At 45.7% G+C, this 115,343-nt stretch carries 116 protein-coding genes and 1 riboswitch (1 of these 117 running past the window's edge); of the genes, 89 read left to right on the top strand and 27 right to left on the bottom strand.

What is annotated here, in order from left to right; translation table 11 throughout:
- Nucleotides 1-90, top strand: the end of a protein-coding gene (locus EEX84_RS03225; RefSeq protein WP_123164152.1) for a hypothetical protein. The gene continues 1,875 nt to the left of window position 1, outside the view; only the last 90 of its 1,965 coding nucleotides appear in the window; its start codon lies beyond the left edge, outside the window; its stop codon occupies nt 88-90.
- 685 nt (nt 91-775) lie between these two features.
- Here the strand turns inward: EEX84_RS03225 and EEX84_RS03220 are convergent.
- Nucleotides 776-976 (bottom strand): cold-shock protein, encoded by a 201-nt coding sequence (locus tag EEX84_RS03220; RefSeq protein ID WP_123164151.1) that lies wholly within the window; start codon nt 974-976, stop codon nt 776-778.
- 155 nt (nt 977-1,131) lie between these two features.
- Here EEX84_RS03220 and EEX84_RS03215 point away from each other — a divergent pair, with 155 nt between their 5' ends.
- The 27 genes from EEX84_RS03215 to EEX84_RS03085 all read left to right on the top strand — a co-directional run bounded on the left by EEX84_RS03215 (nt 1,132) and on the right by EEX84_RS03085 (nt 26,854).
- Nucleotides 1,132-1,767: an HD domain-containing protein gene (locus EEX84_RS03215; protein ID WP_123164150.1), complete on the top strand. Its 636-nt coding sequence runs from the start codon at nt 1,132-1,134 to the stop codon at nt 1,765-1,767.
- Nucleotides 1,764-3,644 carry an ABC-F family ATP-binding cassette domain-containing protein gene (locus tag EEX84_RS03210; protein WP_123164149.1) on the top strand — a complete coding sequence of 627 codons (1,881 nt, stop codon included), beginning with the start codon at nt 1,764-1,766 and terminating at the stop codon, nt 3,642-3,644. The genes EEX84_RS03215 and EEX84_RS03210 overlap by 4 nt, the downstream gene beginning before the upstream one ends.
- A 25-nt stretch (nt 3,645-3,669) precedes the next feature.
- Nucleotides 3,670-4,800: a conserved virulence factor C family protein gene (locus EEX84_RS03205; RefSeq protein WP_123164148.1), complete on the top strand. Its 1,131-nt coding sequence runs from the start codon at nt 3,670-3,672 to the stop codon at nt 4,798-4,800.
- A 242-nt stretch (nt 4,801-5,042) separates the two neighbouring features.
- A complete protein-coding gene (locus EEX84_RS03200) occupies nt 5,043-5,342 on the top strand; it encodes a hypothetical protein (RefSeq protein ID WP_123164147.1) in 300 nt (99 codons plus the stop codon).
- Nucleotides 5,343-5,473: 131 nt separating this feature from the next.
- Entirely contained in the window at nt 5,474-5,911 is a 438-nt protein-coding gene (locus EEX84_RS03195; RefSeq protein WP_123164146.1) for a BrxA/BrxB family bacilliredoxin, read from the top strand.
- Nucleotides 5,908-6,687: a class I SAM-dependent methyltransferase gene (locus tag EEX84_RS03190; RefSeq protein ID WP_123164145.1), complete on the top strand. Its 780-nt coding sequence runs from the start codon at nt 5,908-5,910 to the stop codon at nt 6,685-6,687. The genes EEX84_RS03195 and EEX84_RS03190 overlap by 4 nt, the downstream gene beginning before the upstream one ends.
- 318 nt (nt 6,688-7,005) lie before the next feature.
- Complete coding sequence (locus EEX84_RS03185; protein WP_123164459.1) at nt 7,006-7,599, top strand: YpjP family protein; 594 nt, start codon at nt 7,006-7,008, stop codon at nt 7,597-7,599.
- Nucleotides 7,600-7,671: 72 nt separating this feature from the next.
- A complete protein-coding gene (locus EEX84_RS03180) occupies nt 7,672-8,616 on the top strand; it encodes a thymidylate synthase (protein ID WP_123164144.1) in 945 nt (314 codons plus the stop codon).
- 11 nt (nt 8,617-8,627) lie between these two features.
- The gene (locus tag EEX84_RS03175) at nt 8,628-9,110 is read left to right on the top strand and encodes a dihydrofolate reductase (protein WP_123164143.1); all 483 of its coding nucleotides are present in this window, start codon (nt 8,628-8,630) and stop codon (nt 9,108-9,110) included.
- Nucleotides 9,111-9,198: 88 nt separating this feature from the next.
- Entirely contained in the window at nt 9,199-10,038 is an 840-nt protein-coding gene (locus tag EEX84_RS03170; RefSeq protein WP_123164142.1) for a DegV family protein, read from the top strand.
- 38 nt (nt 10,039-10,076) lie between these two features.
- Nucleotides 10,077-10,871: a GDSL-type esterase/lipase family protein gene (locus EEX84_RS03165; RefSeq protein WP_123164141.1), complete on the top strand. Its 795-nt coding sequence runs from the start codon at nt 10,077-10,079 to the stop codon at nt 10,869-10,871.
- 4 nt (nt 10,872-10,875) lie between these two features.
- On the top strand, nt 10,876-11,451 hold the full coding sequence (locus EEX84_RS03160) for a YpmS family protein (protein WP_123164140.1): 576 nt from the start codon (nt 10,876-10,878) through the stop codon (nt 11,449-11,451).
- A gap of 16 nt (nt 11,452-11,467) precedes the next feature.
- Complete coding sequence (msrA, locus tag EEX84_RS03155) at nt 11,468-11,998, top strand: peptide-methionine (S)-S-oxide reductase MsrA (protein ID WP_123164139.1); 531 nt, start codon at nt 11,468-11,470, stop codon at nt 11,996-11,998.
- Nucleotides 11,995-12,420, top strand: coding sequence for a peptide-methionine (R)-S-oxide reductase MsrB (gene msrB, locus EEX84_RS03150; protein ID WP_123164138.1), 426 nt, complete (start codon nt 11,995-11,997; stop codon nt 12,418-12,420). The genes msrA (EEX84_RS03155) and msrB overlap by 4 nt, the downstream gene beginning before the upstream one ends.
- A gap of 205 nt (nt 12,421-12,625) precedes the next feature.
- Nucleotides 12,626-12,841: a YozE family protein gene (locus EEX84_RS03145; protein ID WP_123164137.1), complete on the top strand. Its 216-nt coding sequence runs from the start codon at nt 12,626-12,628 to the stop codon at nt 12,839-12,841.
- A 69-nt stretch (nt 12,842-12,910) separates the two neighbouring features.
- On the top strand, nt 12,911-13,615 hold the full coding sequence (deoD, locus tag EEX84_RS03140) for a purine-nucleoside phosphorylase (RefSeq protein ID WP_123164136.1): 705 nt from the start codon (nt 12,911-12,913) through the stop codon (nt 13,613-13,615).
- A 102-nt stretch (nt 13,616-13,717) separates the two neighbouring features.
- A complete protein-coding gene (locus tag EEX84_RS03135; protein ID WP_123164135.1) occupies nt 13,718-15,259 on the top strand; it encodes a lmo1851 family serine protease in 1,542 nt (513 codons plus the stop codon).
- A 59-nt stretch (nt 15,260-15,318) separates the two neighbouring features.
- Entirely contained in the window at nt 15,319-16,200 is an 882-nt protein-coding gene (locus tag EEX84_RS03130; RefSeq protein ID WP_123164134.1) for a CobW family GTP-binding protein, read from the top strand.
- Nucleotides 16,197-16,436 carry a hypothetical protein gene (locus tag EEX84_RS03125; RefSeq protein ID WP_123164133.1) on the top strand — a complete coding sequence of 80 codons (240 nt, stop codon included), beginning with the start codon at nt 16,197-16,199 and terminating at the stop codon, nt 16,434-16,436. Before EEX84_RS03130 ends, EEX84_RS03125 begins: the two co-directional genes overlap by 4 nt.
- A 188-nt stretch (nt 16,437-16,624) precedes the next feature.
- The gene (locus EEX84_RS03120) at nt 16,625-17,707 is read left to right on the top strand and encodes an undecaprenyldiphospho-muramoylpentapeptide beta-N-acetylglucosaminyltransferase (protein ID WP_123164132.1); all 1,083 of its coding nucleotides are present in this window, start codon (nt 16,625-16,627) and stop codon (nt 17,705-17,707) included.
- Nucleotides 17,708-17,791: 84 nt separating this feature from the next.
- Nucleotides 17,792-18,748 carry a diaminopimelate epimerase gene (dapF, locus tag EEX84_RS03115; protein ID WP_123164131.1) on the top strand — a complete coding sequence of 319 codons (957 nt, stop codon included), beginning with the start codon at nt 17,792-17,794 and terminating at the stop codon, nt 18,746-18,748.
- A 263-nt stretch (nt 18,749-19,011) separates the two neighbouring features.
- On the top strand, nt 19,012-21,840 hold the full coding sequence (locus EEX84_RS03110) for a 2-oxoglutarate dehydrogenase E1 component (protein WP_123164130.1): 2,829 nt from the start codon (nt 19,012-19,014) through the stop codon (nt 21,838-21,840).
- A 24-nt stretch (nt 21,841-21,864) separates the two neighbouring features.
- Entirely contained in the window at nt 21,865-23,139 is a 1,275-nt protein-coding gene (odhB, locus tag EEX84_RS03105) for a 2-oxoglutarate dehydrogenase complex dihydrolipoyllysine-residue succinyltransferase (protein WP_123164129.1), read from the top strand.
- Nucleotides 23,140-23,224: 85 nt separating this feature from the next.
- On the top strand, nt 23,225-23,815 hold the full coding sequence (locus EEX84_RS03100) for a DedA family protein (protein WP_123164458.1): 591 nt from the start codon (nt 23,225-23,227) through the stop codon (nt 23,813-23,815).
- Between the two features lie 58 nt (nt 23,816-23,873).
- Nucleotides 23,874-24,080, top strand: a complete 207-nt coding sequence (locus EEX84_RS03095; RefSeq protein WP_420812546.1) for a DUF6501 family protein — start codon at nt 23,874-23,876, stop codon at nt 24,078-24,080.
- A gap of 53 nt (nt 24,081-24,133) precedes the next feature.
- Nucleotides 24,134-24,991: an ATP-binding protein gene (locus tag EEX84_RS03090; protein ID WP_123164127.1), complete on the top strand. Its 858-nt coding sequence runs from the start codon at nt 24,134-24,136 to the stop codon at nt 24,989-24,991.
- Between the two features lie 9 nt (nt 24,992-25,000).
- A complete protein-coding gene (locus EEX84_RS03085) occupies nt 25,001-26,854 on the top strand; it encodes a nitric oxide reductase activation protein NorD (RefSeq protein WP_123164126.1) in 1,854 nt (617 codons plus the stop codon).
- A gap of 214 nt (nt 26,855-27,068) precedes the next feature.
- Here EEX84_RS03085 and EEX84_RS03080 read toward each other — a convergent pair whose 3' ends face one another.
- Together EEX84_RS03080 and EEX84_RS03075 are read right to left on the bottom strand one after the other, a co-directional pair.
- Nucleotides 27,069-28,250, bottom strand: a complete 1,182-nt coding sequence (locus EEX84_RS03080) for a toxic anion resistance protein (protein ID WP_123164125.1) — start codon at nt 28,248-28,250, stop codon at nt 27,069-27,071.
- A complete protein-coding gene (locus EEX84_RS03075) occupies nt 28,222-28,929 on the bottom strand; it encodes a 5-bromo-4-chloroindolyl phosphate hydrolysis family protein (RefSeq protein ID WP_123164124.1) in 708 nt (235 codons plus the stop codon). The genes EEX84_RS03080 and EEX84_RS03075 overlap by 29 nt, the downstream gene beginning before the upstream one ends.
- A gap of 724 nt (nt 28,930-29,653) precedes the next feature.
- On the opposite strand from EEX84_RS03075, the gene EEX84_RS03070 reads away from it, so the two are divergent.
- Together EEX84_RS03070 and EEX84_RS03065 are read left to right on the top strand one after the other, a co-directional pair.
- Nucleotides 29,654-29,854 carry a cold-shock protein gene (locus EEX84_RS03070; protein WP_033541967.1) on the top strand — a complete coding sequence of 67 codons (201 nt, stop codon included), beginning with the start codon at nt 29,654-29,656 and terminating at the stop codon, nt 29,852-29,854.
- 427 nt (nt 29,855-30,281) lie between these two features.
- The gene (locus EEX84_RS03065; protein WP_240033907.1) at nt 30,282-30,758 is read left to right on the top strand and encodes a YkvA family protein; all 477 of its coding nucleotides are present in this window, start codon (nt 30,282-30,284) and stop codon (nt 30,756-30,758) included.
- 96 nt (nt 30,759-30,854) lie between these two features.
- On the opposite strand, the gene EEX84_RS03060 is transcribed toward EEX84_RS03065, so the two are convergent.
- Both EEX84_RS03060 and EEX84_RS03055 read right to left on the bottom strand, forming a co-directional pair.
- Nucleotides 30,855-32,462, bottom strand: coding sequence for an ABC-F family ATP-binding cassette domain-containing protein (locus EEX84_RS03060; RefSeq protein ID WP_123164123.1), 1,608 nt, complete (start codon nt 32,460-32,462; stop codon nt 30,855-30,857).
- A gap of 301 nt (nt 32,463-32,763) precedes the next feature.
- On the bottom strand, nt 32,764-32,997 hold the full coding sequence (locus tag EEX84_RS03055; protein ID WP_123164122.1) for a hypothetical protein: 234 nt from the start codon (nt 32,995-32,997) through the stop codon (nt 32,764-32,766).
- A 90-nt stretch (nt 32,998-33,087) separates the two neighbouring features.
- On the opposite strand from EEX84_RS03055, the gene EEX84_RS03050 reads away from it, so the two are divergent.
- Nucleotides 33,088-34,269, top strand: a complete 1,182-nt coding sequence (locus EEX84_RS03050; RefSeq protein ID WP_123164121.1) for an MFS transporter — start codon at nt 33,088-33,090, stop codon at nt 34,267-34,269.
- A 22-nt stretch (nt 34,270-34,291) separates the two neighbouring features.
- Nucleotides 34,292-35,008 (top strand): YjjG family noncanonical pyrimidine nucleotidase, encoded by a 717-nt coding sequence (locus EEX84_RS03045; RefSeq protein WP_123164120.1) that lies wholly within the window; start codon nt 34,292-34,294, stop codon nt 35,006-35,008.
- A gap of 76 nt (nt 35,009-35,084) precedes the next feature.
- Here the strand turns inward: EEX84_RS03045 and msrA (EEX84_RS03040) are convergent, their stop codons facing one another.
- A complete protein-coding gene (gene msrA, locus EEX84_RS03040) occupies nt 35,085-35,615 on the bottom strand; it encodes a peptide-methionine (S)-S-oxide reductase MsrA (RefSeq protein WP_123164119.1) in 531 nt (176 codons plus the stop codon).
- Between the two features lie 149 nt (nt 35,616-35,764).
- Here msrA (EEX84_RS03040) and EEX84_RS03035 point away from each other — a divergent pair, with 149 nt between their 5' ends.
- From EEX84_RS03035 to EEX84_RS16485, 6 genes are all read left to right on the top strand, one after another.
- Nucleotides 35,765-36,709 (top strand): LCP family protein, encoded by a 945-nt coding sequence (locus EEX84_RS03035; RefSeq protein ID WP_123164118.1) that lies wholly within the window; start codon nt 35,765-35,767, stop codon nt 36,707-36,709.
- A gap of 58 nt (nt 36,710-36,767) precedes the next feature.
- Complete coding sequence (locus tag EEX84_RS03030; protein ID WP_123164117.1) at nt 36,768-37,955, top strand: AI-2E family transporter; 1,188 nt, start codon at nt 36,768-36,770, stop codon at nt 37,953-37,955.
- A 63-nt stretch (nt 37,956-38,018) separates the two neighbouring features.
- A complete protein-coding gene (locus EEX84_RS03025) occupies nt 38,019-38,426 on the top strand; it encodes a sporulation protein (RefSeq protein WP_123164116.1) in 408 nt (135 codons plus the stop codon).
- Entirely contained in the window at nt 38,419-38,598 is a 180-nt protein-coding gene (locus EEX84_RS03020; protein ID WP_123164115.1) for a hypothetical protein, read from the top strand. The genes EEX84_RS03025 and EEX84_RS03020 overlap by 8 nt, the downstream gene beginning before the upstream one ends.
- Before the next feature lie 727 nt (nt 38,599-39,325).
- Entirely contained in the window at nt 39,326-39,733 is a 408-nt protein-coding gene (locus EEX84_RS03015) for a hypothetical protein (protein WP_123164114.1), read from the top strand.
- Nucleotides 39,734-39,976: 243 nt separating this feature from the next.
- Nucleotides 39,977-40,138 carry a hypothetical protein gene (locus tag EEX84_RS16485; RefSeq protein ID WP_158599066.1) on the top strand — a complete coding sequence of 54 codons (162 nt, stop codon included), beginning with the start codon at nt 39,977-39,979 and terminating at the stop codon, nt 40,136-40,138.
- A 146-nt stretch (nt 40,139-40,284) separates the two neighbouring features.
- Here the strand turns inward: EEX84_RS16485 and EEX84_RS03010 are convergent, their stop codons facing one another.
- Complete coding sequence (locus EEX84_RS03010) at nt 40,285-40,674, bottom strand: hypothetical protein (protein WP_123164113.1); 390 nt, start codon at nt 40,672-40,674, stop codon at nt 40,285-40,287.
- 296 nt (nt 40,675-40,970) lie between these two features.
- Between EEX84_RS03010 and EEX84_RS03005 the strand changes: the two genes are divergently transcribed.
- Both EEX84_RS03005 and EEX84_RS03000 read left to right on the top strand, forming a co-directional pair.
- Nucleotides 40,971-41,525: a PadR family transcriptional regulator gene (locus tag EEX84_RS03005; protein WP_123164112.1), complete on the top strand. Its 555-nt coding sequence runs from the start codon at nt 40,971-40,973 to the stop codon at nt 41,523-41,525.
- A 2-nt stretch (nt 41,526-41,527) separates the two neighbouring features.
- A complete protein-coding gene (locus tag EEX84_RS03000) occupies nt 41,528-42,040 on the top strand; it encodes a DUF4188 domain-containing protein (RefSeq protein WP_123164111.1) in 513 nt (170 codons plus the stop codon).
- A 271-nt stretch (nt 42,041-42,311) separates the two neighbouring features.
- On the opposite strand, the gene EEX84_RS02995 is transcribed toward EEX84_RS03000, so the two are convergent.
- The 4 genes from EEX84_RS02995 to EEX84_RS02980 are packed head-to-tail and all read right to left on the bottom strand — an operon-like array spanning nt 42,312 to nt 45,650.
- Complete coding sequence (locus EEX84_RS02995; RefSeq protein ID WP_123164110.1) at nt 42,312-43,073, bottom strand: energy-coupling factor transporter transmembrane component T family protein; 762 nt, start codon at nt 43,071-43,073, stop codon at nt 42,312-42,314.
- On the bottom strand, nt 43,054-44,490 hold the full coding sequence (locus tag EEX84_RS02990) for an ABC transporter ATP-binding protein (RefSeq protein ID WP_240033906.1): 1,437 nt from the start codon (nt 44,488-44,490) through the stop codon (nt 43,054-43,056). Before EEX84_RS02990 ends, EEX84_RS02995 begins: the two co-directional genes overlap by 20 nt.
- Nucleotides 44,477-45,058, bottom strand: a complete 582-nt coding sequence (locus tag EEX84_RS02985; protein ID WP_123164108.1) for an ECF transporter S component — start codon at nt 45,056-45,058, stop codon at nt 44,477-44,479. Before EEX84_RS02985 ends, EEX84_RS02990 begins: the two co-directional genes overlap by 14 nt.
- On the bottom strand, nt 45,051-45,650 hold the full coding sequence (locus tag EEX84_RS02980; protein ID WP_123164107.1) for a YkoF family thiamine/hydroxymethylpyrimidine-binding protein: 600 nt from the start codon (nt 45,648-45,650) through the stop codon (nt 45,051-45,053). The genes EEX84_RS02985 and EEX84_RS02980 overlap by 8 nt, the downstream gene beginning before the upstream one ends.
- Nucleotides 45,651-45,758: 108 nt before the next feature.
- Nucleotides 45,759-45,864, bottom strand: a riboswitch (TPP riboswitch).
- 298 nt (nt 45,865-46,162) lie between these two features.
- On the opposite strand from EEX84_RS02980, the gene EEX84_RS02975 reads away from it, so the two are divergent.
- The 3 genes from EEX84_RS02975 (at nt 46,163) to EEX84_RS02965 (ending at nt 49,131) form a co-directional block, all read left to right on the top strand.
- Nucleotides 46,163-48,196, top strand: coding sequence for a Na+/H+ antiporter (locus EEX84_RS02975; protein ID WP_123164106.1), 2,034 nt, complete (start codon nt 46,163-46,165; stop codon nt 48,194-48,196).
- 227 nt (nt 48,197-48,423) lie between these two features.
- Nucleotides 48,424-48,747 carry an IDEAL domain-containing protein gene (locus tag EEX84_RS02970; RefSeq protein ID WP_123164105.1) on the top strand — a complete coding sequence of 108 codons (324 nt, stop codon included), beginning with the start codon at nt 48,424-48,426 and terminating at the stop codon, nt 48,745-48,747.
- Between the two features lie 162 nt (nt 48,748-48,909).
- Nucleotides 48,910-49,131, top strand: a complete 222-nt coding sequence (locus tag EEX84_RS02965; RefSeq protein WP_123164104.1) for a hypothetical protein — start codon at nt 48,910-48,912, stop codon at nt 49,129-49,131.
- Between the two features lie 690 nt (nt 49,132-49,821).
- Here EEX84_RS02965 and EEX84_RS02960 read toward each other — a convergent pair.
- Nucleotides 49,822-50,427 carry a hypothetical protein gene (locus tag EEX84_RS02960; RefSeq protein WP_123164103.1) on the bottom strand — a complete coding sequence of 202 codons (606 nt, stop codon included), beginning with the start codon at nt 50,425-50,427 and terminating at the stop codon, nt 49,822-49,824.
- 776 nt (nt 50,428-51,203) lie between these two features.
- Between EEX84_RS02960 and EEX84_RS02955 the strand changes: the two genes are divergently transcribed.
- The 10 genes from EEX84_RS02955 to EEX84_RS02905 all read left to right on the top strand — a co-directional run bounded on the left by EEX84_RS02955 (nt 51,204) and on the right by EEX84_RS02905 (nt 63,507).
- A complete protein-coding gene (locus EEX84_RS02955; RefSeq protein ID WP_158599065.1) occupies nt 51,204-51,872 on the top strand; it encodes a DUF1643 domain-containing protein in 669 nt (222 codons plus the stop codon).
- Nucleotides 51,873-52,319: 447 nt separating this feature from the next.
- Entirely contained in the window at nt 52,320-53,321 is a 1,002-nt protein-coding gene (locus EEX84_RS02950) for an SMP-30/gluconolactonase/LRE family protein (protein ID WP_123164101.1), read from the top strand.
- Between the two features lie 709 nt (nt 53,322-54,030).
- Nucleotides 54,031-54,306, top strand: a complete 276-nt coding sequence (locus tag EEX84_RS02940; protein WP_123164099.1) for a DUF4212 domain-containing protein — start codon at nt 54,031-54,033, stop codon at nt 54,304-54,306.
- Nucleotides 54,307-54,392: 86 nt separating this feature from the next.
- Nucleotides 54,393-56,057: a sodium:solute symporter family protein gene (locus EEX84_RS02935; protein ID WP_123164098.1), complete on the top strand. Its 1,665-nt coding sequence runs from the start codon at nt 54,393-54,395 to the stop codon at nt 56,055-56,057.
- 156 nt (nt 56,058-56,213) lie between these two features.
- Complete coding sequence (locus EEX84_RS16480; protein WP_158599064.1) at nt 56,214-56,423, top strand: hypothetical protein; 210 nt, start codon at nt 56,214-56,216, stop codon at nt 56,421-56,423.
- A gap of 816 nt (nt 56,424-57,239) precedes the next feature.
- Complete coding sequence (locus tag EEX84_RS02925) at nt 57,240-58,736, top strand: phytoene desaturase family protein (RefSeq protein WP_123164097.1); 1,497 nt, start codon at nt 57,240-57,242, stop codon at nt 58,734-58,736.
- Nucleotides 58,729-60,126, top strand: a complete 1,398-nt coding sequence (locus EEX84_RS02920) for an aldehyde dehydrogenase family protein (protein WP_123164096.1) — start codon at nt 58,729-58,731, stop codon at nt 60,124-60,126. Before EEX84_RS02925 ends, EEX84_RS02920 begins: the two co-directional genes overlap by 8 nt.
- A 66-nt stretch (nt 60,127-60,192) precedes the next feature.
- Nucleotides 60,193-60,678, top strand: coding sequence for a glycosyl-4,4'-diaponeurosporenoate acyltransferase CrtO family protein (locus tag EEX84_RS02915; RefSeq protein ID WP_123164095.1), 486 nt, complete (start codon nt 60,193-60,195; stop codon nt 60,676-60,678).
- A 114-nt stretch (nt 60,679-60,792) separates the two neighbouring features.
- On the top strand, nt 60,793-62,316 hold the full coding sequence (locus EEX84_RS02910; RefSeq protein WP_123164094.1) for a phytoene desaturase family protein: 1,524 nt from the start codon (nt 60,793-60,795) through the stop codon (nt 62,314-62,316).
- Nucleotides 62,317-62,388: 72 nt separating this feature from the next.
- Complete coding sequence (locus EEX84_RS02905; protein ID WP_123164093.1) at nt 62,389-63,507, top strand: glycosyltransferase family 2 protein; 1,119 nt, start codon at nt 62,389-62,391, stop codon at nt 63,505-63,507.
- Nucleotides 63,508-63,672: 165 nt separating this feature from the next.
- Here EEX84_RS02905 and EEX84_RS02900 read toward each other — a convergent pair whose 3' ends face one another.
- Together EEX84_RS02900 and EEX84_RS02895 are read right to left on the bottom strand one after the other, a co-directional pair.
- Nucleotides 63,673-64,560: an alpha/beta hydrolase gene (locus tag EEX84_RS02900; RefSeq protein ID WP_123164092.1), complete on the bottom strand. Its 888-nt coding sequence runs from the start codon at nt 64,558-64,560 to the stop codon at nt 63,673-63,675.
- A gap of 50 nt (nt 64,561-64,610) precedes the next feature.
- Nucleotides 64,611-65,345, bottom strand: coding sequence for a Bax inhibitor-1/YccA family protein (locus EEX84_RS02895; RefSeq protein WP_420812545.1), 735 nt, complete (start codon nt 65,343-65,345; stop codon nt 64,611-64,613).
- 195 nt (nt 65,346-65,540) lie between these two features.
- Here EEX84_RS02895 and EEX84_RS02890 point away from each other — a divergent pair, with 195 nt between their 5' ends.
- From EEX84_RS02890 to EEX84_RS02855, 8 genes are all read left to right on the top strand, one after another.
- Entirely contained in the window at nt 65,541-66,479 is a 939-nt protein-coding gene (locus EEX84_RS02890; RefSeq protein ID WP_123164090.1) for an HNH endonuclease, read from the top strand.
- Between the two features lie 371 nt (nt 66,480-66,850).
- Nucleotides 66,851-67,834 carry a ketoacyl-ACP synthase III gene (locus EEX84_RS02885; protein WP_123164089.1) on the top strand — a complete coding sequence of 328 codons (984 nt, stop codon included), beginning with the start codon at nt 66,851-66,853 and terminating at the stop codon, nt 67,832-67,834.
- A gap of 449 nt (nt 67,835-68,283) precedes the next feature.
- A complete protein-coding gene (locus EEX84_RS02880; protein ID WP_123164088.1) occupies nt 68,284-68,895 on the top strand; it encodes a C40 family peptidase in 612 nt (203 codons plus the stop codon).
- A gap of 275 nt (nt 68,896-69,170) precedes the next feature.
- On the top strand, nt 69,171-69,884 hold the full coding sequence (locus EEX84_RS02875) for a hypothetical protein (RefSeq protein WP_123164087.1): 714 nt from the start codon (nt 69,171-69,173) through the stop codon (nt 69,882-69,884).
- A gap of 15 nt (nt 69,885-69,899) precedes the next feature.
- The gene (locus tag EEX84_RS02870) at nt 69,900-70,289 is read left to right on the top strand and encodes a GntR family transcriptional regulator (protein ID WP_123164086.1); all 390 of its coding nucleotides are present in this window, start codon (nt 69,900-69,902) and stop codon (nt 70,287-70,289) included.
- A 3-nt stretch (nt 70,290-70,292) separates the two neighbouring features.
- Nucleotides 70,293-71,138, top strand: coding sequence for an ABC transporter ATP-binding protein (locus tag EEX84_RS02865; RefSeq protein ID WP_123164085.1), 846 nt, complete (start codon nt 70,293-70,295; stop codon nt 71,136-71,138).
- Nucleotides 71,139-71,160: 22 nt separating this feature from the next.
- Nucleotides 71,161-72,093 carry an ABC transporter ATP-binding protein gene (locus tag EEX84_RS02860; RefSeq protein ID WP_123164084.1) on the top strand — a complete coding sequence of 311 codons (933 nt, stop codon included), beginning with the start codon at nt 71,161-71,163 and terminating at the stop codon, nt 72,091-72,093.
- Complete coding sequence (locus EEX84_RS02855; protein WP_123164083.1) at nt 72,086-73,294, top strand: ABC transporter permease; 1,209 nt, start codon at nt 72,086-72,088, stop codon at nt 73,292-73,294. Before EEX84_RS02860 ends, EEX84_RS02855 begins: the two co-directional genes overlap by 8 nt.
- A 200-nt stretch (nt 73,295-73,494) precedes the next feature.
- On the opposite strand, the gene EEX84_RS02850 is transcribed toward EEX84_RS02855, so the two are convergent.
- Complete coding sequence (locus tag EEX84_RS02850; protein ID WP_240033905.1) at nt 73,495-73,695, bottom strand: YgaP family membrane protein; 201 nt, start codon at nt 73,693-73,695, stop codon at nt 73,495-73,497.
- A gap of 255 nt (nt 73,696-73,950) precedes the next feature.
- Between EEX84_RS02850 and EEX84_RS02845 the strand changes: the two genes are divergently transcribed.
- The 3 genes from EEX84_RS02845 to EEX84_RS02835 all read left to right on the top strand — a co-directional run bounded on the left by EEX84_RS02845 (nt 73,951) and on the right by EEX84_RS02835 (nt 77,223).
- Nucleotides 73,951-74,940 carry an ATP-binding cassette domain-containing protein gene (locus tag EEX84_RS02845; protein WP_123164082.1) on the top strand — a complete coding sequence of 330 codons (990 nt, stop codon included), beginning with the start codon at nt 73,951-73,953 and terminating at the stop codon, nt 74,938-74,940.
- Nucleotides 74,937-75,779, top strand: coding sequence for an ABC transporter permease (locus tag EEX84_RS02840; protein ID WP_123164081.1), 843 nt, complete (start codon nt 74,937-74,939; stop codon nt 75,777-75,779). The genes EEX84_RS02845 and EEX84_RS02840 overlap by 4 nt, the downstream gene beginning before the upstream one ends.
- 145 nt (nt 75,780-75,924) lie before the next feature.
- Nucleotides 75,925-77,223: a M48 family metallopeptidase gene (locus tag EEX84_RS02835; RefSeq protein WP_123164080.1), complete on the top strand. Its 1,299-nt coding sequence runs from the start codon at nt 75,925-75,927 to the stop codon at nt 77,221-77,223.
- A gap of 86 nt (nt 77,224-77,309) precedes the next feature.
- Here EEX84_RS02835 and EEX84_RS02830 read toward each other — a convergent pair whose 3' ends face one another.
- A complete protein-coding gene (locus EEX84_RS02830) occupies nt 77,310-77,834 on the bottom strand; it encodes a COG4315 family predicted lipoprotein (protein ID WP_123164079.1) in 525 nt (174 codons plus the stop codon).
- A gap of 416 nt (nt 77,835-78,250) precedes the next feature.
- On the opposite strand from EEX84_RS02830, the gene EEX84_RS02825 reads away from it, so the two are divergent.
- The 4 genes from EEX84_RS02825 (at nt 78,251) to EEX84_RS02810 (ending at nt 82,791) form a co-directional block, all read left to right on the top strand.
- A complete protein-coding gene (locus EEX84_RS02825; RefSeq protein ID WP_123164078.1) occupies nt 78,251-79,537 on the top strand; it encodes an MFS transporter in 1,287 nt (428 codons plus the stop codon).
- 184 nt (nt 79,538-79,721) lie between these two features.
- A complete protein-coding gene (locus EEX84_RS02820; RefSeq protein WP_123164077.1) occupies nt 79,722-80,009 on the top strand; it encodes a metal-sensitive transcriptional regulator in 288 nt (95 codons plus the stop codon).
- A 76-nt stretch (nt 80,010-80,085) separates the two neighbouring features.
- Nucleotides 80,086-80,289 carry a copper chaperone CopZ gene (gene copZ, locus EEX84_RS02815; protein WP_123164076.1) on the top strand — a complete coding sequence of 68 codons (204 nt, stop codon included), beginning with the start codon at nt 80,086-80,088 and terminating at the stop codon, nt 80,287-80,289.
- Nucleotides 80,290-80,361: 72 nt separating this feature from the next.
- Nucleotides 80,362-82,791 (top strand): heavy metal translocating P-type ATPase, encoded by a 2,430-nt coding sequence (locus tag EEX84_RS02810; protein ID WP_123164075.1) that lies wholly within the window; start codon nt 80,362-80,364, stop codon nt 82,789-82,791.
- Between the two features lie 367 nt (nt 82,792-83,158).
- Here EEX84_RS02810 and EEX84_RS02805 read toward each other — a convergent pair whose 3' ends face one another.
- Nucleotides 83,159-83,551, bottom strand: coding sequence for a DUF1259 domain-containing protein (locus tag EEX84_RS02805; RefSeq protein ID WP_123164074.1), 393 nt, complete (start codon nt 83,549-83,551; stop codon nt 83,159-83,161).
- A 279-nt stretch (nt 83,552-83,830) separates the two neighbouring features.
- On the opposite strand from EEX84_RS02805, the gene EEX84_RS02800 reads away from it, so the two are divergent.
- The 6 genes from EEX84_RS02800 to EEX84_RS02775 all read left to right on the top strand — a co-directional run bounded on the left by EEX84_RS02800 (nt 83,831) and on the right by EEX84_RS02775 (nt 89,523).
- Nucleotides 83,831-84,679, top strand: a complete 849-nt coding sequence (locus EEX84_RS02800) for a cation diffusion facilitator family transporter (protein WP_240033904.1) — start codon at nt 83,831-83,833, stop codon at nt 84,677-84,679.
- A gap of 131 nt (nt 84,680-84,810) precedes the next feature.
- On the top strand, nt 84,811-85,680 hold the full coding sequence (locus EEX84_RS02795) for an SDR family oxidoreductase (RefSeq protein ID WP_123164072.1): 870 nt from the start codon (nt 84,811-84,813) through the stop codon (nt 85,678-85,680).
- A 235-nt stretch (nt 85,681-85,915) separates the two neighbouring features.
- Nucleotides 85,916-86,623 carry a DNA alkylation repair protein gene (locus EEX84_RS02790; RefSeq protein ID WP_123164455.1) on the top strand — a complete coding sequence of 236 codons (708 nt, stop codon included), beginning with the start codon at nt 85,916-85,918 and terminating at the stop codon, nt 86,621-86,623.
- A gap of 413 nt (nt 86,624-87,036) precedes the next feature.
- Complete coding sequence (gene arsC, locus EEX84_RS02785) at nt 87,037-87,456, top strand: arsenate reductase (thioredoxin) (RefSeq protein WP_123164071.1); 420 nt, start codon at nt 87,037-87,039, stop codon at nt 87,454-87,456.
- A gap of 185 nt (nt 87,457-87,641) precedes the next feature.
- Nucleotides 87,642-88,091, top strand: coding sequence for a MarR family winged helix-turn-helix transcriptional regulator (locus EEX84_RS02780; RefSeq protein WP_123164070.1), 450 nt, complete (start codon nt 87,642-87,644; stop codon nt 88,089-88,091).
- A 61-nt stretch (nt 88,092-88,152) separates the two neighbouring features.
- Nucleotides 88,153-89,523, top strand: coding sequence for an FAD-dependent oxidoreductase (locus EEX84_RS02775; RefSeq protein WP_123164069.1), 1,371 nt, complete (start codon nt 88,153-88,155; stop codon nt 89,521-89,523).
- A gap of 260 nt (nt 89,524-89,783) precedes the next feature.
- On the opposite strand, the gene EEX84_RS02770 is transcribed toward EEX84_RS02775, so the two are convergent.
- From EEX84_RS02770 to EEX84_RS02760, 3 genes are all read right to left on the bottom strand, one after another.
- A complete protein-coding gene (locus EEX84_RS02770; RefSeq protein ID WP_123164068.1) occupies nt 89,784-90,176 on the bottom strand; it encodes a DUF1259 domain-containing protein in 393 nt (130 codons plus the stop codon).
- Between the two features lie 461 nt (nt 90,177-90,637).
- Nucleotides 90,638-91,090 (bottom strand): DUF305 domain-containing protein, encoded by a 453-nt coding sequence (locus tag EEX84_RS02765; protein ID WP_123164067.1) that lies wholly within the window; start codon nt 91,088-91,090, stop codon nt 90,638-90,640.
- A 306-nt stretch (nt 91,091-91,396) separates the two neighbouring features.
- Nucleotides 91,397-91,984, bottom strand: a complete 588-nt coding sequence (locus EEX84_RS02760) for a YdhK family protein (RefSeq protein WP_123164066.1) — start codon at nt 91,982-91,984, stop codon at nt 91,397-91,399.
- A 240-nt stretch (nt 91,985-92,224) separates the two neighbouring features.
- Here EEX84_RS02760 and EEX84_RS02755 point away from each other — a divergent pair, with 240 nt between their 5' ends.
- From EEX84_RS02755 to EEX84_RS02745, 3 genes are all read left to right on the top strand, one after another.
- The gene (locus EEX84_RS02755) at nt 92,225-93,139 is read left to right on the top strand and encodes a F510_1955 family glycosylhydrolase (RefSeq protein ID WP_192892911.1); all 915 of its coding nucleotides are present in this window, start codon (nt 92,225-92,227) and stop codon (nt 93,137-93,139) included.
- Between the two features lie 104 nt (nt 93,140-93,243).
- Nucleotides 93,244-94,647: a sensor histidine kinase gene (locus EEX84_RS02750; protein ID WP_123164065.1), complete on the top strand. Its 1,404-nt coding sequence runs from the start codon at nt 93,244-93,246 to the stop codon at nt 94,645-94,647.
- Nucleotides 94,625-95,302 (top strand): response regulator transcription factor, encoded by a 678-nt coding sequence (locus EEX84_RS02745; protein ID WP_192892910.1) that lies wholly within the window; start codon nt 94,625-94,627, stop codon nt 95,300-95,302. Before EEX84_RS02750 ends, EEX84_RS02745 begins: the two co-directional genes overlap by 23 nt.
- A 59-nt stretch (nt 95,303-95,361) precedes the next feature.
- Here the strand turns inward: EEX84_RS02745 and EEX84_RS02740 are convergent, their stop codons facing one another.
- Complete coding sequence (locus tag EEX84_RS02740) at nt 95,362-95,694, bottom strand: four-helix bundle copper-binding protein (protein WP_123164064.1); 333 nt, start codon at nt 95,692-95,694, stop codon at nt 95,362-95,364.
- Between the two features lie 323 nt (nt 95,695-96,017).
- Between EEX84_RS02740 and EEX84_RS02735 the strand changes: the two genes are divergently transcribed.
- Nucleotides 96,018-97,949, top strand: coding sequence for a fructose-1,6-bisphosphatase (locus tag EEX84_RS02735; protein WP_123164063.1), 1,932 nt, complete (start codon nt 96,018-96,020; stop codon nt 97,947-97,949).
- A 120-nt stretch (nt 97,950-98,069) separates the two neighbouring features.
- On the opposite strand, the gene EEX84_RS02730 is transcribed toward EEX84_RS02735, so the two are convergent.
- From EEX84_RS02730 to EEX84_RS02715, 4 genes are all read right to left on the bottom strand, one after another.
- Nucleotides 98,070-98,696: an FMN-binding negative transcriptional regulator gene (locus EEX84_RS02730; protein WP_123164062.1), complete on the bottom strand. Its 627-nt coding sequence runs from the start codon at nt 98,694-98,696 to the stop codon at nt 98,070-98,072.
- Between the two features lie 20 nt (nt 98,697-98,716).
- The gene (paiA, locus tag EEX84_RS02725; protein ID WP_240033903.1) at nt 98,717-99,277 is read right to left on the bottom strand and encodes a spermidine/spermine N(1)-acetyltransferase; all 561 of its coding nucleotides are present in this window, start codon (nt 99,275-99,277) and stop codon (nt 98,717-98,719) included.
- Nucleotides 99,246-99,698, bottom strand: a complete 453-nt coding sequence (locus tag EEX84_RS02720; protein ID WP_123164061.1) for a MarR family winged helix-turn-helix transcriptional regulator — start codon at nt 99,696-99,698, stop codon at nt 99,246-99,248. Before EEX84_RS02720 ends, paiA begins: the two co-directional genes overlap by 32 nt.
- 256 nt (nt 99,699-99,954) lie before the next feature.
- Nucleotides 99,955-101,160 carry a MalY/PatB family protein gene (locus tag EEX84_RS02715; RefSeq protein WP_338048363.1) on the bottom strand — a complete coding sequence of 402 codons (1,206 nt, stop codon included), beginning with the start codon at nt 101,158-101,160 and terminating at the stop codon, nt 99,955-99,957.
- Nucleotides 101,161-101,360: 200 nt separating this feature from the next.
- On the opposite strand from EEX84_RS02715, the gene EEX84_RS02710 reads away from it, so the two are divergent.
- The 8 genes from EEX84_RS02710 to EEX84_RS02670 all read left to right on the top strand — a co-directional run bounded on the left by EEX84_RS02710 (nt 101,361) and on the right by EEX84_RS02670 (nt 111,477).
- A complete protein-coding gene (locus tag EEX84_RS02710) occupies nt 101,361-102,269 on the top strand; it encodes a LysR family transcriptional regulator (RefSeq protein ID WP_123164060.1) in 909 nt (302 codons plus the stop codon).
- A gap of 1,047 nt (nt 102,270-103,316) precedes the next feature.
- Nucleotides 103,317-103,859: an NADPH-dependent FMN reductase gene (locus tag EEX84_RS02705; protein WP_123164059.1), complete on the top strand. Its 543-nt coding sequence runs from the start codon at nt 103,317-103,319 to the stop codon at nt 103,857-103,859.
- Nucleotides 103,860-104,053: 194 nt separating this feature from the next.
- Nucleotides 104,054-104,932 (top strand): AraC family transcriptional regulator, encoded by an 879-nt coding sequence (locus tag EEX84_RS02700; protein WP_123164058.1) that lies wholly within the window; start codon nt 104,054-104,056, stop codon nt 104,930-104,932.
- 477 nt (nt 104,933-105,409) lie between these two features.
- Entirely contained in the window at nt 105,410-106,855 is a 1,446-nt protein-coding gene (locus EEX84_RS02690) for a purine-cytosine permease family protein (protein ID WP_123164056.1), read from the top strand.
- Between the two features lie 237 nt (nt 106,856-107,092).
- Entirely contained in the window at nt 107,093-107,467 is a 375-nt protein-coding gene (locus EEX84_RS02685; protein WP_123164055.1) for a hotdog family protein, read from the top strand.
- Between the two features lie 168 nt (nt 107,468-107,635).
- Nucleotides 107,636-109,309 carry an amidohydrolase gene (locus tag EEX84_RS02680; protein ID WP_123164054.1) on the top strand — a complete coding sequence of 558 codons (1,674 nt, stop codon included), beginning with the start codon at nt 107,636-107,638 and terminating at the stop codon, nt 109,307-109,309.
- A 91-nt stretch (nt 109,310-109,400) separates the two neighbouring features.
- Nucleotides 109,401-110,744 carry an aminotransferase family protein gene (locus EEX84_RS02675; protein ID WP_123164053.1) on the top strand — a complete coding sequence of 448 codons (1,344 nt, stop codon included), beginning with the start codon at nt 109,401-109,403 and terminating at the stop codon, nt 110,742-110,744.
- A gap of 205 nt (nt 110,745-110,949) precedes the next feature.
- On the top strand, nt 110,950-111,477 hold the full coding sequence (locus EEX84_RS02670) for a DUF421 domain-containing protein (protein WP_158599063.1): 528 nt from the start codon (nt 110,950-110,952) through the stop codon (nt 111,475-111,477).
- Nucleotides 111,478-111,553: 76 nt separating this feature from the next.
- Here the strand turns inward: EEX84_RS02670 and EEX84_RS02665 are convergent, their stop codons facing one another.
- Nucleotides 111,554-112,348 carry an OsmC family protein gene (locus tag EEX84_RS02665; protein WP_123164051.1) on the bottom strand — a complete coding sequence of 265 codons (795 nt, stop codon included), beginning with the start codon at nt 112,346-112,348 and terminating at the stop codon, nt 111,554-111,556.
- 58 nt (nt 112,349-112,406) lie between these two features.
- Nucleotides 112,407-112,613: a hypothetical protein gene (locus tag EEX84_RS02660; RefSeq protein WP_123164050.1), complete on the bottom strand. Its 207-nt coding sequence runs from the start codon at nt 112,611-112,613 to the stop codon at nt 112,407-112,409.
- A gap of 291 nt (nt 112,614-112,904) precedes the next feature.
- Between EEX84_RS02660 and EEX84_RS02655 the strand changes: the two genes are divergently transcribed.
- The 3 genes from EEX84_RS02655 (at nt 112,905) to sdhB (ending at nt 115,261) form a co-directional block, all read left to right on the top strand.
- Nucleotides 112,905-113,402, top strand: a complete 498-nt coding sequence (locus EEX84_RS02655; RefSeq protein ID WP_123164049.1) for a hypothetical protein — start codon at nt 112,905-112,907, stop codon at nt 113,400-113,402.
- A 44-nt stretch (nt 113,403-113,446) separates the two neighbouring features.
- Nucleotides 113,447-114,352 carry a prenyltransferase gene (locus EEX84_RS02650; RefSeq protein ID WP_123164048.1) on the top strand — a complete coding sequence of 302 codons (906 nt, stop codon included), beginning with the start codon at nt 113,447-113,449 and terminating at the stop codon, nt 114,350-114,352.
- Nucleotides 114,353-114,490: 138 nt separating this feature from the next.
- The gene (gene sdhB, locus EEX84_RS02645; protein WP_192892909.1) at nt 114,491-115,261 is read left to right on the top strand and encodes a succinate dehydrogenase iron-sulfur subunit; all 771 of its coding nucleotides are present in this window, start codon (nt 114,491-114,493) and stop codon (nt 115,259-115,261) included.
- Nucleotides 115,262-115,343 lie beyond the last annotated feature (82 nt).

Below are 115,343 nucleotides of genomic sequence, written 5' to 3'. Positions count from 1 at the left end.
GATACGATCATGGTGGAAGACAGCGATGTGGAAAGAATTGAAAAACTCGCTCGAGAAAGCTGGGGCGAAACCTACACTTGGATGGTGTAAGAAAAGCGGAAGCACCCACAAAAGCAGAAGTTAACCTAAGTACGCGACATCCTGTCGCATCGGTTAACTGACCCACATCCTGTGGGCCTCCGACAAGCGCTGGAGGGCTTGTCAGTAATGGCATTTTTGCCATTACAGGCAAGACCGAAGCGACCTCGAGGGGCTGGGTGCTGGAGACTGGACAAGGAAAAGCGGAAGCACCAAAAAAAGAGGCCGGAAATTTTTCCGGCCTCCTTTGCATGTCTTTTTTAAGAAACTATATAAGTTGAACTAATAATCTTTAGTAATCGATATTCCGCAAAACAGCTCCACTTGCGGGCCCACAGGATGTGGGTCATGCAGTAGGCGCGACAGGACGTCGCGCTGCCTACTGCCAAAACCCGTGCTCCTGTCTCTGCATCACTGCGCTAGCTTCGTCGCAAAGAGTTGCCCTCGCAGGCTTCGAGCAACTCTTCGCTGTTTTGCTCCATATCTTTAGCGACTTCTTTCAGCGCCGGCGCGTCTCCGGACTGGACGGAGCAATAAGACGAGTGGTCTTCTCGGCTTATTGCGGGAGTCAAGGTGTGCCATACGAAGATGGCATCTCCTTTGCGACGAGCTTGCGCAGGAGCATAGTCTTTGCCCTTGTCCAAAGCGCCGAAGCGTTATATAGAGGGTAATTCTTTTGTTTAACTTATATATCTGTTTAAATTTCAATCACGTTCGCGGCTTGCGGACCACGATTTCCCTCAATAATTTCGAACGATACGGTCTTGCCCTCCTGGAGGGTACGAAATCCATCGCCTTGTATTCCGGTGAAATGGACGAAGACGTCATCACCATCATTGTACTCGATAAAACCGTAGCCTTTTTCAGCATTAAACCATTTCACTGTTCCCTGGTGCATGAACGTTCCCCCTATTATTGAGTAATGTAGTGGCCCCATAAAACCTAGTAATGGATGGGTATACTATACATGAAGGAAAGGCAATCGTCAATATCAGTTGAAACAAAGGGTTTTCCAAAAGATTTCCGGTATAATGGAAGAAAAGGAGTAGTTTGATGACAGCAGAAATAATAAACGATTGTGAACAGCGGGTCAAAAAAATATACGAAACGTTTGATGCAAGCCATGACTGGCAGCACATTGAAAGAGTCCGCCGAAACGCCTGGATGATTTTGCAGGAAGAAGAGGGCGATGCATTAGTGGTGGAATTGGCGGTGCTGCTGCACGATGTGTCTGATCCGAAATACAAAAAAGAGGGAGAAGACCCTGAAACGGTAATTCTGGAACAGCTTTCGCTATCCCGGTTGCAGAAAAAGCTGATTCAGGACACCATCCGTTCAGTGTCATTCAAGGGAGGAAACGGTGAGCCTGCTGTCACGGTTGAATCGCGTATTGTCCAGGATGCCGATCGGCTGGATGCCATCGGCGCAATCGGCATTGCACGGGCTTTTTCCTATGGCGGAGCCAAAGGCCGCCAATTATATGACTGGAACGAAGTACCCCGCACATCAATGACGGAACAGCAGTACAGATCCAAACCGGTGAGCAGTGTCACTCATTTCTATGAGAAGTTATTGCTGCTGAAAGACCAGATGACGACAGAAGCCGGAAAGCGAATAGCTGAAGAAAGGCATCAATTTATGCTATCCTTTCTACAGCAACTTAAAAAAGAAACGGATGGTAATGCATGAGTCACTTAACAATCACAAACCTGACAAAAACAGTGGGGGCCAAAACCCTCTTTAAAGATGTGGAATTCTCACTTTATCCCGGTGATCGTGCCGGGTTAATCGGCGTTAATGGAACCGGCAAATCGACATTGATGTCAATTCTTGCGGGAGAAATGGAAACAGACAGCGTATCAATGGATCATCCCAAAAAATATGAAATCACTTATTTAAAACAGGAACCGGAATTTGATGAATCGCTGACTGTCCTGGAAACCGTGTTTTCCGGAGAATCACCGATTCTTGCCTTGAACCGTTCATATGAACAGGCTTTGAAAAATATGATGACCGATTCCAGTTCAACGCAACTGCAGGAGGAATTGATGAAAATCCAGGAAGGCATGGAGCGTGAAAACGCCTGGGACATTAACGCCCTTGCAAAAACGGCATTGACCAAACTTGGCATCGACATGTACGATCAGCCGATCCGTGAACTGTCAGGAGGTCAGCGGAAACGCGTCGCCCTGGCCAAAGCACTGATCGAACCGGCTGACTTGATCCTGTTGGATGAACCGACCAACCACTTGGATGCCAATTCAACCGAATGGCTGCAGGAAACCCTGTTGCGGATGAACAGCGCCATGCTGTTTGTGACGCATGACCGTTACTTCCTGGATGCAGTTTCCACGCATATTTTTGAATTGGCGGATCAAACGATGTATACGCATAAAGGGAATTACGGCGATTATTTGGAGAACAAAGCCATACGCGACGAAATGAATGCCTCTACCCAGCAAAAACTGGAAAATCGTTTCCGCTCTGAACTGAAGTGGATCCGGCGAGGCGCCAAGGCCCGGTCAACCAAGCAAAAAGCTCGTATTCAGCGCTTTGATGAATTAAAAGAAAATGTCCAAAAAGTAAATGATCATACCTCGCTTGAACTGTCCATGCAAAGCCAGCGTCTGGGCAAGAAAATCATTGAAGGGGAAAACCTTTCTGTGGCTTACGGAGATAATGTGATTTTCCGGAATTTTGATTTTCTGTTGCAGGGCGGAGACCGCATCGGCATAGTCGGCCCAAATGGGGCGGGGAAATCCACTTTGATGAAATTGCTTGCCGGTGAAATTGAGCCGACGGAAGGCAAAATGGACTATGGCAGCACGGTGAAAATTGCTCATTTCACCCAGCATTTACCCGAAATGGACGAATCTCAGCGTATGATCGAGTACATTCAGGAAATATCCAGCGATTATGAGGCATCCAAAGGGGTGCGTTTATCTGCTACGCAAATGTTGGAACGGTTTTTGTTCCCTTCTAATGGACATGGCACGTTAATCGGCAAACTGTCGGGTGGAGAACGAAAACGCCTGTACTTATTGAAACTGCTGATGGAAAAGCCGAATATTCTTTTGTTGGATGAACCTACAAATGATTTGGATATCCAAACATTGTCAGTGCTTGAGGATTTTCTTGAAAACTTCCCTGGTGTCGTGATCACCATTTCCCACGACCGTTTCTTTCTGGACCGCATCGCGCAGAAACTGTGGACTACCGGTACAGGGGAAATTGTTGAATACCAAGGGCTGTATTCCGACTTTATCAAGGAAAAGAACAAGCCGGAAGAAGCGGAGCAAAAGATCAAGGTTTCCGAACCGAAAGTGCAGGCGACTGACAAGCCGAAGAAAAAGCTGACTTTTAAAGAACAGCAGGAGTACAGTACGATACTGGAAGACATCTCTTCAGTCGAATCGCAAATCGAAGAACTGGAAAAAGAAATGGCAGAAGCTGGCGCAGACTATGATAAACTGCGCAAACTGACAGAGGAAGTCGACAGCTTGACCGAACAATATGACCACTTGATCGAGCGTTGGACTTACCTCCAAGAAATCGCGGAGTCATGATACAATAAAGGCAGGAGGGATATTTGTGAAAATCATTACGATCGAACCAACACCAAGCCCGAATACGATGAAAGTGATCATTGACCAGGAATTGCCGTTCGGCAAAAGCCACAATTACAACAAAGACAACCTGGACGGCGCACCGAACGAAATCGTTTCGTTACTGGCGATTGAAGGCGTAAAAGGGGTTTATCATGTAGCCGACTTTTTGGCAGTTGAACGGATTGCCAAATTTGATTGGGAAAATATATTGGCGGAAGTCCGCCGCGTGTTTGGCGAAAGCAGTGACCATACAGAACAGGAAATCGAATTGGACGAACATTACGGTGAAGTATACGTACATGTTCAGCAGTTCAAAGGGATTCCCCTTCAGGTGAAAGTGTTTGACAGCAACTCTGAAGAGCGGTTTGCCATGCCGGAACGATTTGTGACAGCGATGAGCATTGTCATGGATCCGACAGAAGAGAATTACCTGCTGCAGCGCAAATGGGTGGACTATGGTGTCCGCTACGGGGAAAAAGAGGAAATCGGGAAAACGGTGGTTGAAGAAATTGAAGCCGCATACCCGCAGGAACGTCTGGATGCATTAACAGAGAAAAAAGATGCGGACAAACCAGAAAACGCACCACGCGGCCGAAAAGTGGCAGTCGAAGAATTTGACGTACCTGATTGGGAGCAGCGATTCCAATTGCTCGAACAAATGACAGAAGCTGATCTGGAAGATTTGCCGCTGCTCGCAAAAGCATTGGAAGACGAAAAAATGTCCGTCAGACGCCAAGCTGCCATTTACCTGGGGGATATCGAAGATAAAGCGGTGGTTCCGCTTGTAGAACGTGCGATGAAAGACAAGAGCTGGGCGGTTCGCAGAACAGCAGGCGATACCATCAGTGACCTTGGGTTTGAAGAATTCGAGCCGATCATGATGGAAACCTTGAAAGACAAAAACAAACTGGTGCGGTGGAGAGCTGCGATGTTCCTTTATGAGACAGGAACGGAAGCTGCTTTGCCGGCTTTGAAAGAAGCGGAAGAAGACCCGGAATTCGAAGTCAAGCTTCAGATCAAAATGGCGATTGCCCGCATCGAACAAGGGGAAGACGCGAAAGGCTCAGTTTGGAAGCAAATGACCGAAGCGCGCCAGGCGATGAAAGAGCAATAAGATTTTCGGACCAGCGACTCAATTGTCGCTGGTTTTTTACTGTTTAGTCGGAATAAATTTTTATTGCAAAGAAAACGGAGCTTTCTGCAAACAACGATTCATATTCTGCAAACAACTCCCGATATACTGCAAACAAAGAGCCTGTTCCCGCAAACAAAATGTTTCATCTGCGCAGAAAGAGGTAAACTCTCCGTACAAGCAGATTGAACCAAAATCGGGATCATTGAACAGGAGGTGCAACCATGGAAGAAAATATGTACTCAATTGAACTTCTTCATCAGGGAAAATACGAATCCTGGGATTTCAAAGACGAGAAGACACGTGATGAAATGTTCGAAAAAGTGAAGAAAGAATTTGCAGACAGGCGCATCGATGAGAAGAATGAGGATGTGGATGACTCGAAAATCGTCCAATTGTCGGCCACCAATCTCAAAATCAAAGACGATGGAGTTTCGCAGACGGTACCGTATGAATGGTACAGATCGAGCGCTTTCAACGATATTCTCGTATCTTTGAATCACCGGTATGAAGATTTGGAATGAGCGTCTCTTTTGAGATGCTTTTTCTTTTTTGATCAGAATGAATGAAAAAGTAATAACTTTCAGTTAACATGAAGGTAGGGACATCTGTATTATTCAGGTGAGAAATAAAAAATACAAAGGTGGTTTATTATATGAACGCATACGATGAATACATGCAGGGCATCGTTGCACCGATGCGAAAAGAATTGACGGATGAAGGTTTCAACGAATTGCGGACGGCTGAAGAAGTCAACCAGCATATGAGCGAAGCAAAAGGAACGAGCCTGGTAGTCATCAATTCCGTTTGTGGGTGTGCTGCAGGACTGGCGCGTCCGGCGGTAATCGAAGCAACAAGAACGGTGAAAGTCGCTCCGGATCATCTTGTCACTGTATTTGCGGGACAGGATAAGGAAGCAACAGCGCAAATGCGTAATTACTTTGAAGACATTCCGCCTTCTTCGCCTTCCATTGCGGTTGTAAAAGATGGGCAATTGGCTTATTTTATCCCCCGGGAACAAATTGAAGATCACCCGCGCGAACATATCCGCGATCATTTGGTCCAGGCACTGGAGCAGGTAACTGCGCAGTGAAGACGGTTGTGACCACAGCGTATCGGCCGACGCCGTTCACGCTGGACGAAGCAAAGTCGGTTTCGGAGCAGTTGGCGATTCCGCTGGTGCCGCGCAATAAACGGTCTGTTGAAAAACTTCATCAGGAAGAACAGGCCGATGTGCTGGTCGCTGCAAAAGAACGACTCGAGTTTTATCCGTTGGGTAAAACCGAGCCGTTCTTTTTTCACCCGAATTCTTCTTCTTTCCGGACAAAGCGGCCGCTTCATCAAGATCCGTTGATTGAAGTTTCCAAACTGGCAAAAGGCGATGTCTTCGTAGATTGTACATTGGGAATGGCTTCGGATGCCATCGTAGCTTCCCAGTTTGTAGGTACGGAGGGGAGAGTGGTTGGGTGCGAATCACATCCGATACTGGCATACGTTGTGCAGCAGGGATTGCAGCGCTATCAGGGAATGCCTCATTTGCATGAGGCAATGAAGCGGGTCGAAGTGGTGCAGGCGGATGCGGCTGAATACCTGGCGGGACTTCCATCGAACAGTGTGGATGTCGTGTATATGGATCCAATGTTTACAGAAACCATATCAGAAGCGTCCAATTTTGAAACCATCAGGCAGACTGCCAACAAAGATCAGCTTTCATTGCGCTGGGTGACAGAAGCGCGTCGTGTAGCCCGCAAAACGGTTGTATTGAAAGCACATTTCCGCTCCACGGATTTTGAGGCTTACGGCTTTGTCCGGCGGGTCCGGCCCAATACAAAATTCCATTACGGTGCCATCAACTGCCTGAACGGTTAAATCGGCATTAAAAAAACTTCCTTACTTTTCTAAGGAAGTTTTTTTAATGCCGGCTGCCGGCTTTCAAAGCTTTTCAGTCTTCAATTTGGGTTAGTCTGTGAAAGAAAGTGATGTTAGGTATACAAGCATAAACAATAGACCGATTCCGATCAAGATTGATGAATCCATGAAAACTTCCTCCTTTTTCAAAAAAACAGCACGTTCCGAATACATTTATTGTACAATGAATTCTAGGAAGATGAAACCTTTAGCAGGTAAATTCGTTTAAATTAAAGAGTGAAGTTACTAAAATGTTCAAAAGTGAAGGTGAATCCGTTGATTAAGAATTGGTGGCAAAAATCGCTGATTGTGGCAGTTGCGGTGCTGACGTTTGGAGCGATTTCGCCCGACCACAGCATTTGGGAATCATTGCTTGACGAAAAAGGACAGCCCAAATCACATACATCACAAAGCGATGACAAACAGTATAGCTATGACTGGATCGACCTGAGTGAATATTATGAAACCGGGCCGAATTTCCTTGCAACTGTACACCAGTCTGCAGAACAACAGGCTTATATGAAATTCGGATCGCGCATCGGTCCTGTGATTCAAGATGAATTCCAAACAGCGATTTTGCCGGGCATCCAGCAGGCGATTGACTTGAACCTGGCCGGCCTCAGCACCAGCCAGTTGAATCGATTGGCGATTTCTGAAAAGCCATCAGGCGATTATTCGGAAAAGATTTTCCATATTTACGATACGGCAACAAACAAAGATGCCATCCGTTTCCATGTCCGGACCGAGAAAAAGCCATTGGAAGGGTATTTCTTCAACTTCCATTATCATTTGGCGGAAGATGATTTCCAGAAGCACATAGCGCTTGGGGAAATCTACTGGTCGAAAAATACGCCGCCAAAATGGCTTTCTTAAAACTGTTACACTTGTAACGGTTTTTTTTTATTAAATTTTGTTATGATGAAAATAGCAATGGAGGCGAATAAAATGAAACAGTACATAGAACTTTGCGAGCACATCCTGCAGAATGGCGCAAAAAAAGAAGACCGCACAGGAACCGGGACATTGAGTGTTTTCGGCTACCAGATGCGTTTCAATTTAAATGAAGGATTTCCGTTGATGACAACGAAAAAAACAGCATTCCGTTTGATCGTTTCGGAATTATTATGGTTCATTAAAGGAGATACGAACGTAAAATCACTGATTGCCGAAAACAATCATATTTGGGATGAGTGGGCGTTCGCGCAATGGGTGGAAAGCAGTGAATACAACGGTCCGGATATGACGGATTTTGGCAGAAGAGCCCAGCAGGACGATGAATTTTCAAGGCAGTATCAGGAACAGATGGCAATCTTTCAGGAAAAGATCCTGACGGATGACCAGTTTGCCGAAAAGTACGGGGACCTGGGTCCGGTCTACGGCAAACAATGGCGTTCCTGGGCAACCACAACAGGAGGCACCATCGATCAGTTGCGGAATGTCATAGAAGCCATCAAAAACAACCCAGATTCCCGTCGCCATCTGGTGACTGCCTGGAACCCTGAATTTGTCGATGATATGGCGCTGCCGCCTTGCCATACGATGTTCCAATTTTACGTCGCTGACGGCAAGCTGTCCTGCCAGCTGTATCAGCGAAGCGCGGACGTTTTCCTGGGCATGCCTTTCAATATTGCATCCTATGCGCTGCTGACACATTTGATTGCGAGGGAATGCGGGCTCGGCGTAGGAGATTTTGTTCACACCACTGGCGATACGCATCTTTACTCCAATCATATGGAGCAGGTGAAAGAACAACTGCAGCGAACTCCAAGGGCTTTGCCGATTTTGAAAATCAATGAAGAAATCGATTCAATCTTTGAATTGGAAGTAAAGGATATTTCAGTCGAAGGCTATGATCCTCATCCGCGGATCAAAGCACCGGTTGCAGTATAAGGAGGGATAGCATGATTTCATTGATGGTGGCACATGATCCGAACCGGGTCATCGGAAAAGACAATCAGTTGCCATGGCACATTCCGGAAGACCTGGCCTATTTCAAGAAACACACGGTCGGCAAAGGGATGGTCATGGGCCGCAATACATTTGAGTCGATCGGTCGTCCCTTGCCGAAAAGGCGGAATATCGTCGTCACACGGAACGAAGAGTACCGCGCTGAAGGGGTGGACATTGTCCACGACCTGGATGAGGCCATCCGGTTGGCAAAAGAAGTGAATGATGAAGTGATGGTCATTGGAGGCGAACAGATTTTTCGGGCGATTTTACCGGAAGCCGACCGCCTGTATATCACGTTGATCAAAAAGCCGTTCGAAGGGGACACGTTTTTTCCTGAGTATGGTGAAGAATGGAAGTTGGTGACGGCTTCCGAAGAAAAGCAGTCGAACGGCATCCCTTTTTCTTATTTGGTGTATGAAAAAAGCGGCGATTGATGCAGGCTCATTGACAAGAAAGACCTTATCGTTTGCGATAGATTTAGAATGTTTTTAAAATAAAGGAAACCAGTAAGGAAGTGGATAGATGTCAAAAATACACGTGGTGACAGATTCTACAGCAGATCTGAAACAGGAGACAATTGAAAAATACAATTTGCATGTAGTACCATTATCGATACAAATCGGTGGCAAAACTTATTTGGATCGTGTGGACCTGGAGCCGGAATCTTTTCTGGAACTGATGGAAAAGTCGGAAGAACTTCCAAAAAGCTCACAGCCTTCCCCCGGTGTTTTCAAGGAGTTGTACGATAAACTCGGAAAAGACGGCGACCAGGTGCTGTCGATTCACATGACGGGCGGCATGAGCGGCACAGTCGAATCTGCAAGAGCGGCAGCCGAGCTGACAGAAACGGATGTCACGGTAATCGACTCGCGTTATATTTCCCATGCGCTGACTTTTCAAGTCGTAGAAGCTGCTGAAATGGCCAAGCAGGGAAAACCACTCCAGGAAATTGTGGACCGGGTCGAACAAATCCGCAAAAATACAAAACTGTACGTAGTGGTCGATACGCTTGATAATTTGGTCAAAGGGGGACGTATCGGCAAAGGACGGGCGTTGGTTGGATCGTTCCTGAAGATCAAACCGATTGCCTCACTGGATGATGGAGGATATACGCCAGTAGCCAAAGTTCGGAGCCACAAGCAGGTGGTCCAGTATTTGATTAAAGATTTCGAAGAAAGGACGGCCGGAAAAGTGGTAAAAGGCATCGGGATTGCCCATGCCAACGGTCTATCGATGGCGGAGCCGCTGCGTGAAATGATTGCTGAAAAGGGATTTGCTGATATCAAATTCGATTATACGACACCGGTAATATCCACACATACAGGAATCGGCGCCATCGGTTTCATGTTTTACGCAGAATAAGCCGCGCTGCATCCCACTTTGAAAAAGGAGAGAATACATTGAAACGCATCCTGTTGATCGGAATACTAGTCATGTTTATATTACCGGGATGCAGTTCTTCTTTTATCTTTGGCAACGATGAAGCAGAACCGCGTATTCCAGCAGCGTTTACGGCATTTACTGTACCGCCGACTTTTGTTCCGGACACATTGATCATTACGGCCATCGGGGATTCGCTGTCACAGGGTGTTGGTGATGAAGCCAATAGAGGCGGCTATGTGGGCAGATTGGCAGGAGAAATAAGGGCGTGGCAGGGAGTGCAGGGAACGTCTGTTGAAAATACCGCAAAACGCGGCCGCCGCAGTGACCAATTGCTGTCTCTTTTTCAACAAGGGGAATTGACTGGTCCGATCGCAGAAGCAGATTATGTGACAATGACGATCGGTGGCAATGACATTATGAGAATCGTTAAGAGAGATCTGTTTTCACTCAATGTCCAGGCTTTTGAAGACGAATTGGTATTATACGAAAACAGGGTCCGCAATATTTTTGCGGCAATCCGGTCCATCAATCCCACAGTTCCCATCATTGCAGTCGGCGTCTATAACCCTTTCTCACTGATCACGGACGAAATCAATGAATTTGACGAAATCATCACCAGTTATAACCAGACCATGGAGGAAGTAGTTGAAGAAGACCCTCAAGCCTGTTATGTACCGGTCAAAGACCTCTTCCTTGGCAACAAGAACCTGGTGTATCATACAGATTTTTTCCACCCGAACAGCAAAGGGTATAATTTAATGACAGAACGGATTTTGGATAGAATGGAAGAATGCGGACTTGGTAGGGGGTGAGAAAATGAAGGTGTGGCGAACTGCTTTTTTTATGCTGCTGGCGTTGAATGTATTAGCTATCATAGGAATTGTCATCCTGATCAATACACCGGCAAGTGGTCATTCGGCGTATGAACCCGAGGCCAGGCCCCCTGTTGAAGGAAATTCCTTGATCGTCCGGACAACCAAAACGGATTTTGAGGGAATTGCCAATACCTATATTCAGCAAGCGATGGATGATCAGCCGATTCCCTTGCAACTATCGGTTAACAGCGATGTCAGCTTATCTACGCAAATAGATGTGTTTTCCATGACATTGCCAATTCTGATGAAATTTGACCCGTTTGTGCAGGAAGACGGCAATTTATTGCTGGAACAAAAATCCGTTGAGGTCGGGATGTTGGATATTCCCCCTGAATCTGCGTTAAAGTTACTAAGAGACTCTGTGGATCTTCCTGAATTCATGGAAGTGACGCCGAAGGAAGAAACTGTACTGCTGAGATTGACAGAAATTCCTTTGGAAGACGGCATTACAGTGGAAGCGGAATCTTTTAATCTGGAAGAAGACGATATCCGGCTGAAAGTGACCGTTCAACCATAGAATGGGGAGTGGAAAAATGAAAACTGAGAAAGCGACTTTTGCAGGAGGCTGTTTTTGGTGCATGGTCAAACCGTTTGATTCCTTGGACGGAATTGAAGCGGTGGTCAGCGGCTATACCGGTGGAGACAAACCGAATCCGACATACGAAGAGGTATGTTCGAATTTGACAGGACATGTGGAAGCGGTGGAAATCACCTTCCAGCCTGATATTTACCCGTACGAAAAATTGCTGGAAGTATTTTGGACGCAAATTGATCCGACTGATCCCGGCGGTCAGTTTTTTGACCGGGGCTCTTCCTATGCAACAGCCATATTTTATCACTCGGAAGAACAACGGCAGGCAGCTGAAAAGTCAAAACAGGAACTGGAAAACTCAGGGAAATTCAATAAACCCATCGCCACCAGCATTCGGGAAGCCAAGCCGTTTTACCCGGCGGAAGATTATCATCAGGACTATTACAAAAAAAATCCGGCTCACTACAACCGGTATGCGACCGGTTCGGGAAGAGCCGCATTCATTCAAAGAAATTGGGGTGCTGAGCAATGAAAGATGAATTGAAAAAGAAGTTGACACCGATGCAGTACAAAGTGACGCAGGAAAATGGCACGGAACCGCCTTTTCAGAATGAGTACGACCAGCATTTTGAAGAAGGGATCTACGTTGATATCGTTTCCGGCAAGCCGCTGTTCAGCTCGAAAGACAAATTCGATGCACATTGCGGCTGGCCCAGTTTCTCCAAGCCGATCGAAAGCGAAGAAGTCAAAGAAAATTTGGATACAAGCCACGGCATGAGAAGGACGGAAGTGCGCAGTTCCACTGCTGATTCCCACCTGGGGCATCTTTTCCCGGACGGTCCAGCATCCATGGGCGGTCTGCGCTACTGCATCAACTCTGCGGCGCTGCGCTTCATCCCGAAAGATCAATTGGACGCCGAAGGGCTGTCGGAATACAAGCAATTGTTTGAATGACTAAATTCCCGGACAGCTGTCCGGGAATTTTCATGTTCAACTATAATTAAGTTGAACTGGTGACTTTCACTGGCGATATTCCGCAAAACAGCAGCGCAACGATGCAGAGACAGGAGCACCGGTTTATGCCCAAAGCGGCCGAAGCAGTGTATAAAAGCTGATTTTTAGTTCACAATATCTAGTTATAGAAGAAAGGGGGACACAGATGGAACGGTCATTTTATCATTTCGCGCTAAGCTACCGTGGAAAAATGAATCCGGACGATTTTTCGAGGTTCGCAGACGCCATGTTCCTCGATCATGGTTTTCCAAAAAGTTCGAAGGATTTCGAAAAAATCTCCAGATATATTGAAGAAAGAGCCCATCCTGTCATGACGGCTTCCACATTCGATGATATGTGGGAAGAATACAGAAGCCAATAATGTCCATGATTGCACTGGCTGTAAAAAAACAGTATGATTAAACCGACTAAAACAAAGTGAGGTTTTTAGATGAGTGTTCATATCAATGCAAAAAAAGGCGAAATAGCGGATACGATTTTACTTCCGGGGGATCCTTTGCGGGCAAAGTACATCGCTGAAACGTTCCTGGAAGACGTAACTTGCTATAACGAAGTGCGCAATATGTTCGGTTACACAGGAACATACAAAGGAAAGCGGATTTCGGTGCAGGGCACAGGGATGGGAGTTCCTTCCATTTCCATTTATACTACTGAGTTGATGAACGAGTACGATGTCCAGAAATTGATCCGTGTCGGTACATGCGGCTCTATTCATCAGGACGTCAAAGTGCGTGACGTCATCATCGCACAAAGTGCTTCAACTGATTCAAAAATGAACGAAATCATTTTCAACGGCATTGATTACGCGCCGACCGCCAATTTCGATTTGCTGCTGAAAGCTTATAACGCAGGGTTGGAAAAAGGGTTGAGCCTGCGTGTCGGCAATGTCTTTACAGAAGATGTTTTCTACAATGAACATGCAGAACACGAAAAATGGGCGCAGTACGGTGTGCTGGCACTTGAAATGGAGACTGCTGCCCTTTACACATTGGCTGCTAAATTCGGGCGTCAGGCTTTGTCTGTATTGACGGTCAGCGATCATTTGCTGACAGGGGAAGCGACATCTTCAGAAGAACGCCAAACCACGTTCAACGACATGATCGTCGTCGCACTGGAAGCCGCCATTCAGGAATAACAAAGAAAAAGACTGTCCAGGCAGTCTTTTTCTTTTCATTTCTTTTAAACCTTGTTAAAATCGAAACAGCATGAACTGGCAACTATGAAAGTGGGGAAGAAGATGGATGAGAAGCGTCCTGGCGATGAGCAAGAACAAATACCGCCTGTAGAAGAAGCGCCGGCTCACTTTATCCGGATGAAGACATTCAATTTTATCATGCTTGTCGTCGTCCTGATATTACTGACCACCGGATTGACTGTGTTCGCACTGACTTTTGGAGAAGATAAGGCAGTGGAAGTGAATTCTCCCGAGCGGGTGGAATTCCAGAAACTTTATGCTGCATATGATGAACTGAAAAACGGCTATTACGAAGAATTGGATAACGAAGAATTGATCAACGGAGCCATCAATGGCATGGTCGACTCTTTGGAAGATCCATATTCCGATTACATGAACGAAAACGAAGCAGCGCAATTTTTAGAAGGTATATCCTCGAGTTTTGAAGGAATTGGCGCAGAAGTACAGGAACGCGGCGGTTATGTCACGGTCGTCTCCCCGATCAAGAATTCACCGGCTGAAAAAGCGGGTATTATGCCGAATGATCAAATTCTTGCCGTGGACGGCAAAGATATCCAGGGCTACAGCACGACCGAAGCTGTCATGCTGATCCGTGGTGAAAAAGGGACGGAAGTGACATTGACTATACAACGTGAAGGAATTGAAGACCCCATCGACGTGAAAATTGTCCGGGATGAAATTCCGATTGAAACGGTGTATGCAGAAATGATCGGCGACCAAACCGCTCATATTCAAGTCACCAGCTTTTCAGAGAACACCTATGAAGAATTGATGACGGCTATTGAAGACATGGAAGAACAGGGCATGCAAGCGATGGTGCTGGATGTACGCCAAAATCCGGGCGGCTTATTGACTTCCGCGCTCGATATTTCCAACCTTTTCATTGAAGAAGGAAAAGAAATGTTTGAAGTGGAGGCAAAAGGCGAGGAACCAGAAATCTATTTATCGACACCCGGCGAAAAAGTGGATATTCCCGTCACTTTGCTGATCGATGGAGGAAGTGCTTCAGCTTCTGAAATTTTGGCGGGCGCTATGAGTGAATCTGCTGATGTTCAATTGGTCGGAGAAAAAACGTTCGGCAAGGGCACGGTCCAAACAGCCAATGATTTGCCGGACGGCTCAAACTTGAAGTTTACGACGGCGAAATGGCTGACACCGGACGGCAACTGGATTCATCAGGAAGGAATCACTCCGGATGTTAAAGTTGAATATCCGGAATATGCTTCCTTGCCGGTCATCGATCCGTCACTCGAATTGAAAGACGGCACTATTTCAGAACATGTCCGTACTGCAGAACAAATGCTGGAAGTGGTCGGCTATGACCCGGGTGAAATCGACGGCGTTTTTGAAGAACAATTGGAGCAGGCTGTCACGGCGTTCCAGGAAGACAACGAATTGGAATCTACAGGTGTGCTGACTGAAGACACTACGTATAAGTTGATGGAAGCTCTCCGGGAAAAAATCGAAGAAGAGGATCCTCAACTTATGGAAGCCAAACGCCTTGTCATGGAAAAAGCGGGAATTGAGACCGCAGCTTCAGAAGAAGCAGAAGAGACGGAAGAAACAGAAGAAATTGATGAATAACCGATAGGTCCGCATTTGCGGGCCTTTTTTTACAATGATGATTGAAAAAGAGGGATAGCATGGTAGATGTGTATTTGTTCAGCGGATTTTTAGGAAGCGGCAAAACAACGCTGCTGAAGCATATGATTCAACAAATGAAAAAAGAAGGTTTAAAGCCGGCTGTTTTCATGAACGAACTGGGAAAACTGAATTTCGATTCTGAGGAAGTGGAAGGTGGGGTTCCACTCAAGGAACTGCTGGAAGGCTGTATTTGCTGCACAGGATCGGAAAAGTCGGAAGCTCAGATCCAAACTTTATTGGCAGAAGAAGATTTTGATGTATTGCTGATTGAAACGACCGGGGCTGCTCACCCTGTCGAGGCATTGGATGCTATTTTTTCTCCGCTGTTTGCAGAGCAGCTCCATTTCAAGGGAATCGTCACTGTGGCAGACAGCAAGCGCTGGTTTGACAGAAATTCACTGAGTCCGCAGGTCCGTTCGCTGTTTCTGGAACAGGTCCGCCATGGAGATTTAATCCTGGCAAATAAAATGGATTTGCTGACAGAAGCTGAGCAGGGGCAAGCGATTTATGAAATCCAGTCATTGAACCCTTCGGCACAGATTATTCAGACGGTCCAATCCAAAGTTCCGTTTCAAGCTTTGAAGAGAATGACGGTTTCAGGGAAAAGCGAAACGGTAGGAGCGCCCCTTGCGAAATTGAATTTAGGGACGAAGGTACTGGAGTTTGCCCGGCCAGTCAATCGGGAAACGTTCGAGCAGTGGCTCCGTGATTTGCCGGAAACCGTTTACCGCATCAAAGGATACGTGCCGCTGGAAGGTGATAAATACCCTCATTCTTTCCAGTATGCCTATGGAATGGCACAATGGCTGCCGGAATTTATGAGCATGAAACCGCAGGTGGTCATCATCGGGGAAGAAATCCAACAGGTGGAATTGCCATGATTGAAGCTTATCAGAAATTATGGCCGAATAGGGCGTCAGTTAAAAATATCCGTACTCAACAGGAATTGGAACAGCAAATTCTCATTGAACTGAACGATGAGCTGACTCATCCGCGCGTCAGGAAGTCAAAAGAGGAAAAACTGGCCCTTGCCTTCTCACGAATTGAACAATCGGATTTGACCAAACAACAAAAAAAAGATCTGGTATCACTATACAAAAAGATTGCTGCTCAGTGAGCGGCAATCTTTTTTTGTCTTCATTGAGACCTTCCTTTCCTTGATACAAGCCATTTATGCTACAATTGAAGAGATGTACAAATGCGGAAACGGGTATTTTAACAGTCAGAGCCGGCTCCGCAGAGAATTGGAAAATCGTTAATGCCATAAGTACAAATGAATTTTAATTGCAGAGAGTGGGCCAATAAATGAAGAAAAGAAAGATCATTTTGACCGGAGGAGGTACAGCAGGACACGTATCGCTGAACCAGGCACTGATTCCGGAGATCCAAAACCTGGATCTGGATGTCGAATACATCGGATCAAAAAACGGCATCGAAAAAGAGTTGATCCGGGAATCGAATCCGGATATCCCTTATCACGCCATCGCCAGTGGAAAGTTGCGCCGTTATTTTTCCATGAAAAACTTTACGGATCCTTTTCGTGTCGGGATCGGTCTGATTCAGGCAATCAATGTCATCCGGAAAACGAAGCCGGCCGCTATTTTTTCAAAAGGTGGTTTTGTATCGGTTCCAGTCGTCATGGCAGGGAAAATTATGACAGTGCCTGTTATTATTCACGAGTCAGACGTTTCGCCTGGATTGGCCAATAAGCTGGCAATGCCGTTTGCTGATCATATCTTTACCGTTTTCAAAGAAACACTGAAGTATGTACCGGCGGAGAAATCCACGTGCACCGGAGCGGTCATCCGCAGTGAGTTAATGGACGGTTCCGCAGCGAAAGGAAAAGAAATCTGTTATTTCGATAACGATTTACCTGTTCTTATGGTTATGGGCGGAAGCCAGGGGTCTGCCATCATCAACCAAGCAGTTCGAGACAATCTGAAAAAGCTAACGGAAAATTTCAGCATTATCCATTTATGCGGTAAAGGCAATGTGGACGAATCTTTGTCACAACAACCGAATTACCGCCAGTTTGAATATGTGACACATGAATTGTCCCATCTTTTACATATGACTGACTTTGTCGTCTCAAGGGCCGGTTCCAATTCCATCTTTGAATTCCTGGCTTTGAAAAAGCCGATGCTGCTGATTCCGCTGTCTGTCCAGAAAAGCCGCGGCGACCAATTGCTAAATGCCCGGCTGTTTGAACAGCAGGGATTTGCGCATGTCATGGAAGAAGAAGAACTGACATCAGAGAGTTTTATGCAGGCGATCAACCGGCTGCGTGCCGATGAAGATATACTGGTGGATCAGATGACTCAAGCGGAACCGCCAAAAACTTCCTATGAAATGGCGAAGTTAGTGGTCGCTCACACGAGCAAAAGGTGACGGACACTCTCTTCAGTGGAGGCTCGCTCCACACGGACAAATTGATGATGAAATTGGAGAAAAGAAAGAGCAGAGGTGAGCAGAATGGACATTACATTGCTGAAAGTTCATGGATCCATGAATACATTTTATATGGTGGAAGGGCCGGAACGGCAGGATTATGACCAGTTGGCGCTGCAATTGGCGGAACTGGATCAAGGGATTGACGGTTTGCTGGTGATACTGCCTTCCGCAACAGCTGACGCCAAAATGCGTGTCTTTAACCGAGACGGTTCCGAGGCTTCCATGTGCGGCAACGGTTTGCGCTGTGTTGCCCGTTACGTCTGTGAACGCGGCAATTTAACAAACGCGGTCATAGAAACGATGAAGGCGCATTTACATGTGGAAAAAGAACAGACGCTGATGGACGGCATCGCCACGTATTCGGTGGAGATTTCACCGGTGTCTTTCCAGTTAACGGATTTGCCGATGACTTATGACGGCCGTGAAGAGCTGATTTTGACTCCATTGCCATTTGTTTCGGAAGATGTTCCTTTTACAGCCGTCGCGGTGCCGAATCCCCATTTGATCGGTTTGGTGCCTGGGTCATTCCAGGCAGATGAATCTCACCAAAAAAGATGGGCAGAAACTTTCAATGGCCCCAATGACTATTTTTCCGACGGTGTCAATGTCAGTTATGTCACCAAAGTGGAAGATGGCATTTTTGTCAGAACCTTTGAGCGGGGGGTGGGCTTCACCAATGCGTGCGGCACAGCGATGACCGCATCGGCTTTGGTCAGCTGCATGGCCGGAATTGTTCCATACGGAGACGTTTACGTTTACAACCCAGGTGGAATGGTTAAGTGTTCAGTGTCAAAAGAAGGCGACCGGATTTCGTTGAAGCTGACCGGCAATGCAAGTTATTTGTCGAAACACGTATTTGACTGGAAAGATACCAGCGAAGACAGCCGGTTTGTGTCGGCAGACGATTTGGGTGAACAGGCCAATTATGAAAAGTTCAGCCGACAAACTTCTGCCGTGGCTCGGCAGTTTGTGGGATGAGCCGTTATTTCTGTTTGAATTTCGTCGATTTTACGGTTTTTTAACCTCAATTTTCACTTTCTTAAACCCGAAATTTCTAAATGTGAATATTTTCACGGAAAACCATTGTTTTTTTTACTGGAAGTAGTAAGATTGATATGGAAATTTGTTCTTCAATTGATAGAACGCCTTGCGCTTTATGTCCGGCGGGAGGCGTGATAAAATATGGAAGACATACAATAGTTAAAGTGACTGCCATGAGGCAAATAGTTGGAGGTTTTTTTATGTCTAGCAATTATTCAGGTGCACAATCTCCCTGGAGTTCCATTACGGGTCCAAACTTGGGATATGTAATGGAAATGTACGATCTTTACCAGGAATCCCCGGAATTGATCGATCCGGAATATGCAGAGCTTTTTGAACAATATGGTCCTCCGGTTGAAGCGGCCGGACAGCAAACAACAGCTTCCACTGCTGCTCCGACAGTCGAGAGTGGCGTAGATCCAAACAAATTTGCCAAAGTGCTGGCAGCTGTCCAACTGGCTGAAGCGATCCGTGCACATGGTCATCTGGCTTCGGATATTTATCCGCTTCAGGACCAGCCAAAAGATACGGAACGCTTGGAGCTTTCCGCATATGGGTTAACGGAACAGGATTTGAAAGATGTGCCGGTTTCCTTCATATTAGCGAATGCCCCGTCCGACGTGACAAACGGGTTAGAAGCAATTACTTATCTGAAATCCCTTTATACTGACAAAATCGCCTATGAATTTTCTCATATTGTACAGCCGCAGGAACGCAGCTGGATTCAGGAGAAAATTGAATCCGGTCAATTGAAGCCTTCACTGGACGCAGACAAGAAAAAAGAATTGCTGGATTTGTTGACGCGTGTCGAAGGGTTCGAGAAATTTATACACCGTACGTTTGTAGGGCAAAAACGCTTTTCGATTGAAGGGGTAGACACTTTAGTCGTTCTGATGGAAGAGTTGGTCCGTTTGTCCGAAACAGCCGGTACGGAGAATATCATGATCGGGATGGCGCATCGCGGTCGTTTAAATGTGCTTACACATATTCTGAACAAGCCATATGAAATGATGTTTGCAGGCTTTGCCCACGTCGGCGACGAAGCTTTCCTGCCGGAAAACGGTTCTCTGGAAATTACAAAAGGCTGGTATGGTGATGTGAAATACCATATGGGTGCCACGTATCGTTCACCGGATGGCACCAACATCAAACTGGCTTACAATCCATCCCACCTGGAAGTTGTCAATCCGGTTGTAGCGGGGCAAACACGCGCAGCTCAGGAGATCACTGACCAGAAAGGGATGCCGAAAGTCGATCCGAAAAAAGCATACGCCATCATGGTTCATGGCGATGCCGCTTTCCCAGGTCAGGGCGTTGTTGCGGAAACATTGAATATCAGCCGTATCAATGGTTTTCATACAGGTGGATCAATCCATGTCATCGCCAACAACCTGATCGGTTTCACGACAGAACAACACGATTCCCGTTCGACTCATTATTCATCGGATCCGGCCAAAGGCTACGAAATTCCAGTGATCCATGTTAATGCAGATGATCCGGAAGCAGTGGTTGCTGTTGCACGTCTTGCTTTTGAATACCGCCAGAAGTTCGGAAAAGATATATTAATCGATTTGATCGGCTACCGCCGGTACGGACATAACGAAATGGATGAACCGCTTGTCACCAATCCGCTGATGTATCATGGCATCCATCAGCATGGAACAGTACGCGAGCTGTACGGAAAGCAATTATCTTCTGAAAAAGTTCTGACAGAAGATGACGTGCAGACGCTCGACAAAGACATTCAAAAAGAAATGCAGGAAGCGTATGACCGCGTGAAGGAAAACAAATCAGACGATGAAGGAAAAATGACGATTCCCGAAGCCGTATTGAATGGGTTCCCTGAAGTGCCGACAGGAGTCGATAAAGATGTCCTGATTAAAATGAATGAAGAATTGCTTGCTTGGCCAGGAGATTTTTCTGCATTCGGTAAATTGGCCCGCATCCTGAAACGCCGCGAAGATCCATTTAACGGAAAAGGAAAAATCGACTGGGCTCACGCGGAAACACTTGCGTTCGGTTCCATTCTTCAAGACGGCAATCCAATCCGTATGTCAGGGCAGGATGCGCAGCGCGGGACGTTCGCTCATCGCCATCTTGTACTGCATGATGAAAAAACCGGCAACGAACTCGTACCGCTTCACCATATTTCCGGTGCCGAAGCATCATTCGCCATTTACAACAGCCCATTGAGTGAAGCTGCTGTTCTTGGCTATGAATACGGTTATAACGCCGAAAATGAAAAAGCACTTGTCATCTGGGAAGCCCAGTACGGAGATTTTGCGAATATGGCTCAGATGATGTTCGATCAATTCATTTCTGCAAGCCGTGCAAAATGGGGACAAAAATCAGGACTTGTGATGCTCTTGCCGCATGGCTATGAAGGACAGGGTCCTGAACACTCAAGTGCCCGTCTGGAAAGACATTTGCAGATGGCTGGAGAAAACAACTGGACAGTGGCTAACCTTTCAAGCGCCGCCAACTATTTCCATATTCTTCGCCGGCAAGCGAAAATGCTGGGTGAAGAGTCCATTCGCCCACTGATCATCGTTTCTCCTAAATCTTTGCTGCGCCATCCAATGGTGGGAGCGGAATTGGAAGACCTAGCGGAAGGCCAGTTCCAAACTGTGCTGGAACAGCCGGGAATGGGCAAAAAGAAAACGAAAGTGGAACGGATCCTGTTTGCCAGCGGCAAAATGGCAATCGACCTGGCAGAACGCGTAAAAGACGGAAAAGGTTACGACTGGGCGCATATTGTCCGTGTCGAACAACTGTATCCGTTCCCGGCCGAAAAAATTCAGGCGATTATCGACCGTTACCCGAAAGCCAAAGAACTGGCATGGGTTCAGGAAGAACCGCAGAACATGGGTTCATGGTCATTTGCAGAGCCGTATCTGCGTGAAATCGCGGATGGCAAAGACGTGACATATTATGGCCGCATCAAGCGTCAAAGCCCTGCTGAAGGTGATGGCGAAGCGCATAAAGTGGAACAGGCGCGCATTATAGACGAAGCATTATCGCAATCTTAAGGATCAACTAAGGAGGAATTTTCTGTGGCAGAAATCAAAGTACCAGAATTAGCAGAATCGATAACAGAAGGAACAATCGCACAATGGTTGAAGCAACCAGGCGATACAGTGGAGAAAGGCGAATTTATCGTTGAATTGGAAACAGATAAAGTCAACGTTGAAGTTATCTCCGAAGAAGCTGGTGTTGTACAGGAACTGAAAGCTGAAGAAGGCGATACGGTGGAAGTTGGACAAGTCATCGCCATCGTTGGAGAAGGTTCCGGGGAAGCTTCAGGAGACAGCGCGTCTGCTGAACCGGCACCGAAATCAGAAGAGCAGGAGCCTGCAAAAACAGAAGCTCCAGCAACTGAAGAAGCTGTAGAAGAAGCACCAGCAGCCGAAGAACAAAGTTCTTCTGACCGCACGATCGCAAGCCCTGCAGCCCGCAAATTGGCTCGTGAAAAAGGAATCGATCTTGCTGCCATCACTCCAGTTGATCCGATGGGAAGAGTACGCGTTCAAGATGTTGAAGCCCATAGCACCAAAGCGGCTGCTCCAAGCCAGCCAGCTCCTGCTGCAAAAGCTGAAGCACCAAAAGCGGCTTCTTCTGATGAAGAAAGCGGACGTATTGTACGCGAGAAAATGACAAGACGCCGTCAAACAATCGCAAAACGTTTACTGGAAGTTAAACAATCGACTGCCATGCTGACAACTTTCAATGAAATCGATATGACCAACGTGATGGCATTGCGCAGCCGCAAAAAAGATCAATTTGTGAAAAACCATGACGTGAAGCTTGGTTTCATGTCATTCTTCACAAAAGCGGTTACGGCTGCTTTGAAAAAATATCCATACGTTAACGCTGAGTTGGACGGCAATGATGTATTGCTGAAGCAATTCTATGACGTAGGAATTGCAGTATCAACTGAAGAAGGCCTGGTTGTGCCGATCGTCCGCGATACAGACAAAAAGAACTTTGCAGAGATTGAAGCGAGCATCGGTGAATTGGCCGCAAAAGCGCGTGATAAAAAACTGTCGATTGCGGACATGACAGGCGGTTCGTTTACCATTACAAACGGTGGTGTATTCGGTTCACTGATGTCAACACCAATCCTGAACGGCACGCAAGTCGGTATTCTTGGCATGCATACTATCCAAAAACGTCCGATTGCAGTTGGTGACGAAATTCAAATCCGTCCAATGATGTATGTGGCTCTTTCTTATGACCACCGTGTCATCGATGGAAGCGATTCTGTCGGGTTCCTGAAAATGGTCAAAGATTTGATTGAAAATCCTGAAGACCTGTTGCTAGAATCATAATCACAATTTCCGATAGTCCTGCGTTGCAGGGCTATCTTTTTTTTGTCATGATGGAAAGAGAAGGTCCCAAAGGCGGTTGGAAGCGATGGATTTGTCTTTTTTTATCGAACTAGTGAAAGAATATGGATATGTAAGTATGTTCCTGATCAATTGGCTCCTTCTTTTTGGCATGCCATTGCCAAATGAAGTCGCCGCCACCTTTTCAGGTGTGGTTACCGAGATCAACCATTTCAAACCGGTCTATGCATTTCTGGCTGCCTATCTCGGCTTGATCTCCAGCAATACGTTCGCTTATTTTATCGGCTTTACGCTCGGCATGCGTCTCCTCAGGAAGTTAAAAGAGACAAGGTGGAACAAGGCGATTCAAAAATTTGACGCTTTTTTGGTCCGTCGGGGAAAGTGGGCAATTTTTCTCAGCTTTTTCCTTCCTGGTTTTCGCTGGGCCATGCCGTATGTCGTTGGAGCCAACCGTTTCCCTTTTTTACAGTATGCCTTTTTTGCCTACACCGGCAGCTTTGTCTGGATGATGGTTTATTTTAATCTGGGCAGGACGTTTCCATATGCATATGACACCATACTTTCTCATCTGCAGCTTTTTTTTGTTTCCCTGTCGCTCGTGATCGCTTTGGTCATTACCATCCGTTCGATTTATCTGACCCGCTCAGTGCGTAAATAGCGGATTTGAAATTCAGCGCTCTTTTCCTTATACTTAAGCCATAGACATATTGAAAAGGATGAGAACTGTGATTCATAAAGAATGGGATACAAAAGAAACGATACGGACTGTCACATGCAATCATACAAAAGCGGCGAAATTCCTCGTCTCCAATGTATTGACTGAAGGAAAAACCTATGATGTAAAGAACGAAACCGAAGAGTTCATCTTCGTCGTCGACAACACCGGAAAAGTCGGCGGTTATTACAAAACATATTTTGAGTGAACAAAAGACCGATGCCAGCTCATCGGTCTTTTCTATTGAAAGAAGGTGTAAGGATGTCTCTTATTGAAAATGAAATCAGTAAACGAAAACAGCGTACACACGGTGACGATGAAATACTCATCGGAAAAGGAGGATATATTGCTCCGGATGATTATTTATGGCGGGATATCCTGTCTGCAGTCGTTTTAAAGAAACCGGTGCTGCTGAAAGGGCCGACGGGTGCAGGCAAGACAAAACTGGCGGAAAGCGTCTCTGCAGTCTTTGCTCAGCCAATGCAAAGCGTCAATTGTTCTGTGGATCTGGACGCGGAAGCACTCCTTGGCTTTAAGACATTGGTTCAAAAAGACGGACAAAGTGTTATTGAATTTGTGGAAGGGCCCGTTGTTACGGCGATGAAAAAAGGCCATATCCTGTACATTGACGAAATCAATATGGCGAAAGCCGAGACGTTACCGATTTTACACAGTGCACTGGATTACCGCAGAATGATGACAAACCCGTTTACTGGGGAAGTGATCCAAGCGCATCCCGACTTTTCGGTAATTTCTGCGATTAACGAAGGATACATCGGAACAGCACCGATGAACGAAGCACTGAAAAATCGGTTTATTGCCTATCCGGTTCCTTACCTGACGGGCGATCAATTGGCAGAGCTGTGGAACCGGGAATTTCCGGAAGCTTCAACGGAGTTGAAATCGTTTATGCTTCATTTGGCAGCTGATTTGATGAAACAGGTGGAAAACGGTTTGCTGTCGGAAGAAGCGGCTTCGATACGCAGTCTGCTGGATGCAACAGCTTTATCGGCGCATATGGACCCAATGCGGGCAGTGAACTACGCCATCGCCGAAAAATTGGAGGACGAAAGCGAACGGGAATTGTTCAGGGATTTGGCCAATACATGGATCAAGTAGGTGAGAGGGATGGCATCAGTCAATCGATTCATCCAATTTAATAATGAAACGGTCGACACTCAATTGCTTCAACGGATGGAATTACTGGCAGGAGCACTTGCCGAAGCGCCCTATCTAAAAGTGACTACACGTAAACTGATGGAATTCAGGCCATCTGAATCCACCATTTCCATGAGTGTGTTTTGGAAACACCGGCCGGAAACGGTGGAGCGAAACGGTTATTTGTCAGATATTTATTTGATGAGCGGAGGATTTTGGCGTTATTTCAACTTGCATGAATGGCGCAGCTTTAAACGGATTGATACCCATCTGCCATTGCTTCTGGAACAATTGCTGCTGTGCGCTGAAGAATTCCGTTTAAGCGAACAGATCATCAAAGAACGTCCCGGCACAAAAAGAGCTTTTGAAATCAGGGAAACCGTCTATACCGAATACCACACCAAACAATTGGAACAGAACAGCCAAAAAGGTTTTTCTGCGGACGCCTTTTTGAATGCCGCTTATTTACGGCTCAGAGGGCGGCAGGATGCAGGCTTGGAGGAATGGGAGCCACTGTTTCAAATTTGGACGCATGTATTTGATGCCAGGACGACGGCAGACTCGGCAGATGTCATTGCACGGATGGTGGGGCGTCTGGAATTTCTGTTTGAAAAAGACACGGTTCAAAGCTATTACACATTCGGTGAGTCGCCTGACAAAGTCCCGCCGTTTCATTACCATGAAGGCGTGGAAACAGAAAATTCCGATGACGAAGAAAAAATCGAGACATTGGAGGAATGGTTCCACACCTGGCACAGGGAAATGGAAATGGAGGAAGCGGCAGCGCTGGAGTTCGAACTGGAACAGGGACAGTCCGGTATGGCAGAAGGAGGGCGTGAGGAACAGGGCGCAGAGGATGTTCAGCAAACCGCTCAGGGAGAGGGAAGAGGAGAGCATCTGGCAGACAACGAAGCAGCAGATGAACATTCGGACCAAGCGCCCAAAAAAGCGGGAAGCAAATACGGCGCCGCCAATGACCATGTCGAGTACCACGAGAGCAGGATTCGCGTAGTCAAAGGACATAAAACGGAAATCGATGCAGCGCGGAGCAGGCACACCCCTTATGTCAAAGCACTTTTGAAAGAACTGAGAAAGAGAATCGACTCCAGACAAAGCGATGCCAGGAGAAATCTGAATGCAGGCCGTCTGTCGAAGCAGCTGGTGCCACTGGCAATCGAAGAGCGTCCGAAGCCGTTTTACCGGAAATCAGCACCTTCCAGGGAACTGGATGCTGTTTTTTGCCTGCTGATTGACGGCTCTGCTTCAATGATTGATAAACTGGACGAAACGAGACAGGCGGTTCTGCTGTTCCATGATGTCTTGAGAGGATTAAATGTTCCGCACGAGATCGTATTATTTTATGAAGACGCATATGAAGCGAGTGAGAGCCGTCAGCCCAATTATTTTGAATGGATGCATAAATTTGAAGACGGAACGAAGGACCATGCACAGGAAATTTGGTCAATGGAAGACCATGAAGACAACCGCGACGGTTTTGCAATCCGATGGATGAAGGACCGCCTCCGGAGCCGTACAGAACAGCATCGGTTTTTGTTGGTTTTTTCCGATGGAGAACCTTCCGCCTATAACTACGCGGAAAATGGTGTAATTGATACGGCGAAAGCAGTGGAGGAAACAAAAAAGCAGGGCATTGAAGTGCTGCACCTGTTTCTCAGCAGTGAGAAAATCACCGAAGAACAAGCCGCTTTTTACCGCATGATGTATGGCAATAAATCAGTCAGTGCCAATTCACTTGATCAATTTGTCGACCAGACGCTGCGGTTATTGAAACGGACACTGCATCTGGTGCTTCAGGGTGGGTGAAGTGGATGGAAAAAGGGAAATTAATGCTGATAAAATGAGTTTGATTTCCTATAAAAGGATTTACCTGCTCTGATAAGCGAAATACTTTCCAAAACCAATGAAATACTGTCTCTTGCAGACGAAATACTTTCCAAACCATTGAATTTACTTTCCAATCAGAATAAGCACCGAAAAACCCCATGAAGCGCAAAGCTTCATGGGGTTTCTGTCCAAATTATTGATTGCCGCCTTCCCGTTCATCGCGGATGGTCAGCAGGCGCTGTTTCAAATCGTTTTCCATTTTGCCGATTTCGAGTTCAGCCGCTTTTCGTTTGGAACGGCCTTCAGCCTGAATCCGAAGCGTTTCTTCAATGGTTTCCAACAGATTCTCCTGGGTCTCTTTCAATGTTTCAATTTCCACAATGCCGCGCTCATTTTCCTTGGCGGTTTCAATGGAATTGACTTTCAGCATCTCGGAGTTTTTCAGCAGCAGATCGTTGGTCGTCGAAGTAACTTGCTTTTGTGCTTCGACTGCTTTGTTTTGTCGGTTCAGCGTCAGGGCAATGGCAATCTGGTTCTTCCACAGCGGAATGGACGTCATGATCGAAGCTTGGATTTTCTCCGCCAACGTCTGGTTGGTCTGCTGGATCATACGGATTTGCGGAGCGCTTTGGATGGTGATTTGACGGGATAGCTGCAAATCATATAAGCGTTTTTCCAGACGATCGACAAACTGTACCATGTCGTTGACTTCCTGATACGCCATCTGGTCCTGGGAAGTTTCCGCTTTTTTGCGCATTGCCGGAATCGTTTCATTTAAAAGTTCATCCCGCTTCAGTTCAGCTGCGGCGATATAGACATTCAGTGCCTGGAAATACGTCTTGTTTTGGTCATAAAGCTGTTCAAGCATCTGAACATCTTCCAACAGGCCGCGTTTGGAATGTTCGAGCTGGATTCCGATCCGGTCCACCTGTGTGCTGAGCTTCTGGTATTTGGTCATCATTTCCTGAATGGAGTATTTGGCTTTGGAGAACAGTTTCCGGATACCTGAGCGTTTCTCCTGGGATAATTCTTCCGGATTCAGTTCGTTCAGCTTTTTCATCAAGTCATGAAGTACATCGCCGACTGGACCGATGTCTTTTTTCTGAACATGTTCCAGCATACGGTGGGAGAATTGACTTAATTGGTTTTGCGCATTGGCGCCATACGTCAAAATCGCTTCATAATCACCTGCCGGAATCTGTTTGGCAAGCTCCCGTGCTTTTTTTTGTTCTTCTTCCGTCAACCGCTCCATCAGCGCAACGGGCCGACCTGTTTCTTTTTCGGCAATTTCGAGTTTTTCCGGTGCTGTTTCAATGCCGAAAGGGGTTCCCAGCAAATCATCCAAATCACTTTGAGTCGATCGATTCTGTGTCATTTTTCATATCTCCTTCACTGTCTGTTTGTGGTTGCATCAGCAGCTTCTGGCTGTTGGTATGATCGACAGCCATGCGGGCATAATCCAGTTCAATCCGCAGCTGTTCGACGTCGGTTGACAACACCTGCTTCAAATCCTGCTCCATCACTTCTTTCATGGAGCGCAGCATTTCACGCGTGTCCTGAAGGGCAACTTTTATTTCCCGGTCCTTGACAGGTTGATTGACGAGCAAGGTATATTTCTCGGTCAGTTCAATGGCCGAATCCAAATGGGAATAAAAGAAGCGTTCGGCATGATAAAACTTTCGCGGATTTTGCTGGACCACCGTTGTGATTTTACTGGCAAGCTTTGAGATATCCATCAATTGCTTGAATGATGTAATGGAACGCACCCGGTAATAATGGCCCTGCAATTGCTTGATTTTTGTTTTTGCTTCTTTTACCTGGAGACGCACATGTTTATATTCACTCCGCGACATGCCCAATTTCTTGGAGTCGGAGGAGTATTGTACTTGTTTCATGGTGGTATTGCTGGCAAGGTATGTGCCGGCTGCCACGGCTCCTGAAGCGATGAATCCAATTTCCGCTCCCAAATAAAGAACAGGAAACATCACTGTCATGAGAGGCAGGCTGACAGTTTGTCGTTTGATGAAGTTTTCAAATGGCTTCATGGGCTTCATGGAAGAATCCTCCTTTGCTGCTACTCAATTATACGTTTGCAGACTTGAAAAGTTTCAGCAATTCCGTTATTCTGACAGGCAAACGGAATTCAATGAACGGTAACGTTCAAAACTGGGTCGGGACAGCAGGAAACCGATCTTGCAGGCATTGCCAAAATGCAGGCCCACAGTTTTGTCCGGTTAGTTTTTATCAAAGGCGAAATTCCTGCTGAGTAAAATCAATCTTTCTACTATGTATTTTACGGGAAACAAGTTGTCAATACAAACTTAGGGACCGCGGGAAAAAGAGGCGAAACACTGGACAGAAAGGAAAATCTTTGGCAAAATGCATAGTAAGGAAAGAAGGAGAGGATTGGCTGGAGTGAGAGCATTTCAAAGCAAAGACGTTAGCCGAAAATGACAGAAGATGAATCAAAAGATTCACGCTATTGAAAAAAGTACAGAAGAAAAACGAAAAAAATGTCATTACCGCCGAAAATGACCTATATTCTTTCCAGTAACTACATTCTTTTCAAAAAAAATCTAATAAAAAGTTTTTAGATTTGTTTGACTTTTTTGATAGGTTTGCTATAATTGGATTAATCAAAGATATTGAAACCAGAAAGAGCTATTCACATATTCCAAAAAGTGATCAGCACGTGATGGTACTTTTTGGAATATGTGAATTTTTTATTTGGAAATTCACATATTGAAAAATTTTTTTTAACCACAGGAGGTTATTTTCATGCAAGAAGGTACAGTAAAATGGTTTAACTCAGAAAAAGGATTCGGATTTATCGAAGTAGAAGGCGGAGACGATGTATTCGTTCACTTCTCAGCGATTCAAGGCGAAGGCTTTAAAACGCTTGACGAAGGTCAAAGAGTTGAATTTGAAGTAGAGGAAGGCAACCGCGGACCTCAAGCTACAAATGTAACTAAACTTTAATAATCCGAAAGGGCCGTTCATTGCGAACGGCCCTTTTTTTATGGAAATGAACATGATTCCTGTTTTGTTTAGACAGCGGGCACGGATGGGTATAGTTGAAGAACAAATCAGCATTCTCTGGGAGGTTCTGCTGGTTGAAAGGGAAAGTGATATCGTTTGACCGCGATGAAGGGTACGGTTAGATAGAGGGCGAAGAAGGAGAACAATTTTTCGCAGAATCATTTGAAGTCAATAGGGATCTGGAAGTCCTGGTGCTTGTCATCTGGTGAATTTCACGGTAGTGGAAGGCAAGCCGGAACGTGAACGGGTGGCCACCGATATTACGATGGATTTTTAGGACAGTTGACGAATCAATGTTTACTGGAAGTTTTGGATTTCTCCGTTAAAGGTATATATACGGTAAAGTTCTTTGAAAGGGGGTCAAAGTGTGGGAGACACATTAACGCAAAAGATGCCGAGTGAGCAACAGCAGCAGGATTTTTACCAAAAACTGCGTGAAAAAGTCGACAACTGGCTAAAAAGCAGATCGGGAATGGTCAGCAAAGTCGGCAGTTATATTTTAGTGGCGCCTGACTTGTTTCATTTGTTGATGAAGATGATGCTGGACGACCGGATCGACGCAAAAAGCAAGACGATGATCGGTTCGGGGATATTGTACTTTATCGCACCGATTGATTTTATCCCTGAGTTTTTAACAGGCCCTGCCGGTTTTATGGATGATGTAGTCGTGGCGGTTTTCATTGTCAATGCCATCTTGAACAAATTTTCAGTGGACATCGTCAAAGAGCATTGGGCAGGAGATGAAGACCTGCTTGAGGTCATTAGAAGACTTACCCATTCAGGCAGCGATTTGGCCGCGAAAGTTCCTGCGGGGCGGCTGGCTAAGCGTTTCATCAAACTTTAAAAGAAAAAGCGGTGCCACCTTCAATGTTGTCGTTTTCTCTTGGAACCATTAGAAAATCCGTTCTTCTTTAAAGAAGAACGGATTTTTGCTTGCTGTTTAATTTGTTATGCCTTGCGTTTCTTTCCATTCCAGGAATTCATCGTATGTCAATTGCTTGTCGAGAATCGATCCATCTTCACGGATTTCGATTACACGATTGGCAATGGTTTGGATAAATTGATGGTCATGGGATGTGAAGACCATGGCGCCTTTGAATGCGATCAAGCCGTTGTTGAGGGCTTGGATCGATTCGAGATCCAAGTGGTTGGTCGGTTCATCAAGCAACAGCACATTGGAATGTGACAGCATCATTTTGGACAACATGCAGCGGACTTTTTCCCCACCGGACAAGACCGAAGGCTTTTTCTTCACTTCTTCTCCGGAGAACAGCATTCTGCCGAGGAATCCGCGAAGGAACGTTTCACTTTCGTCTTCCGGCGAGTATTGACGCAGCCAATCCACTAGAGACAATTCGTTGCCTTCAAAATAAATGGTGTTGTCTATCGGCAAATACGCGCGTGAAGTGGTGACACCCCAACGGATCGACCCTTCAGCCGGCTCGTCTTCTTCTGCCAGAATGCGCAACAAAGCCGATTTCGCCAATGGATCACCAAGCAGGACAATCTTATCATCTTTGCTCATATTGAAGTTGACATTTGAAAGCAATTGCTTGCCGTCTACTGATTGACCCAAATCTTTGACTGTCAACACATCATTACCGATTTCACGGCCGATTGTGAAATTGACAAACGGATATTTACGGGAAGAAGGACGAATGTCATCCAACTGAATCTTATCAAGCATTTTCTTCCGTGACGTCGCCTGCTTCGACTTGGAAGCATTGGCAGAGAACCGGGCGATAAAGGCCTGCAATTCTTTGATTTTTTCTTCTTTTTTCGCGTTTTGGTCAGATGCCAGGCGAGTAGCCAGCTGGCTTGATTCGTACCAGAAATCGTAGTTGCCGACATACAACTGAATTTTGCCGAAATCCAAATCTGCAATATGCGTGCAGACTTTGTTCAAAAAGTGTCTGTCGTGGGAAACGACGATAACCGTATTCTCAAAGTTGATCAGGAATTCTTCCAGCCACTGGATCGCTTTCAAATCGAGGTGGTTGGTCGGCTCATCGAGAAGAAGAACATCGGGCTTGCCGAATAACGCTTGTGCCAACAGCACTTTCACTTTATCGGAACCGGACAACTCCGCCATTTTTTTGTCATGGAGATCTTCGGCGATGCCAAGGCCCTGCAAAAGAATGGCTGCTTCGGATTCAGCTTCCCAACCGTTCAGCTCGGCAAATTCGCCTTCAAGCTCTGCGGCGCGCATGCCGTCTTCATCTGAAAAGTCTTCCTTCATATAAATGGCATTTTTCTCTGACATCACTTCATACAGCTTTTTGTGGCCCATGATGACCGTTTCCAGAACTGCATATTCTTCGTATTCAAAGTGGTCCTGTTTCAATACGGCAAGACGCTCATCCGTCCCCATTTTCACGACACCGGACTGCGGTTCAAGTTCACCGGAGAGAATTTTGATGAATGTCGACTTGCCGGCACCGTTAGCGCCGATCAAGCCATAGCAGTTCCCCGGGTTGAATTGTATATTCACATCTTCGAAAAGTTTACGGTCACCAAAGCGAAGACTTACATCATTTACAGCGATCATTAAACGTACCTCCTAAATTTCACAATAAGAATAGTATATCATGAAACAGCCCAAAACTGATAGCAATCAAGCGCGCACTTCGATAAACTGAAGGAAGGGTGTTAAAATCTTCACTTGTTGATATTCCGCAAAACAGCTCCGCTGAACCCTTGTGCTCCTGTCTCTGTCTCTGTCTCTGCATCGCTTCGCTAGCTTCGAGACATGAAAGAGCGTTGCATCGCTGCACCAGCTTCGTTGTAAGAAAAGAGTCTCTTTGTTAACTTTGAAAGATTGAAAAAGACTACAATGAAACTCAATAAGGTTATTTATATTTTCTTTCTTTATAGGCAGTCAGCATTCCGAGTTCTTTGTTCAGCAGATATTCCATTTTTACATAATCCCTTCTCGTCGGGATGTGTTCAGGTGTCAGGCCTTTCATGGAAAATATGAAATAATAGCCGCCGATTTGCCGGAACAGCACAACGACATGCGGAAAGTCATCAAAAATGGCTTTGATGTTATAGCGTTTTGCATAACTCCAATTTACGAGTTTCATTTACATAACCCGCCTTTCACCACCTTATTTTAATCAATTCAAGCAGGGAACACAAGTTTGGATTACCGTCCATATAGGAGGATCTTTAACATGACAGCACAACAAACCAAAACCGCATTGGGTTTGATGGTGGTCGCCATCTTTTTTGTGTCCATCAATTTGCGTCCAGCCATTTCTTCCATCGGGCCCGTGCTCGATGTGATCCGCGCTGATTTATCACTTACCAACAGCCAGGTCAGTCTGCTGACGGCTGTTCCCGTTTTCTGTATGGGGTTGTTTGCGCCGTTTGCCGTCGTTTTCAACCGTCAGTTCGGCGCTCAGCGCTCGGTCGCAATGCTGCTGGTCGTCATAGGCGCTTTTACCTTGCTGAGAGGACTCGTTCCCACTTTTCCGCTGCTGTTTGCCAGTTCCTTTTTCATCGGTTTGGCAATTGCCATTATCAGTCCGTTATTGTCGGCCATGATTAAACAGAACTTTCCGATGCGTACGCCGGCATTGATCGGTGTCTATTCATTTGGAATGGGTCTGGGAGCGGCTTTATCTGCCGGATTGACTGGAGTTATTTACACAGTTGCAGATTGGCCGGTCGCCTTGGCCAGCTGGGGGCTGCTGTCCATTTTAGGGCTTTTCTTCTGGTTCCGTGTCAAACAGCCTTCGCATGATACCGAATCCCAGACAAGAATGGGGAAACAGGCTCCGTCCCGTTTGCCCTGGAAAAACAAACGGGCCTGGTATATGCTGCTGTTTTTCGGTTTCCAGTCCTCTTTGTTCTTTTCACTACTCACCTGGCTGGCCCCGATTGCCATCGATCAGGGGATGTCGGTGCTGGCCGCTGGTGCGGTATTGACGGTGATGACGGGAGTTCAGCTTGTCGTCAATGTCACTTTGCCGACGGTTTTGTCAAAGTACCCGAATCGGCTGCTTTGGATCTGGGTTGCATTGGCCGTCTGTACGGGTGGAATTTTGCTGTTGATGGCTGGCACTGCAACGGCGACTTGGCTTGCAGCTGGATGCTTCGGGATTACTTTGGGCAGCCTGTTCCCGCTGGCGTTGCTGATGCCGCTTGACGAAAACGAGACGGCGGATGATGTCAACAGCTGGACGGCGATGATCCAGACAGGCGGTTATATCATTTCAGGAACCATGCCTTTTGCCATTGGCTTTTTCTATGACCGCTTTGGAACGCATATGATAACACTTATATTGCTGCTCATTTTTACTGCTTTGCTGGCACTTTTTACAGTCCTGTTAAGCAATAAAGAAAGCAAGTAAGACAGAAGAAAGGTTTGGTATTATGATCAACAAAAAGAAAAAATACGACATCATCTTGTTTGATGTGGATGATACGCTGATGGATTTTCGGATTTCAGAGAGAAATGCTTTACATAATACTTTTATGGAATTTAATTTACCTAATGGCTTCTCGGATTACCACGACAGCTATCGAGCCATCAGCAAAATCTTATGGAATGAACTGGAGCAGGGGAAGCTGGCTCTCGGCAATCTTGGAGTCGAACGTTTTAACCGCTTGTTCAAGCAGCACGGAATTGCGGTGGACGCCAGCTTGTTCAGCCAGTCCTACCTCGGTTATTTGGGAAAAGAAACGCATCTGATGCCTGGGGCCGTTGACTTGTGTTCTTCTTTGGAACAATGCCGCCTGGCCATCATCACGAATGGTTTCGGACATGTGCAGAAGGCCCGCATTGAAAATTCACCGCTCAAAGACTTGTTTGAACAAGTTGTCATTTCTGAAGAGACCGGTTTTCAGAAGCCGGATTCCGGGATTTTCGACTACACTTTTTCCAAAATGGGAATCAAGGATAAGAACCGTGTACTGATTGTCGGTGATTCACTGACTTCTGATATTAAAGGAGGCAGCGATTACAGCATTGACACATGCTGGTTTAATCCGCATCAGAAAAGCAACGGAACGGAAGTTATCCCGACTTATGAAATCCGTGAACTCGCAGAACTCAGTGACATTGTGAACGGTCATCCATTAAAAGGATAGAAAAAGCAGGCGCAATGAATGAATTGCGCCTGCTTTTTTGGCGGGAAACGGGTATGGCTTTCAACTATGGAACAGTTTAAACTTCCGCTTTCTCCCAAACCGCGTCGATAAATTCATCCCTGCCGGATTTTGCGCGGTCTTCCTTGTATTCATCCGGACTTTTTTTATAAAAGTCCTGGTGGTAATCTTCCGCCTCATAAAAAGGGGATGCATCCCGGATTTCTGTGACGACAGGTTTTGTGAAACGGCCGCTGGCATCGAGTTCCTGTTTCGATTGCTCGGCAAGTGTCCGCTGGGTTTCGTTATGGACAAAAATCGCTGCTTTGTACTGCTCGCCGCGGTCCTGGAATTGTCCTCCATTGTCCGTCGGATCGATTTGCTGCCAAAAAATTTCGAGTAATTGCTCGTAAGGGAACACTTCCGGCTGGAATGTGATTTCCACCGCTTCCAAATGGCCCGTCGTCCCTGATTTCACTTGTTCGTATGTCGGCTGTTCCACATGTCCGCCTATATAGCCGGACACTACTTTTTCAATGCCGTCAAACTGATCGAATGGTTTCACCATGCACCAAAAACAGCCGCCGGCAAATGTCGCTTTTTCCGTCATCGTACTTTCTCCTCTCAAACGCATTAAAAAAATTTTATCACCACTCTTCATGTGGGACAATAAAAATGTTTTATAATTGAGACAGAAACTTCTTCAAGCCAAGCATCGTCTTATGTCGTGTAGGACAACCAGAAAGGAACGTGTACATCATGGAAGAAGAACTGCCCTTACGGAGAGAACGGCGCAAAAAAAAGCGTTTCCGTTTTCGCGGGATTTTCCTATTGCTGTTTTTGCTCATTATCGCAGCAGGGATTTATGCCTTTATACAATTCCAAATCGGATACCAACAAGCTGATGATCCAGCAAAAGAACAAATAAGCTTTTCGGGTGATGAAGAAAACGGCGATTACGAAAACATCCTGCTGCTCGGAGTGGATTCCAGAGGAGAAGAGAAATCGCGTACGGATACAATGATGCTGCTGTCGCATAACAAAGAGACAAATGAACTGAAAGCCACTTCGTTCATGCGTGATATTTATGCCGACATTCCCGGCTATCAATCCTATAAATTGAACACGGCTTTTTATCTGGGTGGTGTGGACCTGCTGGCTGATACGCTGCGCAGCACGTTTGGTGTGGAAATCCATCATTATGCAGTGATTGACTTCAAAAGCTTTGAAAGCCTCATCGATATTGCCGCACCAAACGGCGTGGAAGTGGATGTGGAAAAAGATATGTCGGAAAAAATCGGCGTCACGCTCACAAAAGGCGTACAGAAGCTGAATGGCCAGGAATTACTCGGCTATGCGCGTTTCCGTGCGGATTCAGAAGGTGATTTTGGACGGGTCCGGCGTCAGCAGCAAGTAATTGCCGCTACAAAAGAGGAAGTACTCGGCATTTCGGCCCTTCCGCGACTGCCGAAACTGGCAGGCGCAGCACAGGGGTTTGTTCAAACAGATATGCCTGTGTCAGATCAGATGAAGCTGGCTGCCCAACTGGCCATCAGCGGAAACAGTGAGGTGGAGCGGTTAACCATCCCGATTAAAGACAGTTACCGGTTCAATTCCTATTCACACGCCGGCTCGGTCATTGAAATGGACATCGAACAAAACAAACAGGCATTAAGCGAATTTTTGTCGCAACCCCTTCACTGAAAAGTCTGAACATATGATAAACTGGAAGTAGCAAGATCATACAGAAAGAGGGACAGGGATGGAACCGGAAAAACCGTCATTTTTCTCAACAAACTTCATTCATTTCCTGGGCGGCCGCAACACGTTGTTCAGTTTGGTCATCCTGGTGTTGCTTGGCTTGGCCATTTTTGTTTTTCGGGAAGTGTCGTTTATCTTCAACCCGTTAAATGTCTTCATGAAGACTGTCGTGCTGCCGGGTATTTTGGCGTTAATCGCCTTTTATTTGCTGCGGCCGGTTCTTCGTCTATTGGAAAGGTTGAAAATCCCCAGGATATGGGGGATCATCATCATTTTCCTGGGAGCTATCGGGTTAATTACACTGCTTGTCGTGCTGGTGTTTCCATTTCTCCGGGACCAGTTTCAAATGCTGATCGAAGAATTTCCGGATTATTTCATGCAATTGCTGACAGATATCGATGCTTTTCTGCGCTCTTCGATCATCGGCGATTATTACAGGGGATCTACTTTTGACATTGACCGGCTTCTTGCCACTTTGCCTGACAATATTGCCGATACCATCCAAAATGCGGCAACCAGTGTCATTACAGGAATCACTGGTTTTATTTCCGCCATTACCGGCGTCGTTCTATCGATTGTCATTGTGCCGTTCATCTTGTTTTATTTGCTTAAAGACGGCGAAAAGCTTCCGGAATACATTGTCAGATTGCTGCCGCCGCGTTTCCGTGAAGATACACGGGAGCTGTTCAGCGAAGCTGATAAGCAGTTGAGCGCTTATATCCAGGGCCAGATTATCGTCGCTGTCTGCATCGGTATCATGGTGTATATCGGCTTTTTGATCATCGGAATGGATTATGCGTTGTTGCTCGGGTCGATAGCCATGGTCACCAGTGTTGTGCCGTATATCGGACCGGCGATAGCCATTACGCCAGCTGTCATCATTGCGCTTGTGACGTCGCCGTTCATGCTCGTCAAGCTGGCGATTGTCTGGACAGTTGTGCAGTTGGTGGAAGGCAACCTCATTTCGCCGCAGGTCATGGGCAAGACGTTGTATATCCATCCCATCACCATTATTTTTGTATTGCTGACAGCAGGGTCGTTGTTTGGCGTCATCGGCGTGCTGCTGGGGATTCCGGGGTATGCGCTATTGCGCGTAGTGGTTTCCCATTTTTACAAATTATTTAAACGCCGTTACAATAAACATGAAACGGACCTTGAAAATCATTACGATTACCACGAACTTCAATAACGGTTCAATCCAATAATTATTGGAATTGTTCAGAACCATTAAAAAAGCTGGGGGTTTCTACTTATGAATTTCAAAGAATTTTTGTCATCGATCGGCTTTGGCACGATGAAAATCGATACTGTCATTGAAAGGCCTCAATTGGAAGAAGGCGAAACGCTGAATGGGACAATTTATGTATATGGCGGAGAAAGCGACATGGAAATCGACTATATCGAGTTGCAGGTCATTAAAATGATTGAAGATTACCGGGAAGACAGCGATTTCAACTACATTGAGATTCCGGTTACGAAACAGTCGCTGGAGCTGGCCGGAAATATCCAATCCAAAGAAACAAAAATGCAGCATTTCGAAATCGTTCCGGATGAACGGTGGCTTATTGAAAATGAGAAAGCCAAACTGGTCGTCAGGACGGTGTTGCATATCAAGCATGGATTTGATGTTCAGGATGAAGATGAAATTACATATGGTTGAAGAAAAAGGGCTGGCAACAGCCCTTTTTCTTATGAAAAATTTGATTTTCTTTCAAAGCAGGGAAGAAGAACAAGCGGCACCTTTTTTTATTGAAAATCATAAGATAAAGTGGCATAAAGCTTTAAATGTATTAAATTACATAAGGAAAATTTTAAAAAAACAGTTCTGCTAACCAAGAAAAAACCAACACTGCAAAGTGGTGCAAGCAATTGGATAATATGCTGTTCAATTCCTTGCTTCTTCAACGGCAAAAACACGTTACGGTTGAGTTGAAAGGGAAACGGTTTGATTATGAAATCGGCTTTTCGCGCAGCGCTTATTTGAAGTAACAGAAAAAGGGAAGTTAAACGAAGGATGTCCCAGACTCAAAACAAAAAACAACGGGGTCTTCCATGCAAGACATATAATTATCAGAAAAATCAATTAACTAATTTACACAAATACCAAAAAATAAGCCGAAAAAATTTACAAATAACAATTATAGTGGAAGAACAAAATGAGTTGTAAGGCAGAACAAATTGAAGGGGATGATATAGTAGTTCTCGCAATGTAATTTAGAAGAATCCCGAACTATCAATGAAAAAATTTATATTTATTGAACAGGAAGTAAAATGGAAAAACTTCAAGGAATAGTTAAAAGGAGATCAAGATATTATAGAATAATGATGCAAAAAATATCTTTTTATTAGATGTTTACAACTCGTATAAGGCGTAGTAGTATTTTTATATCAGATAATATTATTAAACAAAAGATAAAAAAACCTTTTATGTATATATAGTAATAGTCAGTAAGGTTCAGTCTGGTTTGCCTTTTGAAACAGTCAAAAAGAATGGCGGATGACAAGCTGCAATTCTGATCTGACCACAAGATCAGAAATGGCCAGAAAGGGATGGATGGAATGATTGGTTTTGCTTCAGTAGAATCGACAACAGAAAAAATCAGCCAATTAATGGATGCAGAAATCGAACTGCTTGATGGAATGGCAAGGATTCAAAAAACACGAATAGTAAAGCTGAGCGGTGGCAGCCACTACTTCACCACGGGGCTCGATATGGAAATTTCGTTTTCCTTGCTTGCAGAAGAAGGGCCAACAATCAATGAAGCGGAAATTTTGTTGCTGCCTGAAGAATTCCTGCCTTTTTCAACCGCGTTAAGAGAACACGCAAATCCTTTTCCAACAAACTTTTCGCAGCGGTTGGTGCAGCAGTCAGGCACGTGCAGCATACTGCTGAAATCCCAGGAATCTCCTGTCCAATTCGCTGAACGGCTCGCTTCGGCGCTCCAGGCGATTTCATCACACAATTGATAGCGTTTCCACACAGTTATACCGCTACGGCGGTTGACTATAAAGAGTTGAAAAACTTACGATCAGCGGTGCACTTTAGGGGGTGGGGAACTTCTTGTATTCAAACTAGAAAAATCGTCGAGTTCTGTTCGATCGATTGATTGATGTCTTCTTCTATAACACATGCAAGTCTGGATTTCCGGACAATCAGCAAAACGTTCAATGACCTGGATAAAAGAAAAAATTTACTGGAGGTTATGCAGAATGACTGCTATCGAAAAAGAAGTAATGACAATGGGGAATACCACTAAGAAACCATCGCAGACAACCGAAGAATTTTTTAATGGATACAAGGAGTACAAAGAGAAAAAAGCGAAGCTTCAAGTAGAAGCTAAAAACAGAGAAGATGCACGTGTAGAAGCATAACGACTACTGTCTGCTGACATTATATAGAAAATGCTGGTGAAACCGGCAAAAAAGACGCTCTGAAAGTTTAAAAGCTTTCAGAGCGTCTTTTTGTGTTTACTGAAATATCTTCCGGCTTTGTTTTTCCGTAAGGGCTTTTCATTGCCCTAATTTTTTTCTGTCAGGAATGTGATGACCGCAAACAGGAAAAACGCGAGCAGCAGGATGGTGCCGCCTGCGATGAAGAAAATCAGCACGAAGGTTTCGTTCCAATTGAACGGGTTCAGGTTATACAGCCACATACCGGCGGTCAAACCGACTGCACCGACCATTGCAAGAATGCCGTGGAGGGTGACGAGCTTTTTGTATTTGACCGTATAGGCATGGTAGAAAATCCCCCAGGCGAAGACGGAAAGCCAGCCGACCAGGAGGATATGGGCGTGGATCGGGCGCAAAGCATAATCCATCTGCCCGGCCATGTGAGAACCGAGATAAGTCCCGAGCAATCCGAAGATTGCTGAAAATCGTATTAAGCGTAAACTCCAAACTTTTTCCACTTTATAAAGCCTCCAGATTCTTGTTTTGAACTAACTTGCAGAAGACAGTGCGGTAAACTTCACACCCATTATATTATCACTTTTCACGGCGAATGATAAAAAAATTCCTGCCGGCACCGGTGGAGTTTTCAATTCTCGGAATAAATGCTCTGATCCTTTTTCATCAACTTTTCTAAAAAAGTAGAACAAAGAAATAACAGAACATTTCGATAGTTATTTCTTTATTTTTAAATCTTAATAAAGTATATTATATATCAAAAAGATATATAATAACCCAAAATAGGGAGGGGTTTTTCATTTCCAAAGAAAATCCGACTCAATACGCCATTCTCGGGCTTTTAACTACCGGCTGCACTACCGGTTATTCCATGAAGCAAATGATTGATGGAAGTTTGAATCACTTCTGGAAAATCAGCTATGGCCAAATTTATCCAACACTGAAATTGTTGGTTGAAAAAGGCTTTGCCACCGTTGAAGAACTGGAGCAGGAAGGAAAACCGGACAAAAAAGAATACCAAATCACCGATTTCGGCATGGAGGCTTTGAAAAAGTGGCTGGAACAGCCGATTGCGGAGTTGCCGGTTGAAAAAAATGAACTGCTGCTCAAATTATTCTTCAGCCGCCATCAGAACCCTGAAACTGCCCGTCGCCATCTGGATGACTATCTTGCTAGATTATTGACACGCCACAATACGTACGAAGCGATCAAGAACATGATTTCGACTCAGCTGTTTGACGAACAAGATGCCCCTTTTTGGATCATCACATTGGATTACGGGCTCCGTACAACGCAAGCCGCCATCGATTGGTGTGAAGATACAAAAAGCCTATTACTGAAAAAGGAGGGATAACGATGAGTGCGCAAATTTTTCCCGGCAGGTACACAGCTGAAAACCAGGAAGGCTTTGTCGTTTTTATTATCGGTACACGCATCAACAAATGGTGGGCTGTCCATAAATGGTGGCCGGTTTTCATTGCCATGCCGCCGATGATCAAAGAGCTCTACAGCCATAAAGAGCTTGGTTGTTTGTCCATGGAGAACTTCTTTGGGCTGAGGACGACGCTGATGGTTCAATATTGGCAATCCGAAGAACAGCTGCTGGCCTATGCCAAAGGCAACCAGCACTTAACTGCATGGAAAAACTTCAACAAAAAAGTGGGAAACAACGACTCAGTTGGCATTTACCATGAAACGTACTTGGTCAAACCGGGGCAGTTTGAATCCATCTACGGCAATATGCCGAAATTCGGGCTGTCAAAAGCAGTCGGTTTTGTGCCCGTCACACCATCTTCCAATTCTGCGCATAAGCGGTTGCGAAAAGAACGTTTCGTTAAAAGCGAGAGCGGCGGAAAAGGGGCTGATTGATCGTTTCACATCTGCAGCAAAAACCGGCACTCGCAAAGCTGATGGCGAGTGCTTTTCATTTTATATTATCCAAATTGATTGTTTCAGCTATATATGTACTAAATTACATAAGGAAAATTTTCAATACAAAAATACAGTAAACAACAAACAGAGAAAAACCAGTTCAACGAAATTCGGAAAAAGGCAATTTAAAAAAACATGAGTCCGGCAGTATACCGAACTCATGCACAATCATTCGCTTAACTTCTTGAGTCAGTTCAGCAGGACATTATTACGGGGCGCTCAAAATCACACCGCCTACACAGCTTCCAACCAACAGCAGCATAAAAACGCCCGCCAACAGAAAGTCTGTTCGTCCAACTTGAACAGGACGGTAGAAGGCAGTCCGTGCTTCGCCCGTAAAGCCTCGTGCTTCCATGGCAAACGCCGAACGTTCCGCTTTACGGACGGCTCCTGCAAGCATCGGGATGATCACGCGGCGCATGCTGAATAGGCGCTGCCACCAATGCTTTTCCGTATCCGCACCGCGCAGTCGGTGAGCCTGCTGAATCTGGATGAATTCATCTTTCATGACCGGCAAAAACTGATAGCCGACCATGATCCCATACGCCAGTTTCGGGGACAGCTTCAATTGCTGCATCAGGCTCATAATGAATTTTACGGGATCGGTTGTGAAAGCAAACATCAGCGATAAAGTGGAAAACGCCATGACGCGGAACGACAGCGACAATGCGGTGGTCCATTGTGCATCTGTCACATCCAAGCCGGCAAACGACCAGATGACCGTGCCGCCGGTTTCCGCACTGAATATGACAGTCGTCCATAAATAACCGAAAGCACCGAGCGTAAATGGCAGCATGAACAAGAGCCAGATTTTCCAGTTGATCCGGCTCAGGGCGATCTGCAGCGCCAGTACACTGACCCAGAACAAAAGAGGCGTCCATGGATTAAAGAAAAACGCCACCGCGAGCATTGACACAGTCACCACGCCGAACTTCACCGAAGGATTCATGTCATGCAAAAGATTCCGCAAGTTTTGCCACTCCTTTCGGCGGCAGCAGGTGGTGTTCGGCGAGCAATTGCTCATTTTGCCAAACATCCCTCGCTGCGAATTTGCCGGTCAGTTGTCCGTCTTTGATGAGCAGCACCGAATCAGCGATCGATGCGGCAAATTCCATATCGTGCGTAATGATGAAAACTGTCGAGCCATCACGCGCCCGCCCGTCGATCAAATCGAATAATTCATAGAGAGCTGCCTCGTCCTGCCCGGAAGTCGGTTCATCCATCAATAGCACCGGCCGTTTATCGGCAAGCATCGCACCGATTGCAACGCGCCGCTTCTGACCGTGGCTGACTGAGAATGGGTGCGCTTCTTTAATTCCATCCATACCCAGTCGTTCCATCAGCTCCGTGAGTTCTTCTCTGGATGCCAAACCGGAAAAAGCCAATTCATCTTTCACGGACTGTGTCAGGAACAAATATTCCGGCGACTGGGGAACATAGCCGATTCCATCAGACTGGATGCGACCGGAAGACTTTTTATGGATTCCGCATAAAGCTTTCGCCAATGTCGATTTGCCGCTGCCGTTCGGTCCGGCTATAGCCACAATTTCGCCCCGCTTCGCTTTGAACGAAAAAGAGTTTAATAACATTTTCTCTTTCAGTTTCACCGAAAGATCCGTCACGGAAATTGCGGTTTCTCCGCTCATGGCTGAAACCCGTTCAGGAAATAAAATCGGGCGTCTCGCAGAAAAATCCTGGTCAGCAATAATTTCTCCATTTCCGTCCATGCTGATTTCCCGCTGGAAAAAAGTTTCCCAAGCGTCCAAACGGTGTTCAACCACAACAATCGTCAAATCAAATTGCCGCTGCAATTCGTCGAGCCAGGAGATAAACTCTTTGGCCGTAAACGGATCGAGATGTGAAATCGGTTCATCGAGCAGCAGAACTTCCGGTTTCATGATCAGGGCGCAGGCGGTTGCGACGCGCTGCTTCATGCCGCCTGACAAAGACTGGATGTTGGCATGGCGAAGATCCGCCAAGCCGGTCAGTTCCAGAATTTCAACCATACGCGTCTCCATCCCAGCAAAAGGGACATGCAGGTTTTCCAGCGTAAACGCCAATTCTTCTTCGACCGTCGGCATGCAGAACTGCGAATCGGGATCCTGGAATACGGTCGCGATTCTATGATTGATCTCACCCGGCGCATACAGTTCTGCGGGTTTACTGAATATGAAAATGTTGCCGCTCACCATACCGTCGCAATTGACGGGATACAATCGGTTCAGCAAATACAGCAAAGTCGATTTGCCGCAGCCGCTCGGGCCGGAAATGACGACGCGTTCGCCGCGGAAAATCGAAAAAGAAATGTTGTCGAGTGTTTTTTCACTGTCATCCGGAAAACGGAACGACACACTTTCCAGAGTGAAAACAGATTCACGCACGCGCATCACCTTTGTCCGTACGGGAAATCGCATAGCCGCGCAGCGAACCGGTCGCGAGCAAGGCATCTGCGATATATTTTCCGCCGACGCCGGCAATAATGGCCCCACTCAGGACACGCAACGTGAACATCAGCGCCACAAAAGAAGGGTCGAGCGCTGCATAGCCCGAGACGAAATAACCGTAGATGAAACTGAAAACCGCCGCGCCGATGCCCGCAAGCATCAGAACAAACAGGTTGAAATGCTTGTAGCGTGTAGCGGCAAAAGCAGCTTCAGCACCTAACCCCTGGATTATGCCTGACAAAATAAGGCGCGGGCCAACCGCGTTTCCAAGCATCACTTCAATGACCGCGGCCATCGATTCGGGCAAGAGTGCTGCGCCTGGCTTGCGGATAATGTACATCGAGATGATCGAGACGATAAACCAGATGCCGAACATCCATTCATAGGCGATTGGACCGATGACGCCAGCCCAAATATTGCCAAGGTGGATAAACAGCAGATAAACAATTCCAAACACGACGCCGAACAGCGACATCAGAACAATTTCTTTCAGTTTCCACGATTTAAGCATTCTCAGCACCTCCATGAGATGGGCTGTTGATGCTCATCGACACCGTCATGACGAGATGGCGATGTTCCTCGGAGCGTGCATGGATAAATGAATCTTCGTAAAATGCAAAGACGTCATGGATATCGCCATGGATGCCGCTCGCGTAATGCATCGAATCATTCCAGACGCCATGTTCTTTCGCGCGTTCGACTTCCCGGTAAATGACCGCCATATAATCCGGGTTGTTCATCGGATACAGCGCGAACTGGGAAGAGACATATTGCTTCGTGCTATCTGTATTCAACAGAACATCGTCTTTATCAAGATAGACATCCCCTGACGTATCGCCCGGGCAGCCGATCGAGAACGTACCGTTCAAGGCCACATGTTCACCGGTTTTCGCCGCATGCAAAGTCAGCGCCTTTGCCACATTGAAGACATGGTTCTGTTTGCCGCGGATGACGGTTGAGACATCGTCCGTATTCATCCAGACAGTCGAGGTGTCGATCTCTTTTAAAGCCCCTTTGATGATTTTGATGAAATCGCCGCTCATCGGATTCAGTGTGAAGCGAAATCCGACAATCGGGCTTGTGCCGCATTGCAATGGTTCCATAATAAAATTCCTCCTTAAAAATGTGCACAAAAAAGGCCGCATCCGTGAAGATGCAGCCACTGTTCCATGCAAATAAATTCAAAAGAGGTTTGTTGTAACGTTCATTTGCGGAAAGTCACCGCACTTCCTCACGCAGGTCCTAACCTGATCGAGTCATAAGGGATCGGAGCTTTCGCTCGCATCTCAGCTAAAATAAGCACCCCCAGTGCAGAAAACGGTATGCGGTTTTTTGTGTTCGGGTTGTCCCGATGGATTCAGTGTATATGAAGGCTGAAGGGAAGTAAAGGTGATAAATGAAGTTTCCGAGGATTCTAAGTCGCTTCGTCCACCAGCTCGAGGCACAACCGCTTGGTGTATGTCTTGAAATTGAATAGTTTTCACACACAGTTGATGAAGTTTCGAGGATGGGCATCAAGTAAGGCCAGCAGGCAGCAGAACATTTTAAGAAAATGATTTTTGGGTATAGAAAGAATACCGAAGAAACCATCGCTATAGCGGAATGGAGAGCTTATATGGGCCTATTGTTTACCATATTGCTGCTGTTGATCTGTCTGTTGCTGTCAAATGTCATCAGTAACTATATCCCTTTTATTCCCGTCGCTTTAATCCAGGTGTCACTCGGCTTGGTGCTGGTGCTGATGTTCGAGGGAATTTCGCTGGACATTGAAACGGAATGGTTTTTGCTGCTGTTCATTGCGCCTCTCTTATACAATGACGGACGCAATTATCCGCGTGAAGAGTTATGGCGGTTGAGAGGGCCGATCCTTGGAAATGCCGTTCTTCTTGTGCTGCTGACGACGATCGGCGGAGGTTATTTCATTCATTGGATGATTGATGAAATTCCGCTCGCTGCAGCATTTGCACTGGCCGCCATTCTGTCACCGACGGATCCTGTTGCGGTCAATGGAATTGCAAAACGCATCCGGTTGCCCGAAGGCGTTTTGAACCTGGTCAGAGGAGAATCCCTGATCAACGATGCATCAGGACTCGTCGCTTTTAATTATGCGGTAGCGGCCGTTGTGACGGGTTATTTTTCATGGCAGGAAGCTGTGCTCGATTTTTCCTATAAGTTTGCGGCAGGCGCGGTTATTGGCCTGGTACTGGCGCTGCTGCTCATCGGCATCCGGCTGATTCTTCGGAAACAGGGAATTACCGATGTGACGTTCCATACGCTGCTGCAGATCCTCACTCCATTTTTCATTTTTATGATTGCGGAAGATGTTCTCCATGCTTCCGGGGTGATTGCCGTCGTGGTGGCTGGGATCATCCATTCCATGGTAAGGGACCAGACAGCAACACTGGTCGCAGAAGAACAAGTGCTGACGGAAAATATATGGACCATCGTTCTGTTTATACTGAACGGGATTGCTTTCCTGCTGCTCGGAATGACGCTTCCAACTTCGATGAGTGGAATTCTGGAAGATCCGGGAAGAGGATATGAGTTGATCTTCCTGTATGTCGTCGCCGTTGGTTCCGTGATTTTGGGCATCCGTTTTGCGTGGGCGTATTTGTTCTCCATTTATGAATTCAAGCGTGGAAAAATGGCAGATGCGCCTAAGCCGAATTTCAGAACCACACTGCTCATCAGCCTGACAGGTGTCCGCGGAACCATTACCATGGTCGGTGTTCTGTCCATTCCGTTCCTGATGGACAACGGAGAAGGGTTTCCCGAACGGTCGCTGATTTTATTTCTCGCTGCAGGTACCATCCTTTTCACTCTGGTGCTGGCCACTGTTTGTCTGCCGCTGCTAAGCAGGAGTTCCCAAAAGCAGAAAACAGAAACAGGAAAAATCAGTGTGGAAGAAGCCAGAAGGCGTGTGCTGTTGACTTCACTTCAGAAAATCCGTCACGAAATGAATAAAGAAAATGAAGCAGCGGCCTTTGACTTAATGGATGAATACAGGTGGAGATTCGAGCAGCTCCAGCCTGCTGAAGATTCGAAATCCCGGGCTGATAAAGATCGGGAGCGCAAACTGAAGGAAATAAGGCGTCGGGGGTTGAGAGCGGAACGGGCGTTTATCCAGAAAGCCCGAGAGGAAGGAGCCATGGACCAGGACATTTACGAAGCATTTGAAAAATCGTTTGACCGTCGGGAAGAAGCCGCTTCAAACAATGTCCGTTCGATTACGCGTTATCTGCAGGGGAAATTGGGGAGAGCCTGGAAACGTTTCTGGGGTTACCACCCTGAAATGAATGGAAACCGGCCGGAACCGTTTCCTGAGGGACGAAAACATCAATTGCAGGCGATGGAGGCCGCGATACAGGACCTGGAAAAACTTGCCCGGAAGGAAGGCTATAAAAAGCTGGTGAACGAAGTGATTTCCGACTATAGACAAAAAATCAGCCGCTTAAAAAATCCGGGTTCACTGAATGCTGAAAAATACGAGCTGCAGAAAGAAGAACTGCGAATCAGCGTATTGGACACCGGCCGCTCCGAAATCTTCCAGCTGTATGAATCCGGGTTGATCACGAGAGAAGAAGCGAAGGAGTTAAGACGGTTCATTAATTATATTGAAAGCGTGACTTTGTACGAGCAGAATGAGTGATTCTCCCTGCACCTGAATTTTTGGGGAATTTCGAATCAAAAGCATATAGTTTGTAATGGCGGGTGGACCGGCGTAAAATTCCCTTTAGCAACAACACTTTGTTCTTACTTGATTGAAGATAACTACTAGAGAAATTGAAATGATTGATATATTAGCATATGAATTTTTCAAAATGAGACAGCCAGATTGATTTGAGCTGTCAATAATGTAAAAGAAGGTGCAAACAGATGAAAAATGATAAAGCGATTTTAAAGACAAGCGACTGGGTCAAAGGCATTTCCCGCCACGGCGAACTGATCATCGGCTTCATCGATTCCATGAGCATGGTTCAGGAAGCAGTGAATGTGGTGGTGGTCGAAAGCGATAACGAGGAAATGATCGGCAAGACGATTCCGATGTCGGTCAACCAGGTGGAAAGCATACCGATGATTCAGAGTAAAGGTGCCGGCGAGCTGGAGTTCCTGATTGATCTGGCTTTGGCGACGGGGGACAAAGAGTGGTTTGAGGAACTTTCTGCGGAGTTGAATTCGAAGAAGCAGGCGGTTAACTAAGAAAAGCAGACTGAGAAGAGAATAATTCAAGAATGAGCAGCGGACTTTTAAAAAGTCGCTGCTCTTTTTGGTTTGTGGAGAGAAAGAGTACAGCTATTAGCCGGGAATATTGACACATGATATGATATATATAAAGTAAACGGGTTGAAAGGGAGTGAAGAAATGTTGACGTTAGGCAATAAATCGATCACATTAAAACGAACTCCACTGAAAGGTGAAATGAAACGAAACACCAATTTAAGTATTGATGAGATTGAAAAAGAAATGAGATTCAATAATATTCAACCCATTCAATCAACTCCTGCTGATGAGCAAGATATGAATGATAAGAGTGAAGAGTTAAGGAATTGGTACGAAGATGAACTCAGACAGTTCTTCTCATAACAGAAGAAAACTGAGAGAAGCAGAGCATGCAAGAAAAACCGCCAGACATGGTGATTTTTTCTTTGCCAAATGGAGTACAAGTGACGGATTTGTCCGTGAGTCTCCTTGCTTTGTCATAAGCGACGAAGATCCACATAATGAAATTATCGTTTGAAATGTACGAGCCAACCGAAGAGAACCGAATATGATATTGAGATAAGCTGTTTAAGAAGAGATTCAATAATAAGAGTAAATAAAATTTATACAATCCAGCGAAACCAATTATTATTTCCATTGCGTGCAACATTAGCGTAAAATGAGTATCGACAAGTAATAGAAAAACTAAAAGAAGCGCAATGCCTGAACCCGCCAAAATAAATGGCGGGTTCAGGCATTTTTAAATTTCCGCGGGACTTATAGGGAAATCTTCACGAGTCACTTCATCCATCATCTTGTGATTTTGCCTGGAAAAGATGCTGTTTTGAAAATAGGGTTAAGGCCAACTGAAGATTATGAGTTGAGCTTATGATGTGATAAGGGATTCTCTGCATATAAAAGATACAGGAGATGAAAATCTTTAAAATATAAAATGGTGTTTATTTCTTATCGATCAATTGGAGCTTCCTGTACAGCCATTATAGAAACAATTTTACACAATTCATCGCGTAGCTTTTAAAAAACAACAGTCTGGGAAACACATCAATGACTACTTCAATTTTTCACAGGCCTTTCCTTCTCTTCATTTCCATCTCGGTTCCTCCCGCGATTTTGTTTCGTTTCTTTTTGTGCCTGCGTGTCAGCTCCACTCTCTTCTTCGTCATTGATTTTCCAGGCACTCTTTACATAACTGGACTCTTTCTGATGCCACACCAAGTCAAATATCGCCCGCCCATTTGTCGGTTGGCCGTCCGGCAGATATACTGGCAGCATATCAAATAGGACGTAATAGAAGACATAGAATAAAAAAGTCTGCCAGAAGATATTGCTGGCGAGTATTCCTTGTCCTACCAGGAAGTTCACCGTTAAGCCGGCGGTCATATTGCTGAGTATAGGAGAGGCATAGAGCAACACTTTCCAGAGCTGGCTCTTTGGACGAACTTTGTCATATTCCACCCAACTGTACATAAAAAAATAGCGGCGTATTTCAATCGTTTTTAAGCGGAACATCGTCGGTCCGCTGCCAATGATCAGTTTTTTCTCCGTGGCTCCAAGAACCGTAGCCATCACATAATAACCGGTCTCCCGAATAACTGTTACTATAGGCAAAATGAAAAAAATCGCTATCAGAAGTCGGATCAGATCATCGAATCCAAACATGACAGGCTCCTCCTTTCAGCTCCATATAAGTTGAACTAATATCTTTAGTAATCGATATTCCGCAAAACAGCTCCGCTTGCGGGCCCACAGGATGTGGGTCATGCAGTAGGCGCGACAGGACGTCGCGCTGCCTACTGCCAAAACCCGTGCTCCTGTCTCTGCATCGCTGCGCTAGCTTCGAGACATGAAAGGGCGTTGCATCGCTGCGCTAGCTTCGTCGCCAAGAGTTGGCCTTGCAGGCTTCAGCCAACTCTTGGCTCGCGCTGAGCTAACTCGGGCTTACCGCCCGAGTAGATCTCATCACTTCGCTTGGTCCCCTGGGCGTCTTCGCTGTTTTGCTCCATATCTTTAGTGACTTCTCTCAGCGCCGGCGCTACTCCGTACTGGACGGAGCAATAAGACGAGTGGTTTTCTCGGCTTATTGCGGAAGTCATGTCCAAAGCGCCGAAGCGTTATATAAAGGATCATTCTTTTGTTCAACTTATACAACTTGTAATATTTTTCCCGGTTAGCATTGAATTATTCCTCTTAAGAGTATTACAACATGCAATATTAGATGGGAGTACATGGGTTATGAATGGCTGTCAATAGCTGTCTGGAATGAAATAATGCAACAGGTTGAAAAGAAAAAATTATAGAAAATTTAGAATATTATTGAGAACATATGTTCTTTTTGGTATAATCAGGTTACAGAAATTATGGAATGGCGGGTCTTTTTGCCGCTCATTTACGGGAAGCCTTTTTAAAAAAGTCACTAAAAAATGAGGGGGAATTGTATGTTTCAATCAGCAAGGGAATTGGAAAATGTATTTCAGACAGAAGGAGCTTTTTACAAATTGGATACGGACGGAAGAATTCAGCTTTGCCGAAGTCTCGCTGTCATCCGCCGAATCGACTCGAAACAGGAAGGAATTGATGCCTTGTTTGTGTTGCTGAATCCCGGAAAATGTCTTCCATTGGCTGGTGAAGAATCTATCCCTCTACTAGCCGGGGAGGTTGAGCGGCTAACGCTTCTTCCCGCAACCCCTGATAATACGTTATACCAACTGATGCGCCTGATGGAGCGGATGAGCTGGAATGCTGTCCAGGTCATCAACCTGTCTGATTTGCGGACTGGGAAGTTTGAAGAGTATAAAGAAAGTCAAAAGTTCATGAAGGCACAGGGTGACGTACGCCACAGTATATTTTCAGTTGATCGGTATGGTGAGTTATTGAATTGTATGGAGAAAGCAAATTCGGTTATCGCAGGGTGGGGAACCAAATCATCGATCATCCCCGCTGCGAAAGACGCCCATACCATATTATCGGAAAGGGTAAATGTCGCCGGCTTGGCTTACAAAGTCCGCCCGTTGTATTACCACCCGTTCCCATGGATCCAGAAAAAATGCATTCAATGGTTGGATGATATGGAAGAACAGCTGAAAGAGACAGTAGAAGTGGTTTAGAAAAGGTTTCTTTATTTAAAAGAAAGTGGAAGTTCCGACTCGCCTCAAAGTATCCGGTTTTACGCTTTCTCCTCACATGATATGTACAGAAACAGCCATCTTTATCGAAATTAATTGATTTCATTAAAGATGGCTGTTGTATTTTATTCGGCACATCCCTCCGGCACACTTTTCACTCCCGTAATCCATAAAAGAGGAGTAAACCGGAAACCTCTAAGTTTATCAAAGATGTCTTGTTGAAAAAAGGGAAAACTTCACTGAATAATTTGAAAAATCCAATATCCAAACAGGTAGTCTTAATTCGTTCTTAACGATATATTTCTCACTAACAGTTTCCGTTTTCACCGCAGGATCTTGTGAAAAAGGCAGCTGTTAAAAGTACCGGGAAATTCCTGCTTATCGGTTTCTGGCTGAAGCGGGAATCTGCAAACGATGAGGAATTTTGGAATGTATTTATTCAAAAAAGGGGGCGTTGGGAACGTGAAGAAAAAAGGGTTAATCGGACTCATTCTAGTTGTAATCTTTGTAGTCACGGCAGTGCTTGTGGGCGCGAATTCAGTGAAGGAAACCAAACCGGTACCATCAGGGGAGCGGCATGATATCTCAGAAATCGTTACAGCAAAGGCGGAGTGGGAAAAGGTCGCTGCGGGTGAGGAAGGATTCATGGAAGGGGTCAATTTCGACCGCGAAGGTGACATCTGGATGGTCAGTCCGATGAGCGGGGAACTGCTGAAAGTCGAAGGGGAGGAAATACAACACGTCGAAGAATTTCCGAGTCCTGTAGGAGCGAAATTCCACAAAGACGGACGCTTGTTCATGACGGATCTTACTGGCGTCATCCATGCGTATGACCCCGAAACAGGGGAAAGTGAAATTGCTGTAAGCACGTATGAAGGCGAGCCGTTAAATGGTTTGAATGACTTGGTGTTTGATGAAGCGGGAGGTTTGTATTTCACGGAGCCGATGGGATCCAGTGCCACTCATCCGGTCGGACGCGTCTTCTACTTGCCGGCAGACAGCACGGAACCTGAATTGTTTGCAGAAAATATTGCCTATCCGAACGGAGTTGCTATTTCGGCTGATGGCAATCGTGTTTACATTTCCGAATTCGGCAAAAACAGAGTTCTTGCTGTTCCAGCGTTAAACGCGCCACCTTCTCCTGAAACGCCATTTGTCTTCGGCCATTATGAAGGCGGAATCGGTCCGGATGGATTGGCGGTCGATGCGGAAGGGAATTTATATATCGCTCATTTCCAAGCCGGTGAAATTGTAGTCCAGGATGCGAACGGCTTTACCTCCGGCACCATCCGCCTGCCTGAAAATGCCGGAACTTTCACAACCAATCTGGCGTTTCATGACGGCTATTTGTATATCACGGAATCCTCCAAAAATGAAGTTTGGCGAATTGAAGTAGAAAAAGAAGGGGTGCCACTTTACGGGCGTCAGTAGATGTCGCAGGGGCAAATGATTACTGGAAATAATCGATTTGGCCACCTGTTGTAAACGCTGATTTGGATATTGTTTTGATGACAGTAAAATCTCGCTCCTGCTATATGAAATGGATTAATGGCAGTTGCATAATCGAAAACCGCAATCGGAAAGCCGAGTTTCCCGATTGCGGTTTTCGTATGTTTTTTCTTACCCGCTCCGCAACTCCGGCAACAGCCGTAGCATTTTCAACAAAGTCAAAATCCTATGCGAGACTCCGCGCCGCAATAATAACGACGAACACACCGACGACATCCAATAAAGAACTGTTATTTGATAGTTGACAACATTGTAAATTTTTAGAATAATTGAATTCACACCTTAGCCAAAAAACGCCAAAGGAGAGGAAGTGGGACGGATAAGTTAAAAAAGATTCAATTTTAAAAATAAAATGAAAGCGCTTGCGAAAAGGAGGGATTCAAATGATTTGGGTCATAGCACTGGGAATAGTCACGGTTATATCGGTAATAATGGGGGTGAAAAAGAAAAAGGCTGTCTTCTTACTGGTCCCTTTTGTATCTATTTTCGCCTTCATGTTAGTGAAGATCATTATGGTTCCTCTCCCTTTTACAGACACCGTACGTTTCATATTCAGTTTGAGGGGATGAACAAAAGAGTAATTGAAGCGGTTCTTACTTAAAAACCTATCAAATATAATGGGGTGAAGATTTTGAGGAAGATTGATAAAAAAGAAGCAGATGCCTATTTTCGCCTTCGGACTACCTTGATTGTTATTTATTTGGCAATTGGATTTACCGCCTCTTTTGTTGTCGTATTTTTCGCAGAGGCATTATCAGGCTTCAGCGTCAATGGATTTCCTTTCCACTACTTCATGGGTGCTCAAGGAGCGGTTCTGACCTTCATTATTCTGTTGTTCATCAATGCCATTGTGAATGATCGAATCGACAAAAAGTTCGGCATTAACCAGGAAAACAAAAGAGGATAACACCCGGTTACATAAACATTCAAGCAACTTAAAAAAGTGTGCGAGTCTTGAAAAAATTTATGTGTTTTTGAAAAGGGGGAGAAATAGTGGATTCACAATTTATCGTATCGCTCGGCCTGATTTTGGCGTCTTTTGGCTTGTATATAGGGATAGCAGTTTATAATATGGCCCGGCAAACTTCCGACTTTTACGTGGCGGGGAGAAACGTACCGGCAATTTTCAACGGAATGGCGATAGGAGCCGACTGGATGAGTGCCGCTTCCTTTATCGGTATGGCAGGTACGGTCATGCTTTTGGGCTATGATGGCCTTGCTTACATCATGGGGTGGACAGGCGGTTATCTGCTGTTAACCTTTTTGCTGGCTCCGCAACTGAGAAAGTCCGGCCGTTATACGGTGCCTGAATTTATCGGAGATCGCTATAGAAGCAACACAGCACGCTTAATAGCCGCTGTAGCAACGATCATCATCAGCTTTACCTATTCAATCGGGCAGCTTTCAGGCTCGGGTGTGGTTATTGGCCGTTTGCTGGAAGTGCATACAGCGGTCGGGACGTTGATAGGGGTTGCGTTGATTGCTTTTTACTCAGCACTGGGAGGGATGAAAGGAATCACATGGACTCAAGTGGCGCAATATCTCGTTTTGATCACAGCCTATCTGATACCGGTCATCTTCATGTCGCTTCAACTGACCAACAATCCGTTGCCGTGGCTTTCCTACGGCCAAATCGTCAGCGAACTTCAAGTGTTGGATGCTCAGCTTGGCATTTCTGAATATGTGGTCCCTTTTACTGAAGCGACGCGGTGGCAGTTTCTGGCTCTGATGTTTACATTAATGGCCGGAACTGCCGGCCTTCCTCACGTCATTGTCCGTTTTTATACGGTTCCGACCATGAAAGCTGCACGCTGGAGCGGCGCTTGGGCTTTGCTTTTCATCGGTTTGCTTTATTTGTCGGCACCGGCGTACGCTGCATTTTCCCGTTTTATTTTAATGACTCAGGTGGCAGGCTCTGCAATCGCCGATTTACCGGCCTGGACAACTTCATGGGTCAATACAGGCGCGCTGTCAGTGGCGGATACAAGCGGCGACGGCATTTTACAATGGAACGAACTGGTGATCAGCAATGATATTGTGGTCATGGCAACTCCCGAAATTGCCAACCTTGGTGTCTTTGTCGTCGGTTTAATGGCAGCAGGTGCAATGGCTGCCGCCCTGTCAACAGCCGGCGGGCTGATGATTGCAATTTCAGCAGCATTGTCGCAAGATATCTACTACCGATCCATCAATCCGCAAGCGACCGAAAGAAAGCGATTATTGGTCGGCCGTTGGTCCATCATTATTGCGACCGTTGCGGCAGGGATTGTCGCATTGGATCCGCCGGGGGCCATTACCCAAATTGTCGCATGGGCTTTTGCGCTGGCATCTGGCACCTTTTTCCCTGCGCTTATTTTAGGAGTATGGTGGAAACGGGCGAACGGACCAGGCGTCATTGCAGGCATGTTAACCGGTTTGGCGGTGACGCTTACCTACATTTTCGCTTCCAGATATGGGGGATTGAGTATTTTAGGAATTATCGATACAGGGGCAGGCGTGTTCGGGGCAACAGCTGCAATTCTGGCGATTGTCATTGTTTCTTTGGCAACAAAAGCGCCTTCACAGGAAACACAGGAAGAAGTGATGGATCTCCGCTATCCGGAAGGAATGTCTTATAGAAATGGGGAAGTCTGGATGGAAGATTCGAAGAAAGAGTAAAAACATCTATGGAATTTTCTTCGGCTTATTGAAACAAGTCGATGACGTCCTGAGGTTTCAGTTTGACTGAATTTCCGACATTCCTGAGTCATAAGAGCGTATTGGAAAAATAAAAAAAGAAGCAAATCAGGAAGACTAATAAAGAAGGAAACACAGATGGCTTGTCCCAATCCATCTGTGTTTCCTTTTTACATGTTGTTCAATGACTACACTGATGGCAATGCCAAGCGGTGTTGCTTCGTGCAGATGCGGTATTTCAAAGCCGAAAAAACCGCCGATAAACGAAATCAGATAGACCAGAAAAATGGCGCCTGTGGCAGCGACGACGCCGAACCGGAAGTTCTATATAACTTTGATGAAACCTGATTCATAGGCGAGCAGCAAGCTTATCAAATTTTTCAAATGCATCATCTATCAAAGTCGGATTGCCGCTTCTCAAACATCATCACCTCTTCAATCGTTTCGAGCAAATTTTATTAACTCCTTTAAGTTGTAAGCAGACAAAGCGGGACAGTGAAAAATAAGCTTTTTGAGAAATTATTGACTGGTGGCGTAATTGATAAAGTAATGTATAATTAATTTATAACTTTTATAATATCCTAATGAGAAATAGTATATAATTTGAACAAAAGAAAACGGCTTTTAAACACGTCTTTGCCGCTTTGGAAGGGCAAAGACGATGCTCCTGCGCAAGCTTGTCCAAAAGAGGCGTTAAGTTTTCTGGCGCTCTTTGGCTCCTGCCATGAGCCGAGAAGACTACTCATTTCATAGCTTCGCCTAGCCACCGGACGCGCCGGAGCTAAGAGATTAATAACTAATTAAATAGTTACATGTTTTTTTGGTATTTTCATAAAAGATATGGAGCAAAGCAGCGCAGCGGTGCAGAGACACGAGCACAAGGCTTCAGGGAGCTGTTTTGCAGAATATCGACAAGTAAAAATCTTATGTTCAACTTATTACAGCCAAATGAAACAATTTCAAAAACAGAAGCCGGCAAGACGTTGAGGCGAGTTTAGAACAGTGAAACATAGGGAAAAATCAGGAGAAGATTGTATGGACGAAAAGCACAGTCAAGCTATTATTTATTGTGAAAAGACAATGAAAAAATCTGAAAGATTCTATAGGACGAAATAAGATATTTCCACTATCCCCAGGGTAAGTTCCGGAAAGGTGTTGTGATGACTGTTGAAAAAGAAAAGCGTACTGATCATCGGAGGCGGGCTCGGCGGCTTATCGGCTGCCATTTCATTGGCACAACGTGGGTATGGCGTTTCCTTATACGAAAAAAATAACCATTTGGGAGGAAAATTGAATCGGCTGGAGCAGGATGGTTTTGGTTTTGATCTGGGCCCTTCCATACTGACAATGCCGAAAGTTTTTGAAAGACTGTTTACTGCCAGCGGAAAGCGGATGGAGGATTACGTTTCGACTGTCAGGCTGGACCATCAGTGGCGGTCCTTTTTTCCGGATGGCAATATCATTGATTTATACGAAAATCTGAATGAAATGCAAGCGAAAAATCCAACGCTGAGCAAACGGGACATGCGTCAATACCGTAAACTGCTTGACTATTCGAAAAGGATTTATGATCTGACTGAGAAAGTGTATTTTGACAAAGGCGTTGACAACACAAGAGAAATCCTTAAGCACGCTGGCAAGTTGAGTGCGTTGAGGAACTTTGATTTGTTTTCAACTGTACACCAGGCGGTTGATAAACGCATAAGCAATCAGCAGTTGCGGGACATGCTTTCATATTTTACCAAATACGTTGGTTCTTCTCCTTACGATGCACCTGCCGTTTTGAATATGATGATTTACATGCAGCATGATCAAGGGGTATGGTACGTTCCCGGTGGAATGCACCACCTGCGGAATGGCTTGGTACAGCTGGCGAAAGAAGTCGGTGTTGCATTCCATACAGGAAAGCGGATTATTCGATTGAACAAAGAAAGAGGGGAAATTACCGGAGCCGTTTTGGAAGATGGAACCGAACTGACCGCAGATTATTATGTTGCGAATATGGAAGTGATCCCCGTTTATGAAAAGTTGCTGCAGGAAAAAAAGCCAGTGGTGAAAAAGATGAAGAAGAAATTTGAACCGGCGAGTTCCGGGCTGGTCATGCACCTCGGAGTGAAAAAAAGCTATCCACAACTCGGCCACCACAATTTTTTCTTTGCCAAAGATATGAAGCGGCAAATGAATAAAATATTTCATCGTCATGAACTGCCGGATGACCCGGTCATCTATCTGGTCAACGTCAACAAAACAGACCCCACCCAGTCACCTGCAGGTTACGAAAACTTAAAAGTACTGCCGCATATCCCATATATTCAAGACAAACCTTTTACCCAGCAGGATTATGATCGCTTTGCCGAGCGCGTATTGATTAAGTTGGAAAAGATGGGGCTGGACAATTTACGGGAAAACATTGTGACAAAGGATATATGGACGCCGGAAGATATTAAACGCGTCTATGGCTCTGACCGTGGCGCTATTTATGGAACCCTGTCGGATCGTAAGAAAAACAAAGGATTTAAGAACCCGAAAAAAAGTGAGCACTATGACAACCTGTATTTTGTCGGCGGAACAGTAAACCCGGGCGGAGGAATGCCGATGGTTACATTAAGCGGCCAGCAGGTAGGGGATATGATTGTTCGAAGGGATGCTCAACATGACTGACAATGACCGTCTTTTTTTGAAAGGCCTGCTTGAGAGGCAGCAACAGGATCTATTCGCCAACCCTTCTCCATCCGTAAAAATGCGGAAAAAGATGCTGTGGAGGCTGAAATCAGTTCTTCTGGAACACGAAACAGCGTTTATTCAAGCTGTTCATTCGGATTTGGGAAGGCCGGCATTTGAAATTTATTCTTCTGAAATTGCAGTCCTGTTGAATGAAATAGACTATGTGTGCAAGCATTTAGAAAAATGGTCCAGACCTGTCCGCTCCCGCCATATCAAATTCGGATACGTGGAAGGGATTCACAAAACGAGAAGCCCATACGGCAGCGTGCTGGTCATAAGCTCTTGGAATTACCCGCTACAGCTCGCACTGATGCCTGTCATCAGTGCGCTGGCGGCTGGAAACCGTTGCGTGATCAAACCATCAGAGCATTCACCGGCAACAGGTGAAGTGCTGGAAAAGACCATCAACCAACTGTTTCCGGCCGAACAGCTGAGAGTTGTCACAGGGGATGCAGAGACTGCCGGGCAGTTGACCTCATTGCCTTTTGACTTGATTTTTTTTACAGGCAGCCCAGAGACAGGCAAAGTTGTGGCAGAGCAAGCCGCCAAACAGCTTACACCGGTAATCCTGGAACTTGGCGGAAAAAATCCCTGTATTCTGGAAGAAACGGGCTTTACGAAAGCGGCCATCCGGGAAATCGTCTGGGGCAAATTTCAAAACGCCGGGCAGACTTGTATTGCACCGGATACCCTTTTTGTCCATCAATCCATTTACAAAGAGGCATTGTCGGAGATTTCCTCCGTGCTTGTCGAGTTCTATGGGAACCGGCCAGAGAAAAGCAGGGATTATGGCAGAATTTCTCACCGTTCCCATTTTCAGCGAGTGGCCGATTTTATCACTCAAGGCAGTGTATGGCATGGCGGGGAACAGGATGCCGGAAATTTGTTCATCGCACCGACCGTGCTTACGGACATTAAACCGGGAAGCTCCATCATGCAGCAAGAGGTCTTTGGCCCTGTACTTCCCGTCATTCCATATAAAGACTTAAAAACATTATTCTCGCAGCAGCTGATTCAACGGGATGCCTTGACGGCGTATATTTTCAGTAAAAACAAAAAGCACATCCAATGGTTTCAGCAATACATGAAATCGGCAACCACCAGCATCAACCAAGTGATTCATCATGCCGCAAATCCTCATGTTCCTTTTGGCGGAGTCGGGCGGAGCGGATACGGCGCTTATCATGGCTATGCCGGCTTTCAGGCCTGCAGTTACGATAAGACAGGTTATAGAGCTCATCATTACATGCATACGCAAGACAAATTCCCGCCTTATTCTGATAAAGGTTTGAGCGTAGTAAAGAAATTTCGGAAATGGTTGCTGTAAAAGGAATTCCGTTTCTCTGAGTTCAAAATGCAAATGGGATTGGAAGATTGATTAAGGGGGGATCCCATGCCGATTGTTTCATTGCCTGTCATATGGGTCGTTGTATTTGATATTGTCGCATGGTCTTTTTTTCATCTGGCCATTTCCTACATCTGTTTCAAACTGCCGCTGGCTTATTTTCGAAAAGACAGCTTTTGGTTTCAGATTTTCTCCTGGGAACAATCAGGAAGGTTATGGCAACGATTATTCAAGGTGAAAAAATGGAAAGGCTCTCTTATAGACGGTACTGTGTTGTTCAATACCGGCTATACGAAAAAGAAATTGCATGGCAGCAAAACAGAAGAGCTGAAAATCTTTGCGGCAGAAACAAAGCGTGCGGAACTGACACACTGGCTCTCGATATTACCTGCGCCGCTGTTTTTCCTTTGGAATCCGTTTTGGGTGGGTTGGTTGATGGTCTTTTATGCCTTGGCATCCAACTTGCCGTTTATTGTAGTCCAGCGCTACAACCGCGGCCGCATTTTGGCCATTACCGAACTTGGTAAAGGGTGAAATTGTTCTCATGCGAGGTCCGTAGCTGTTTTGCGGAATATCGGCAGGCAAAATCATCAGTTCAACTTATACAAGCGAAAAATGATGAAATGTGAACAGAAATGAGGGAATTACATGAAAAAGAAAGTCATCGTTGTTGGCGCGGGTGTTGCAGGACTTGCCAGCGCAATCAGGCTGCAGCATGCTGGGTACCAGGTGGAAGTATATGAAAAAGAATCCACACCTGGTGGAAAGATGAACAGGATTGAGATGGACGGCTACAAATTCGACTTGGGACCCACCATTGTCATGATGCCGGAATTGTACCGGGAAATTTTTGAGCTGTGCGGCCGTGATCCGGATGATTACATTCCGATGGAAAAGCTGGATCCGATTTACCGTGCTTATTTCAGCGACATGCCTGACAGCCCTTACGACATCTCTTCCGACCTTGTCAAATTGACAAAGACAATCGAATCGATCAGCGAAGAAGATACGGCAGGGTTTTTCCGCTACCTTCATGAAATTTATAAAAGCTTTTCCATGGCCAAACATTACATCCTTCAACGGCCGTTCCGGAAAAAAGGAGATTTTTATAACCTGCCCATGCTGAAAAGAGCCATGAAATTGAGGACGTTCGATAATGCTGATAAGTTTATCGGCAAATATATTAAGAACGAACGATTAAAGCAGTTAATCAGTTTCCAAACCTTGTATATAGGAATTTCCCCCATACAAAGCCCTTCTTTTTATACCATGATTCCCATGATTCAATTTTTATACGGTGTCTGGTTCATCAAAGGCGGTATGTATACAATGGCGTTGGGAATGGAAAGGCTCTTCAAAGAACTTGGAGGGGAAATTTTTTACGGTAAAAATGTGCAGGAGATAAACATCCAAAACCATAAAGCCACCGGCATTGTCGTGGACGGCCAAGAAGTCGATGCGGATTTTGTCGTCTGCAATGCAGACTTCCCGTACGCTATGAAAAACCTGGTCAAAGCCCCGGAAGCCAAAGGGAAATACACTGACAAGAAAATCGACAACATGAAATACTCCTGTTCCTGTTTTCTGCTGTATCTCGGCATGGACAGGAAATATGAAGAAGTTCAGCATGTCCATAATTTTATCTTCAACGAAAACCTGAAGAAAAACCTGCATGATATTTTTGCCGGAAACAAGCTGACAGATGCGTCATTTTATGTGTACATAGCATCGAAAATGGATCCTTCGCTGGCACCTGAGGGAAAAGATGGGCTTTATATCCTGATGCCTGTTTCAAATTCAGCTTCCGCAAAGTATGAGTGGAACCAGCAAACGACTGATGATTACCGGAACTACATTCTAAAAACATTAAAGACAATAAAAGGGTTTGAAAACATCGAAGAGGAGATCGTCACTGAGACGTGTTTTACGCCACAGGACTTTGAATCGAAATTCAATGCGCACAATGGTGCAGCGTTCGGATTGCAGCCAATTTTGTCCCAAAGCAGCCACCTGCGCCCGCAAAGCAAAGCAACCCATTGCTCCAATCTGTATTTTACCGGGAGCAGCACGCACCCGGGCGCCGGTGTCCCGATCGTCCTTTTATCAGCCAGGGTGGCCACCCAGGAACTCATACAGGACGATACAGGCGTTTTATACGACTACGGAGTATGATGAGGAGCAAAGGGAGTTTTAGCTTCCACTGCAGACTTCTTTTATCGACGCAATGAGGACGGAGGTATGTAAATGACAGTTTCAGAAGTGGTGAATCTCGTTATCGGCTTGCTGGGCATTATAGTCGCTTTTGTGATGTTCTGGTCCCTGCCTGTTCCTTTTTCTGCTTCACGTGACCATCCCAGACTTCCATTCTTGTCCATCATCATTCCCGCCAGAAATGAAGCCGGACGGATTGCACCGTTGCTGAATTCCCTGCAGGAACAAAATTTCCGTTCATTTGAAGTCCTGGTTGTTGATGACCATTCAACTGACAACACCGCAACTGTCGCCGAATCATACGGTGCACAGGTCCTGCACAATGAAAGCGATGGTTCCGGCGCAGGCAAGTCAATGGCATGTTGGTATGGCGCCCGGCAGGCAAAAGGCGAATGGCTGTTGTTTCTGGATGCAGATACTTATTTCACGCAAGCTGACAGCCTGAAAAATTTGCTCTTCTCGTATCAACTCAAAGGCGCCAGGGGGATTTTATCCTTGCAGCCCTTTCATACGGTCCACCGCATGTATGAGAACCTCTCCGCAGTATTCAATATTATTGTCATCGTCGGGATGAATACATTTACAATATGGGGCGACCGCTTTAAAACCGCCGGCTCGTTCGGCCCGTCCATCTTGTGCAATAAAGACGATTATTTTTTAACGGGAGGACATGAAAAGATCCATGAAGCGCTCATGGATGACCTGGTTCTGGGACAAGCGTTTCTGGATCAGAAACTTCCGGTTTATTGCCTGGGCGGCAAAGGCATTCTTTCTTTCCGGATGTATCCGGAGGGGTTGAAAGAGCTGATTGAAGGATGGTGCAAAAGCTTTGCACTTGGTTCAAAATCTACGCATCCGGTTGTAATGCTGATGGTCATTATCTGGATTTCCGGCAGTTTTACCACTACCACAGCACTGATCTCCTCCATAGCAGGAGGAGATTTCGTTGCCATGGCATTCAGTGGAATAGTGTATATTCTCTATGCTGTTCAAACGGCTTGGTTTGCACGCAGGTGTGGCAATTTCAAGTGGCCTCTTTTCTTGCTGTTCCCGCTCTTGTTTTTATTCTTTACCGGAATATACGTATATTCCTTGTTCCGGGTAAACGTCCTGCATTCTGTAAACTGGAAGGGCCGTAAAATAGACGTTTGAAAAGGTTCCGGATAAACGGACAGCAACATGGTGCAATCATCAGGAAGATGAGTCAAAAAAGGCTGCTTTCCCCCGAAATCAGGGAAAGCAGCTTTTTGCCTGTCGTCAACTTTGGTGATGCTCGCGGTTCCGTTCGGATAACTTTGATTCTGTTCTGTTTTTGCTTCAGCTTTCTCCGGATTCGACCGCTTCTGTCATTTTTTCTGCTATCAGCATCCAAGCTTCCTCTGCTTTTTCTTTCGGCCCCAGATGAGTAAATCCGTGGAAGCAGTCTTTGAACAGCTCTTCGTATACTTTAATCCCTGCTTTTTTCAGTTTCCCGGCGTAACGTTCGGCTTCCGGCCTGAAAGCGTCGTGCTCGGCGATGAGAATAAGGGCGGTAGCCAGGCCTTTGCTGACATCGGCACAGACGGGGGAAGCGAGAGGGTGCATGGCCTGTTCTTTTTCAGGGACATAGCACATGTTTAAAAAGTTCGCGACCTGCGGATATCGAGCGCGCAACGGATCAGGTTCTGGTTTGTCTGCGTGAGGAGTGACAAAATCCAGCATCGGGCAAGACAGCACTTGGATGAGTGGCTGTTTGTCCTCTTTTTCTTCAAGGTAAAGACAAAGGGCTGCTGCAATATTGGCGCCTGAACTTTGTCCACCCACCATGATTTTTTCCTGGTCGATATTCAATTTGTCCGAATTTCGCTTGATCCATTGGATAATTTCATAGCTTTGTTCAATCGGTTTCGGAAAAGGAAACTCCGGTGCTTTGGCATAATCGACGTTCAGAACGGCGTAACCCGTCTGATTGGCCAGGAAGCGGCAATAAGGATCATCCATCTCCTTTTCATGCATGATGAACGCCCCACCATGGAAGTTGACGTAGACAGGAAGCTTTTTATCGTCAGACCCTAAAGGTTTGTACAAGGATACATACGTAGGTTGAACAGATGTTTCAACTAAGATTTCTGTTTTTTTTTCTACTTCCTGCAGGGGAATCATAGGTGTTTTTCTTGCTTGATTCGGCAAAAGCCGAAGTGATTTTGCAATAATAGAAGTGAACATAAGGTACCTCGCTTTTAGGTGTATTCTTCATCAAACTGTCAGTCTCTTTTTCATCTGTTCCGCAATTTCGACAGCAACCGGAGAATCTCCAAATACAGCCAGACCAGGGTGATCAGCAGACCGAAGGCACCGTACCACTCGAAATATTTGGGCACTTGTTTCGCAGAAGCATTTTCAATGAAATCAAAATCCAGTACCAGATTCAGCGCCGCAATAATGACAATGACCACACTGATGGCAATGCCGAGCGGTGTCGCTTCGTGGAGGTGAGGGATTTCAAAGCCGAAAAAACCGCCGATAAAGGAAACCAGATAGACCAGGAAGATGGCGCCTGTGGCAGCAACGACGCCCAGCCGGAAATTTTGTGTGACGTTGATCAAACCTGATTTATAAGCGAGCAATAAGCTCAGCAGGACACCGATTGTCAGCAGCACTGCCTGGAATACAATGCCCCCGAACTGGGCTTCATACCGTGCTGATACCGCTCCGATGAACAGGCCTTCCAGTAGAGCATAGACCGGTGCCGTGAAAGGAGATATTTTCGGTATGAAAATCGTGACCAGGGCGACAATGAGGCTGCCGATCGCACCCACCAGAATCAGGGGAGTGGCGCTGTTCGGGTTGCTGAGGAACTGATTCCAGGAATAGACGGAGGTGGCCAGCACCAGCAGGACCAGGATAAATGTCTTATTCACAGTCCCTTGGATCGTCATCGTCCGGCCGGTTTCGGCGTCATTGTACTTTTCGAACGCTTCGTCTTTTAAACTCGGGTTGCCGCTTCTCAAACTCATCACCTCTTAAATTAGTTCGCGCAAAATCATTATATCCTTAAATCGCTCTTTTGTGAAAAACATGCAGGAACTTCCGGATTTGTCTCTCTATCGGTTTCGTTCAAACCAACCGGGCAGAAAATCGACTTTTGCGTTAAAATGAAAGAAGAGAAATTTGCACCAGAAGCAATGGGCAGTAGGAGGCAATTCATGAACAGCTTTATCGTTATGCAAGGTGAAACTTACCAGCAAGAACAGAATGCGGGCATTCTGTGGACACCGCTCACCGACAAGTCCGGAATGGTTCCGCATTCCTGGAACCGGATGCAGGAATTGAAAAAAGGAGACCGCGTGTTTCATTACGTCAAAGGGCAAATCGTTGCGATCAGTGTGATTGTGAAGGGCTGCCGAAAAGGAAAGGGGCCGGATGGAACAAGCGAAGCTTTCACCGCGGCAGCCGAGTACCGTGAGCTGGATGTGCCGCTTCCTGTAAAAGAATACTTTGGAGCCATCAAGCCGCTGCTGCCATTGAAATACTCTCCTTTTCAGGAAGATGCCAGCGGCAATTCCGGGTATCTTTACCCGTGCAACGAAGAACTGGCCATGAAATTATTGGAGCTGATCAGCGGCCAGAATATTTTCACCTGGGAACAAGAGCAATTGGAGCTGGCCATCGAAGTGGTCAGAAAAACGGAACACAATCCACTGATGACGCTGGTCGCTGAGATGGAACTGGAAATCAAAACAAAAATGCGCCGGGGCCATGAACAGTTCCGCGCAAGCCTTCAGCCGTTGTGGAAAAACGAATGCCCGTTATGCGGCGTCGCCATCGATGCGGCTTTGACGGCCAGTTATGCGAAACCATGGAAAGACAGCGACGACGCCGAACGCCTGGATCCCTATAATGGCATCTTGTTATGCGCCAACCACGCAGCGCTTTATACTGCCGGCTTAATCGCTTTTACCGGCGGAGGACGGCTCCGTGTGGCGAGCCGGATTCCGGAGCGGGATTATTCGGTTTACCGGCTCGACAAAACCGCCAAAGTCCCGGTATCGCCGGAACATGCCCCGTATTTCCGCTGGCACAAACGGAATATTTTTATCGAGCCGAGAAAAGTCAAATTGCTGAAAACCGGCGAGGAAGTCTAGTTCAGCTGACTCTGCTTGCTGGGAAAAGGCGTCTAACCATACAATTCCGGAGCGCTTTCATTTTCCGAAAATCCGAAATCACTTGATATAAAAAGAAGACCTCTCCTTGACTGCAAGTTGCCGGGAGGGGTTTTTGCCGTTCGCTGTAATAATTTTTTCAGCCAAAGACTGTAGCGACTGAAAAAATGAACACAATAGCAATTTGGCTCCCAGAAAACAACGATTCCCTAGGGGGACAAGGATTCGTTCTTTTCTTCGGGCAGACATTTCATTATTCAGTAAATAATATTCTCCTTATATCATAAAATTAGTACCTAATACTAATAGTTGATGTTATTATAAAGCGAGTATGTTAAAAGGGGCGATTTTTTGTGAACACTTCAAAAGCCAGAATTACAGCCATCGGTTCATATGTGCCCGAAAAGAGGCTGACCAATCATAACTTGGAAACATTAGTGGACACCAATGACGAATGGGTGGTTCAACGGACCGGTATCAGAGAACGCCGGATTGCGGGAGACCATGAATTTACAAGTGATATCAGCATCAAAGCTGCGGAAGATTTAGCGGAACGGTATCAAAAATCATTTAAAGACGTGGATATGATCATTGTCTGTACCATGACGCCCGATTTTAAAACGCCGAGTGTCGCAGCACTGGTACAGGCGAAGCTGGGAATCCGAAACACTGGCGTGATCGATTTAAATGCCGCCTGCGCCGGTTTTTCGTATGGCTTGCACCTGGCGAACGGCTTGATCACGGCTGGCCTGCACAAAAAGATTCTGGTCATCGGCGCTGAAACTTTCTCCAAAATCATCGATTACAGCGACCGTTCGACTTGCATCCTGTTCGGTGACGGCGGGGGAGCGGTTCTGGTGGAATATGACGAACAGCAACCCAGCTTTATCGCTTCTCACATGGGGGCCGACGGAGAATTGGCGCATAACCTGTACTGCACCGACCTGTCGACTGAAATGTCCGGAAACGAGTTGGCCGTCCATGATTTCGTCGCGCAAAACGGCCGCGAGGTTTACAAATGGGCGGTGAATACCGTACCGAAAGGCATGGCTGCATTGATGGGAAAAGCGGATTTCACAACAGCTGATGTTGATTGGTTCGTACCCCACAGTGCCAACCTGCGGATTGTCGAATCCATTTGTGGCAGAAGCGGCTTAGCACTTGAGCAGACGATTTACAGTCTCGAGTATTTTGGCAATACCTCTGCTGCTTCCATCCCGCTGTCACTGGATCAAGGCATGCGTGACGGAAAAATAAAACCCGATGACAAATTGCTGCTGTATGGTTTCGGCGGCGGTTTGACTCATGCAGGGCTGCTCATCAACTGGTCCGTCTGACCGGTTACAGGCAAATGAAATGCGGAAGCAGCCATTCAGTATATGACCACAACTATTCGTACCGTTTAAACTCCTGCAGCTGCAGGAGTTTTTTTGTCTTTAATTTCTAAAAGGCTTTCCGGCCATACTGGCGTGTGTCTGGGAAAATGACGAAAAACCCGGTTTTGTAAAATGAAAAAACAATTATCTATAAAAAATTCTTCAGGCTTTTTTGGAGGTTGTAATTTTTGTTACGTTTTTTTGAAGTTAATAAAATACTGATATAACAGTTCTTTGCTATGTAAGTTGGTGAGTTCTTTGCGATAAATCGAGAAGTGTTACTTCTTCTGTAATATTTGCAACGGAAGCTTAATGTTCATAAGGGTTTAAATTTATCAGGGGACAATATAGAATGCTAGAGGTGAGTTAAAAAAACGGCAAAAAAACAAATCCACAGGGGGATCATTATTTTGAAAAAATCATTAATCATTGCAAGCTTCGTATTAGGAACTTCATTAATCGCGGGTCCGGTATCCGCAGCTACCCATACAGTAAAAAGCGGGGACACACTTTCTAAAATCGCCAATACACATAACACTTCTGTAAGCCAATTGATGAGAGATAACAACCTGACTTCCACACTTATTTTCCCGAACCAAAAAGTTAAAGTAAACGGCGGTTCAGCTGTTAAAGGTGCAGCATCACCATCCGTTTCTTCAGCAGGCGTGTTGGGTGTCGCAAAGAAATATATCGGTGCACGTTATTTGTATGGTGCAAGCCCGAACCGCACAGATGCATTTGACTGCTCTTCATTCACTCAGCAGGTATACTCTGAGATGGGCGTCTCTCTTCCAAGAACATCTTCAGCACAAGCGGCTGTTGGAACGACAGTTTCTAAAAGCAATCTGCAGGCAGGAGACCTTGTGTTCTTCGCAACTGGAGGCACTGGAAGAATCAGCCACACTGCAGTATATGCAGGAAATGGCCAAATGATCAGCGCACAAAACGGCGGCGTACAATATGCATCGATCAACAGTTCATACTGGGGTCCTAAATTCGTGACTGCTAAGCGCGTAAGATAAATAATTGTTTGTTTAAAAGAGGAAGCCATTGCGCTTCCTCTTTTTTTTCGGAAAAGTATTGACGTATTCAGGAAGGCATTTCTTCTTTGAGTTATTGGGTTATATAACGAAGTCAGTGTTAGAAAAGGTTTGAAGTCTACAGACTTCAGGCCTTTTTTGTTTGAATGAAAAACTTAATTTCAGATTATTTCTCAAAAGGTTTGACAATTGCTGAAAAATTTTATACTGTGTATATGAGTATAAACAGTATAACAGTTAAGAAGGAGTGTTTATAAATGAACGAATGGAAACAAGCCTACCGGCTGGCAATTTTTGAAATGAAGGCTTCCATGAGAAGTTTTCTGCTCATATTGGTTTTCTATATCGCCATGAGCCTGATTTTCATGCAGTCGCTTGATGTCCATCTGGAGGACGAATTCAACTTTTTTGACTTGCTGTTTCTGCTGATTTTCTTCATGTTTCCTGTCTGGATGAAGAACAAGGAATTTCAGATGCAGAAGATAGACGGAGACCTATGGGCGTCGCCGTCCATCATTATGCTGCAACAGCTGCCGGTTTCAAAAGATATCATTGTCAAAAGCCGCTTTATCATTCACTCGTTCTGCTCATTCCCGTTTCAGCTGGTTCTTCTGATCGCAATGCCGATCATGTCGGAGAATTTCCGTGAAGCCATGACGCCAGTTGCTTATACAGCTTTTGTGCTGATCTGGCTGGCCTTTTCGATTGCCATTGGCTTTATCATGGCGGCGAGTGAAGCAGGGGGGAATTACAAACTGAAAGCAATCGTCCTGTCATTTATTTACCTGCTGATCGGTTTTGCCGTGATTTATTTCCTGAGACCGGATGATGGATTCCTTCAACTGACGATGATGATGGCAGCGGAATGGTCGCTGCTGTCGATTGTTTTGGCAGTCGTAGTAAGCATCGCCGGCTGGAAATACTGGCAGGCGGATATGAGAAAAATGATAAAGAAAGCGGATTATCTGTGAGAGGGGGGCCTGCATTTGCTGCCGATACGCTTATCCAAGGATTCTCGTGAACCGATTTATCACCAGATTGAAAAGCAGTTGAAGGCGTTGATTGCGGGCGGACATTTGGCTGCCGGCTTCCCGCTTCCGTCAATCAGGGCCCTGTCGAAAGAGCTGGAAATCAGCGTCATCACCATACGCCGCGCCTATCAGGACCTGGAATCACAAGGGTTTATCGAAACAGTCCATGGCAAAGGAACGTTTGTCAAAGAAGTGCAGAGTGCGATGAAGCAGAAAACGATGACAGCTTCGGTTCGGGCGGAATTCGAGCGCGCCATCCAGAACGCAATGGATTATGACTATACCGTGGATGAAATCGAAAAAGTTTTTGCCGAGACGCTGGAAAGACTCGGGAAAGGGGAATGACGAATGCCTGAATGGATTGAAATAAAAGACGTGAGTAAAAAGATTGATGGCTTCCAGCTGGGACCGGTCAGTTTGTCGATCGAACCCGGGACCATTACAGCGCTGGTCGGCAATAATGGCTCCGGAAAGAGCACAATGCTGAAGATGATCATGAATCTGGCGAACCCGGATAGCGGAGAAATCCGTGTGCTGGGCAAGCCGGTCGACGGCAAAGATGAGAGCTGGAAACGGCATGTCACGTTCCAGCCGCAAAACGCAGTCGGCTGGAACGCCTATACCGGAGAAGACCTCAAAAGATTGATTGCTCCTTTGTATCCAAAATGGGATGAAGCGGTGTTCGAGCGTATGATTTCGCTGTTCGATATTCCACTTAACAAGCGTTTCGGCAAATTATCGCCCGGCGTACAGCAGAAACTGAGCCTGTCGCTTGCCTTGCCGCGCAGCACCGATATCCTGATTCTCGACGAACCGACGGCGTCACTCGACATCCCTTCGAAAAATCTGTTCATGGATTGCCTGGTCGAGTGGATGGAACAGGAAGACCGCGCTGTCATCCTGACGACCCATGAGACGGAAGATATCCGGAAACTCGCCGATTACCTGTTTTTGATGCAAGGCGGAAAACCGCTTGGCCATTTTGAAAAAGACATACTTGCTGCAGGTTATCGCCGCTTTTGGCTCCATGAGATGCCGGCCGGTCCGTTGCCGGGAGAACTTTCTAGAACCGAAAACCAGCTGGTATCCGATAATCCTGATGCAACAGAACGGTATTTATCGGAACACGGCAGTCCTGTCATTGATACCAAGGCGCTGGAATTGGAAGAAATCATCAGCCTGCTGCTGAAATAAAACATGAGAGAAGATGAAGAGAATGGAAACAATGTTAACCGTAGAAGGGTTAGGCAAGTCATTCAAAAACAAACGGATCATCTCGAATATTTCCTTCGAAGTGAAAAAGGGAGAAATCATGGCGCTGCTCGGGCCGAACGGAGCAGGAAAATCGACGACAATCCGCAATATCATGGGAATCATGTATCCTGATGAAGGCACCATCACGTTTCACAACAGCGCGGGCAAGGAAATTCCGCGGGATAAAATCGGTTACTTGCCAGAAGAGCGGGGGCTCTACAAAAATGTCAAGGTCATGGACATTCTGCTGTACCTGGCAGAACTGAAGGATTATCCACTGGCTCGTGCGAAAGAACGCGCACTCGAGTATTTGAAAAAGTTCGGACTCGAAGGAAAAGAGAAAGTTTCCGTAGAAGAGCTGTCAAAAGGGATGGGACAGAAAGTGCAGTTCATCGCTTCCATTCTTCACGAACCTGAGCTGCTGATCCTTGATGAGCCGTTTTCAGGACTTGATCCGGTAAGCCAGGAATTGTTTAAAGATGAAATCCGTGCGCTTGCTCAAAATGGCACGGCGATTCTATTGTCTTCCCACCAGATGAACCTTGTGGAAGAAATGGCGGACCGGCTGTTCCTGATTCACCGCGGCACGCGGGTCATCTATGGAACACTGGGCGATGTGAAAAAGGAATACGCCAATTTCAAATGTACAATCAATGGTATGAACAGCGGCACGCTGCTTGAAAGCCTGCCGGAAATTGAAAGAGTCGAGCAGAACAATGAAACGGCTGTGCTTTATCTGTCGAGAAACGTACAGCCGGCGATATGGCTGAAAAACCTGCCGGAGGAATTGGATATACAGGAATTGTCGATCGACCGGATTTCGCTTCATGAAATCTTTATCGACATCGCCACCGACAAAAATCTATTGAAGGAAGCGGGTGAGCTGCATGCGTAACACGATGAAAGTCGCCAAATGGGAAATCAAGCGCAATATGAAGAGCAAGTCGTTCGTCATCGGCCTGTTCCTGACACCGCTCATCTTCCTGGCATTTTTACTGGTGCCGAACCTGTTCAGTTCAGACGATGATGCGGCAACGACAACCGTTTATGTCAACGACCAGATTGGTGTCTACGATCAAATGGAAGCGGTCGCGGCAGATACCGAATGGCAGATGGAGTCCACACAAGTGACCGAACGGGAAGCGGAATCGGCGCTTGAAGGGGAAGAAGATGCTGCGTATGTTTTTGTGACAGAAGAATCGGTCGAGACGGGTACCGTCACCGTCTATACGAACGAAGAAACAAATGATGGGTTCATGGATGAAGTCCAGATCCTAAGCGGTCCGCTGCAAATGGCACAGATTGAACAACTTGGCCTAACACCCGAGGAAGCGGGACTCGTCGCACAGGGAATCGTCTTTGAAGATGCTTCTGTGGGAACGGAAGAAGGTGGGCTGTTCAGTGCAAACATGCTGGAACGAGTGGTTCCAGGGGCTTTCGCAGCGCTCGTGATGCTGTCGATCGTCTTCACCGGAATGGCCATTTTCCAAAGTGCCTCCCAGGAGAAGAAAGACAAAATCGCCGAAATCATCCTGTCGTCGCTGACGCCATCTGATTTGATGCAAGGCAAGATCATCGGCTATTTTGTCCTCGGTCTCGTCCAGGTAGTGGTCTTTGTCGTCATTGCGCTGCCGGTGCTCATCTGGAATATCGATTTTCCAATCATCGAGCATCTGCTCGTTCCGGAACTGCTTGTGTTGTTGCTCATTGCGATTCTCGGCTACCTGCTGTATGCGGCGCTGTTCGTCGGAATCGGCGCAACGATGGCCGACATCTCGACAGCTGGAAACTTCCAGGGCCTCGTCATGATGCTGCCGTTCAGCCCGTTCCTGTTCATCGGGCCGGTCTTCAGCGACCCGAGCGGATTTGTTGCACAGCTCGGCAGCTATATCCCGTTCACGTCACCGGGTGTGCTGATCATGCGTCTGTCGCTTCTTGAAGAATGGCCATGGGTGGAAATTGGAGTTGCGATTGCGATTCTCGCTGTCAGCGTCTGGATCTTCATGAAGCTCGCAGGCAAAATCTTCAAAACGGGCATCCTGATGTACGGCAAGAATGCGACTCCTGGCGAGATTCTCAAATGGATCAAGGCATAGAACAATTCAAAAATTTCTCAGAAAGGACGCTTAAAATGGCGTCCTTTTTCATTCTTCATTTTTTCAGGGCGCAGGTTCAACAGAAAAATATGGTCGTTACTCATTACTCAGTTTGCAGCCGCGAAAGCGCCTTCCAATATAGAAAGCCATTCGAAAAGGCATCCTGTTCTGAATGAGCAGGATGCCTTTTGGGATGCCGGTTACTTTTCATTCTTCAGCGCTTCGGTCAGCGGGCAATAATGGGTAATGCCTTCTGCGACTTTCTGTGCGCCCATTATCGACACAAACAGCTGGCTTCCGGAAGGCTGTTCGCGTGACATCTTGGCAATGGACCAGGCAAGCAGCGTCAGACCACTGGTAATCCGCACCATTGAATTGATGGTCCCGATATTCTGTTTCAAAGCTTTCGCCTCCTTCACATATCTTTTGACTGTTATAGTTCCCGCCTGCAAAATACATAAACCGTTAAAGAAAAGTATTTTATTGAAAGGACACAGCGCTGTACTGTCGAAATATAACCAGTAATATATCTAAACTTTCTGATAATAATTTCAAGTTATTCGTTATAATAAATGAAGCAAGCGAATGCTGATTCTTTTCAGTGATAATCTCGTCAATTGCTCAATTAATTATCCTAAAAGAAAAAGGTGAGTAGTGTGAGTGATGATAAGCAAACCGGTGACTGGGCTGTCGAAGCGAACGGGCTGGTCAAAGTCTATGGAAAAGAACGCGCCGTCGATGGTGTAGATTTAAGAATACGAAAAGGGGCTGTTTACGGCTTTTTGGGACCGAATGGAGCAGGGAAAACCACGACGATCCGCATGCTGGCAACACTGATCCGTCCGGATGCAGGAAGTGCCCGCATTTTTGGCCACAGCCTGGCTGACGAAGGGGCGGCAATCAGGAGCCGCATCAGTTTGACGGGGCAGTATGCGTCCATCGATGAAGATTTGACAGGCATGGAGAACCTGGTGTTGATTGCCCGGCTGATGGGTTATACGACGAGGCAGGCGAAGGCAAGGGCCAGCGAATTGCTGGCGGCTTTCGGCCTGGAAAATGCGGCAAAACGGCAAGTGAAAAAGTATTCGGGCGGCATGCGCCGTCGCATCGATGTGGCAGCAAGCATTGTGGTGACACCGGATCTATTGTTTTTGGATGAGCCGACTACAGGACTGGATCCGCGGAGCCGCAACCAGGTGTGGGACATTATCCGGACACTTGTGGCTGCAGGCACGACGGTGCTGCTGACGACGCAGTACCTGGAGGAAGCGGATCAGCTGGCCGACCGGATCGCGGTCATCCATCAGGGCAAGATTATCGCAGAAGGCACGAGCAGCGAATTGAAGGCGTCAGTGGGAAGCGGCACGCTGAATGTTCAGTTGCTGAATTCCGAAGATCAGCTGCGGGCAACTGAAATTCTGCAGAACAAGCTAGGTGTTTCTGTATTCGTGGGGTCGGATTCGGTTTCGCTGAGTGCACAGGCGAAAGACGCTTCGTTGGTCGCTGAAGCGTTGGGGGAACTGGCACGTGCAAAAATCACAGTCAGTGATTTTTCACTTGGGCGGCCGAGTCTTGATGAAGTATTTCTGACGCTGACGGGACAGGTGGTAAGCGAAGAGCCGGACGCAGAGGAGGAAAGCTCATGACTGGACAGGCAAAGCAAAACAACTCAAACCATAAGGAAGAACAGCTGCTCCGCGCAATTGCTTCGGGCAATAGGCCAAAACCGCCGAATGCGTTATCTTCGACAATGGCGTTTGCGCAGCGGGCATTGTTGCGGATCAAGCATGTGCCGGAGCAAATGTTCGATGTGACGGTCTTTCCGATTATCTTTCTGCTGATGTTCACGTATTTGTTCGGCGGTGCCATTGCCGGATCCACTGGTGAATACCTGCAATTTCTGCTGCCGGGTATACTGGTGATGACCGTTGCACAAATTACGATGTACACCGGCATCGATTTGAATAACGATATCCGGAAAGGCATCTTTGACCGGTTCCGCACATTGCCGATTTGGCTGCCATCAGCTTTGGTTGGTGCGCTGCTTGTGGATGTCATCCGCTATTCGTTGGCTTCCGCCATCATGATTGCCCTCGGACTGGCACTCGGCTTTCGGCCGGAAGGCGGTGTCATGGGTGTGCTTGGCGCGGTATTGCTCATTTTGGTTTTCTCATTCAGTTTGTCGTGGATTTGGACGGCGCTCGGGTTGGTGGTGCGCTCTGAGAAATCACTGATGATGGTCAGTTTTATGGTGCTGTTTCCGCTGACATTTGTCAGCAATGTCTTCGTCGATCCTGCTACCCTGCCAAGCTGGCTTCGGGGCTTTGTGGAAATCAACCCGATTTCCATTCTCGCCACAGCAGTCCGCGGGCTGATGCATGGAAACGCCACATGGGGAGAAATCGCCTGGGTGTTTGTTGTTTCTGCTATATTGGTGATTCTCTTCGCGCCCCTTACCATGTATTTATATCGGAATAAGGAATAAAAGCAATTTCGTGAATGGGGCGTATTAGATTTGTCTTTCTCTGGCGGTTGATTCTTTTGGGGAAATTACTTTGAATTCAAGTATTCCAAAAAGGATTTCTGTGCTATTATATGTAAGAAAATTTCATATTGAGAGGGAGAAAGAAATGAATCATTCACGTGTTCAATCAAAAAGGGAGAGTATTTATTTCCTCATCAGCCTGTTGGTCAGTGTGCTGATCTATCTGGCGGTCATCGTTTCGGTCGTCGGTGTTGCCATTGCTCTGGCCATTTTTGCTTTGCTGCTTTTCACCCATGCGTTGATGCTCGGGTCCATTCGTGGGAACGGGATCCGGATCCATGAACGGCAATTCCCCGATGTCTATGAACGTGTCCAGACATTATCCAAAGAAATGGGCTTGAAAAAAGTGCCGGATGTTTTTGTGATTCAGTCAGAAGGGGCATTAAATGCGTTCGCCACACGCTTTTTCGGGCGGGACATGGTCGTTTTGTATTCGGAAGTTTTTGAATTGGCACGTGAACAGGGAGAAGATGAATTGAGTTTCATCATTGCCCATGAACTTGCTCATATTAAACGGCGTCATGTCTGGAAAAATCTGCTGATTTTGCCGGCCGGTTTTATTCCTTTTCTGAGTCAAGCCTACAGCCGCTCCTGTGAGTACACGTGCGACCGCCACGCAGCTTTTGCGATTCAAAATGCGGCAGCTGCGCAACAGGCGCTGACTCTTCTCGGCGTCGGCAAGAAAATGTACCGGGAAGTGAATGAAGAAGCTTACCGGCAGCAGATCGCGACAGAATCGAACGGTTTTGTCTGGTTGAGCGAAGTGCTGTCAACTCATCCCCGTCTGCCGAAACGCATCCAGGCCATTCAGCGCTTTGACAATAGTGAATTGCCTGTTTATGCACCGAATCGTGGGAAAATTGCGCTTGGAGCTACGGTTTTGTTCGGATCTATGGTAGCAGTCTATTTCTTAAGTGTTGCCATTTTTACCGGAGGAACTATGGTTTACTCCCAATTTTTCACTTCAGCAATGGATGAAATGCTGTCTTATGAAGAGGAGTTTCTCATTGAAGGACAGACACCGCTTATGACTGCGGCCTCGGCTGGAGAATATGATGAAGTCGTATCGTTGGTGGAAGAAGGGGCAGATGTTCTTGAAAAAGATTCGGAAGGCGCAGATGCACTGATGTATGCCATTTATGCAGGAGATACAGAGATTATGTCGTATCTACTGTCAGAAGGGGCTGACCCGAATACAGAAGATCTGTATTCAACGGCAGTGGGGACCGCGGTCTTGTATGGTGAATACGACAGTGCCTTGCTGCTGCTGGAAAATGGCGCGAATCCTTCGAAGGCGGGGGCTGATGGAATGACTGCCATGGATTACATGGAGGCATCCTCTGAAGAAGAATTGATCGAGTTGTTGCAGACAAGCGAATATTGATTTTGCTGTCATAATAGAAAGTAAATCAGAAGTTCAATAATTCACCAGCGGAGCGGTCATGAAAATGGCTGCTCCGCTGGTTTTTTTCATTGCGGAAACGTCGTATCGTTGTTCACGATATACCAGGCGTCATTCAATCCTTCGCCGTTGGCGTCACCCTGCTCTTCATCGTTGATGAAATAATACAGCGGATACCCTTTGAAAGTCACTTGTTCTTCGCCATTGTCTTCTCTGGTAATGGTTCCAAAGTCATTTTCATCAAAACCTTCAGGTACCTCAAAATCCTGTGCTGTAAACGCCGGCCAGTTGACCAGGCAGTCACCGGTACAATTGCTCATATCCGGTTCGTCATTTGCAAAGTAATAAAGTGTCATTCCTTCAGAATCCGCCAAATAGGAACCCACTTCTTCGTTTTCCAGTAACATTAGGCTACCAGCAGATTCGCCTGAACTTTCATTTGTGGAAGGCTCTTCTTCAGTGGCTTCTTCAGGTTCTTCTATCTCGCCTGGTGGCATTTCCGTAACTTCTGGATTCACCGGCTCTGCATCCCCGCAAGCCGACAAAAGGAACAAGGCTGAAAAAATCGCGTAAAGAAATAAACGCTTATCCATTCCATTGCACTCCTTCACTGAGTATTTTCCGTTGCAGCTTGTCGTTCGGCCTGGCCGCTGCTGCTGGTCTCATTTCGGTAGTGCAGAAGGGATCGTCTTTCCATAGAATTGCTCCTTTCCGTTGTATGTACCTGTACTGCAGGGAGTTTGGAAAGGGCGGCGATGGAAGAATGATCAATTGACGGTTGAGATTCTTGTTATAATTATTCCCTGTATTGGCAAAAGAAAACCGTTTTGCTGGAGCCTATGCAATCCTCTGGTTATCTGACGACAGATTGTTCAAAAATATAATTAAAAAGAGCATACGGTCTCCAAGTTCTTTATACTTGAGGTGTAGAGAAACAAGTAGCAAAAGCTCACACTCTGAACGGTTAATGCACATGAACGATAAATCAGTTTGAAGCAGGTGAACAATTATGAAGAAGATAAGCGACGATTCCATTCAACCGTATATAGAGTCACCGGAAAAACTGAAGAGACTATACAGAAGAGTCATTTTTGTTGCGAGTCTTTCCCAAATATTCGGCGGTGCCGGCTTGGCGGCCGGAATTACAGTAGGTGCATTGCTGGCTCAGGAAATGTTGGGAACCGCTGCCTATGCAGGTCTGCCCACAGCTTTGTTTACGCTGGGTTCTGCTGGAGCCGCTTTATTGATCGGCCGTCTTTCCCAGCGCTACGGCCGCCGTCCCGGTCTAACAATGGGTTTTTTGCTCGGTGGACTGGGAGGGCTTGGAGTTGTTGTTGCCGCCATCATCCATAGTATTCCGCTGCTATTCCTATTTCTGTTCATTTACGGAGCCGGGACAGCCACCAATCTGCAGGCTCGCTATGCCGGAACGGATTTGGCAAACAAAAACCAGCGTGCCAAAGCTGTCAGTATCATCATGGTGTCAGCCACGTTTGGTGCGTTTGCTGGTCCCAATATGGTCGATGTCATGGGAGAATTCGCTCAGTTCATCGGCATTCCGGCACTGGCGGGTCCATTCCTCTTATCCGGAACAGCTTTTATGCTGGCCGGACTGGTGATTTTCCTGCTGCTCCGCCCGGATCCATTTCTGATTGCAAAAGCGATGGAAGTCTATAAACTGGAACATGCCACAGAAGACTCTTCGGTGGATCTGCCACAGGTTCACAACACAAGAGGAGTTGCGGCCGGCGCTGCCATCATGGTGCTGACACAAATGGTCATGATTGGCATTATGACGATGACGCCGGTACATATGGGACATCATGGGCATGATCTCGGTAATATCGGACTGGTGATCGGCGTTCATATTGGAGCCATGTATCTGCCTTCGCTCTTTACGGGGATACTGGTGGATCGGTTTGGATCAACGGCTATGTCGGTAGCTGGAGGGGCAACACTTGCCCTGGCCGGAACTTTGGCTGCACTTGCACCGGGAAGTTCTTTGGCGGCACTTATTCTGGCGTTGGCGCTTCTTGGAGTCGGCTGGAACATCGGATTGATCAGTGGAACGACGAAAGTGGTCGATTCAACGGAGCCCGAAAGACGTGCGAAAACACAAGGGACTGTGGATGTCTTTATCGCTTTGTCCGGAGCTTCCGGTGGAGCATTATCCGGCATGGTGGTAGCTGGATCCAGTTATGCTGCGCTGTCATTGGTTGGCGGGTTTTTAGCCCTGGTTTTAATACCGATTATGCTGTGGTCCCATAGTAGCAACGACGCACCCCGTGCGAACTAAGGCTAACGGCAGAGTGAAACCGGCTGAACGCTGAGCAGGCCGTTGATATCGTTTTAGTTTGCAGCTGCAGAATAGGCGGGCAGGGTATTGAAAAGGGAGTTTTAAGGAAGCGGTTCTGTTGACAACCGACTTGGTTCATTGTATTATACGGGTATAGGGTATATTGATCCGGGAGGTTCGAGAAATGGAGAAGACGATGAAATCCACAGTACAACCCAACAAACAGCAGCTGTTAAACCGGTTGAAGCGGATCGAGGGGCAGGTTCGCGGTGTCCATCAAATGGTAGAGAATGACCGTTATTGCGTCGATATCCTGCACCAGGTCAGTGCGATTCAATCGGCCATGAACAAAGTCTCGCTGGCTTTACTGGAAGATCATACACATCACTGCGTGGCAAAAGCCATTAAAGACAACAAAGGCGAAGAAGCAATCAACGAGCTGATGGACGTCATGAAGACGATGACCAAGTAACAGAGGAAACAAAAAGCTTGTTATACCCTAAGAAGGTATATTAAGCTGAAGAAGTATAATAAGAGGAGGAATTACAATGAATGAAACATTAAAAGTAGAAGGTATGTCATGTGCACACTGCGTCAATGCAGTTGAATCGAGTGTAGGGGAACTTCAAGGCGTTTCAACAGTAAAAGTGGATCTTGAAAGCGGTCAGGTTGCCGTAAATTACGATGACAGCAAAACATCACTGGGCGAAATCAAGGAAACAATCGAAGACCAAGGGTATGACGTCGTATAAGAGTGCTCTTTCAGCACTCTTCTCTTTTAAATAAAATATACCCCCATGCAGTATGCGGAGGAGGAGAGAATCATGGCGACAGCAACAAAAGAAACAACAAAAGAAGCAAATTTTCAAATCACCGGGATGACCTGTGCGGCGTGTGCAACCCGCATCGAAAAAGGGTTGAACAAAATGGATGGCGTCGAACGGGCGAGCGTTAACCTTGCGCTTGAAAAGTCATCGATCCAGTACGATTCCAGTAAGCTCACTGAAGCGGATTTTGAAAAGAAAATCGACGCGCTCGGTTACGGCGTCGTCAAACAGAAAGCGGAATTTGATATCACCGGGATGACGTGTGCGGCGTGCTCGACCCGTGTTGAAAAAGGGTTGAACAGACTGGGTGGAGTGACAGCGGCGAATGTTAATCTGGCGCTTGAAAAAGCGACGATTGAATTCAATCCGTCTGAAGTGACGGTTGGCGACATCATCGCGAAAGTGGAAAAACTGGGTTACGGCGCTCATCAGCACCAGGAAGACACAGAAAAAGTGGATTACCGTGAAAAAGCCATCCAGGAGCAGAAATGGAAGTTCATTGCGTCAGCCATTCTGTCTCTGCCTTTACTGTGGACGATGGTGGGCCATTTTTCCTTTACTTCATTTTTATACGTTCCGGAAATCCTGATGAATCCGTGGGTTCAGATGCTGCTGGCGACTCCGGTGCAATTCATCATCGGGAAGCAGTTCTATGTCGGGGCCTATAAAGCCCTCCGCAACGGCAGCGCCAATATGGACGTGCTGGTCGCGATGGGGACCTCGGCGGCTTATTTCTACAGTGTTTACCAGGCGGTTATTCACGCCGGTTCGCCTCACGCGGCGCAGCTGTACTTTGAAACCAGTGCGGTATTGATTACCCTGATCGTATTGGGTAAATTGTTCGAAGCGAAAGCGAAAGGCCGTTCATCTGAAGCGATCAAGAAACTGATGGGCCTTCAGGCGAAAACGGCAACAGTTGTACGTAATGGGGCTGAAACAGTAGTGCCGTTGGAAGAAGTGGTAATCGGTGACACCATTTTGGTCAAGCCCGGTGAAAAGATTCCGGTGGACGGCGAAGTGTTCGAAGGGACCACGGCCGTCGATGAATCCATGCTGACGGGCGAAAGTTTGCCGGTCGATAAAGCGGCAGGCGATCTGCTCTATGGTTCAACGGTCAACAGCAATGGCTTTATTCAAATGAAAGCAACGAAAGTGGGACGCGACACTGCGCTCGCGCAAATCATCAAAGTGGTGGAAGACGCGCAGGGAACAAAAGCACCGATCCAGCGAATGGCCGACAAAATTTCCGGTATTTTCGTTCCGATTGTGGTCGGAATTGCCTTTATCACGTTCCTGGTTTGGTTTTTCCTTGTCCAGCCAGGGAATTTCACACCGGCACTTGAAGTGTTGATCGCAGTTTTGGTCATTGCCTGCCCGTGTGCGCTCGGTCTCGCAACGCCGACTTCCATCATGGCGGGTTCCGGCCGGTCAGCGGAAATGGGCGTCTTGTTCAAAGGTGGGGAACATTTAGAGCAGACGCAAGGCATCGACACGGTGGTCGTCGATAAGACGGGTACGGTGACGCACGGGAAACCGGTGTTGACGAATGTTTTAGTTGCTGATGGACAAAACGAAGAGCACTTCCTGTCACTCATCGGAGCAGCCGAAAAGCAGTCAGAGCATCCATTGGCACAAGCCATCGTGGAAGGAATCCAGGACAAAGGCATCGCACTTGGCAAAGTCCAGTTTTTCGAAGCCATCCCGGGTCACGGGGTGCAGGCGACGGTTTCCGGGCAAGGCGTCATCATCGGAACACGCAAGCTGATGCAGCAATACGGTATTGATGTTTCAGCGGTTATGTCTGAAATGGAAGTGTTGGAAAGCGAAGGCAAAACGGCGATGCTGGCTGCGGTCAACGGTGAGTATGCCGGATTGGTGGCCGTTGCGGATACCATTAAAGAGACTTCCCGCGGCGCCATCGCACGCCTTCAGGAAATGGGCATAAACGTCATCATGATGACGGGCGACAACGAGCGGACGGCACAGGCGATCGGCAAGGAAGTCGGCGTCGACGCGGTGATTTCGGAAGTGCTGCCGGAAGGCAAAGCGGATGAAGTGAAGAAACTGCAGCAGCAGGGCAAGAAAGTGGCGATGGTCGGCGACGGCATCAATGACGCGCCGGCACTTGCAACGGCTGATATCGGCATGGCCATCGGTACGGGTACCGACGTGGCGATGGAAGCGGCCGACATTACGCTGATCCGAGGCGACTTGAACAGCATTGCAGATGCAATCATCATGAGCCGCAAAACAATGCGCAACATCAAACAGAATCTGTTCTGGGCATTCGCCTACAACACGGTGGGAATTCCAATTGCGGCAATCGGTCTTCTCGCACCGTGGGTGGCCGGTGCTGCCATGGCATTCAGTTCCGTATCGGTCGTCCTGAACTCACTGCGGCTGCAGCGGGTAAGAATGCAAAAGTGATTTACTGTATTATGCGTTGACTGAGCGACCTTAAATGCATATGGGAGGCTGTACAGAAAGTCGTCGAAATGACTTTCATGTGCAGCTTTTTTATTGATTTCTTAAAAATGTTGATCGGTATAGACAAAATCCGGCAAGAGCCTTCGCCTTGCGGGTGTCAGGAGAAAAGCCGTCAGCACAACCCGCCGATGCAATGCTTCTTTTCCGTTATCCCATAAAGTAAACTGAATCAGAAAAAAAACAGGATGCCTGCTCCGGAAGTATCCGGAAATCAAGCAACCTGTAAAAAAGATTTGTATATGCCTTAAACTACCAGATTGATCTTACTGGTAATCGGTCTTTCAATAATAATCTTAAGAAAATTGTCTTATTTTTTTAGGACCTTGAAAGAATCAGCCAACTTTTGTGCAAACTCTTCCGGTTTTTCCACCGATTGTACATGAAGATACATAATGCTGGGCTCTGCAAAAAGCCAATGATTGTGAAGAGCAGAAATCGGCAAATTGTTTTTTCCTAAAGCTGCTGTAAAATCAGGTATTTCTTCCGGCAGTAAAACAATTTCGGCATGATTCAGTGCAGTCCCATCCTCTTCTAAAGATTCAAAGTGAATTTCCATGCTTGTTTCACTTCGAAATGGCCGTCCCTGAACCTTGACATCCAAATTCCTGGGTTTTGATGCTTCCACCATTCCGTCTTCCGGTTCTGCTTCTACTCCTAATATTTCACCAAACCGCTTCGCAATTTTTTCAATATCAGCCATTTGCAACCTCTCCTTTTTTTCCATTTTGTTCTTTTTCAACTCTTCTTTAAAGCTCTGGTTTTGGAGCTGTTTAGTTATATAATTTCCGATTGCAACGAACCTAAACACATCTCCCGCTATTGGTTTATAGATGAATTGAGCTGACAGGAGGAGAATATTGTTTAATCTTAAGGGAAAGGAAGAATAAGATTATTTATCAAAATGAAAAAGTGATGATGTTAGTTTATAGAGATTGATGGATTTCTTATGGTACGAAAAGTTGAAGAGGAGGGGAATTTAATGGCAAAATTTCAGAAGTCCTCAAAAAATATAAGATTAGCTTTCCTGATTAATCTTTTATTTTCAATTGGAGAATTTATTGGTGGTTTATTTACCAATAGTGTCGCCATTATGTCCGATGCTATCCATGATTTTGGAGATGCCGTTGCATTAGGACTTTCGTGGTTTTTGCAACGATTTTCAAATAAAGATAAGGACGAAAATTTTTCATTCGGGTACCAACGATTTTCACTTTTAGGAGCGTTAATCAATGCCATTGTTTTAATAGCTGGTTCTATTTATATTTTTTTTCAAGCTGTACCTTTACTGTTTAACCCAGAGCATTCCAATGCACTAGGAATGATCTGGTTTGCGATTGCCGGTGTACTGTTAAATGGGTATGCGGCTTTCCGGCTTCATAAAGGGAAATCCGTAAATGAGGGAGCTCTGTCTTGGCATATGCTGGAAGATGTTTTGGGATGGGTGGCAGTTCTAATTGTAGGCATAGTTTTACTGTTTAAAGACATTCATATTTTGGACCCTATTTTATCAATCGCTATTGCGTTGTTTATTGTGGTAAACGTGATTCGTAACTTGGTTAAAACATTGAAGATATTGTTAGAAGGAGTACCTGAAGGAGTCGATGTCGAAAAGGTTCAATCCACGATTGAAAATATACCGGGTGTTTTAAGTGTCCAACATCTATATATTTGGTCAATTGACGGGGAAGAAAATGCCTTGAATTTGCACCTTTTAGTTAAAAAGAGCGATTTTGATGACTCCGACGCAATTAAAGACAAGATAAGAGAAGCGACTTCCGGACTTCAGATTTCCCACTCGACCATTGAATTGAATTGGGAAAGCAACTGAAAACAGCTCGTGCAAAAATCCCTTATTTCCTTTGTTGTACAGTAAATATGTAGTCGCAAAAAATTTGTTTTCGTTTTTAAAAAAAGAATTGGGGAAAACAAAAAATAGTAAACTGTTAAGGAGGATTTTTGATGAAAAATGAAAAACCTGAAAACATTCCAGCCCAAGAGCAGAGCCGCCAGCCGGGATTTGAAAACGAGATGGATCCACGGCCGGATTTCAAGAAAAATTTAGCGGGACAGGCTCATCGGTTGCCGGAAAAAACGGCTTTGATCACCGGTGGAGACAGCGGAATTGGACGGGCAGTTGCGGTTGCCTTTGCAAAAGAAGGCGCCGATGTCGCAATCGCCTATCTTGATGAACACGAAGATGCGGAAGAAACCAAGAAGTATGTCGAACAAGAAGGCAGACGATGCCTGTTGATTGCGGGAGACATCGGCGATGAAACTTTCTGCAAAGATGCTGTTGACAAAGTGATTGCTGAATTTGGAAAATTGGATATCCTGGTAAACAATGCCGGGGAGCAACATGAACAGCCATCGTTAAAAGAGTTGCCGGCAGAGCAGCTGGAACGTACATTCCGAACCAACATCTTCGGTATGTTCCACATAACAAAGGCAGCTCTTCAGCATTTAAAAGCAGGCAGTTCCATTGTCAACACCACTTCCATCACTGCATTTCAAGGGGCGCCGACGATGATTGACTACTCTGCGACAAAAGGAGCTATTTTAGCCTTTACGCGCTCACTTTCCGGTTCATTGGCAGAAGAGGGGATTCGGGTGAATGCTGTGGCTCCGGGGCCGATCTGGACACCGCTGATTCCGGCGTCATTTCCGGAGGACAAAGTGGAAGGATTCGGCAAATCCGGTGCATTTGGAACGCCTATGAAGCGTCCCGGACAACCGGACGAATTAGCTGGAGGCTATGTATATCTTGCTTCGGATGACGCTTCTTATGTTACCGGTCAAGTTCTCCATATTAATGGAGGCACTCCTTATTGAAAGAAAAGCAAGGACTTCGTCAAATGAAGTCCTTGCTTTTTCGCTTTATTGGCTGAAACTAAGTATTCTGGTTAATTGCAGAAATTATTTCAGGGTTAAAACAGAGAAGCGTTTATTGAGGATAGAATTAAATGGTTCTTCTACGGTAAAATTGAAAACAAGGAACGTTGAAAAAATTGTATATTGGTTTTGCCAACTAAATATGAGCTCAGGATATGAAAGGGAGTGCCAAATGATGGATGCTGGAACCGTTATGCAGGAACTGGAAGCATTGGGCAAGGAACGAACGAAAAAAATGTACCTGTCAAATGGTGCTCATGAGCCGCTGTTTGGAGTAGCGACGGGCGCCATGAAACCGATTGCCCGGAAAATAAAAACAAACCAGCCTTTAGCGGAGGAACTTTACGCTACAGGAAACTATGATGCGATGTATTTTGCCGGCATTATTGCAGAGCCGAAAACGATGACGGAAGCGGATTATGATCGCTGGATGGATGGTGCCTATTTTTATATGCTGTCTGATTATGTGGTGGCTGTCACCTTATCTGAATCAGACATCGCACAAGACGTCGCCGATCAATGGATTGCAAGCGGTGAAGAACTGAGAATGTCAGCGGGATGGAGTTGCTATTGCTGGCTTTTGGGAAGTCGCAAAGACCAGGAATTTTCGGAACTCAAGATTTCCTCTATGCTCGATCTTGTAAAAAACACGGTCCACGATTCGCCGGAGCGGACGAAATCGTCCATGAATAACTTTCTCTATACCGTAGGAGTTTCGTATATTCCACTAAACGAAAAGGCAATTGAGGTCTCAAAAGAAACAGGGACAGTCGAAGTCAAACGGGAAAACAAAAAAAGCAGTTTCCTGAATGCTTATGACAGCATTCAAAAAGATATGGAAAAAGGAAGGCTCGGGTTTAAACGCAAGTTTGTAAGGTGTTAACCCCCGTTTTGCCCGGCAATGAATAAAGAACCGCTGACTAATTCTGTACTGCAAAAATTAGTCAACTTAAACAGCATGTTAAAAGCACAATCGGTTCGTCATGGATCGACCGTGCTTTTCTCATGCATAAATGGAAATAAGTATAGAAATCCAGTTGAACATATAAGCATATGCTGATATGTTGTGGTTAGCTTCTAAAACATTACTAAATAGAAATTCAATAAAAAACCGTACACATCAGGTACGAATCAGGGAGTAGGAGAAACAGGAGCTGCGAATCAGGTGCGACTAGTGAAGCGATTGTTTCTTGGAATTCTCATCATCCTGATAATTCAGGGTCTATAGGAAAACAGCTTCATGGTCTATATCGATTCACTGAAAAAATTTACTTTATTTAAAAGGGGCTTTATTACATGACGAAAAAAACATTGTATTTCCTATGCACGGGCAACTCCTGCCGCAGCCAGATGGCGGAAGGCTGGGGGAAAGAAATTCTTGGAGATGACTGGCAGGTACTGAGTGCCGGCATCGAAGCGCACGGGCTGAACCCGAACGCAGTCAAAGCGATGAACGAAGTGGACATTGATATTTCCGGCCAAACCTCTGATGTCATTGATTTGGACATTCTGAACAATGCAGACTTTGTTGTCACCTTGTGCGGCGATGCAGCCGACAAATGCCCGATGACTCCACCTCATGTAAAACGTGACCATTGGGGCTTTGTGGATCCGGCCAAAGCGCAAGGAACGGAAGAAGAGAAATGGATGGTTTTCCAAACGGTCCGTGATGATATCGGTCAGCGCATCCGCCGGTTTGCTGAAACAGGCGAGTAAAGCGGCAGTTGGGATTCTGCAATCCTGAGTTTGCAGCATTTAGAAATGAATAGAATTGCATTAGAAGAATCAGCCCGCGCCTATAGGGAAAAACAGGGAAGAGCTCAGTATCGGGCTCTTTTTTTATGTAATTATTACTTGCAAGTTGCAAGTAATAATTATATGATGTAGAAGAGGTGTAGAACATGGAAAATAAAAGAGAACTTTTTCAAAGTATGGTCAAACGGTTTGGTTTACTGAACAAGAATTGCTGCACGGTCGGAGATATGGAGATCAGTTTGGTGCAAAGCCATATCCTTTATGAAATCGATAAACGCGAAGCGCCATCCATGCAAGAAGTGGCAGATGCACTTGCCACGGACCTCTCTACATTCAGCCGCCAGATTCAGACGATGATGAAGATGAAGCTGGTAGCGAAAACGCCATCAGAAAAAGACAAGCGAATCTATGTCCTTCGGTTAACGACAGAAGGGAAATACGCAGCCACTGTCATCCAGGAAAGCATCGAATCCCATCTGGAAGAGATTTTCTCGCATCTGAATGATTTTGAGCGTGATATCGTCCTGCAATCCATGCAGCTGCTGAATCAGGCAATGGCCAAATCGGCGGTATGCTGTCAACCGGTGCTGAAATAAGATAATATAACATTTGCAAAAATCAAGTTCTATCTACTTGTTATCATAAGGAGGAATTCGAATGAATAACCAATCAGCCTGCTGCTCCACACAATCGTTTCCGATCCATCTGGAGTTGCCTGAAAAAGAAATGAACGGTTTGCCTGTCGTCATCATAGGTGCCGGTCCGGTCGGTTTGGCAGCAGCCGCGCATCTGGCAAAAGCCGGTGAAAAGTTTCTGGTAATCGAAGCTGGACCAGCAATCGGCCATCATGTTTTGCAATGGGGTCATGTCCGCTTGTTTTCCCCTTGGCAATACAATATCGACAAAGTGGCCCGTGAATTATTGGAAAGTTCCGGATGGACAGCTCCGGCGGACAACGAGCTGCCGGCCGGACAGGAATTGGTTGAGAATTACCTCAAGAAACTGGCTGCATTGCCGGACATCCAGCCGTTTATCCGTCTCAATACACGTGTCCAAGGCATCAGCAAAAAGGGCCAGGATAAAATGAAAACAGCTGGCCGGGATACTCTGCCGTTTATGTTGTATGTGGAAGAGAAGGGGGAAACGGCAAAGCGTATTGAAGCAAAAGCGGTGATTGATGCGACCGGGACTTGGGGACAACCGAATTCGTTGAGTGCGAGTGGCGTTTCGACAAAGAATGAACGGAATCTCCGGCATCACATCTTTTATGGAATTCCTGATATCCAGGGTAAAGATCGTGCACGGTTTGCCGGCAAACAAGTCGCCGTTATAGGAGGCGGACATTCCGCCATCAATGCCATTTTGGAACTTTCCGAACTGAATGATGAGGCTCCTGATGTGAAAATCCCTTGGATTCTGCGCAAGAACAAAGTGGAAGAAGCCTATGGCGGACAGGAAAATGATGCGCTACAGGCGCGGGGCGAATTGGGGTCGCGCATTCATCATTTGGTGGATAGCGGACAAGTTGAGGTGTTCACCTCATACCGTATTTTCGACGTTATCAAAGACGGGGAATCGCTTACGCTTGAAGGGGAACGGAACGGGGAAAGCCAGTCGGTACAGGGGCTGGATGAATTGATCGTCAATACAGGAAGCCGTCCGGATTTTTCGTTTTTGCGGGAAGTGCGGCTGAGTATTGATACGGCGACGGAAAGCGTGGAGGCGCTGGCTCCTTTGATCGACCCGAACCTTCACAGCTGCGGCACAGTCCGTCCGCATGGAGAACAGGAATTAAGGCAGCCCGAAAAGAATTTTTACATTGTCGGCATGAAAAGTTACGGCCGTGCACCGACTTTTCTAATGGCCACCGGTTATGAACAGGTCCGTTCTATTGTTGCTTATTTGACAGGAGATTTTCAGGCAGCAAGGAATGTGGAACTGGATTTGCCGGAGACGGGTGTCTGCGCCGCCAATCTCCCATCCAGCGAAAAACAGACGGTTTCCACGGGGAGTACTGGCTGCTGTTAATGGGAATGACAGATTCAGTGGAAAGGAACGAATCCATATGAATAATTTGATGAGTGAGTAACTCATTTATCATTGCACTTCTCTTCTTTCAAAGATGGGGTTATGCTATTGATTTCAACCGCCCAAAAAAGCCTGACAGAACTGTGACAACAGTTGCGTCGGGCTTTTGTCCTTTTATGCTTATTCTATAACAGAACACACGAAAAAATGATGATTTACTGCAGACTAGTCTATTTTTTGTTCAGACAGGAAACATTCTATTATTTTTTTAGAACTTTGAAGGAATTCGCCAGTTTTTGCGCAAACTCTTCCGGTCTTTCCACTGATTGTACATGGAGATACATAATGCTGGGCTCTGCAAAAAGCCAATGGTTATGAAGAGCAGAAATGGGTAATCCGTTTTTTCCTAGAGCTATTGTGAAATCAGGAATTTCTTCCGGAAGCAGAACAATTTCCGCATGGTTCAATGCAGTCCCATCCTCTTCTAAAGACTCAAAGTGAATTTCCATACTTATTTCACTTTTGAAAGGCCGTCCCTGAACCGTTACTTCCAAATCTCTTGGTTTTGATGCTTCCACCATTCCATCTTCGGGTTCTGCTTCTACTCCTAAAATTTCACCAAAGCGCTTCGCGATTTCTTCAATACTAGCCATTTTCAATCTCTCCTTTCATCGTTTTTTATCTCTGTCTGCATGCGTTGGTATTATGAACTGTATGCTTATGTAATTTCCGATTCTAATGGAACTAAACGTAACTTTCGCTGATTGCAGATCGGAACCGTGTACTGATTGATCACATATTTAAGAGATGTAAGTTATAGAACATAATACTGTTGAATTTTTTCCGATTGTCATTTTTTAAGCCTAAATTTAGTTGACGGGAAAACTATGGTCATTCCTGTGCTATTGCCAAGAAAAGAAGAGAAAAGCAACATCTGAACTCAAGGTTTACACCCGACCGATGATTGAATTGAAAGTGAAAGCAGCTGAAATTCATTTTCAGTTCTCAAAGCGAGCGTAGCAGTGGATTGTCATCCAGCAATGCAAAAGAAAGACCGGATAGAAAATTACTTCATACCCGGTCTTACTTCATTTAAATCGTTTTATAAGTACAGTTATTCCTCATTTTCTAATTCTTCGATCAGTCTTTGCATTTCCGCGATTTCTTCACGTTGCGTTTTAATAATCGAATCTGCCAGCTCTCTCGCTCGCGGATCAGAAATAGTAGCCCGCTCACTTGTCAGGATAGCGATGGAGTGATGGGGAATCATTGCTTTCATCCATCCGGTATCTTCGATTAATACCTGGCTTCGGACCAGCCATAGTGAAAGTGCGAATACAACAGCACTGCCGGCTAAGATAATGGAATTCACCTTTTTGTTCTTATACATGGGCCACATGAACAACATCATGACGATGGCCATGACCGAACCCATAATGAGAGCCATGTAAATTCTAGTTTCACTGAAGGTGATATGCTCAAATTGAAAAACATTTAAAAACATCAACCAGTACATCAAGAACGTTGAAGTGGCAATCATGATTCCGAACTTTACATAATTGTTCATAATCCTCTCTCCTTCTATAGTAGTTATAGATTGGGCAACCAAGTAATTCGTAGTTTTCATCTATTCGAGACGAAGACTTCCTTATTTGTATACCATTTAAATTTTCTGATAAACTCCATAGAAAGTGCAAGAATTTTTATAGAATAAGGATTTTGACGAATTTCATCGCTGTCCGGTTAGTAAAGCCAACTCTTAAACACGAAAAAATCGCTGAACAACTGAAGCTTAGAGGTCTTTCTTTTAACTATTTATCGTTCGATTTTTATCAGTCATTTAAGAAAGTGAGAATCTGTCATTTCACTAAACTTATTTTGCGGACAGTTCATCTTCGGTTACCCATTTGTGATTGGTAACTTCCTCACCTCCGGTTGTAGGCATAAAATCGACCATATAGACAGTCGTTTCTTCGGCAGAATCAATTGTAACCGTTGCACCATTCATTCCTTCCATATGATCGGCAGAAATGGTCGCCTTCTCGCCTGCCTCCAGTGGTTCGCTATCTGGGTTTTCAAGTTCTTCGTGAATGACCCATTTGTGGTTTTCAACCGGTTCACCGCCAGTGGTGGGTGTATAGGTGACCGCATAGACAGTCGTATCATAGGCTCCTGATATTGTAGCTTCAGTGCCGTTCATTCCTTCCATGTGATCCGTGTCGATAATGGCCTGGCTTCCGACTTCAAATGTTGGACTTTCAGCTTCCTGTAAATCATCCGGCACTTCTCCTGTACTTGAATGATTCATTTCGCTGTGGCCGGAATTGTGGCTCATGCTCTCTTCGACCTCGTTATTCGTGTCCATCGGCTCTTCAGTTTTCTCGCTTCCTGTATTGCAGGCGCTCAAAGTCAAAGCGGTTAGAAGAGACAATATTCCCGTCAACAATTTGTTTTTTGGCATCTATATCCCTCTTTCTTTTCGTTTTTCGATTTAACTTTACCCGAAAATATTGCACATTGTGTGCAGGAAACATGACTTTTCATAAATGTATATTTCATGAACTGAGAAGTGGCGACTTGGTGAAAGGAGAAAAGAAAGTCTCTATTATATAGCAGAAACTGCACAAAAAATCGAGACTTTTTCGTTAAACTGGTGGAGAAAACCGTTTCTAAAAAACGAGCAATTTGGAGGAATAGTAATATGACGAAAAAAAGATTGATGATAGGTGCAGTATTGGCTATGTTCTTATTAACAGGCTGCGACAATTCAGCAAATTCAGCGGATTCTTTTGAAGTGCCTTTTGACGGTGAACTGAGCCATGTCCATGGAATGGGCTATCCGGGGAATGGGGACGGACTGTATTTCGCTTCCCACATTGGATTGAAAATCTACCAAGAGGGCAAATGGTTTGAAACAGCGGATAATTTCCATGATTATATGGGCTTTAACGCAATAGACGAAGGTTTTTATACGTCCGGACACCCGAGCGCTGCTTCAGATTTGCCTAATCCACTTGGGATTCAGCGCAGTTTGGATGGCGGAGAATCCATTGAAGAAATTGCATTTCAAGGAGAAACTGATTTTCACGCCATGGCTGTAGGGTACAACACCCATGATATTTTCCTCCTCAATCCGGCGAAGAACTCCTTGCTGGAAGCAGGATTTTACAAAAGTAACGATGAGGGAGAGTCATGGGAGCCGGTTAAAGCTTCAGGATTAGAAGGAGAAGTATCGGCGCTCGCCCTTCACCCGACAGATTCGAACTTCGTCGCTGCCGCTACTTCTGCAGGTGTTTATTTCTCGCGTGATGCCGGAGAAAACTTTGAAGCAATTACAGCGGAAAGTGAAACCGGCACAGCGGTGCATTTCGCCGAAGATCACCTGTATTTTGGAAGCTTTGGGAAGACTTCCGCTTTGATGAAGTATACGATTGAAAACGAAGAGCAGGAGATGCTGAATATACCGGATCTTCCCGAAGACGCCATCGCTTTTATCGCACAAAATCCGAATGATGAAATGGAATTGGCCATTTACACATTGCAGGGCCAAGCTTATCGGTCGGAAAACGGGACACAATCCTGGAACTCCCTGCTGGAAAATGGAAATACTATCTAAAGAAAACTTGAAATCCGGTTATAAGACGAACCAAATCCGACGACTTTTGGTGGTGATCAGCGTCTCGCTGACTGCTTAACCAATGGGTCTTAAAGAGGGACGCCATGTTGAATAGACTTGCATTAAAAATCGGTTTGCTGTTTTTTGTTTTTATCGTCATCATCGAATCGGTTTTGTTTCTAACCTTGTATGTTACCTTCGTTAATGAACGAGTGGATGAAGTCATGACAAATCTGCTCGCAAGAGGAAATACCCACAGCGAAGTATTGGAAGACAGCTTTGAACCGGAAACATTGAGCCATGTGGCTTTGATGGAGTCGGCTTCCGATTTTATCGTAATAATTACGGATGCTGATGGAAACGAATTGACCCACTCCGATTCAATTGAACCCGAAATGAGTGAAGTGTTGGAACACACTGATTTTGGCGAAATTCCGAAGGAAGGGAAGATCGTTGAAGAGAAATGGGAAGAAAAAGATTTTATTGCGGCCGACAGCCCGATTACGATTGCAGGAGAACATCGTGGCCATGTGTTCATGTTTGCGGAAACAGATCACATCAAACAGATGGTTAAGCATTTGAGAAATCAATTCCTCGCCGTATGCCTGATTGCTATCGGGCTGACCGTTGTCACGGTTTTCCTGTTGTCCCGATTGATTACGTTGCCGCTGATTCGGATGAAGAAAGCGACAGAACAATTAAGTGAAGGAAACAACGAAGTCAGACTGAATATCGATCGAAACGATGAGTTGGGCGAGTTGGCAAATGCGATCACCACTCTTTCCAATGATTTGGACCGTTTGAAAAATGCCCGAAATGAATTCTTAGCGAGCGTTTCGCACGAATTGCGGACTCCGTTGACCTATATCAAAGGATACGCTGATATAGCGAGCCGGCTGGATACTTCCGATGACGAAAAACGAGAATATATTACCATCATCCGGGAAGAAACGACACATTTGACGGAGCTGATCCGGCATTTGTTTGAATTAGCTCAGATGGATCATAACCAGTTCACCATTAAAAAAGAGAATTTTTCAGTGGAAATGCTTTTTATAACCGTTGTTGCCTTAGTCCGGCCAGCCTTTGATGAGAAACAGATTTCGTTGTCTGTCCGATGTGAGCAAGGGATTGTCGCTTTCATAGATCCCGAACGCTTCCAGCAGGTACTGCTGAATGTATTGGACAACGCGCGGAAACATTCTCCTGTAGGAACGCAGGTGACATTACAGGGAATCCAGGATCAAGAAACGATTACGGTAAATATCAGCGATGAAGGAGAGGGCATACCGAAAGAAGATGTTCCTTTTGTCTTTGACCGGTTATACCGGGTGGATAAATCCCGTTCCAGACAACACGGCGGCAATGGACTCGGCCTGGCCATCGCCAAGGAAATCGTCGAGTCGCACGGTGGTCGGATTACCCTCCGAAGTGAGCTCGGCAAAGGGACAACTGTCCGGATTGAATTGAAAAGGGGGGAATCGCTTGCAGAAAGTACTGTTGGTTGATGATGAAAAACGAATGCTGGATTTAGTGGCTTTATATTTGAAGCCGCATCAATATCACTGCAAAAAAGCATTGGGACCACGAGAAGCCCTCGCCTATCTGAAAACGGAGGCTTTCGATATTGTCTTATTGGATATTATGATGCCGGAAATGAATGGTTGGGAATTGTGCTCCGAAATACGGAAGTTCTCGGATATACCGATCATTATGCTGACGGCCCGTGAACAGCAAGAAGATATTATTAAGGGGTTGAACCTTGGAGCGGATGATTACATTACGAAGCCATTTAATGAAGAGGAGTTATTGGCCCGGATGGGTGCGCTGTTGCGTAGAACAACTCCGAAAAACATTACTGAAGCGAATGGATTATTATGGGACGAGGACCGATTCGAACTTACTTATCGAAAAAATGTCATCAAACTGACGCCCAAAGAGTTCATGATGGTAGGTCATCTGATGAACAATCCCCATAAAGTCTTTACCAGGGAACAACTAATTCAGCTGATTTGGGGATTCGATTCGGAGACAGAAGGAAGGACCATCGATTCGCATGTGCGAAATGTGAGGGAAAAAATCCGGCAATCTGGTTTTCCAGTCGATGACCATTTCATCACCGTCTGGGGAGTTGGCTATAAATGGATAAATGAAGGAGAATAATACGTTGCAAAAAAAAGGCCTGTCGGTGAACCTGTTTCCGACGGGCCTTTTGTGTAAAATCACGCGATGTTCCGGCAAGCTTCTGCGCATCTGTGGCAAGCTTCTGCACAACGTTTGCAGTGTTCATGGTGATCTGCATGCTTGTCACATTCATTTCCGCATGCTTCGCAGATGGTCGCACAAACTTTGGCGAGTTCTGAAACAAAAGGCGAGTTGCGGGTTATCGCATGTTCTAAAAATGCACAAATATCGGCACATTCCCGGTCCAGTCGAATGCACTCTGCCACCATCTTCACATCTTCTTCCTGTAAACAAGCGTCAAAACAGTGGTTACATTCTGCTGCACACTCGTGCAAAGTTTGAATCAATTCCTGATGTTGTTCATGAGCCATTTCTAAAACCTCCATTTTTTTAATTTTGTTTCATTTTGTAAATTTCCCTCTACCCTTTGAACTAAACAAAAATTCAGAAACTCCATAGAAACTGCACACTTGACAGTAACTTTCTGGTTCCTTCCGTTCGGTCTTCCTCTTCTAAAAAAATATGATATGAAACCTTCAATTCGTAAGGCCTTGAGGAAAATTGTTTCATCTGACAACGGGTTTAAATTAAAAAATAAGAGGAAGTGTCTTAAAATCCTTTATTATAAGATATGATGGAGGTAGTACATAAGGTTGCAGAATAAAGAAAAGGATTCTAAAGGGGGAACACCGGGTTGAATTTAAAATACTTGGATTTGTTGGCGAAAAAATACGACAGTGAAGAAAAAGTGGCAACGGAGATCATTAATCTCGAAGCCATCCTGGATCTTCCCAAAGGAACGGAGCATTTTGTGAGTGATCTGCACGGCGAGTACCAGGCGTTTCAGCATGTTCTGCGCAATGGTTCCGGAAACGTAAAAGTGAAAATCAGGGACCTTTTCAAAGAGGAGCTGCAGGAAAAAGAGCTGAATGAATTTGCCACACTGGTTTATTATCCTGAAGAGAAACTGCAATTGGTCAAAAGCAATTTCAGCACCAAAAAGGAATTGCAGGAGTGGTACATAGAAATGATCGAGCGGATGCTGAAGCTGGTTTCCTACGCTTCCTCCAAGTACACACGTTCGAAATTACGAAAAGCATTGCCCGTGCAGTTTGTTTACATAATTGAAGAATTGCTGTATAAAACGGACGAATTCAAAAACAAGAAGGATTATTATGCAAAAATGCTCGAACGGATTATTTCCCTGGGACAAGCCGACAAATTGATCATCGGCCTTGCTTATACCATTCAGCGATTGGTGGTGGACCATCTTCATGTAGTGGGGGATATATATGACCGGGGGCCCGCTCCGCATAAAATTGTTGACACACTCATCAATTATCATTCCGTTGACATTCAATGGGGAAACCATGATGTCCTGTGGTTAGGGGCTTTTTCCGGGTCGAAGGTCTGTCTGGCGAACATCATCCGGATATGTGCCCGTTACAATAACCTAGATATTATCGAAGACGTTTATGGCATCAATCTTCGGCCGCTTTTAAACCTGGCGGAAAAATATTATGATGACAATCCGGTTTTCCGCCCCAAGAAAATTTCCGGTGAAACACTGACTGAGCAGGAGCAGCTGCAGATCACCAAAATCCATCAGGCTATTTCGATCATCCAGTTTAAGCTGGAAAGCCCAATCATCAAACGCCGTCGGTGCTTTGATATGGCGGATCGGCTTTTGCTTGAGAAAGTGGATTTCGATAAAAACGAAGCCACTCTTCATGGGAAAACATATCCGTTGGAAAACGCTTGTTTTGCGACCATTAATCCGGACAAGCCGGAAGAGTTACTGGAAGAAGAAAGACTGGTGATGGAGAAGTTGCTGTTTTCTGTCCAGCATTCAGAAAAATTGGCGAGACATATGAACTTTCTCATGAAAAAAGGCAGCCTTTATCTGCAGTATAATGGCAATCTGCTGATTCATGGCTGCATTCCGTTGGAGGAAAATGGAACGATGAAAGAAATGGAGATTGAAAGAAAGGCCTATGCAGGCCGTGAACTGCTGGATGTCTTTGAAAGTTATCTCCGCTACGCCTTCGCACATCCGGAAGAAACAGATGATTTTGCGACCGATATGGTTTGGTATTTGTGGACAGGCGAAAATTCTTCGCTTTTTGGAAAACGGGAAATGACCACATTCGAGCGGTATTTCATCAAAGACAAAGCGACGCATAAAGAAAGAAAAAACCCTTATTATTACCTGCGCGAAGACGAGGAAATATGCCGCAGGATGCTCGCTGAATTTGACTTGGATCCGGATCATGGACGGATCATCAACGGGCATACGCCGGTGAAGGAAATAGACGGGGAAAACCCGATTAAAGCGAACGGCAAGATGCTGGTCATCGATGGCGGTTTTTCCAAAGCATATCAGTCGACCACAGGAATCGCAGGGTATACGCTACTGTATAATTCCTATGGTATGCAGCTGGTCGCACACCAGCTTTTCAACTCAAAAGAAGAAGTTTTGAGCAACGAAACCGATGTGTTGTCTGTAAAAAGATTGGTGGACAAAGAATTGGAGAGAAAAAAAGTGCGTGAAACGAATATTGGTGAGGAACTGCTGCAGGAAATCTCTGATTTGAACAGTCTGCGAAAGCATCGCTATATGAAATGACTTCAATACAGCCGTTCCTGTAATTCGAGACATAAGCTATAACTTTTTATAATTTCCTGAAAAGAACGTTCGTCATGTTGTGGTACACATCGACGAACGTTCTTTTCATTTCATTTCACTTCAGGTTGCATCTCCAGGCTTTCTCGTTTGCATCACATCCGCGATTTGTTTGGAGCCAGCATAATCTTCTTTGCGCAGTTGGCCGATAATGTTCTGATAATCAGCATCCGAGCGGTTTTGGCTTAATTTATAGGCAGCTTGAATCTCCGTTATTTTCAGTTTGAACCCGACAATTCCTTTCAGTTCCTTCTCCAATAACCCGGACGACATCGTTTCCCAGAGAACTGGTTGTTCACGGTGCTTTTCGTAGGTTTCAAGCAGCCTCGTCAAGTCCTGTTTCAGTTCGTCTTCAGAGAGCAGACGCGCCATTCCGTACACGTGCGCTGCCTGGTAATTCCACGTCGGGACATTTTCCTGTTCGTACCAGGAAGAGGAGATGTAAGCGTGTGGTCCCTGGAACGTTACCAGGATTTCTTCAGACTCTTCCAATGTCCGCCACTGCGGATTTCCGTATGCAAAATGTCCGGTCAGATAATAATAATCATTTTCTCTTCGAAGCTGCATAGGCAAATGCGTGGCAATTGGCCGGCCTTTTTGCGTCGTAATGAGCGTGCCGAATGCATTTTGCTCGATAAATTCCCGGACTTCTTCCATATTGTTCACTCGATAGAATTTAGGTATATACATGACGCAACTCCTTTCTGTAATTATCCCACTGTTTTTGTCATAATCAGGTCGGTCTGTTCGTCGTCTCCCATAAAAAACGAATGGCTGCCGGTTACAGCAAAGCCTTTTTTCTTATAAAACGCGATGGCGTTCTCATTTTCTTCCCAGACACCGAGCCAGATTCTCTTTTTACCCAGTTCTTCTGTCAGCTCCAGTGCTTTGTTGAGCAGTAATTTTCCGAGACCGTGTTTCTGGAATTCTTTTTTTACATAAATCCGCTCGACTTCAATCGCGTCCTCGCCCATGTCTTCAGTTTGCGCATCATCGGTATTGACTTTCAGGTAGCCGGCCACTTTTCCGTCGACCAGCGCGAAATAGAAGTGAGAGGAAGGGTGAGAAAGCTCCTCTGCCAATTGAGACCGATTAAATGATTTATCCAAATAGGCTTTTAGATGATCAGGTGAATTCTGTTTTTCGAAAGTCTCGGTAAATGTAACTTTACTGACGTTCTGCAGTTCATTCAAATCGGCTGCTGTGCATTTTGTAATCATATGGATCGCTCGCTCCTTTTCAGTAACTTCGCTTGTTTCCTTTTTTGACATATTCCCAGTCCTTCTCGATATTTTTGCGGATCCGGTGCAGATACTCGTGTGCGGCATCTTTTTCTTGAGGAGTAAATCCTTCCAAAGCCACTAGGTTCGAGTGTTCATTTTCCCGGATGATCAGCGGATAGACCCGGTTTCCTTTGTCAGTCGGAAAGAGTCTCTTTATTTTCTTATTTTGCGGATCTTCATTCTTTTCGATAAAGCCGCTTTGTTCAAGTTTTTGGATGGCACGGGTGGCGGTGGATCGGTCGACTTTGATCATATCCAGTAATTGTTCCTGAATAATGCCGGGATTTTCACAAATACGGACGACGTATAAATATTGGCCTTTCATCAGATCCAGCTCTTTGAACTCGATATTGCTGATGGAATCCAAAGCACGGGCAATCATCCCGATTTCACGCAGAATTTTTGTCATTAGAGGCTCCTTTCTATTTTTGTTGCAAATGCAACAAAATATAAACTAAATTTAACGCATCATAACTGTAAACGCAATAGTCTATAAAAAGTCATCTAAAAAAGGACGAAAGCGAATTCCGCTTTTGCCCCTTTTTAGTCATAGAAGAAAATGGCTTTTATTCCTATTATATTCGACGGCTTCATAGTATGGTGGTTTTACAGACGGAATGATATTTTCTTTCAAGGAATGAGTGACGGATTTTTTTGCGGGATACTTACAGGCTGATAGACTCTTTTTCTTTTACACAGAGGCTGAACGCCTGGATGATTCTTTTTATTCCTTCTTCCAGCGTCTTCTGAGGGCATGCTGCGTTCAATCTTAAAAAGCCGATGCCTGCTTCTCCATATTTGCTGCCGGGTTCCAACGCAACATTTCCATGAACCAGAAGTTTTTCCATCACGTCGTGTTCAGACCATCCCAATTCGCGGTAATCAATCCATAACAGATACGTGGATTGAGGTTTGGTAATCCGTAGTCCTTGTACATTGCTTGTCAATTCTTTAATGGCAAATTCCATGTTGTTGTCCAGCAAAATCAGTAATTGCTCAAGCCATGGCTCACATTCTTCATAAGCGGCTTTCAAAGCAACAGAGGCAAAAGAATTCAATGCACCTGTACCATGTGCCAGCGCATACTGATCCAGTTTTACGCACTTCTCGTAATCGGAAGTAACAGTCATGGCAATTTGAATCCCTGCCAGGTTGAACGTTTTAGTGGGAGCTAGGCATGTAATTATGCGATCTTTTTCATCTCCGGCAATCTTGGCCAACGGAACGTGCCGATTGGGTTCAAAAATTAAATCTCCATGAATTTCGTCCGAGATAATTAATACATCATATTTGCTGCATAACCTGATGATTTCCTTCAGTTCGCTTTCTGTCCAAACACGCCCGCCTGGATTGTGAGGATTGCAAAGAATAAAAACAGAAGCATCTTGCAATTTTTGCTCAAAATCCTCGAAATCCATTGCATAATCGCCGGCTCTTTCGATGAGCTCTGAGTAAATAACTTCTCGTCCCTGATTTTGGGAAAGCAGGAAAAAAGGCGGGTAGACAGGGGGAGTGACCAGTATTTTATCGTGCTTTTCTGTGAAAGTCTCGATGATCGCAGCTATGGCAGGAATAATTCCCTGATGGAAGTGAAGCCATTGCTTCTCGATGTTCCAATTGTTTCGTTTGAGCTGCCAATCTCTGACTGCTGTTTTACAGTCATCACAGACAAAGGAATAACCGAAAACCGGATGTTCCAACCTGTTTTTCATTGCTTTCAAAACGGGTTCGGGTGCAGGAAAATCCATGTCTGCTATCCACATAGGTAAGATATCCGAGGCATCTTGAAGATCGTAGACTTGCTCCATTGCATCCCATTTGACTGAACGGGTGTTTCTGCGGTTTTGTGTTTCTTTGAAAGAATCCAACATGGACCGCTCCTTTCTCATGATGTTATTTCGGTAAATGGACAAACAGACTGGAAGTGGTAAGTGGCCTGAAGGACCTGCAAAATCAGAAATATATATAGTAAGTATAAATAACAGCTGATTATTAATAAAATAAATATTAAGCATACTTATAATAAGTAAAAATATATATGATGGAACACTCCCAGAAAGGGGAAAGGAAAATGAATCAGCACTTAGAGGTATTTCTGAAGGTAGTGGAGATGAAAAGCTTTTCAAAGGCTGCGGAACAATTGCATATGACTCAACCCGCTGTGAGCCAGTACATTCGGTCACTGGAAGATACGATGGGGGTTAAATTGCTGGAGCGTACAAACAAATATGTCCGTTTAAACAAAGCAGGGAAAATCGTTTATCATCATGCGAAAGAAATGAAAGAAATCCATGGAAAGATGGTCCGTCTAATCGATGACTTGACTCACCAGGCCAGTGGGCCGCTTTCTATTGGAGCCAGTTATACATTTGGTGAATACATTCTGCCAAAAATTATCGCTGCGATAAAAGCGCAATATCCGGATATCAGCCCTGCCGTCACAATCGGCAATACAGCAAAGATAGCCGAGCTGGTCACGAACCACCAATTGGATGTGGGAGTGGTGGAAGGGCATTTTAAAGAAGTGAGTGATTTGCAGTCCGAAGCTTTTGCAAAAGACAGAATGGTGATTGTGGCTTCGGCAACTCATCCGCTGACTCAGTTAAAAGAGCCGATTACAACCAACCATCTTACTGAGCAAACATGGATTTTAAGAGAGACCGGTTCCGGCACAAGAGAGGCGGCTGAAAACGTCTTTAAACAGCTCGGTTTTTATCCATCTGCCGTTATGCATTTCAGCAGTACACAGCCCATCAAATCCATGGTGGAAGCCGGCGTGGGCATCAGCCTTTTATCGGATTGGGCAATTCAGAAAGAGCTGGACTATGGACATCTGAAAATTCTCGATGTACCAGGACTGCCTTACGCCCGAAACTTCTCCATCGTTACCGGATCTCCTTTTCAAACAAAAGCACTTTCTGCTTTTCTTGAATTAGTAAGAAACGGCAAAGAGTTGGAGAAAGCTCGTGTAAGAAATTGAAAACCAAAGGACAGCAAGACAGAAATGAAGGCGAAGCCCGCTCGTCTGTTGACTGAAGTATGGCCTGCCCGGGGCAGAGCTGCTGGTTTGACAGTTAGTCGTGAAACAGAGAAATCATCTCTTAAAAATTCACCTATCGCTTCGATCAAGCACTTTCTCGTTGAGCGTGTTTCATAATTTTTTGCTAAAGATAAGGGGAGAACGAAGTAACTGGTTCGAATAGAAAGCAACAGGGTTTTAGAGAACGTATCAAAATAAATGACTTGTTCCAAAGAATCTAAGTGAGCCAACGCCGGGAAGGGGCTCCCCGATATCGGGGTTCCGAATCATAATCATCTTCTGCGATGTAACAGGAAGCAGCTTCTGTCCACGCCCACAGCTCCAAGCGCCTGTTAATCGATATCACCGTGCCAAGTGGATATTGATGAGCTGGAGTGGTATACAGAAGTCTCAGTGGCTGTTCGGGTACAGCGCGCCCTTCAGAACCTATCCTTAGAGTTGAAACCGGTATTTTGAAATGCTGGGAAACCGCAGTTGCACGAATAAAACCAGTTTTTCCGTCCCAGCTTTAGAAGGATGGAGAAATTGGCACAGGGAACTTAATTGTTGTTGCGTGCCACTTAAACTACAAATTTGTTTTGCCTCGCAATGTAGCCCCCTGGATTGGCGTAAATAGTTTGCAATAAAGGACCAAATAAAAGCAGCCACTGTGTATTTTTTCGTCACATAAGGTACTATGGAATTGTGTTCTACTCCGTTTCAAGCCAATTTATAGGACATAAAAAAAAGGAATTTGATTGGATAGTGTACATAAGAAATTCAGGACGAAGCTCTCCATCTTGGATTTGGCGACCATTTCTGACGGAGAGCCTGTAATGCAAACATGGCAGGATATACCGATTTCGTGCAGCTGGAAAAAACGAGCAAGTGGATAAAATCATGATTTTGAATATGCTGACGGAAAAAGTACGCGTCTCCATTCTTATGAACTGTTGGCCGAAGCCTTCATTTGATTTTTAAAAAAGAAATTACGAGGAGGAAGAAGAAATGAAAGTTGTTGCAATCGTAGGCAGTGTCCGCAAAGACTCTTTTAACAGAAAGCTGGCGGATTTTGTGCAAAAGCGTTACGGAGACCAGTTGGAAATTGATATTATGGATTTAAGCATTCTGCCATTATACAATCAGGATATTGAGAACAACGAGCCGCAGGAAATCACGGATTTTAAAACGACTGTAAAAGAAGCAGATGCTGTCCTTTGGGTGACACCGGAATACAATGGTACCATTCCAGGCGTATTGGGCAATGCCATCGACTGGTTATCGCGTGTGGATAAAGTGATGATCGGCAAACCATCGTGGATTATGGGTGCGTCCATGGGCAACCTGGGCACGGTAAAAGCACAAATGCATTTGCGGGATATTTTGTTTGCACCGGGACTTCAGTCACCCGTACTGATCGGCAACGAAGTTTACATTGGGGCGGTCCATACAAAGATGGACGAAGCTGGCAACATCACAGACGAAGGCACCGTCGCATTTTTGGATTCCGTCGTTTCGAACTTCAAGAAATGGATGGAACGGTTCGCTTAATGCAACTGGTTAAATGAAACGACACCAACCTGCTTTCGACAGCTTAAACTGTCGGAAGCGGGTTTCTTTGATAAAAAAACAATGATGATGGTACGAAGTCTGCCAAAGATAGAAATCCGATAAATTCTGTACAGAACTTATCGGATGCCGGTTCGCCATTCTTTATAAAATGAAAAGTGAAAGGAGGTCAGAACATGGACATGCTGAAAGATATGAATGAAGCATTGCGTTATATAGAGGAGCACTTGGAGGAAGACATTGATTTCGAACAAGTGGCTGCCATCGCCGGTGTGTCAGAATTTCATCTCCGTAAAATGTTTTCGTACCTGTCGGGTATGGGGCTGAGTCATTACATCCGCAACCGCCGATTGTCTCAGGCGGCAATCGACTTACAGCGGGGCGGAGAGCGGGTAGTCGATGTGGCGGTGAAGTACGGCTATGACTCAGCGGACGGCTTCAGCCGTGCGTTCCGTGAATGGTCCGGCTTGAAACCTACAGAAGTGAAAGGCAGTGATGCTTTAAAAGTGTTTCCACGTCTGACTTTCCAATTAACGATTCAAGGAGGAATGGATATGAACTACCGAGTGGAAGAAAAAGAAGCATTCAAACTGGTGGGTATCAAAAAACGTGTACCGATGGTGTTTGAAGGCCAAAATCCGGAAATCATGAAGATGGTGCAGCAACTAACAGCCGAACAGCGCCAAAAGTTGCAAAGCTGGCGCAATACGGAAGTGAAAACCGTCGTTAATGCGTCGTTCAACTTTGACGAAGGACGCTATGAAGAAAAGGGGGAGCTGGATCATCTCATCGGCTCCATCACCACATTGCAACAGGATTTTGAAGATTTTGACGTAGTGGAAGTGCCACAGGGAAGTTGGGCAATTTTCAGTGCAGAGGGGCCATTTCCGCAGACACTTCAAAATATGTGGGCGAAAATCTTTTCGGAATGGCTGCCATCATCCAATTACGAGTTGGTGGACGGCCCTGAAATTTCCTTCAACGGCGACTTCACAAATATGCAGAACGTATCCAGCGAAATTTGGATTCCGGTAAAAGAAAGAGACAATAAATAAGCCGAATCTTTTTCAGTGATAAGACCAGTCAGAAAACAATCACCTTCAGCAAGCCTCCTTTTTCATTGTGTTTGAAAGAGGTGGCTTGTTATTATATGGAAAAGTTATATCGATATACAAAAATGATTTTAGAAAGTAAACGAAAAATGACTGATTGTCTTGTTCCTCATCTACAAATTCATAAAAAAGAAAAGATTCTTCCTTGGTGTTATGAGTTGTAGGACTTTTTAACGAGTTGAAGACAAAAGCCGTTATTTTCATATAATTATGCTAAAATAGAAAAGAAGTGATTTTGCCTGGTCCAGCCATTCTAGGGACAGGGAGAATTCACTGCTTTTTTTTGTTTGATGCGAATCGAGAAAATGCTGATGCCCCGCAACTTGCAAACCGTCTTCCTCCCCATAAGACGAGCAGTCCTACCAGCACGAAATTCCAAAAACAAAAAAGCAGAAATGAAAAAAGAAAGGATATGATTGAATGAGATCTGATATCACTGCAGATCAAGAGTTACACAAAAAAGACCGATCCCAAAGAGAAAGAGAAAAAGTTATACCTCAAAAAGAAGAAGCCACGGCTGATTATTCGTTTGATCGAGTCCCAAGAGAAGAACGGAAAATGGGCTGGCTGAGCATCACCAATATTACATTCGGCATTGCAACCGCCATATTCTATTTCCAGATGGGGAGTGTCATGGCCCTGCAGTTCGGAGCCGCCAACGCCATCATTTCAGCAGGATACGCGATTATCGTTGCAGGAATACTTGGAAGCATCATCGTTTACTTATCGGCTAAATCCGGCATGAACGTCAACTTATTGTCCCGCGGTGGATTCGGTTACATCGGAGCCTCACTCACCTCTTTAATCTACGCATCGAATTTTATCATGTACTGTGCGTTTGAAGGCATGATTCTTGTCGCTGCCGTGCACGCTTATTTCCCCGCCATCCCCTTGTGGCTTTTAATTGTTGTTTTTGGCACCGTGGTCATTCCATTGAACTGGTTTGGCATCAAGCAATTGGATAAACTGCAGAAATGGTCATTGCCGATTTTCGGCTTGTTCCTGATTGCAGCGATTTATCTCGCGTTTAACCGGCCGTCATTATATGAAGGAAGTTTTTGGACATATATGCCGGAAGGTGTGCAGATCGGTGGCACCGCATTGTTATTGTGTATCGGTATGCAGCACGGCATCATGGGATTGACCGCATTGATCGCTTCGGATTATGCGCGTTTCCTGAAACCGAAAGACCTGAAAATCGGTTCCATCGCCATCGGGTTTATTCCGCAGATTTTCTGTTTTGGCGTCATGGGCGGCCTTGGCATCTGGTTTGGCGTGACACTCGGCGAATCGAATCCGGGCGTTTATATCGTCATCCTGTTGGGGCTGGGCGGTGTCTTGTTTACGATGCTGACACAGATCCGCATCAATATCACCAATATCTACAGCAGCTCGCTGTCCCTGTCGAGCTTTTTTGAAAACATGTTCGGCTTTACGCCGGGCCGCCGTTTTTGGGTAGTCGTCGGGGGAGTCACAGCCATGATTCTGATGCTTGGCGGCATTGTTGATCATCTGGGTACGGCGATGACATTCCAGGGCGTGGCCTTAATGAGCTGGGCAGCGGTCCTGGTGACAGATGCTTTGGTTATTAAGAAATGGCTGAAAATCGGTCCCCGGTATTACGAATCAAGACAAGAGAATCTTTACAAATGGAATCCGGTCGGCGTTGTTTCGCTGATCGTACCAACTGTGATTGGGACGATTGCTGCACTCGGTTATATGGGCACTTTCCTTCAAAGTACGGCAGCGTTCTTTGCAGCACTCATGGCAGCCATTCTGACCGTTGTGCTGGGAATCGCAACGAAAGGCCGTTATTATATGAAGAAAGAAGCGCACGATATTCCGAAAGAAGATTGGATTGCCTAATCCGATTTCAAAAGAAAAGTTTTTCACTGTTGAAAGAGGATTATAACTTAAGGAAAGAGAAGTGAAAGCAAAGAGGCCTTTATCAGGGGCATCCTTTGCTTTCTTTTTTTGTGCTGTTCATCCTGATGTTTTTCATGAAGAGTGAACAAATACTGGGTTTGAAGCAACAGCTAAATAAGAAATTTACGGGATAACGCGTATGTTTTAAGTGACATCAAACAGATCGGAGGAATAGAATTGTCATTGCTGGTAGGCGATAAGATTAGTTTTGAACGGACCTTTACTACAAAAGATGTTGAGTTGTTCACGAAAGTGTCAGGCGACGAAGGGATTCATCATCTGGTCCCGGACGAACAGGGAAGGCTCGTCGTGCAAGGGTTGTTAACCGCTACACTGCCGACAAAAATCGGAGGTGATTACAGCGTACTCGCACGCCATATGGATTTCGAATTTTTTAGGCCTGTCTTTACAGGAGATACGATTAAATGCGAAGCTGTCATTGAGCAATTCGAAAAACAGAAGAAAAGAACACGCATTACAGCAGCTTTTCTGTGCCACAACCAACATGGGAAAGAAGTGTTGAAAGGTAGTTTTTCGGGAGTGATTCTTTAATTGGACAGAAAGTGCTCAGTCGCTAAAAAGACAGCAATCAGATACATACATCTATCCTTAACCGAGAGCACTTGACAAACGGGGGGGTGAAAAAGTTGGTCAGGACGATTTGTTTCCACTCGCCGGTCCGCGGCAAGCAATTCATATGAAAAGAGAGGACAATTACTTATGGGCAATAATTTGGCAGATTTACTATTGATCAATGGAAATATAATTACGATGGATGAGGAAAAGCCGAGAGCCACCTCAATTGCAGTTAAAAATGACACGATTGTATTTGTAGGAAAGACAAAAGATGCATTGGAATTGAAAGGAAGCTCAACAGAAGTTATTGATTTGAAAGGGCAAACGGTGATGCCTGGTTTTATAGAAAGTCATATTCATCCCACAATGTATGGTTTGAATTTATTGCAAATTGATTGTCGTACTGAAAATACCCCTTCAATTGACGAAATTCTGAAAAAAGTGGAAGAAGCGGCGAAGGATACTCCAGACAGTGAATGGATCAAAGGTTGGGGATGGGATGACAGTAAATTAGCGGAGAAAAGAAATCCTACACGATGGGACTTGGACAAAGTCGCACCGAACCACCCTGTTGTTTTGACTAGGACCTGCACTCACATGGCTGTAGTCAACTCAAAAGCTTTGGAACTGAGTGGAATCACAGAAGAAACTCAAGACCCCAGTGGCGGCCATATTGAAAAAGATTCCCAAACAGGGGAAATCACAGGGTTGCTCCAGGAAAAAGCGCAGGGCCTGGTAGCACTTCCTGAACTAACATTCAATGATATCCTGAAAGGGATGCAACTTGCTCAAAATGATTTTGCCAAGTGGGGAATTACGACTGTCCACGATATGTCGACACAGAAATCGGATATGGAAGTATATCAGGAACTTCTCAGCAATAATGAATTGAATGTCAGAGTAAGGCCCTGGTACTGGGCAGTCAGTCAGAATGAATGGTCAGGCCTTTTGGATGAAGTTCTTTCGTTGGGGATAAAAAGTGGGTTTGGAAACGATATGATCAAAATCCAAGGCATGAAATTTATGCTTGACGGAGGTATAGGTGGCCGCACGGCAGCTCTTTCTGAACCTTTCGAGGGAAGCCAATCGCGGGGAATCCTCTATTATGACGTTGAAGAGATTGCCCCGTTAATGGAAAAGGCCTTATTGGCAGATCTTCGTGTAGCTATTCATGGCATTGGAGAAAGAGCCATTGAAGTGGCAATCCAATCATTTGAAAAGGCAAATAAAAAAAAGGATATTACTTCAATGAGAAATCGAATTGAGCACTGTGCTCTTCCGACAACCGAGCATCTGCAAAGGATGAAAAAATTAGAGTTAGTAGCAGGATCTTCGATCGGGTTTCTGTATCATATCGGTGACAGTTACCTCGCGAATCTTGGTCCAGAACGGGTGGAAAGAGTTTATCCTCATAAATCCTTCAAAGACCATGGCATAGTGGCTCCGGGAAATTCGGACTTGCCGGTGACTGGCGGAAATCCATGGACAGGAATTTATGCGGCAGTGACGCGCAAAACCATTTCCGACCAAACATTGGACACAAAACAAAATGTTTCTTTATATGACGCCATAAAAGCATATACCGTTGACGCAGCATTCAGCTCACTCGAAGAACAATCACTTGGTTCTATCCGGCCGTCTGCAAAAGCGGATCTTATAGTTATGGCTGAAGATCCGTTTGAAATCGATATTGAGCAACTGGTGGATATCCAAATTGAAAAAACATATCTGGGAGGCAAAGTGGTTTATTCCAGAGAGCAGGATGTTCCATCGCTTAATAGTGGACAAGATCATATGGAAATTCAGAATAAACAATAATGCTTTCTTCGTTCAAAATTACAGGAGGTGAAAGTTGCTGATTTCCATCCTGAATGACTGGGAATAACATTAGAAAACAGGAGGCGTTCACATGGATCAATTAATCGAATGGGATAAAAAACATTTTATCCACCCGACATCTTCCATCAGAGATCAGCAGGAAAAAGGGGCAAAAGTGATTTTTGAGAAAGGGGAAGGGATTTATTTAACGGATAAAAATGGAAAAAAGTACATTGATGCCATGTCTTCCTTATGGAACGTGAACATCGGCCATGGCAGAAAAGAATTGGGGGAAGCAGCCAGACAGCAGATGGATCAACTGGCATTCAGTTCTGCGTTCTCCACATTCAGCCATGAACCTACCATACAATTGGCAAAAAAGATTGCGGATTTGGCACCATCCAATTTGAATGCGATTTTTTTCACTTCCGGCGGTTCGGAGTCCAATGACTCAGCTTTTAAACTGGTGCGCCATTACTGGAGAATCCAGGGACAGCCGGAACGCAACAAAATTGTCTCTTTGAAACGGGGCTATCACGGAGTCGCCGCAGGTGCCACGAGCGCCACCGGGATTCCGGAATTCTGGGATATGGCAGGCCAGCTGCAAAGCGGCTTTGTCCATGCGGCCACTCCTTACTGGGAAGGGACACAGGGTTCCATCAAGTCGATCCGTGAAGTGATCGAAGCGGAAGGACCCGAAACGATTGCGGCATTTATCGCAGAACCGATTCAGGGAGCAGGGGGTGTTCTGGTGCCGCCGAGCGATTATTTCCAGGAAATCCGTAAGCTATGCGATGACTATGGCATCGTATTTATCGCAGACGAAGTCATTACTGGATTCGGGCGGACCGGAACCATGTTCGGCCTGGAACACTCAGGCGTACAGCCGGATATGATGACATTTGCCAAAGGCGTGACGAGCGGTTATTTCCCGCTGGGTGGCGTTATTGTATCCGACCAGATCCATGGTGTATTGAAAGAAAAATCAATGGGCACGTTATTCCACGGTTTCACATACAGTGGCCATCCCACGGCTGCCGCTGTAGCGCTGAAAAATATTGAGATCATCGAAAAAGAAGGGCTTGTGGAAAATTCACGGAAGATGGGCGAATTGCTTCTTGAAGGGTTCAAGAAGTTGAAAGCCGATCTTCAGATTATCGGGGACGTCCGAGGAGTCGGTCTTCTTGGCGCTGTTGAACTGATGGAAGACCCATCCGCGAACAAGCGGTTTTCACCGGAGTTGAAAGTTGCCGGAAAAGTGATTGAAGCATTGCATCAGCGGGGAGTCATCTGCAGGGCTGTGGCCTACGAAGGAACGGACATCATTTGTTTTTCACCTCCTTTGGTGATCAAGGAAGAAGAGGTAAAGACACTGTTGGAAAAATTGCGTGAGGCGATTTCTGAAGTGGCACAGGAGTTGAGTGTCAAAAGTTGATCTTTTTAACCTCAGGCAGTATGGTTCATCAAATCCAGTAATTTCAAGTGATTTTCCCATTTCAAAATGCGGCCTCCTTTTCGCTTTCGGCGAAAAGAGCCGCTTTTATATGTATAAGACATCCGTGGGTTAATCGAAACAAGCGTTTATGACGGATTTATTCCGGGTATTCCATACAGCAAATGCTGTCGGAAGGAGCGATATCATGTTTGATCTGGTTATTTTCGACAACTGGAACAAGCTCATCCGAATTTTTCTGATGACTTTGCTTATATACCCATTCCTTATTGTCCTGCTGCGAATATCCGGCAAACGTTCTTTGGCAAAAGTGAACATTTTCGATTTTATCATTTCAGTAGCCCTCGGAGCCGCTTTTGCGAGCATTTTACTGACAAGAAGCATTACTTTTGCCGATGGCGCTTTGCTGTTATTCCTCCTGATTTTCTTTCAGTTCATCATCTCAAAGCTGGAAGTCCACTCCACAGTTTTTGCGAAACTGATTAAGGCGACTCCACAGTTCTTATACGTAGACGGCAAATTCAATGAAAATATTATGAAACGGAACCGTCTGGGGATGGATGATTTAAATGGGGCTGTCCGGAAAGAAGGAATGGCCTCTTATGAACAAGTGGAGGCAGTGGTCCTGGAGGGAGACGGTACTTTATCGGTCATCGAAAAAGGAAATTACACCTCCAAAGAAGCTTTGGATGGCGTAGAAGGAAAAGAAAATTGAAAAGAGCAATCATATCCTATGAAAATAAGCGCTGCTTTCCGGCAAAGGAAACGGCGCTTTTTTGATGGATTTCTATTCAAGATTCATTCAGTAAAGGTTTCATCAACCGGTTCATCTTGCCGACAAGCAATTCTATGGTGGCCTGCGGCAATTGGATTTCTGTCATTGTTTCTTCCATCAAATTCAACCAGATTTCTGCTCTTTCCGGTGTGGTGGAGAAAGGGTGTCTTTTTTTCATTTGTTCGATGTCGCTGTGGTTTTTGTCCGGTGCGTTTTCGTTTGCCAATTTTGAAATGAACTGCTTCTGGCGTTCTTTTAACGTTTCGACGCTGACATTCCGCTCAGCGAACATGGAGCTGAAGTAAGGTTGTTCCATCAATTTTTGATAAAATTTCTCCACCAGTTCGTCTATTTTTCCCTGTCTCACTAACAGCTCTTTTACATGCACAGTGCCGACTCGATAATCCACATTGCCTTCTATGGCTTTTCCAATGAAGCAGAAGATGCGCGCTTTTGCAGCTGCTTCTTCGTAGTCGCTTTGCTTGGAAGAATCACCACCGATAATCGTCGGGTGCAAAATCAGCTGGCTGAATTTCGTTTTGACCGGATAATCTGAGACAAAGCCTTCAGCAGAAATGTTAATCCGGTCGACTGGCAGGCCGATTTTTGTCAGCAGTGTAAACAATGTTCCGCTGTAGCAGCTTGAAACAGACCCGATCAGCAGCTCTTCCGGACTCACCCCAACGCCTTTCCCTCCCATGTTTTCAGGGCTTGAACAGGGCAGCACTTCTTCGCCGATTGTCAGCTGTCCTTCTCCTTCATTGCCGGTACCGCTCCATTGGACTTGAGTTCTGAATACCAGATCTTCCATTGGACGTTCCTCTCCTTTTTTCGGCTTTCCCCGAAGATGTTCTTAGTAGGATTTCACTTCAGCTGCGAAGAGAGAATGGGTTCGTATCCATTTCTTCTTCGGATTCAGCCTGTAGATTCAAAAGTTTTAACCCTTCCTGCTTTTCCTTCAATTTCAAGTGCACTTCGGTATATTTCGGATTAATGCTTCCATTTCCCAATCCTTCATCAATCATCCGGTCCACTTCACTGAAGCAACTGCAAGTCAGCGGTTTTTGAGTATTCATCTTGACTCCTCCTCGCATAGTTTGTTCTTCTTTGTACTCAGTTTACATGCAAAAAGCCCATGAAACCTTGATATACATCAAGTTCCAATAAAAGTGAAATAACATGCATGCAATCAGCAGTTCCAATCAACTTATCGGGTGGGATACATGTTATCTTCTCTGAAAAATTTTTTGTATGGACCGAGAATTGATATGCATCAAGGGACGGACTCTTTTACAATCGTATACTGAAAGTGAAGCTGCAAGTGATGTTGCATATTTATTAAAAAATTGTAGAAGGAAGGGATAGGGATGTTCTGGATTGTTCATCAAATCGTCTTAAGCGTCCATATTCTGCTGGGGATCACCTGGGTGGGCGGTATTTTGTTTGTCGGATGGGGCGTTTTTCCAGCCGCGGAGAAGCTGGATTATATAAGCCGTCAGAGATTTCTTATCAGCTTGATGCAAGGGGTCCATCATTTGTTTACTTTAGTCGGTTCGGGTGTGATTGTGACCGGCGTTCTGCTTGGTACTGTTTTGGGGCCGGTACGGCAATTGGACAGTATGTTTCATTCTGCCTACGGCCATAACTTGCTGATGGCGTTTACGGTGGGAGTGCTCACTCTTCTCTGGGGTGTCTTCGTCAGTTATCGATTTTCGATGAAAGTTTTGACGCACCAAACCTTGTGGAGAATGGCGGAGAACGGATACCCACGGCTTTTGAAAAATGCCATGAGAAGCGTGGCGATCGTGTCAGGAGTCGAAGTGCTGGGGTTTCTCGGGTTAGTCGCTATTATGCTGTCATTTTAGCAGATTAAGATGGAAATGCATTTTGGAAATAGGGAGTTGATCACATGAATATCTCAGCTGAATTTGCTGGTTATACTTACCGCTATTCCTGGCTCACACTCATCCGGCCATTGACATTATCGGGCTCCATCAGTCCGGCAGTGGCGGGAGCTGCATTTGCTGCACAAAAGGGATCGGTCGATATCCTGGTTTTCTTCGTATTTTTGGCTGCTGCCCTGCTTGTACAGATGGCGGTCAATATTTTCAATGATTATTTCGACTTTCTTCATGGGCAGGATGCTGAAAAGTGGGTAAGAACAGAGCGCACCGGCTTTTCCAGGCAGCCGCTTTTTTCCCAATTGCCAATAGCAGCAGCTGGGCTGCTTGTAGTTGCGGGAGGATTGGGAACCTGGCTTGCTTCACGGAGCAGTTACTGGATATTGCTCATTGGAGCCGTCAGCATTGTCGCCGGAATCTATTATTCAGCAGGGAAGCCTTCCCTGGCTTCAATTGGTGCCGGTGAAATGGTGGCAGCGATTTTCCTTGGTTTTGTGGTGACGAGTTTATCATTCGTTGTGGAAGGTGGGAACTTCAGTTGGCAAGTAGTGGCGATTGCTGTTCCATATGCCGCGCTTATCGCTTCCATGATTTTGGTGAATAATATCAGGGACATGGAAAAAGATAAAGGGTTCCGCTGTACAGTTCCTATTGCGCTCGGCCGCCCGAAAGCGATGCAGATTCTCGGGCTGCTGCTGGCTTTGCCATACATTTGGACAGCTGGCGTACTAGTTATGGGAATTGTAGGATGGATAGCGGTTATCGCTATTCTGGCATTGCCGATTGCTCTGCGGTTGCGTTGGAAACTGCGGGGAGACGCACCGCGGTGTGATGAGAAACAAGCCATGAAATTGGCTGCTTGGCATCACTGGGTATTCGGCTTACTGTTCGCTATCAGTATAGCGATCGGTTAAAGCAGTTAATCGCAAATAGTTTTGAATAATCTGAAAATAAATGATAGCATGAAATTAAATCGGAAAATATTTATCAAAGAATTCATGCTCATACAGAGGATTGTTCAATATATTGATAATGAAAGGAGCTGATTTATCGTGGGGGAAGCAGCAAAGACGGTCATTTTTGAAATTGAACGAAGAGATAAAACTGATGAAAAGCCCTATTGGGAGAAGTTCGAATTGCCGTATCGCATGAACATGAATGTCATTTCTGCTTTGATGGAAATCCGCCGCAACCCGGTCAATATGGAAGGGAAAAAAACGACGCCCGTCACATGGGATATGAACTGCCTGGAGGAAGTGTGCGGAGCCTGCTCCATGGTCATCAATGGCAAAGCACGCCAATCCTGTACAGCGTTGGTCGATCAGCTGGAACAACCCATCCGGCTGCAGCCGATGAAAACGTTCCCGGTTGTCCGTGATTTGATTGTAGATCGCAGCAGAATGTTCGATACATTGAAAAACCTGAAAGCCTGGATTCCGATTGACGGTACTCATGATCTTGGGGAAGGTCCGCGCATGCCCGAGCGTAAACGCCAATGGGCTTATGAATTATCCAAATGCATGACTTGCGGGGTTTGCCTGGAAGTATGTCCGAACGTCAATGATAAAAGCTCTTTCATCGGAGCGGCTCCGATTTCCATTGTGCGTTTGATGAATGCGCATCCGACAGGCGCCATGAATAAAGATGAACGCTTGAATTTGTTGATGGGGGAAGGGGGAATCCAACAATGCGGCATGGCGCAAAACTGTGTGGAATCCTGTCCGAAAGGGATCCCATTGACGACTTCCATTTCTGCAATGAATCGTGAGACAACCGTCCAGATGTTCCGAAACTTTTTCGGAAGCGACAGAATGGTGGATTAGAACAGCATACAAGAAGAAATAAAATAAAAGAGAGCAAAGGAGGATTGGTGGTGCACCCCAAAAGTTAGAGTTCAAAACTAAC

It is taken from the genome of Planococcus salinus (assembly GCF_003719725.1).
Lineage (GTDB): Bacteria > Bacillota > Bacilli > Bacillales_A > Planococcaceae > Planococcus > Planococcus salinus.
Note: the sequence above shows the minus strand (reverse complement) of the source record. Positions and strands in the feature narration are given on the sequence as shown.

What these genes read in the sequence shown, in the direction of transcription:
- EEX84_RS03220 (WP_123164151.1), bottom strand. Translation starts at nt 976, where the DNA reads ATGCACCAGGGAACAGTGAAATGGTTTAATGCTGAAAAAGGCTACGGT.
- EEX84_RS03215 (WP_123164150.1), top strand. Translation starts at nt 1,132, where the DNA reads ATGACAGCAGAAATAATAAACGATTGTGAACAGCGGGTCAAAAAAATA.
- EEX84_RS03210 (WP_123164149.1), top strand. Translation starts at nt 1,764, where the DNA reads ATGAGTCACTTAACAATCACAAACCTGACAAAAACAGTGGGGGCCAAA.
- EEX84_RS03200 (WP_123164147.1), top strand. Translation starts at nt 5,043, where the DNA reads ATGGAAGAAAATATGTACTCAATTGAACTTCTTCATCAGGGAAAATAC.
- EEX84_RS03195 (WP_123164146.1), top strand. Translation starts at nt 5,474, where the DNA reads ATGAACGCATACGATGAATACATGCAGGGCATCGTTGCACCGATGCGA.
- EEX84_RS03180 (WP_123164144.1), top strand. Translation starts at nt 7,672, where the DNA reads ATGAAACAGTACATAGAACTTTGCGAGCACATCCTGCAGAATGGCGCA.
- EEX84_RS03175 (WP_123164143.1), top strand. Translation starts at nt 8,628, where the DNA reads ATGATTTCATTGATGGTGGCACATGATCCGAACCGGGTCATCGGAAAA.
- EEX84_RS03170 (WP_123164142.1), top strand. Translation starts at nt 9,199, where the DNA reads ATGTCAAAAATACACGTGGTGACAGATTCTACAGCAGATCTGAAACAG.
- EEX84_RS03160 (WP_123164140.1), top strand. Translation starts at nt 10,876, where the DNA reads ATGAAGGTGTGGCGAACTGCTTTTTTTATGCTGCTGGCGTTGAATGTA.
- msrA (WP_123164139.1), top strand. Translation starts at nt 11,468, where the DNA reads ATGAAAACTGAGAAAGCGACTTTTGCAGGAGGCTGTTTTTGGTGCATG.
- msrB (WP_123164138.1), top strand. Translation starts at nt 11,995, where the DNA reads ATGAAAGATGAATTGAAAAAGAAGTTGACACCGATGCAGTACAAAGTG.
- EEX84_RS03145 (WP_123164137.1), top strand. Translation starts at nt 12,626, where the DNA reads ATGGAACGGTCATTTTATCATTTCGCGCTAAGCTACCGTGGAAAAATG.
- deoD (WP_123164136.1), top strand. Translation starts at nt 12,911, where the DNA reads ATGAGTGTTCATATCAATGCAAAAAAAGGCGAAATAGCGGATACGATT.
- EEX84_RS03135 (WP_123164135.1), top strand. Translation starts at nt 13,718, where the DNA reads ATGGATGAGAAGCGTCCTGGCGATGAGCAAGAACAAATACCGCCTGTA.
- EEX84_RS03130 (WP_123164134.1), top strand. Translation starts at nt 15,319, where the DNA reads ATGGTAGATGTGTATTTGTTCAGCGGATTTTTAGGAAGCGGCAAAACA.
- EEX84_RS03125 (WP_123164133.1), top strand. Translation starts at nt 16,197, where the DNA reads ATGATTGAAGCTTATCAGAAATTATGGCCGAATAGGGCGTCAGTTAAA.
- EEX84_RS03120 (WP_123164132.1), top strand. Translation starts at nt 16,625, where the DNA reads ATGAAGAAAAGAAAGATCATTTTGACCGGAGGAGGTACAGCAGGACAC.
- dapF (WP_123164131.1), top strand. Translation starts at nt 17,792, where the DNA reads ATGGACATTACATTGCTGAAAGTTCATGGATCCATGAATACATTTTAT.
- EEX84_RS03110 (WP_123164130.1), top strand. Translation starts at nt 19,012, where the DNA reads ATGTCTAGCAATTATTCAGGTGCACAATCTCCCTGGAGTTCCATTACG.
- EEX84_RS03100 (WP_123164458.1), top strand. Translation starts at nt 23,225, where the DNA reads ATGGATTTGTCTTTTTTTATCGAACTAGTGAAAGAATATGGATATGTA.
- EEX84_RS03095 (WP_420812546.1), top strand. Translation starts at nt 23,874, where the DNA reads ATGAGAACTGTGATTCATAAAGAATGGGATACAAAAGAAACGATACGG.
- EEX84_RS03090 (WP_123164127.1), top strand. Translation starts at nt 24,134, where the DNA reads ATGTCTCTTATTGAAAATGAAATCAGTAAACGAAAACAGCGTACACAC.
- EEX84_RS03085 (WP_123164126.1), top strand. Translation starts at nt 25,001, where the DNA reads ATGGCATCAGTCAATCGATTCATCCAATTTAATAATGAAACGGTCGAC.
- EEX84_RS03080 (WP_123164125.1), bottom strand. Translation starts at nt 28,250, where the DNA reads ATGACACAGAATCGATCGACTCAAAGTGATTTGGATGATTTGCTGGGA.
- EEX84_RS03075 (WP_123164124.1), bottom strand. Translation starts at nt 28,929, where the DNA reads ATGAAGCCCATGAAGCCATTTGAAAACTTCATCAAACGACAAACTGTC.
- EEX84_RS03070 (WP_033541967.1), top strand. Translation starts at nt 29,654, where the DNA reads ATGCAAGAAGGTACAGTAAAATGGTTTAACTCAGAAAAAGGATTCGGA.
- EEX84_RS03060 (WP_123164123.1), bottom strand. Translation starts at nt 32,462, where the DNA reads ATGATCGCTGTAAATGATGTAAGTCTTCGCTTTGGTGACCGTAAACTT.
- EEX84_RS03055 (WP_123164122.1), bottom strand. Translation starts at nt 32,997, where the DNA reads ATGAAACTCGTAAATTGGAGTTATGCAAAACGCTATAACATCAAAGCC.
- EEX84_RS03050 (WP_123164121.1), top strand. Translation starts at nt 33,088, where the DNA reads ATGACAGCACAACAAACCAAAACCGCATTGGGTTTGATGGTGGTCGCC.
- EEX84_RS03045 (WP_123164120.1), top strand. Translation starts at nt 34,292, where the DNA reads ATGATCAACAAAAAGAAAAAATACGACATCATCTTGTTTGATGTGGAT.
- msrA (WP_123164119.1), bottom strand. Translation starts at nt 35,615, where the DNA reads ATGACGGAAAAAGCGACATTTGCCGGCGGCTGTTTTTGGTGCATGGTG.
- EEX84_RS03035 (WP_123164118.1), top strand. Translation starts at nt 35,765, where the DNA reads ATGGAAGAAGAACTGCCCTTACGGAGAGAACGGCGCAAAAAAAAGCGT.
- EEX84_RS03030 (WP_123164117.1), top strand. Translation starts at nt 36,768, where the DNA reads ATGGAACCGGAAAAACCGTCATTTTTCTCAACAAACTTCATTCATTTC.
- EEX84_RS03025 (WP_123164116.1), top strand. Translation starts at nt 38,019, where the DNA reads ATGAATTTCAAAGAATTTTTGTCATCGATCGGCTTTGGCACGATGAAA.
- EEX84_RS03020 (WP_123164115.1), top strand. Translation starts at nt 38,419, where the DNA reads ATGGTTGAAGAAAAAGGGCTGGCAACAGCCCTTTTTCTTATGAAAAAT.
- EEX84_RS03015 (WP_123164114.1), top strand. Translation starts at nt 39,326, where the DNA reads ATGATTGGTTTTGCTTCAGTAGAATCGACAACAGAAAAAATCAGCCAA.
- EEX84_RS16485 (WP_158599066.1), top strand. Translation starts at nt 39,977, where the DNA reads ATGACTGCTATCGAAAAAGAAGTAATGACAATGGGGAATACCACTAAG.
- EEX84_RS03000 (WP_123164111.1), top strand. Translation starts at nt 41,528, where the DNA reads ATGAGTGCGCAAATTTTTCCCGGCAGGTACACAGCTGAAAACCAGGAA.
- EEX84_RS02990 (WP_240033906.1), bottom strand. Translation starts at nt 44,490, where the DNA reads ATGCGCGTGCGTGAATCTGTTTTCACTCTGGAAAGTGTGTCGTTCCGT.
- EEX84_RS02985 (WP_123164108.1), bottom strand. Translation starts at nt 45,058, where the DNA reads ATGCTTAAATCGTGGAAACTGAAAGAAATTGTTCTGATGTCGCTGTTC.
- EEX84_RS02980 (WP_123164107.1), bottom strand. Translation starts at nt 45,650, where the DNA reads ATGGAACCATTGCAATGCGGCACAAGCCCGATTGTCGGATTTCGCTTC.
- EEX84_RS02975 (WP_123164106.1), top strand. Translation starts at nt 46,163, where the DNA reads ATGGGCCTATTGTTTACCATATTGCTGCTGTTGATCTGTCTGTTGCTG.
- EEX84_RS02970 (WP_123164105.1), top strand. Translation starts at nt 48,424, where the DNA reads ATGAAAAATGATAAAGCGATTTTAAAGACAAGCGACTGGGTCAAAGGC.
- EEX84_RS02965 (WP_123164104.1), top strand. Translation starts at nt 48,910, where the DNA reads ATGTTGACGTTAGGCAATAAATCGATCACATTAAAACGAACTCCACTG.
- EEX84_RS02960 (WP_123164103.1), bottom strand. Translation starts at nt 50,427, where the DNA reads ATGTTTGGATTCGATGATCTGATCCGACTTCTGATAGCGATTTTTTTC.
- EEX84_RS02955 (WP_158599065.1), top strand. Translation starts at nt 51,204, where the DNA reads ATGTTTCAATCAGCAAGGGAATTGGAAAATGTATTTCAGACAGAAGGA.
- EEX84_RS02950 (WP_123164101.1), top strand. Translation starts at nt 52,320, where the DNA reads ATGTATTTATTCAAAAAAGGGGGCGTTGGGAACGTGAAGAAAAAAGGG.
- EEX84_RS16480 (WP_158599064.1), top strand. Translation starts at nt 56,214, where the DNA reads ATGGCTTGTCCCAATCCATCTGTGTTTCCTTTTTACATGTTGTTCAAT.
- EEX84_RS02920 (WP_123164096.1), top strand. Translation starts at nt 58,729, where the DNA reads ATGACTGACAATGACCGTCTTTTTTTGAAAGGCCTGCTTGAGAGGCAG.
- EEX84_RS02915 (WP_123164095.1), top strand. Translation starts at nt 60,193, where the DNA reads ATGCCGATTGTTTCATTGCCTGTCATATGGGTCGTTGTATTTGATATT.
- EEX84_RS02910 (WP_123164094.1), top strand. Translation starts at nt 60,793, where the DNA reads ATGAAAAAGAAAGTCATCGTTGTTGGCGCGGGTGTTGCAGGACTTGCC.
- EEX84_RS02905 (WP_123164093.1), top strand. Translation starts at nt 62,389, where the DNA reads ATGACAGTTTCAGAAGTGGTGAATCTCGTTATCGGCTTGCTGGGCATT.
- EEX84_RS02900 (WP_123164092.1), bottom strand. Translation starts at nt 64,560, where the DNA reads ATGTTCACTTCTATTATTGCAAAATCACTTCGGCTTTTGCCGAATCAA.
- EEX84_RS02890 (WP_123164090.1), top strand. Translation starts at nt 65,541, where the DNA reads ATGAACAGCTTTATCGTTATGCAAGGTGAAACTTACCAGCAAGAACAG.
- EEX84_RS02875 (WP_123164087.1), top strand. Translation starts at nt 69,171, where the DNA reads ATGAACGAATGGAAACAAGCCTACCGGCTGGCAATTTTTGAAATGAAG.
- EEX84_RS02865 (WP_123164085.1), top strand. Translation starts at nt 70,293, where the DNA reads ATGCCTGAATGGATTGAAATAAAAGACGTGAGTAAAAAGATTGATGGC.
- EEX84_RS02860 (WP_123164084.1), top strand. Translation starts at nt 71,161, where the DNA reads ATGGAAACAATGTTAACCGTAGAAGGGTTAGGCAAGTCATTCAAAAAC.
- EEX84_RS02855 (WP_123164083.1), top strand. Translation starts at nt 72,086, where the DNA reads ATGCGTAACACGATGAAAGTCGCCAAATGGGAAATCAAGCGCAATATG.
- EEX84_RS02840 (WP_123164081.1), top strand. Translation starts at nt 74,937, where the DNA reads ATGACTGGACAGGCAAAGCAAAACAACTCAAACCATAAGGAAGAACAG.
- EEX84_RS02835 (WP_123164080.1), top strand. Translation starts at nt 75,925, where the DNA reads ATGAATCATTCACGTGTTCAATCAAAAAGGGAGAGTATTTATTTCCTC.
- EEX84_RS02830 (WP_123164079.1), bottom strand. Translation starts at nt 77,834, where the DNA reads ATGGATAAGCGTTTATTTCTTTACGCGATTTTTTCAGCCTTGTTCCTT.
- EEX84_RS02825 (WP_123164078.1), top strand. Translation starts at nt 78,251, where the DNA reads ATGAAGAAGATAAGCGACGATTCCATTCAACCGTATATAGAGTCACCG.
- EEX84_RS02820 (WP_123164077.1), top strand. Translation starts at nt 79,722, where the DNA reads ATGGAGAAGACGATGAAATCCACAGTACAACCCAACAAACAGCAGCTG.
- copZ (WP_123164076.1), top strand. Translation starts at nt 80,086, where the DNA reads ATGAATGAAACATTAAAAGTAGAAGGTATGTCATGTGCACACTGCGTC.
- EEX84_RS02810 (WP_123164075.1), top strand. Translation starts at nt 80,362, where the DNA reads ATGGCGACAGCAACAAAAGAAACAACAAAAGAAGCAAATTTTCAAATC.
- EEX84_RS02805 (WP_123164074.1), bottom strand. Translation starts at nt 83,551, where the DNA reads ATGGCTGATATTGAAAAAATTGCGAAGCGGTTTGGTGAAATATTAGGA.
- EEX84_RS02800 (WP_240033904.1), top strand. Translation starts at nt 83,831, where the DNA reads ATGGCAAAATTTCAGAAGTCCTCAAAAAATATAAGATTAGCTTTCCTG.
- EEX84_RS02795 (WP_123164072.1), top strand. Translation starts at nt 84,811, where the DNA reads ATGAAAAATGAAAAACCTGAAAACATTCCAGCCCAAGAGCAGAGCCGC.
- EEX84_RS02790 (WP_123164455.1), top strand. Translation starts at nt 85,916, where the DNA reads ATGGATGCTGGAACCGTTATGCAGGAACTGGAAGCATTGGGCAAGGAA.
- arsC (WP_123164071.1), top strand. Translation starts at nt 87,037, where the DNA reads ATGACGAAAAAAACATTGTATTTCCTATGCACGGGCAACTCCTGCCGC.
- EEX84_RS02780 (WP_123164070.1), top strand. Translation starts at nt 87,642, where the DNA reads ATGGAAAATAAAAGAGAACTTTTTCAAAGTATGGTCAAACGGTTTGGT.
- EEX84_RS02775 (WP_123164069.1), top strand. Translation starts at nt 88,153, where the DNA reads ATGAATAACCAATCAGCCTGCTGCTCCACACAATCGTTTCCGATCCAT.
- EEX84_RS02770 (WP_123164068.1), bottom strand. Translation starts at nt 90,176, where the DNA reads ATGGCTAGTATTGAAGAAATCGCGAAGCGCTTTGGTGAAATTTTAGGA.
- EEX84_RS02765 (WP_123164067.1), bottom strand. Translation starts at nt 91,090, where the DNA reads ATGAACAATTATGTAAAGTTCGGAATCATGATTGCCACTTCAACGTTC.
- EEX84_RS02760 (WP_123164066.1), bottom strand. Translation starts at nt 91,984, where the DNA reads ATGCCAAAAAACAAATTGTTGACGGGAATATTGTCTCTTCTAACCGCT.
- EEX84_RS02755 (WP_192892911.1), top strand. Translation starts at nt 92,225, where the DNA reads ATGACGAAAAAAAGATTGATGATAGGTGCAGTATTGGCTATGTTCTTA.
- EEX84_RS02750 (WP_123164065.1), top strand. Translation starts at nt 93,244, where the DNA reads ATGTTGAATAGACTTGCATTAAAAATCGGTTTGCTGTTTTTTGTTTTT.
- EEX84_RS02740 (WP_123164064.1), bottom strand. Translation starts at nt 95,694, where the DNA reads ATGGCTCATGAACAACATCAGGAATTGATTCAAACTTTGCACGAGTGT.
- EEX84_RS02730 (WP_123164062.1), bottom strand. Translation starts at nt 98,696, where the DNA reads ATGTATATACCTAAATTCTATCGAGTGAACAATATGGAAGAAGTCCGG.
- paiA (WP_240033903.1), bottom strand. Translation starts at nt 99,277, where the DNA reads ATGTCAAAAAAGGAAACAAGCGAAGTTACTGAAAAGGAGCGAGCGATC.
- EEX84_RS02720 (WP_123164061.1), bottom strand. Translation starts at nt 99,698, where the DNA reads ATGACAAAAATTCTGCGTGAAATCGGGATGATTGCCCGTGCTTTGGAT.
- EEX84_RS02715 (WP_338048363.1), bottom strand. Translation starts at nt 101,160, where the DNA reads ATGTTGGATTCTTTCAAAGAAACACAAAACCGCAGAAACACCCGTTCA.
- EEX84_RS02710 (WP_123164060.1), top strand. Translation starts at nt 101,361, where the DNA reads ATGAATCAGCACTTAGAGGTATTTCTGAAGGTAGTGGAGATGAAAAGC.
- EEX84_RS02705 (WP_123164059.1), top strand. Translation starts at nt 103,317, where the DNA reads ATGAAAGTTGTTGCAATCGTAGGCAGTGTCCGCAAAGACTCTTTTAAC.
- EEX84_RS02700 (WP_123164058.1), top strand. Translation starts at nt 104,054, where the DNA reads ATGGACATGCTGAAAGATATGAATGAAGCATTGCGTTATATAGAGGAG.
- EEX84_RS02690 (WP_123164056.1), top strand. Translation starts at nt 105,410, where the DNA reads ATGAGATCTGATATCACTGCAGATCAAGAGTTACACAAAAAAGACCGA.
- EEX84_RS02680 (WP_123164054.1), top strand. Translation starts at nt 107,636, where the DNA reads ATGGGCAATAATTTGGCAGATTTACTATTGATCAATGGAAATATAATT.
- EEX84_RS02675 (WP_123164053.1), top strand. Translation starts at nt 109,401, where the DNA reads ATGGATCAATTAATCGAATGGGATAAAAAACATTTTATCCACCCGACA.
- EEX84_RS02670 (WP_158599063.1), top strand. Translation starts at nt 110,950, where the DNA reads ATGTTTGATCTGGTTATTTTCGACAACTGGAACAAGCTCATCCGAATT.
- EEX84_RS02665 (WP_123164051.1), bottom strand. Translation starts at nt 112,348, where the DNA reads ATGGAAGATCTGGTATTCAGAACTCAAGTCCAATGGAGCGGTACCGGC.
- EEX84_RS02660 (WP_123164050.1), bottom strand. Translation starts at nt 112,613, where the DNA reads ATGAATACTCAAAAACCGCTGACTTGCAGTTGCTTCAGTGAAGTGGAC.
- EEX84_RS02655 (WP_123164049.1), top strand. Translation starts at nt 112,905, where the DNA reads ATGTTCTGGATTGTTCATCAAATCGTCTTAAGCGTCCATATTCTGCTG.
- EEX84_RS02650 (WP_123164048.1), top strand. Translation starts at nt 113,447, where the DNA reads ATGAATATCTCAGCTGAATTTGCTGGTTATACTTACCGCTATTCCTGG.